Source organism: Streptomyces tremellae, assembly GCF_039540215.1.
GTDB classification, from domain to species: Bacteria; Actinomycetota; Actinomycetes; order Streptomycetales; family Streptomycetaceae; genus Streptomyces; species Streptomyces tremellae.
In genome coordinates this window covers 1-114,803 of record NZ_BAABEP010000010.1, presented here as the reverse complement: position 1 = coordinate 114,803, position 114,803 = coordinate 1, and the positions used below count along the sequence as shown (strand labels likewise).

Annotated in this window: 101 protein-coding genes and 3 tRNA genes (1 of these 104 running past the window's edge); 55 read left to right on the top strand and 49 right to left on the bottom strand. The window is 72.0% G+C overall.

The window, feature by feature from the left end; translation table 11 throughout:
- The 4 genes from cydD to hisC all read right to left on the bottom strand — a co-directional run.
- Positions 1-2,432: the 5' portion of a thiol reductant ABC exporter subunit CydD gene (cydD, locus tag ABEA77_RS10650; RefSeq protein ID WP_345644502.1), read on the bottom strand. The gene continues 1,183 nt to the left of window position 1, outside the view; only the first 2,432 of its 3,615 coding nucleotides appear in the window; its start codon is at positions 2,430-2,432; its stop codon lies beyond the left edge, outside the window.
- Positions 2,433-2,451: 19 nt separating this feature from the next.
- On the bottom strand, positions 2,452-3,489 hold the full coding sequence (gene cydB / locus ABEA77_RS10645; protein ID WP_345644499.1) for a cytochrome d ubiquinol oxidase subunit II: 1,038 nt from the start codon (positions 3,487-3,489) through the stop codon (positions 2,452-2,454).
- Positions 3,490-3,503: 14 nt separating this feature from the next.
- Positions 3,504-5,018: a cytochrome ubiquinol oxidase subunit I gene (locus ABEA77_RS10640; protein ID WP_345644496.1), complete on the bottom strand. Its 1,515-nt coding sequence runs from the start codon at positions 5,016-5,018 to the stop codon at positions 3,504-3,506.
- Positions 5,019-5,380: 362 nt separating this feature from the next.
- Positions 5,381-6,457 (bottom strand): histidinol-phosphate transaminase, encoded by a 1,077-nt coding sequence (gene hisC, locus ABEA77_RS10635; protein ID WP_345644493.1) that lies wholly within the window; start codon positions 6,455-6,457, stop codon positions 5,381-5,383.
- Between the two features lie 436 nt (positions 6,458-6,893).
- Between hisC and ABEA77_RS10630 the strand changes: the two genes are divergently transcribed.
- The 3 genes from ABEA77_RS10630 to ABEA77_RS10620 all read left to right on the top strand — a co-directional run bounded on the left by ABEA77_RS10630 (position 6,894) and on the right by ABEA77_RS10620 (position 10,630).
- Positions 6,894-8,015, top strand: coding sequence for a LacI family DNA-binding transcriptional regulator (locus tag ABEA77_RS10630; protein WP_345644490.1), 1,122 nt, complete (start codon positions 6,894-6,896; stop codon positions 8,013-8,015).
- A 341-nt stretch (positions 8,016-8,356) separates the two neighbouring features.
- On the top strand, positions 8,357-9,499 hold the full coding sequence (locus ABEA77_RS10625; RefSeq protein WP_345644487.1) for a metallophosphoesterase: 1,143 nt from the start codon (positions 8,357-8,359) through the stop codon (positions 9,497-9,499).
- Between the two features lie 246 nt (positions 9,500-9,745).
- Positions 9,746-10,630 (top strand): hypothetical protein, encoded by an 885-nt coding sequence (locus ABEA77_RS10620; RefSeq protein ID WP_345644484.1) that lies wholly within the window; start codon positions 9,746-9,748, stop codon positions 10,628-10,630.
- Positions 10,631-10,841: 211 nt separating this feature from the next.
- On the opposite strand, the gene thiC is transcribed toward ABEA77_RS10620, so the two are convergent.
- A complete protein-coding gene (gene thiC, locus ABEA77_RS10615; RefSeq protein WP_345644482.1) occupies positions 10,842-12,593 on the bottom strand; it encodes a phosphomethylpyrimidine synthase ThiC in 1,752 nt (583 codons plus the stop codon).
- 199 nt (positions 12,594-12,792) lie between these two features.
- On the opposite strand from thiC, the gene ABEA77_RS10610 reads away from it, so the two are divergent.
- Positions 12,793-14,226 carry a YibE/F family protein gene (locus ABEA77_RS10610; protein ID WP_425588251.1) on the top strand — a complete coding sequence of 478 codons (1,434 nt, stop codon included), beginning with the start codon at positions 12,793-12,795 and terminating at the stop codon, positions 14,224-14,226.
- An 87-nt stretch (positions 14,227-14,313) separates the two neighbouring features.
- Here ABEA77_RS10610 and ABEA77_RS10605 read toward each other — a convergent pair whose 3' ends face one another.
- From ABEA77_RS10605 to ABEA77_RS10590, 4 genes are all read right to left on the bottom strand, one after another.
- Complete coding sequence (locus ABEA77_RS10605) at positions 14,314-14,739, bottom strand: SsgA family sporulation/cell division regulator (RefSeq protein ID WP_345644591.1); 426 nt, start codon at positions 14,737-14,739, stop codon at positions 14,314-14,316.
- 98 nt (positions 14,740-14,837) lie between these two features.
- Entirely contained in the window at positions 14,838-15,590 is a 753-nt protein-coding gene (locus ABEA77_RS10600; RefSeq protein ID WP_425588252.1) for an IclR family transcriptional regulator, read from the bottom strand.
- A gap of 267 nt (positions 15,591-15,857) precedes the next feature.
- Positions 15,858-16,073: a DUF5326 family protein gene (locus tag ABEA77_RS10595; protein ID WP_345644473.1), complete on the bottom strand. Its 216-nt coding sequence runs from the start codon at positions 16,071-16,073 to the stop codon at positions 15,858-15,860.
- A gap of 170 nt (positions 16,074-16,243) precedes the next feature.
- Positions 16,244-16,561, bottom strand: a complete 318-nt coding sequence (locus ABEA77_RS10590; RefSeq protein ID WP_345644472.1) for a cupin domain-containing protein — start codon at positions 16,559-16,561, stop codon at positions 16,244-16,246.
- A gap of 61 nt (positions 16,562-16,622) precedes the next feature.
- Between ABEA77_RS10590 and ABEA77_RS10585 the strand changes: the two genes are divergently transcribed.
- Entirely contained in the window at positions 16,623-17,819 is a 1,197-nt protein-coding gene (locus ABEA77_RS10585; RefSeq protein ID WP_345644471.1) for a cystathionine gamma-lyase, read from the top strand.
- A 296-nt stretch (positions 17,820-18,115) separates the two neighbouring features.
- Positions 18,116-18,601, top strand: a complete 486-nt coding sequence (locus ABEA77_RS10580) for an NUDIX domain-containing protein (protein ID WP_345644469.1) — start codon at positions 18,116-18,118, stop codon at positions 18,599-18,601.
- Between the two features lie 12 nt (positions 18,602-18,613).
- Here ABEA77_RS10580 and ABEA77_RS10575 read toward each other — a convergent pair whose 3' ends face one another.
- Positions 18,614-19,249 carry an HAD family hydrolase gene (locus tag ABEA77_RS10575; RefSeq protein ID WP_345644467.1) on the bottom strand — a complete coding sequence of 212 codons (636 nt, stop codon included), beginning with the start codon at positions 19,247-19,249 and terminating at the stop codon, positions 18,614-18,616.
- Positions 19,250-19,379: 130 nt separating this feature from the next.
- Here ABEA77_RS10575 and ABEA77_RS10570 point away from each other — a divergent pair, with 130 nt between their 5' ends.
- Together ABEA77_RS10570 and ABEA77_RS10565 are read left to right on the top strand one after the other, a co-directional pair.
- Positions 19,380-20,267 (top strand): GNAT family N-acetyltransferase, encoded by an 888-nt coding sequence (locus ABEA77_RS10570; RefSeq protein WP_345644464.1) that lies wholly within the window; start codon positions 19,380-19,382, stop codon positions 20,265-20,267.
- A 93-nt stretch (positions 20,268-20,360) separates the two neighbouring features.
- Entirely contained in the window at positions 20,361-20,819 is a 459-nt protein-coding gene (locus tag ABEA77_RS10565; RefSeq protein WP_345644461.1) for a GNAT family N-acetyltransferase, read from the top strand.
- Positions 20,820-20,926: 107 nt separating this feature from the next.
- Here ABEA77_RS10565 and ABEA77_RS10560 read toward each other — a convergent pair whose 3' ends face one another.
- Both ABEA77_RS10560 and ABEA77_RS10555 read right to left on the bottom strand, forming a co-directional pair.
- On the bottom strand, positions 20,927-22,330 hold the full coding sequence (locus ABEA77_RS10560) for a serine hydrolase domain-containing protein (protein WP_345644458.1): 1,404 nt from the start codon (positions 22,328-22,330) through the stop codon (positions 20,927-20,929).
- Between the two features lie 71 nt (positions 22,331-22,401).
- Positions 22,402-22,887, bottom strand: a complete 486-nt coding sequence (locus tag ABEA77_RS10555; protein WP_345644456.1) for a GNAT family N-acetyltransferase — start codon at positions 22,885-22,887, stop codon at positions 22,402-22,404.
- A gap of 237 nt (positions 22,888-23,124) precedes the next feature.
- Here ABEA77_RS10555 and ABEA77_RS10550 point away from each other — a divergent pair, with 237 nt between their 5' ends.
- The gene (locus tag ABEA77_RS10550) at positions 23,125-23,499 is read left to right on the top strand and encodes a hypothetical protein (protein WP_345644453.1); all 375 of its coding nucleotides are present in this window, start codon (positions 23,125-23,127) and stop codon (positions 23,497-23,499) included.
- Here ABEA77_RS10550 and dnaB read toward each other — a convergent pair.
- Positions 23,466-24,905: a replicative DNA helicase gene (gene dnaB / locus ABEA77_RS10545; RefSeq protein WP_345644588.1), complete on the bottom strand. Its 1,440-nt coding sequence runs from the start codon at positions 24,903-24,905 to the stop codon at positions 23,466-23,468. The genes ABEA77_RS10550 and dnaB overlap by 34 nt on opposite strands.
- A gap of 440 nt (positions 24,906-25,345) precedes the next feature.
- Here dnaB and ABEA77_RS10540 point away from each other — a divergent pair, with 440 nt between their 5' ends.
- Positions 25,346-26,695 carry an MATE family efflux transporter gene (locus tag ABEA77_RS10540; protein WP_345644450.1) on the top strand — a complete coding sequence of 450 codons (1,350 nt, stop codon included), beginning with the start codon at positions 25,346-25,348 and terminating at the stop codon, positions 26,693-26,695.
- A gap of 176 nt (positions 26,696-26,871) precedes the next feature.
- Here ABEA77_RS10540 and rplI read toward each other — a convergent pair whose 3' ends face one another.
- From rplI to rpsF, 4 genes are all read right to left on the bottom strand, one after another.
- Positions 26,872-27,318 (bottom strand): 50S ribosomal protein L9, encoded by a 447-nt coding sequence (gene rplI, locus ABEA77_RS10535; protein WP_345644447.1) that lies wholly within the window; start codon positions 27,316-27,318, stop codon positions 26,872-26,874.
- Positions 27,319-27,336: 18 nt separating this feature from the next.
- Positions 27,337-27,573, bottom strand: coding sequence for a 30S ribosomal protein S18 (gene rpsR, locus ABEA77_RS10530; protein WP_003967857.1), 237 nt, complete (start codon positions 27,571-27,573; stop codon positions 27,337-27,339).
- A gap of 73 nt (positions 27,574-27,646) precedes the next feature.
- Positions 27,647-28,228, bottom strand: a complete 582-nt coding sequence (locus ABEA77_RS10525) for a single-stranded DNA-binding protein (RefSeq protein WP_345644444.1) — start codon at positions 28,226-28,228, stop codon at positions 27,647-27,649.
- Between the two features lie 122 nt (positions 28,229-28,350).
- The gene (gene rpsF, locus ABEA77_RS10520; RefSeq protein ID WP_345644442.1) at positions 28,351-28,641 is read right to left on the bottom strand and encodes a 30S ribosomal protein S6; all 291 of its coding nucleotides are present in this window, start codon (positions 28,639-28,641) and stop codon (positions 28,351-28,353) included.
- Positions 28,642-28,900: 259 nt separating this feature from the next.
- Between rpsF and ABEA77_RS10515 the strand changes: the two genes are divergently transcribed.
- The 3 genes from ABEA77_RS10515 (at position 28,901) to ABEA77_RS10505 (ending at position 31,889) form a co-directional block, all read left to right on the top strand.
- Positions 28,901-29,209, top strand: a complete 309-nt coding sequence (locus ABEA77_RS10515) for a hypothetical protein (protein ID WP_345644439.1) — start codon at positions 28,901-28,903, stop codon at positions 29,207-29,209.
- Between the two features lie 406 nt (positions 29,210-29,615).
- Positions 29,616-30,752: a lipid II:glycine glycyltransferase FemX gene (locus ABEA77_RS10510; RefSeq protein ID WP_345644437.1), complete on the top strand. Its 1,137-nt coding sequence runs from the start codon at positions 29,616-29,618 to the stop codon at positions 30,750-30,752.
- Between the two features lie 105 nt (positions 30,753-30,857).
- The gene (locus ABEA77_RS10505) at positions 30,858-31,889 is read left to right on the top strand and encodes an alanine racemase (protein WP_345644434.1); all 1,032 of its coding nucleotides are present in this window, start codon (positions 30,858-30,860) and stop codon (positions 31,887-31,889) included.
- A gap of 148 nt (positions 31,890-32,037) precedes the next feature.
- Here the strand turns inward: ABEA77_RS10505 and ABEA77_RS10500 are convergent, their stop codons facing one another.
- Positions 32,038-33,576 carry a glycosyltransferase family 87 protein gene (locus tag ABEA77_RS10500; protein WP_345644431.1) on the bottom strand — a complete coding sequence of 513 codons (1,539 nt, stop codon included), beginning with the start codon at positions 33,574-33,576 and terminating at the stop codon, positions 32,038-32,040.
- Between the two features lie 139 nt (positions 33,577-33,715).
- Positions 33,716-36,418: a transglycosylase domain-containing protein gene (locus ABEA77_RS10495; protein ID WP_345644428.1), complete on the bottom strand. Its 2,703-nt coding sequence runs from the start codon at positions 36,416-36,418 to the stop codon at positions 33,716-33,718.
- 436 nt (positions 36,419-36,854) lie between these two features.
- Between ABEA77_RS10495 and ABEA77_RS10490 the strand changes: the two genes are divergently transcribed.
- Positions 36,855-37,613, top strand: coding sequence for a PadR family transcriptional regulator (locus tag ABEA77_RS10490; RefSeq protein WP_345644425.1), 759 nt, complete (start codon positions 36,855-36,857; stop codon positions 37,611-37,613).
- 59 nt (positions 37,614-37,672) lie between these two features.
- Complete coding sequence (locus ABEA77_RS10485) at positions 37,673-38,755, top strand: inositol-3-phosphate synthase (protein WP_345644422.1); 1,083 nt, start codon at positions 37,673-37,675, stop codon at positions 38,753-38,755.
- A 161-nt stretch (positions 38,756-38,916) separates the two neighbouring features.
- Here ABEA77_RS10485 and ABEA77_RS10480 read toward each other — a convergent pair whose 3' ends face one another.
- Positions 38,917-40,389 (bottom strand): CCA tRNA nucleotidyltransferase, encoded by a 1,473-nt coding sequence (locus ABEA77_RS10480; RefSeq protein ID WP_345644419.1) that lies wholly within the window; start codon positions 40,387-40,389, stop codon positions 38,917-38,919.
- 255 nt (positions 40,390-40,644) lie between these two features.
- Between ABEA77_RS10480 and ABEA77_RS10475 the strand changes: the two genes are divergently transcribed.
- The 7 genes from ABEA77_RS10475 to trxA all read left to right on the top strand — a co-directional run bounded on the left by ABEA77_RS10475 (position 40,645) and on the right by trxA (position 50,404).
- Positions 40,645-43,026 (top strand): DUF6049 family protein, encoded by a 2,382-nt coding sequence (locus ABEA77_RS10475; protein WP_345644416.1) that lies wholly within the window; start codon positions 40,645-40,647, stop codon positions 43,024-43,026.
- 46 nt (positions 43,027-43,072) lie between these two features.
- A complete protein-coding gene (gene murJ, locus ABEA77_RS10470; protein ID WP_345644413.1) occupies positions 43,073-45,286 on the top strand; it encodes a murein biosynthesis integral membrane protein MurJ in 2,214 nt (737 codons plus the stop codon).
- 120 nt (positions 45,287-45,406) lie between these two features.
- Positions 45,407-47,122: a protein kinase family protein gene (locus ABEA77_RS10465; protein ID WP_345644410.1), complete on the top strand. Its 1,716-nt coding sequence runs from the start codon at positions 45,407-45,409 to the stop codon at positions 47,120-47,122.
- A 24-nt stretch (positions 47,123-47,146) separates the two neighbouring features.
- A complete protein-coding gene (gene sigM, locus ABEA77_RS10460) occupies positions 47,147-47,851 on the top strand; it encodes an RNA polymerase sigma factor SigM (RefSeq protein WP_345644407.1) in 705 nt (234 codons plus the stop codon).
- On the top strand, positions 47,848-48,903 hold the full coding sequence (locus ABEA77_RS10455) for an anti-sigma factor family protein (protein WP_345644404.1): 1,056 nt from the start codon (positions 47,848-47,850) through the stop codon (positions 48,901-48,903). Before sigM ends, ABEA77_RS10455 begins: the two co-directional genes overlap by 4 nt.
- A 127-nt stretch (positions 48,904-49,030) precedes the next feature.
- Entirely contained in the window at positions 49,031-50,023 is a 993-nt protein-coding gene (gene trxB / locus ABEA77_RS10450; RefSeq protein WP_345644401.1) for a thioredoxin-disulfide reductase, read from the top strand.
- Positions 50,024-50,071: 48 nt separating this feature from the next.
- A complete protein-coding gene (gene trxA, locus ABEA77_RS10445) occupies positions 50,072-50,404 on the top strand; it encodes a thioredoxin (protein WP_345644398.1) in 333 nt (110 codons plus the stop codon).
- 130 nt (positions 50,405-50,534) lie between these two features.
- Here trxA and ABEA77_RS10440 read toward each other — a convergent pair whose 3' ends face one another.
- From ABEA77_RS10440 to rpmH, 9 genes are all read right to left on the bottom strand, one after another.
- The gene (locus ABEA77_RS10440) at positions 50,535-51,152 is read right to left on the bottom strand and encodes a GNAT family N-acetyltransferase (protein ID WP_345644395.1); all 618 of its coding nucleotides are present in this window, start codon (positions 51,150-51,152) and stop codon (positions 50,535-50,537) included.
- 176 nt (positions 51,153-51,328) lie between these two features.
- Complete coding sequence (locus ABEA77_RS10435) at positions 51,329-52,432, bottom strand: ParB/RepB/Spo0J family partition protein (RefSeq protein WP_345644392.1); 1,104 nt, start codon at positions 52,430-52,432, stop codon at positions 51,329-51,331.
- Positions 52,429-53,508, bottom strand: a complete 1,080-nt coding sequence (locus tag ABEA77_RS10430; RefSeq protein ID WP_345644389.1) for a ParA family protein — start codon at positions 53,506-53,508, stop codon at positions 52,429-52,431. The genes ABEA77_RS10435 and ABEA77_RS10430 overlap by 4 nt, the downstream gene beginning before the upstream one ends.
- A gap of 379 nt (positions 53,509-53,887) precedes the next feature.
- Positions 53,888-54,604, bottom strand: coding sequence for a 16S rRNA (guanine(527)-N(7))-methyltransferase RsmG (gene rsmG, locus ABEA77_RS10425; RefSeq protein WP_345644386.1), 717 nt, complete (start codon positions 54,602-54,604; stop codon positions 53,888-53,890).
- 106 nt (positions 54,605-54,710) lie between these two features.
- Entirely contained in the window at positions 54,711-55,232 is a 522-nt protein-coding gene (locus ABEA77_RS10420; protein WP_345644383.1) for a Jag family protein, read from the bottom strand.
- A gap of 15 nt (positions 55,233-55,247) precedes the next feature.
- Positions 55,248-56,624: a membrane protein insertase YidC gene (gene yidC / locus ABEA77_RS10415; protein WP_345644381.1), complete on the bottom strand. Its 1,377-nt coding sequence runs from the start codon at positions 56,622-56,624 to the stop codon at positions 55,248-55,250.
- Positions 56,625-56,987 carry a membrane protein insertion efficiency factor YidD gene (yidD, locus tag ABEA77_RS10410; RefSeq protein ID WP_345644378.1) on the bottom strand — a complete coding sequence of 121 codons (363 nt, stop codon included), beginning with the start codon at positions 56,985-56,987 and terminating at the stop codon, positions 56,625-56,627.
- The gene (rnpA, locus tag ABEA77_RS10405) at positions 56,984-57,355 is read right to left on the bottom strand and encodes a ribonuclease P protein component (protein ID WP_345644375.1); all 372 of its coding nucleotides are present in this window, start codon (positions 57,353-57,355) and stop codon (positions 56,984-56,986) included. The genes yidD and rnpA overlap by 4 nt, the downstream gene beginning before the upstream one ends.
- Before the next feature lie 18 nt (positions 57,356-57,373).
- On the bottom strand, positions 57,374-57,511 hold the full coding sequence (gene rpmH, locus ABEA77_RS10400; RefSeq protein ID WP_003949374.1) for a 50S ribosomal protein L34: 138 nt from the start codon (positions 57,509-57,511) through the stop codon (positions 57,374-57,376).
- Between the two features lie 381 nt (positions 57,512-57,892).
- Between rpmH and dnaA the strand changes: the two genes are divergently transcribed.
- The 9 genes from dnaA (at position 57,893) to ABEA77_RS10355 (ending at position 71,477) form a co-directional block, all read left to right on the top strand.
- Positions 57,893-59,905: a chromosomal replication initiator protein DnaA gene (gene dnaA / locus ABEA77_RS10395; protein WP_345644373.1), complete on the top strand. Its 2,013-nt coding sequence runs from the start codon at positions 57,893-57,895 to the stop codon at positions 59,903-59,905.
- A 1,374-nt stretch (positions 59,906-61,279) separates the two neighbouring features.
- Positions 61,280-62,410, top strand: coding sequence for a DNA polymerase III subunit beta (gene dnaN, locus ABEA77_RS10390; protein WP_345644370.1), 1,131 nt, complete (start codon positions 61,280-61,282; stop codon positions 62,408-62,410).
- Positions 62,411-62,486: 76 nt separating this feature from the next.
- Entirely contained in the window at positions 62,487-63,410 is a 924-nt protein-coding gene (gene gnd, locus ABEA77_RS10385; protein ID WP_345644367.1) for a phosphogluconate dehydrogenase (NAD(+)-dependent, decarboxylating), read from the top strand.
- Positions 63,411-63,472: 62 nt separating this feature from the next.
- Complete coding sequence (recF, locus tag ABEA77_RS10380) at positions 63,473-64,651, top strand: DNA replication/repair protein RecF (RefSeq protein ID WP_345644364.1); 1,179 nt, start codon at positions 63,473-63,475, stop codon at positions 64,649-64,651.
- The gene (locus ABEA77_RS10375) at positions 64,648-65,214 is read left to right on the top strand and encodes a DciA family protein (protein WP_345644361.1); all 567 of its coding nucleotides are present in this window, start codon (positions 64,648-64,650) and stop codon (positions 65,212-65,214) included. The genes recF and ABEA77_RS10375 overlap by 4 nt, the downstream gene beginning before the upstream one ends.
- Before the next feature lie 608 nt (positions 65,215-65,822).
- A complete protein-coding gene (gene gyrB / locus ABEA77_RS10370; RefSeq protein ID WP_345644358.1) occupies positions 65,823-67,904 on the top strand; it encodes a DNA topoisomerase (ATP-hydrolyzing) subunit B in 2,082 nt (693 codons plus the stop codon).
- Positions 67,905-68,051: 147 nt separating this feature from the next.
- Positions 68,052-70,685 carry a DNA gyrase subunit A gene (gyrA, locus tag ABEA77_RS10365; protein ID WP_345644355.1) on the top strand — a complete coding sequence of 878 codons (2,634 nt, stop codon included), beginning with the start codon at positions 68,052-68,054 and terminating at the stop codon, positions 70,683-70,685.
- 90 nt (positions 70,686-70,775) lie between these two features.
- Positions 70,776-71,342 (top strand): DUF3566 domain-containing protein, encoded by a 567-nt coding sequence (locus ABEA77_RS10360; RefSeq protein ID WP_345644352.1) that lies wholly within the window; start codon positions 70,776-70,778, stop codon positions 71,340-71,342.
- 58 nt (positions 71,343-71,400) lie between these two features.
- Positions 71,401-71,477 (top strand) — tRNA-Ile (locus ABEA77_RS10355).
- A gap of 170 nt (positions 71,478-71,647) precedes the next feature.
- On the opposite strand, the gene ABEA77_RS10350 is transcribed toward ABEA77_RS10355, so the two are convergent.
- The gene (locus tag ABEA77_RS10350) at positions 71,648-72,109 is read right to left on the bottom strand and encodes a hypothetical protein (protein WP_345644349.1); all 462 of its coding nucleotides are present in this window, start codon (positions 72,107-72,109) and stop codon (positions 71,648-71,650) included.
- Between the two features lie 206 nt (positions 72,110-72,315).
- Here ABEA77_RS10350 and ABEA77_RS10345 point away from each other — a divergent pair, with 206 nt between their 5' ends.
- Together ABEA77_RS10345 and ABEA77_RS10340 are read left to right on the top strand one after the other, a co-directional pair.
- Positions 72,316-72,453 carry a DLW-39 family protein gene (locus ABEA77_RS10345; RefSeq protein WP_225018557.1) on the top strand — a complete coding sequence of 46 codons (138 nt, stop codon included), beginning with the start codon at positions 72,316-72,318 and terminating at the stop codon, positions 72,451-72,453.
- Between the two features lie 187 nt (positions 72,454-72,640).
- On the top strand, positions 72,641-73,945 hold the full coding sequence (locus ABEA77_RS10340; RefSeq protein ID WP_345644337.1) for a hypothetical protein: 1,305 nt from the start codon (positions 72,641-72,643) through the stop codon (positions 73,943-73,945).
- 18 nt (positions 73,946-73,963) lie between these two features.
- Here the strand turns inward: ABEA77_RS10340 and ABEA77_RS10335 are convergent, their stop codons facing one another.
- Both ABEA77_RS10335 and ABEA77_RS10330 read right to left on the bottom strand, forming a co-directional pair.
- Positions 73,964-75,676, bottom strand: a complete 1,713-nt coding sequence (locus ABEA77_RS10335) for a serine/threonine-protein kinase (RefSeq protein ID WP_345644334.1) — start codon at positions 75,674-75,676, stop codon at positions 73,964-73,966.
- Between the two features lie 28 nt (positions 75,677-75,704).
- Complete coding sequence (locus ABEA77_RS10330) at positions 75,705-76,250, bottom strand: helix-turn-helix domain-containing protein (protein ID WP_345644331.1); 546 nt, start codon at positions 76,248-76,250, stop codon at positions 75,705-75,707.
- Positions 76,251-76,394: 144 nt separating this feature from the next.
- Here ABEA77_RS10330 and ABEA77_RS10325 point away from each other — a divergent pair.
- A tRNA-Ala gene (locus ABEA77_RS10325) sits at positions 76,395-76,467 on the top strand.
- A 79-nt stretch (positions 76,468-76,546) separates the two neighbouring features.
- Here ABEA77_RS10325 and argG read toward each other — a convergent pair.
- Positions 76,547-77,992, bottom strand: coding sequence for an argininosuccinate synthase (argG, locus tag ABEA77_RS10320; RefSeq protein ID WP_345644328.1), 1,446 nt, complete (start codon positions 77,990-77,992; stop codon positions 76,547-76,549).
- A 567-nt stretch (positions 77,993-78,559) separates the two neighbouring features.
- Between argG and ABEA77_RS10315 the strand changes: the two genes are divergently transcribed.
- The gene (locus ABEA77_RS10315; protein WP_345644326.1) at positions 78,560-78,988 is read left to right on the top strand and encodes a DUF6344 domain-containing protein; all 429 of its coding nucleotides are present in this window, start codon (positions 78,560-78,562) and stop codon (positions 78,986-78,988) included.
- 160 nt (positions 78,989-79,148) lie between these two features.
- On the opposite strand, the gene ABEA77_RS10310 is transcribed toward ABEA77_RS10315, so the two are convergent.
- Positions 79,149-79,829 (bottom strand): DUF5324 family protein, encoded by a 681-nt coding sequence (locus ABEA77_RS10310; RefSeq protein ID WP_345644324.1) that lies wholly within the window; start codon positions 79,827-79,829, stop codon positions 79,149-79,151.
- Between the two features lie 285 nt (positions 79,830-80,114).
- Here ABEA77_RS10310 and ABEA77_RS10305 point away from each other — a divergent pair, with 285 nt between their 5' ends.
- Complete coding sequence (locus ABEA77_RS10305) at positions 80,115-80,642, top strand: peptidylprolyl isomerase (protein WP_345644321.1); 528 nt, start codon at positions 80,115-80,117, stop codon at positions 80,640-80,642.
- A 173-nt stretch (positions 80,643-80,815) separates the two neighbouring features.
- Positions 80,816-81,751, top strand: coding sequence for a rhomboid family intramembrane serine protease (locus tag ABEA77_RS10300; RefSeq protein WP_345644318.1), 936 nt, complete (start codon positions 80,816-80,818; stop codon positions 81,749-81,751).
- 343 nt (positions 81,752-82,094) lie between these two features.
- On the opposite strand, the gene crgA is transcribed toward ABEA77_RS10300, so the two are convergent.
- Positions 82,095-82,349 carry a cell division protein CrgA gene (gene crgA, locus ABEA77_RS10295; RefSeq protein WP_345644315.1) on the bottom strand — a complete coding sequence of 85 codons (255 nt, stop codon included), beginning with the start codon at positions 82,347-82,349 and terminating at the stop codon, positions 82,095-82,097.
- A 147-nt stretch (positions 82,350-82,496) separates the two neighbouring features.
- Between crgA and ABEA77_RS10290 the strand changes: the two genes are divergently transcribed.
- From ABEA77_RS10290 to ABEA77_RS10270, 5 genes are all read left to right on the top strand, one after another.
- Positions 82,497-83,273 (top strand): DUF881 domain-containing protein, encoded by a 777-nt coding sequence (locus tag ABEA77_RS10290; protein ID WP_345644312.1) that lies wholly within the window; start codon positions 82,497-82,499, stop codon positions 83,271-83,273.
- A 175-nt stretch (positions 83,274-83,448) separates the two neighbouring features.
- Positions 83,449-83,628: a hypothetical protein gene (locus ABEA77_RS10285; RefSeq protein WP_345644309.1), complete on the top strand. Its 180-nt coding sequence runs from the start codon at positions 83,449-83,451 to the stop codon at positions 83,626-83,628.
- Positions 83,625-84,266, top strand: a complete 642-nt coding sequence (locus tag ABEA77_RS10280) for an aminodeoxychorismate/anthranilate synthase component II (protein WP_345644306.1) — start codon at positions 83,625-83,627, stop codon at positions 84,264-84,266. Before ABEA77_RS10285 ends, ABEA77_RS10280 begins: the two co-directional genes overlap by 4 nt.
- On the top strand, positions 84,263-85,924 hold the full coding sequence (locus ABEA77_RS10275; protein WP_345644303.1) for a class E sortase: 1,662 nt from the start codon (positions 84,263-84,265) through the stop codon (positions 85,922-85,924). Before ABEA77_RS10280 ends, ABEA77_RS10275 begins: the two co-directional genes overlap by 4 nt.
- Before the next feature lie 58 nt (positions 85,925-85,982).
- The gene (locus ABEA77_RS10270; protein WP_345644300.1) at positions 85,983-86,735 is read left to right on the top strand and encodes a class E sortase; all 753 of its coding nucleotides are present in this window, start codon (positions 85,983-85,985) and stop codon (positions 86,733-86,735) included.
- Positions 86,736-86,754: 19 nt separating this feature from the next.
- Here the strand turns inward: ABEA77_RS10270 and pknB are convergent, their stop codons facing one another.
- From pknB to ABEA77_RS10240, 6 genes are all read right to left on the bottom strand, one after another.
- On the bottom strand, positions 86,755-88,752 hold the full coding sequence (gene pknB / locus ABEA77_RS10265) for a Stk1 family PASTA domain-containing Ser/Thr kinase (protein ID WP_345644297.1): 1,998 nt from the start codon (positions 88,750-88,752) through the stop codon (positions 86,755-86,757).
- A gap of 210 nt (positions 88,753-88,962) precedes the next feature.
- Positions 88,963-90,423, bottom strand: coding sequence for a peptidoglycan D,D-transpeptidase FtsI family protein (locus ABEA77_RS10260; RefSeq protein WP_345644294.1), 1,461 nt, complete (start codon positions 90,421-90,423; stop codon positions 88,963-88,965).
- On the bottom strand, positions 90,420-91,832 hold the full coding sequence (locus tag ABEA77_RS10255) for an FtsW/RodA/SpoVE family cell cycle protein (RefSeq protein ID WP_345644291.1): 1,413 nt from the start codon (positions 91,830-91,832) through the stop codon (positions 90,420-90,422). The genes ABEA77_RS10260 and ABEA77_RS10255 overlap by 4 nt, the downstream gene beginning before the upstream one ends.
- A 28-nt stretch (positions 91,833-91,860) precedes the next feature.
- Positions 91,861-93,465, bottom strand: a complete 1,605-nt coding sequence (locus ABEA77_RS10250) for a PP2C family protein-serine/threonine phosphatase (protein WP_345644288.1) — start codon at positions 93,463-93,465, stop codon at positions 91,861-91,863.
- A 142-nt stretch (positions 93,466-93,607) separates the two neighbouring features.
- Positions 93,608-94,126 (bottom strand): FHA domain-containing protein FhaB/FipA, encoded by a 519-nt coding sequence (locus ABEA77_RS10245; RefSeq protein ID WP_345644285.1) that lies wholly within the window; start codon positions 94,124-94,126, stop codon positions 93,608-93,610.
- Between the two features lie 10 nt (positions 94,127-94,136).
- Positions 94,137-94,964 (bottom strand): FHA domain-containing protein, encoded by an 828-nt coding sequence (locus ABEA77_RS10240; RefSeq protein WP_345644282.1) that lies wholly within the window; start codon positions 94,962-94,964, stop codon positions 94,137-94,139.
- 517 nt (positions 94,965-95,481) lie between these two features.
- Here ABEA77_RS10240 and ABEA77_RS10235 point away from each other — a divergent pair.
- A tRNA-Leu gene (locus ABEA77_RS10235) sits at positions 95,482-95,568 on the top strand.
- 259 nt (positions 95,569-95,827) lie between these two features.
- On the opposite strand, the gene ABEA77_RS10230 is transcribed toward ABEA77_RS10235, so the two are convergent.
- Positions 95,828-96,442 carry an FMN-dependent NADH-azoreductase gene (locus ABEA77_RS10230; protein ID WP_345644279.1) on the bottom strand — a complete coding sequence of 205 codons (615 nt, stop codon included), beginning with the start codon at positions 96,440-96,442 and terminating at the stop codon, positions 95,828-95,830.
- A gap of 139 nt (positions 96,443-96,581) precedes the next feature.
- Here ABEA77_RS10230 and ABEA77_RS10225 point away from each other — a divergent pair, with 139 nt between their 5' ends.
- The 3 genes from ABEA77_RS10225 (at position 96,582) to ABEA77_RS10215 (ending at position 98,281) form a co-directional block, all read left to right on the top strand.
- A complete protein-coding gene (locus tag ABEA77_RS10225; protein WP_345644276.1) occupies positions 96,582-96,929 on the top strand; it encodes a winged helix-turn-helix transcriptional regulator in 348 nt (115 codons plus the stop codon).
- 177 nt (positions 96,930-97,106) lie between these two features.
- Positions 97,107-97,901 carry a hypothetical protein gene (locus ABEA77_RS10220; protein ID WP_345644273.1) on the top strand — a complete coding sequence of 265 codons (795 nt, stop codon included), beginning with the start codon at positions 97,107-97,109 and terminating at the stop codon, positions 97,899-97,901.
- 38 nt (positions 97,902-97,939) lie between these two features.
- Positions 97,940-98,281, top strand: coding sequence for a rhodanese-like domain-containing protein (locus ABEA77_RS10215; protein WP_345644270.1), 342 nt, complete (start codon positions 97,940-97,942; stop codon positions 98,279-98,281).
- Between the two features lie 165 nt (positions 98,282-98,446).
- Here the strand turns inward: ABEA77_RS10215 and ABEA77_RS10210 are convergent, their stop codons facing one another.
- From ABEA77_RS10210 to paaA, 5 genes are read right to left on the bottom strand one after another with little or no spacing between them, the layout of a single operon-like run.
- A complete protein-coding gene (locus ABEA77_RS10210; RefSeq protein ID WP_345644267.1) occupies positions 98,447-99,490 on the bottom strand; it encodes a 2Fe-2S iron-sulfur cluster-binding protein in 1,044 nt (347 codons plus the stop codon).
- Positions 99,491-100,009, bottom strand: a complete 519-nt coding sequence (gene paaD, locus ABEA77_RS10205) for a 1,2-phenylacetyl-CoA epoxidase subunit PaaD (protein ID WP_345644264.1) — start codon at positions 100,007-100,009, stop codon at positions 99,491-99,493. It abuts the gene before it with no gap.
- Positions 100,003-100,704, bottom strand: coding sequence for a 1,2-phenylacetyl-CoA epoxidase subunit PaaC (gene paaC / locus ABEA77_RS10200; protein ID WP_345644261.1), 702 nt, complete (start codon positions 100,702-100,704; stop codon positions 100,003-100,005). The genes paaD and paaC overlap by 7 nt, the downstream gene beginning before the upstream one ends.
- Positions 100,701-100,991, bottom strand: coding sequence for a 1,2-phenylacetyl-CoA epoxidase subunit PaaB (gene paaB / locus ABEA77_RS10195; RefSeq protein WP_345644258.1), 291 nt, complete (start codon positions 100,989-100,991; stop codon positions 100,701-100,703). Before paaB ends, paaC begins: the two co-directional genes overlap by 4 nt.
- Positions 100,988-102,031 carry a 1,2-phenylacetyl-CoA epoxidase subunit PaaA gene (paaA, locus tag ABEA77_RS10190; RefSeq protein WP_345644257.1) on the bottom strand — a complete coding sequence of 348 codons (1,044 nt, stop codon included), beginning with the start codon at positions 102,029-102,031 and terminating at the stop codon, positions 100,988-100,990. Before paaA ends, paaB begins: the two co-directional genes overlap by 4 nt.
- Positions 102,032-102,339: 308 nt before the next feature.
- On the opposite strand from paaA, the gene ABEA77_RS10185 reads away from it, so the two are divergent.
- From ABEA77_RS10185 to ABEA77_RS10175, 3 genes are read left to right on the top strand one after another with little or no spacing between them, the layout of a single operon-like run.
- Positions 102,340-103,092 (top strand): DUF5819 family protein, encoded by a 753-nt coding sequence (locus tag ABEA77_RS10185; protein ID WP_345644255.1) that lies wholly within the window; start codon positions 102,340-102,342, stop codon positions 103,090-103,092.
- Entirely contained in the window at positions 103,089-104,333 is a 1,245-nt protein-coding gene (locus ABEA77_RS10180) for an HTTM domain-containing protein (protein ID WP_345644253.1), read from the top strand. Before ABEA77_RS10185 ends, ABEA77_RS10180 begins: the two co-directional genes overlap by 4 nt.
- Positions 104,330-105,046 carry a TrmH family RNA methyltransferase gene (locus tag ABEA77_RS10175; RefSeq protein WP_345644251.1) on the top strand — a complete coding sequence of 239 codons (717 nt, stop codon included), beginning with the start codon at positions 104,330-104,332 and terminating at the stop codon, positions 105,044-105,046. The genes ABEA77_RS10180 and ABEA77_RS10175 overlap by 4 nt, the downstream gene beginning before the upstream one ends.
- Before the next feature lie 47 nt (positions 105,047-105,093).
- Here ABEA77_RS10175 and paaN read toward each other — a convergent pair whose 3' ends face one another.
- Positions 105,094-106,773, bottom strand: coding sequence for a phenylacetic acid degradation protein PaaN (gene paaN, locus ABEA77_RS10170; RefSeq protein ID WP_345644248.1), 1,680 nt, complete (start codon positions 106,771-106,773; stop codon positions 105,094-105,096).
- A gap of 155 nt (positions 106,774-106,928) precedes the next feature.
- On the opposite strand from paaN, the gene ABEA77_RS10165 reads away from it, so the two are divergent.
- Together ABEA77_RS10165 and ABEA77_RS10160 are read left to right on the top strand one after the other, a co-directional pair.
- On the top strand, positions 106,929-108,443 hold the full coding sequence (locus ABEA77_RS10165; RefSeq protein ID WP_345644245.1) for a 3-hydroxyacyl-CoA dehydrogenase: 1,515 nt from the start codon (positions 106,929-106,931) through the stop codon (positions 108,441-108,443).
- Positions 108,440-109,030, top strand: coding sequence for a TetR/AcrR family transcriptional regulator (locus tag ABEA77_RS10160; RefSeq protein WP_345644243.1), 591 nt, complete (start codon positions 108,440-108,442; stop codon positions 109,028-109,030). The genes ABEA77_RS10165 and ABEA77_RS10160 overlap by 4 nt, the downstream gene beginning before the upstream one ends.
- 54 nt (positions 109,031-109,084) lie before the next feature.
- Here ABEA77_RS10160 and ABEA77_RS10155 read toward each other — a convergent pair whose 3' ends face one another.
- Positions 109,085-109,588, bottom strand: coding sequence for an Lrp/AsnC family transcriptional regulator (locus ABEA77_RS10155; RefSeq protein WP_345644241.1), 504 nt, complete (start codon positions 109,586-109,588; stop codon positions 109,085-109,087).
- A gap of 300 nt (positions 109,589-109,888) precedes the next feature.
- On the opposite strand from ABEA77_RS10155, the gene pdhA reads away from it, so the two are divergent.
- From pdhA to ABEA77_RS10135, 4 genes are all read left to right on the top strand, one after another.
- Positions 109,889-111,010: a pyruvate dehydrogenase (acetyl-transferring) E1 component subunit alpha gene (gene pdhA, locus ABEA77_RS10150; protein ID WP_345644585.1), complete on the top strand. Its 1,122-nt coding sequence runs from the start codon at positions 109,889-109,891 to the stop codon at positions 111,008-111,010.
- On the top strand, positions 111,007-112,014 hold the full coding sequence (locus tag ABEA77_RS10145; RefSeq protein WP_345644238.1) for an alpha-ketoacid dehydrogenase subunit beta: 1,008 nt from the start codon (positions 111,007-111,009) through the stop codon (positions 112,012-112,014). The genes pdhA and ABEA77_RS10145 overlap by 4 nt, the downstream gene beginning before the upstream one ends.
- Entirely contained in the window at positions 112,011-113,687 is a 1,677-nt protein-coding gene (locus ABEA77_RS10140; protein ID WP_345644235.1) for a dihydrolipoamide acetyltransferase family protein, read from the top strand. Before ABEA77_RS10145 ends, ABEA77_RS10140 begins: the two co-directional genes overlap by 4 nt.
- An 84-nt stretch (positions 113,688-113,771) precedes the next feature.
- Positions 113,772-114,677: an NTP transferase domain-containing protein gene (locus ABEA77_RS10135; RefSeq protein ID WP_345644232.1), complete on the top strand. Its 906-nt coding sequence runs from the start codon at positions 113,772-113,774 to the stop codon at positions 114,675-114,677.
- Positions 114,678-114,803 lie beyond the last annotated feature (126 nt).

The window sequence follows — 114,803 nt, the reverse complement described above, 5'->3', positions numbered from 1 at the left end:
AGGGCGCCGCGCGCGGGCGCGAGCCGCTGCTCGGCGCGGCGGGCGAGCGCGCCGCTGAGCGCGGGCACGGCGAGACCCGCGACGAACAGCCCGGCCGCGAGCACCAGACCCGCCTCGGGCAGCAGCCACGCCGTGAAGCCGACGGTCGCCGCGGACACCAGCGCCGAGGCCCCGACCGGCAGCAGCCACCGCAGCCAGTAGTCCTGCAGCTGGTCCACGTCGGCGACGAGCCGCGTCAGCAGGTCCCCCCTTCGAGTGGTGCGAAGCCCGGCGGGCGCGATGCGTTCGAGACGCCGGTAGACGGCGACGCGGACCCCGGCGAGCAGCCGGAGCACGGCGTCGTGCGACACCAGGCGCTCCGCGTACCGGAACACGGCGCGGCCGATGCCGAAGGTACGCGTCGCGGTGACCGCGACCATCAGATAGAGGACGGGCGGGTGCTGCGAGGCCCGCGAGATCAGCCAGCCCGACACTCCGAGCAGCCCGATGGCCGAGCCGAGCGCGAGGCTCCCGAGCACCAGCGCGAGCAGGAGCCGCCCCCGCAGCGCCCCCGCCCCACTCCGCACCCAGGCAAGCGCCCCGCGCCCCGCGCTCGGGTCCACCCCGTCCGCCTGGGCGGCCGTCTCCGGGGTCGACCCGGCGGGTGCATCCGCCGGGTCGAGCCCCGAGACGGCCCGGCCCGCGCTCGCGTCCGCCCGCGCGGACCGCGAGTCCGCGCGGACCACGGCCGAGCCCTCCCGCACGACGGGCACCGCCACCACCGCGGGCGGCCCTTCCCCGGCGGCGGACGTGCCCGCCACCGGCGCGCTCAGGGTCACCACCCGGTCCGCGGCCGCGAGCAGCGCGGGCCTGTGGGCGACCAGCAGGACGGTGCGGCCGGCCGCGAGGCGGCGTACCGCGTCCACGATCGCGGCCTCCGTCGCGCCGTCGAGTGCGGCGGTCGGCTCGTCGAGGAGCAGCAGCGGCCGGTCGGCGAGGAACGCGCGGGCCAGCGCGAGCCGTTGCCGCTGCCCCGCGGAGAGCCCCGCGCCGTCCTCGCCGAGCGCGGTCTCCGCGCCGTCCGGGAGCGCCGCGACGAAGGCGTAAGCGCCCGCGTCCCGCAGCGCCGCCCACACCGCGGCGTCGTCCGCGTCCGGCCGGGCGAGGCGTACGTTCTCCGCGATGGTGCCCGCGAAGAGATACGGGTTCTGCGGGACCCAGGCGATCTGTTCGCGCCAGCCCGCCGGGTCCACGTCCGCCAGGTCCACGCCGCCGAGGCGGACCGTCCCGGAGTCGGGCCGGGTGAAGCCGAGCACGACGTCGAGCAGGGTGGACTTCCCGACGCCGCTCGGCCCGGCCAGTGCGACGGTCTCGCCCGGCAGGACGTCGAGCGTCGCCCCTGCGGGCGACGCGGCGGCGCGGCCCTCGTGGCGCACGGCGACGTCCCGCAGTTCGAGGTGGACAGACGCGGGCACCACCGTCCCGCCGCCCCGCGGCGCCTCGTCCTCCAGGACGGCGAAGATCTCTTCCGCCGCGGAGAGCCCCTCGGCCGCCGCGTGGTACTGGGTGCCGACCTGCCGGATCGGCAGGTACGCCTCGGGCGCGAGCACCAGGATGACAAGGCCGGTGTAGAGGTCCAGGTCACCGTGGACGAGCCGCAGGCCGACCCCGACGGCGACGAGCGCCACCGACAGCGTCGACAGGAGTTCCAGTGCGAAGGAGGAGAGGAACGCGATCCGCAGCGTGCGCAGGGTCGCCTGCCGGTACTCGTCGGTGATCCGCCGGATCGACTCGGCCTGCGCCTTGGCCCGGCCGAAGACCTTGAGGGTCGGCAGCCCCTCGACGACGTCGAGGAAGTGCCCGGAGAGCCGGGTCAGCAGCCGCCACTGCCGGTCGGTGCGCGCCTGGGTGACCCAGCCGATGAGCGCCATGAAGACCGGGATCAGCGGCAGGGTCACCACGATGACCGCCGCGGAGATCCAGTCCTCGGTGGCGATGCGGGCGAGCACCGCCACCGGCACCACCACGGCGAGGCCGAGCTGTGGCAGGTAGCGGGCGAAGTAGTCGTCCAGCGCGTCGACTCCGCGGGTGGCGAGCGTGACCAGCGTGCCGGTGCGCTGCCCGCTGAGACGGCCCGGCCCGAGTTCCGCGGCCCGGGCCAGCAGCCTGCCGCGCAGTTCGGACTTGACCGACGCGCTGGTGCGGTGGGCGGCCAGCTCGGTCAGCCAGGCCACCAGCGCCCGCCCCGCCGCGACCGCCCCGAGCAGGGCCAGCGGGGTCAGCAGCGAGCCCGCCCCCCGGCCGTGGTGGAACGCCCCCACCACGACCTCGGCGATCAGCATGGCCTGCGCGATGACCAGCCCCGCGCCCACCGCGCCCAGTACCACCGTCGCGACGAGGAAGAAGCGGGTCGCGCGAGCGTACCTGAGCAGTCGGGGATCGATTGGTTTCACGTGAAACACCGGCTCCCGGTCAGTGGGCGCGGGCCGCGGGGACGGCCGTACCGGCCCCGCCCGCACCGGCGATGTGCTGGGTGCCGATCCGCTTGCGGAACACCCAGTAGGTCCAGCCCTGGTAGAGCAGGACGAGCGGCGTCGCGCACCCGGCGCACCACGTCATGATCGTCAGCGTGTACGGGGTCGACGCCGCGTTGGAGACCGTCAGGCTCCACCGGGGGTCGAGCGTCGACGGGAGCACGTCGGGGAAAAGCGTCAGAAACAGCGTGGTGACGACTCCGACCACCGCGAGCCCCGAGAGGGCGAACGACCAGCCCTCGCGCCCGCGTCCGGCCGCGACCACCGCGAGGACCAGCGCCACCACGGTGCCGACGACGGCGAACAGGGACTCGGCGTCGCCGCTGTCGACCTGCGTCCAGGCGAGGAAGCCGCCCGCCGCGACGGCCGTGGCCGCCCCGAGCCCGATGGCCAGCCTTCGGGCCCGCACCCGGATGTCACCGACCGTCTTCAGCGCCGCGAACACCGCGCCGTGGAAGGTGAACAGGAGCAGCGTCACCACGCCGCCGAGCAGCGCGTACTGGTTGAGCAGGTCCCCGAGCCCGCCGACGTAGTCGCCGTGCGCGTCGATCCGCAGCCCGTGCGCGATGTTGGCGAAGAAGATCCCCCAGACGACGGCAGGCAGCAGCGACGACCAGAAGATCGCGTGCTCCCAGTTGCGCTGCCAGCGCTCCTCGGGCCGCTTGGCCCGGTACTCGAAGGCGACGCCGCGCACGATCAGGCAGACCAGGATGAGCAGCAGCGGCAGGTAGAAGCCGGAGAACAGGGTGGCGTACCAGTCGGGGAAGGCCGCGAAGGTCGCGCCCGCCGCGGTGATCAGCCAGACCTCGTTCCCGTCCCAGACAGGCCCGATGGTGTTGATGAGCACGCGCCGCTCGGCCCGGTCCCTGGCGAGGAGTTTGGTGAGCACCCCGATGCCGAAGTCGAAGCCTTCGAGGAAGAAGTAGCCGGCCCACAGGACGGCGATGAGGATGAACCAGATGTCGTGGAGTTGCATGGCGGACCGGCTCCTCAGTACGAGAAGGCCATCGGCCGGTCGGCGTCCGCTTCTGCGCGGTCGCCACCGATCCGGGTGGGCGGGTGGAGATCGGACTCGGTGAGCTCGGGCGGCCCGGCCTTGACGTACTTCACCATCAGCTTGCCCTCGACGACCGCGAGGATCCCGTAGAGCAGGGTGAAGACGATCAGCGAGGTGAGGACCTCGGCGGTCGAGACGCCGGGGGAGACCGCGTCGGAGGTGCGCAGCACGCCGTAGACGACCCAGGGCTGCCGCCCGTTCTCGGTGAAGATCCAGCCCCAGGACATGGCGATCATCGGGAAGGTCATCGTGGCCAGGGCGGCGATCCAGTACCAGCGGGCCAGCCTGGGGTGGAGCGCCGTGCTGCGGAAGAGGACGAGATGCGGCACCTCCTCGGGGCCGGTCCGCAGGTGCGCCGGCAGCAGGAACTTCTTCCGGGTGAGCCACAGGCCGAGCAGTCCGAGGCCGAAGGAGGCCATGCCGAAGCCGATCATCCAGCGGAAGCCCCAGTAGGCGACGGGGATGTTGGGCCGGTAGTCGCCGGGCCCGAACTTCTGCTGTTCGGCCTTGTTGACGTCGTTGATGCCGGGGACGTGGGAGGAGAAGTCGTCGTTGGCGAGGAAGGAGAGCAGCCCGGGTATCTCCAGCTCGACGCTGTTGTGGCCCTTGGCGACGTCCCCGTAGGCGAAGACGGAGAAGGGCGCGGGCGACTCACCGTTCCAGAGGGCTTCGGCCGCCGCCATCTTCATGGGCTGCTGCTTGAACATCACCTTGCCGAGCTGGTCGCCGCTGAGCGCGGTGAGCAGGCCCGCGGCCACCACGGTGACCAGGCCGAGCCGCAGCGAGGTGCGCATCACCGGGATGTGCTTCTTCCGCGCGAGGTGGTAGCCGGCAATGCCGACCACGAACGCCCCGCCGACCAGGAACGAGGCGGTGAGCGTGTGCGCGAACTGGGTGAGCGCGGTGTTCTGGGTCAGGACGGACCAGAAGTCGGTGAGTTCGGCCCTGTGGGTCCTCTTGTCGATGCGGAACCCGGTCGGGTGCTGCATCCAGGAGTTGGCCGCGAGGATGAAGTACGCGGACAGGACCGTGCCGATCGAGACGATCCAGATGCAGGCCAGGTGGATCTTCTTCGGCAGCTTGTCCCAGCCGAATATCCACAGGCCCACGAAGGTGGACTCGAAGAAGAAGGCGATCAGCGCCTCGAACGCGAGCGGGGCTCCGAAGATGTCACCGACGAACCGCGAGTAGTCCGACCAGTTCATGCCGAACTGGAACTCCTGCACGATGCCGGTGACGACCCCCATCGCGATGTTGATCAGGAACAGCTTCCCCCAGAACTTCGTGGCCGTGAGGTACTTCGGGTTCTCGGTACGGACCCATGCGGTCTCCAGCCCGGCCGTGATGGCGGCGAGGGAGATCGTGAGCGGCACGAAGAGGAAGTGGTAGACGGTGGTGATGCCGAACTGCCAGCGGGCCAGAGTGTCCGGCGCCAAAGCGAGGTCCACGTCGTCTCTCCTTACATCGCCGTGGTCACGCGCGCCCCACCCGGCTCATGGAGGATCACAACCCCACAAACAAGAACGAACCAGGCGGGCTTGTGAATGCGTTCACATTCACAAGACCAGTATGGCGCAGCCCGCCACCGGATCGGCGGGCGGGGGTACGTCGCCTGAATCACATCTGGTCCACGTCACGTCCGCGTCGCGCCTTTTGGGCGGAATGGGGTCCGAGCCATCGGGACGTAAGCAGACAAAATACTCAAGTCGCCACGGCGACAGGGCCGGTGGGGGGCCGGGGCCGTCCACCCTGCGAAGGGCCGCCCAGGACGCCGCGTCCTGGGCGGCCCGTACGCCTGCGGCCACGGCGGCTACAGCACCGTGCGGAACTCCTCCGCCGCGCGCAGGAACAGGTCGTTCGCCTCGGACTCCCCGACCGTCACCCGCACGCCCTCGCCGGCGAAGGGCCGCACCACCACACCGGCGCGCTCGCACCGCGCCGCGAAGTCCAGCGTGCGCTCGCCGAGCCGGAGCCAGACGAAGTTGGCGTGCGTCTCCGGCACCGTCCAGCCCTGCCCGCGCAGCCCGCCGACGACCCGGTCCCGCTCCTTGACCAGCGCGTCGACGCGCAGGAGCAGCTGTTCCTCGGACCGCAGCGAGGCGACGGCCGCGTCCTGCGCGATCTGGCTGACGCCGAACGGCACGGCCGTCTTGCGCAGCGCGTCCGCCACGGGCTCGTGGGCGATCGCGAAGCCGACCCGCAGCCCCGCGAGCCCGTACGCCTTGGAGAAGGTGCGCAGCACCGCCACGTTCGGCCGGTCGCGGTAGATCTCGACGCCGTCGGGCACCTCGGCGTCGCGGTTGAACTCGCGGTAGGCCTCGTCCAGGACGACCAGCACGTCGGACGGCACCTTGTCGAGGAACCTCTCAAGCTCCGCCCTGCGCACCACGGTGCCCGTGGGGTTGTTGGGGTTGCAGACGAAGATCAGCCGCGTCCTGTCGGTGATCGCGGCGGCCATCGCGTCCAGGTCGTGGCCCTCGCCCGGGGTCAGCGGCACCTGCACGGAGGCCGCCCCCGGGATCTGCACGACGATCGGGTACGCCTCGAAGGAGCGCCACGCGTAGAGGACCTCGTCGCCGGGGCCCGATGTCGCCTGGACGAGCTGCTGGGCCACCCCCACGGACCCGGTGCCGGTCGCGACGTGCGCCGCGGGCACCCCCAAGCGGCCGGCCAGCTCCGCGGTGAGCTCGGTGCACGCCAGGTCCGGATAACGGTGCAGGCGCTCCGCCGAGGCGGCGACCTGCTCCATCACGCCGGGCAGCGGCGGATAGGGGTTCTCGTTGGAGGACAGCTTGTACGCGGTGGCGCCCGTGGGCGCCGGCCTGCCCGGCTTGTAGGTGGGGATGCCGTCCAACTGCGCCCGCAGCCGGGGACCCGTCTCGCTCACCACTGCTCCTCCTCGCCGTTCCCGCCCGCGCCGGCAGCTCCGCCGCGCGGGTGACCTCACCCTACGAGCAGACGGCCCCCGTGCGAACGGGGGCGGGCCGGGGCGGCGTCCGCCGCGCGCCCTGGCCCCGCGCGCCTGCGGGCCCGCGTGGCCCGTCCCACGGGCCCGCAGGGCCGGGGGGCGCACTTCTTCCTGGCGCGCGCTGGTGGCTCGCGCCGTGGCGCGCGTCCCCCGTAGTGGTGAGTTGAGACCTCTTCGAAACATGGCCCCCGCCCCAGGCATAAGCGGCCCGCGACATGGAAGATCGCCACACGATCCCGCAACTCCCTTTGCTTAGCAAGGCATTAGCGCTAAATGATCATGCAGAAACGTGCCTGCCAAGTGGTGCATTTGCGACACGCCCAACCACCGGTCCGCGCCCTACTATCGGCTCGCCATGACAGCAGCAGGGAAACACCAGGTGAGCCGGACGGACACAACGCGCAGAGGAGGCCGGCAGGGCGGTCGGGCCGGTATCCGTGACGTAGCCGCCGCGGCCGGTGTCTCCATCACGACCGTCTCCGACGCGCTCAACGGCAAGGGGCGGTTACCCGATGCCACCCGACGCCACGTCCGCGAGGTCGCGGAGCGCCTCGGCTACCGCCCCTCGGCGGCCGCCAGGACCCTCCGCACCGGCAAGTCGGGACTGATCGGGCTCACGGTCACCACGTACGGGGATGAACCTTTCACCTTCACCGAGTTCGCGTACTTCGCCGAGATGGCGCGTGCGGCGACCTCGGCCGCGCTCGCCCGCGGCTACGCCCTGGTGATCCTGCCCGCCACCTCCCAGCACGACGTCTGGTCCAACGTCGCGCTCGACGGCACCGTCGTCGTCGACCCGTCCGACCACGACCCCGTCGTCACGGAGCTCGTGCGCCAGGGGCTGCCCGTCGTCTCGGACGGCCGGCCCGCGGGCACGCTGCCCGTCACGGCCTGGGTGGACAACGACCACGAGGCAGCCGTACTCGACCTGCTCGACCACATGGCCGAGGCGGGCGCGCGCCGCATCGGGCTGCTCACCGGCACCACCACGGACACCTACACGCGCCTGTCCACCAGCGCCTACCTGCGCTGGTGCGAACGCGTCGGCCAGGACCCGGTCTACGAGGCGTATCCCGCGCACGACCCGTGCGCGGGCGCCGTCGCCGCGGACCGGCTGCTGGCGCGCCCGGACCGCCCGGACGCCGTCTACGGCCTGTTCGACCCCAACGGCACCGACCTGCTCGCCGCCGCCCGCCGCTACGGCCTGCGCGTGCCCGAGGACCTGCTGCTCGTGTGCTGCAGCGAATCGACCGTGTACGCGGCGACCGAGCCGCCGATCACCACGCTCTCGCTCAAGCCCCGCCGCATCGGCACGGCGGTGGTGCAGCTGCTGATCGACGCCATCGAGGGCGTCGCGGCGGACGGACCGCTCGAACGGGTGATACCGACCGAGCTGATCGTGCGCACGTCGTCGCAGCGGCGCCCGCCGCGCAGGACGGTCAGCGCGCCCCGCTCCCCGTCGAGCGACCGCCCCTGACCGACGCGTCCCGACGCGCCCGGCCGCCGGTGCGCCGTCACCCCGCGCGGACAGCCACCCGGCGCGAAGGCCGGGCCTCCGTGCCGGGGCCCGGAGCCGCTCCTCCCTGCCCCCGGAGCAGGTCCAGACCACCCCTTTCGGGGCGATCAGCGCGAAAAGAGCCGGTCGGCGGGCATCCGGTTCGGATTCACCACCCCTGGTGCGTCACACAGGAGGAGCTGCATTCCTATGATGGGCGCACGACACCGCGGGTCCCTTCCTCTCTCAGGTGGGCAGATCCCCGTCCGGCAGATCCGGGCCCGGCGGTGTACGGCGGCGGCGCGACGGTGGTGGAGGGGTCGATGACACAGGGGGCCGACGAGGAACCCGTGGTGCGTACGGCGACGTTGCGCGACTTCCGCGTGCCGCCCTACGCGCAGCAGGTTCCCGTGCAGGGCGAGGCGCCGGCCGCGCCGCAGGTCCCGCCCCAGGCGGCGCAGCCGCGTCTGGAGGACGGGCAGCCGGTCGCCCCCGCGCACCCGGGCGACGCGGTCCCCGACACCGAGCTGCCGGACGACTACACCCCGACCGAGCGCGACCTGCCGGTCCTCGGCGCCGACGAGGCGCCCGCGCCCACCGTCCGCATGCAGGTCGCGGAGGACCGGGCGGCCGAGCCCGCGCTCGGCCCGCTCTACGTGGTCGGCGACGTCCACGGCTATCTGGACGAGCTGCTCGCGGCGCTCGCCGAGCAGGGGCTCGTGGACGGCGAGGGCCACTGGTCCGCGGGCACCGCGCGCCTGTGGTTCCTCGGCGACTTCACCGACCGGGGCCCTGACGGCGTCGGCGTCATCGACCTGGTGATGCGGCTGTCCGCGGAGGCCGCGGCGGCCGGCGGCTACTGCAAGGCGCTCATGGGCAACCACGAGCTGCTGCTGCTCGGCGCCAAGCGGTTCGGCCCCACGCCCGTCAACTCCGGTGCGGGCACGGCGACGTTCCACGCCGCCTGGCTGCTCAACGGCGGCCAGCAGTCCGACATGGAGCGCCTCCAGGACGTCCACCTCCAGTGGATGTCCCGCCTCGACGCGGTGGCGGAGGAGGACGGGCACCTGCTGATGCACTCCGACACCACGGCGTACCTGGACTACGGGACGACGATCGACGACGTCAACGACACCGTCCACCAGATCCTCACCCGCAACGACGCCGACGAGTGCTGGGACCTGTTCCGCAAGCTGACCAAGCGGTTCGCCTTCCGCGACGACGGTCCCGACGCCGTGCGCGAACTGCTCTCCTCGTACGGCGGCAGCCGCATCGTGCACGGCCACAGCCCCATCCCCTACCTGCTCGGCGAGGTCGGAGCCGAGGACCCCGACGACGAGAGCGGCCGCTCGGGGCCCGTGGTGGAGGGTCCGCACGTCTACGCGGACGGGCTGGCCGTCGCGATGGACGGCGGCGTCACGATGGCCGGAAAGCTGCTGGTCGTCCAGCTCCCGCTGCACGACTGAACGGCCGGGAGCACCTGGCGCGCCGTGCCGCGGGGCGGTCGGCGGCCGGGCACAGGAGCAACCTCCGTCCGGCGCCCGTGAGACCGCCGAATCGACCGGCGGGTAGGCGATTTCGCGAAAATCCCTGTCACAGGGGGCCGGAACCGCTCTACCATCGGCGTATCCGTAGCAGACTCTCCTCCGTTTCTGCCCACCGCCCGATCTTCGCCGGGTGGACCGGCCCTACGGAGCATCGGGGGATGCACCATGAACAGCGCTCCGCATCTGTTGGGCGAGGACCGCGCGGACTTCGAGCGGATCCTTGACGAGGCGCTGCGCGCCGCGCGGGACCGGCCCGATCTCGCCGCCGTGGGACGGCAGCTGACGGCGCACCAGCTGCGCGGGATGGCGCTGGACGCCCAGTCGCTGATCGCGCAGGCAGCCGCGCCCGAGTACGAGCGCTACCGGGAGCTGCGCGCCGAGCGGCGCGCCCCGCGCCCGGCCTCCCCCGTCCCCGCGCCGCCGTCCTCCGCGCCGGTGCCGCGCCTGCCCGGCACGTCCGTGCTCGGCGATCCCGCTACGACGGGGGCGGGCGTCGCCGCGATCGCCGCCGTCCTCGTCCCGGTGCTCGCCGCCGTCGCCGCGCTCATCTTCCTGGTCGCCGGCTATCTGCTCAGGGGGGTCGGCGCCACCAGGCCCCTGGCCGACGCGCTGATCGCCTTCGGCTGGTTCTTCGCCTCGGTCATGGCCCTCGGCATGCTGGCGGCGGGCGTCGGCCTGCTGGTGACGGCGTTGCGCAACGGCTCGACGCAGATCCGCTCCGCGGGCGCGCTCGACGAGGTGGCGCAGGCGCGGGAGCAGTGGCGCGAGGCCCTGCTGGAGCGCGGGATCGTGCCGTACCTCCGCCGGACGCTGCGGGAGGCCGAGGAGGCCGAGGCCCGCGGCGGCCGGCGGGACGGCTCCGATCCTGACCGCGCGTCCCGGGAGCGGCCGCCCGCGCCGGCGCGGGACCACCAGCTGCCGAAGATCGGCTACAGCAGGCCGGACTTCTCCAGCCCGGGCGACGGCGCGACCAGCGGCAGCCGCCCCCGCTACGCCAGCCCCGACTTCAGCAGCCCCGACTACGGAGGCCCGGACCACCAGCCGGAGTAGTGCCACGTGCCGTCGACGCCGCCTCCCGTGGCGCACGCCCGAGTCCCGCGTAGAAGGACACGCCCGGAGTCGCCGAGCGCGCCGGCGCCCGCACGGGGGCTGTGAGAGGCCGGCACGCGGCGCTCGCAGGAAGGGAGCCGGCCCCGTTGCCCCGGGGCGCGCTCCCCGGCCCGCGCACGGCCGGCCGGGGAGCGCGCCGGGGCGGGGGCGGTCAGTCGGCCAGCGGCAGATAGACCCGGTTGCCCGTGGCCGCGAACTCGCGGGACTTCTCCGCCATGCCCTCCTCGATCTCCGACGCCCCCAACTCGCCGCCGTGTCGGCGCCTGATGTCCTGGGAGATCTTCATCGAGCAGAACTTCGGCCCGCACATCGAGCAGAAGTGGGCTGTCTTCGCCGGTTCGGCGGGCAGCGTCTCGTCGTGGAACGCGCGCGCCGTGTCCGGGTCCATCGCCAGGTTGAACTGGTCCTCCCAGCGGAACTCGAACCGCGCGTCCGACAGGGCGTCGTCCCACTCCTGCGCACTCGGATGCCCCTTGGCCAGGTCGGCCGCGTGGGCCGCGATCTTGTACGTGATGACGCCGGTCTTCACGTCGTCCCGGTCCGGGAGGCCCAAATGCTCCTTCGGCGTGACGTAGCAGAGCATCGCCGTACCCCACCACGCGATCATCGCGGCGCCGATGCCCGAGGTGATGTGGTCGTACGCGGGGGCGACGTCCGTGGTCAGCGGGCCGAGCGTGTAGAACGGCGCCTCCTCGCAGACCTCCTGCTGGAGGTCGATGTTCTCCTTGATCTTGTGCATGGGCACATGGCCTGGGCCCTCGATCATCGTCTGCACGCCGTGCCGCTTGGCGATCGTGTTGAGCTCCCCGAGGGTGCGCAACTCGGCGAACTGCGCCTCGTCGTTGGCGTCCGCGATGGAGCCGGGCCGCAGCCCGTCGCCCAGCGAGTACGTCACGTCGTACGAGGCGAGGATCTCGCACAGCTCCTCGAAGTGCTCGTACAGGAACGACTCCTGGTGGTGCGCCAGGCACCAGGCCGCCATGATCGAGCCGCCGCGCGAGACGATGCCCGTCTTCCGGCGGGCGGTCAGCGGCACGTACCGCAGCAGCACGCCGGCGTGGACGGTCATGTAGTCGACGCCCTGCTCGGCCTGTTCGACGACGGTGTCCCGGTAGATCTCCCAGCTCAGCTCCTCCGCCCTGCCGTCGACCTTCTCAAGCGCCTGGTAGAGCGGCACGGTGCCGATCGGCACGGGGGAGTTGCGCAGCACCCACTCGCGGGTGGTGTGGATGTTGCGGCCGGTCGAGAGGTCCATGACCGTGTCGGCGCCCCACCGGGTCGCCCAGGTCATCTTGTCCACCTCCTCCTCGATGGAGGAGGTGACGGCCGAGTTGCCGATGTTCGCGTTGACCTTCACCAGGAACTTCTTGCCGATGATCATCGGCTCGGTCTCCGGGTGGTTGACGTTGGCCGGCAGCACCGCCCGGCCCGCCGCGATCTCCTCGCGGACCGTCTCCGGGGAGACGTTCTCCCGGAGGGCCACGTACTCCATCTCCGGGGTGATGTCGCCGCGCCGCGCGTACGCGAGCTGCGTGACCGCGCGTCCCGGCCTGCCGCGCCGCGGCTGCCGCGGGCGGCCGGGGAAGACCGCGTCGAGGTTGCGCAGCCCGCCGCGCGGCGCGGTGTGCTTGAGGCCGTCGTCCTCCGGGCGCACGGGCCGCCCCGCGTACTCCTCGGTGTCGCCGCGCGCGATGATCCAGTTCTCCCTGAGGGGCGCGAGACCGCGCCGCACGTCCGTCACGATCCCGGGATCGGTGTACGGGCCCGACGTGTCGTACAGCGTCACGTCCTGCCCGTTGGTGAGGTGCACCCGCCGCACCGGTACCCGGAGGTCGGGGCGCGAGCCCTGGAGGTACCCCTTGTGCCAGCCGATGGCAGACGTGTCTGTTTCCTGAACGGTCATGAGACCAAACTCCCTACGCCGGCATTACCCGGTAACAGGTTCAGCGGTCGGCGCAGCGCAGGGGTGCGGGGGTCTCCCCACGTCACCGCACGTCAGCGCCCTCTCAGCCCGGTGCTCCGAGCTCCCGCGTGTGCAAATGCGCGACCACGCTAACGCCTCGTCCCGCGCGAAGACCAGAGGGCCTCGGCCCGCTGTTGGCATGATCTGCCCTGTGACCCGACCTCAGCAGCCGTCCGAGCACCCGTCCCCGCGGCCCGGCGGCGAAGGCCCCGGACACTCCGGAGACCACACCCACCACCACGGCCCGGCCGCGCCGGTCTCCCGGCATCTGCGCACGGTGATCGCCGCGGTGCTGATCCCGTTCGCCGCGGCGGTCGTGGTGGGGCTCGCCGTCCTGTGGCCGGGCGGCGCGCCCGCCCACCACAGGTCAGGGGTGGGCTTCGACCAGGAGACCCAGCAGGGCGTGGTGACCCGGGTCGTGGCGATGGACTGCGCGGACGCGCACGCGGCGCAGCTCCCCTCGTCGGGTGACGGCTCGTCCGCCGGTGCGGGAGCGGGAAGTTCGGGATCGTCGGCGCCGTCGGCGCCTTCCGGACAGTCGGCCGCCGGTGGCTGCAAGAAGGCGACCGTGAGGGTGGAGACCGGCAAGGACAAGGGCCGGCAGTTCGACGAGGTGGTCCAGCCGGACGCCCCCCGCCAGTTTCACGTGAAACAACGCGTGGTGCTGGCGTACGCGCCCAAGGCCCCGCACGACCTCCAGTACTCCGTCACGGACGTGGACCGCGCGTTCCCGCTCTACCTGCTCGCCGGGATCTTCGCGGTGGCGGTGGTCGTCGTGGGACGGATGCGGGGCGTGACGGCGCTGGTGGCGCTCGCGGTGTCCTTCGGCGTGCTGACGCTGTTCATCCTGCCCGCCGTCCTCCAGGGGTCCAATCCGCTGCTGGTGGCGGTGATCGGCGCGGGCGCGATCATGCTGATCGCGCTCTACCTGTGCCACGGACTGACCGCACGGACCTCGGTCGCGGTGCTGGGCACGCTGGTCTCGCTCCTGCTCACGGGCGTGCTGGGGCTGGTGTTCATCCGCTGGACGAGCCTGACGGGGAACACCGACGAGAGCACCGGGCTGATCCACGGCCTGTATCCGGGAATCGACATGAGCGGCCTGCTGCTGGCGGGGGTGATCATCGGATCGCTCGGGGTCCTCGACGATGTGACGGTCACCCAGACGTCCGCCGTGTGGGAACTCCACCAGGCCGACCCGTCGATGGGGACGCGCGCCCTGTACCGGGCGGGCATCCGGATCGGCCGGGACCATATCGCGTCCGTGGTGAACACCCTGGTCCTGGCGTACGCGGGCGCCGCGCTGCCGCTCCTGCTGCTGTTCTCGATCGCGGACTCGGGGGTGGGGACGGTGGCCAACAGCGAGTTGGTCGCGGAGGAGATCGTCAGGACGCTGGTGGGATCCATCGGCCTGGTGGCGTCCGTGCCGGTGACCACGGTGCTGGCCGCGCTGGTGGTCGCCGCCGACCGCTCGGGCCCGCCCCAGCCCGCGACAGGTCCTGGCGGCGTGCCCCGGCAGAGCGGCGCCCTTCCGGCGCCCCGACGGCCCACGGGCCACCGGCGCAAGCGCTGACCGGCGGCACCGGCCGGCGGCACGGAGGAGTGCCCGGACCGGGCGCCCGGCGACGCGGTCCGGCGCCGTCCGCGTCCAGGACGCGCCTCAGCCCGCGTTCTCCTCGGCCAGGATCCGCCCGAGCTCCTTCTCCAGCGCCCCCTCGGCGGCCTGCTCCTGGCCGAGCGGTACGAGTCTGTCCGTGCGGTCGAGGAAGGCCACGAGGGGCGCGGCGCTCACCCGGAACAGCGCGTGGTCCTCGCCGACCTGGAGCCGGATGTGGACGTCGGAGAGATCCTCGGGGGAGATCGGGGCGATGTGCACGTCCCCGTCCCCGCTCGGGACGTTGATTCCGTCGAGCAGCAGCTCACGGCCGAAGGTCCAGGTGACGGGCGCGTCCCCGGGCAGGTGGAACGTCATGCGCACCGCGTAGGGATCCTCGGTTTCGTAATGAAGCTCAACCGGAATCCGGAAGGCAAGCTCCTCGGAGACGAGGAAGCTCATCTGGACCTCGGCCTGTACCGATTCGCGCATCATGCACCACTCCGGAGTAGATACGGCTAGGAATGATCCCCTTGCCCCCCTTGACGCAATCGTCCTCGAAGCGCTAACAGATCACAAGGAGTAATTTTTCACATACTGATAGAGAAGGTTCCCGAGGTCAGCAGCGTGCTGATCTCTCTGCGTAACCGCTCGACGGTCGGCAGAAGCCGTTCTTCCTTGTCGTGAGGCACAGAAATGGCCATGGCCGCGGGGGTGGCCCCGACAGTCATCGGCAGCGCCGCGCAGACCGTGCCGAGGACGTACTCCTGACGCTCGATCACCGGCCGGAGCGGATCGCGGGCGGTGCGGTCGAGCGCAGCGAGGCGGGTGAGCAGGGCCCCCTCGCTGCGTACGGAGTGCGCGGTGAGCGCGAAGACGGGGTGGCGGTCCAGGTGGTCGCGGCGCGCGGCGGCGTCAAGCTGGCTCAGCAGGCACTGCCCGATCGCGTGCGCGTGGCCGGTGGTCCGGAAGTCGACCCACTCCTCGACGGCCGGGGTCTGGGGGCTGTCTGCGACCGAGACGAGTTCGATCTCGCCGTCGCGGTAGACCGCGAAGTAGACCGGGGCGCCCAGGCGGTCGCAGAGCGACCGGAGCGTCTCGACGATCTTGCTGCGACGATTCTGCAATGCCTCGTCCCTGGCCAGGAGAGGCACGGAGGCCCCCAACCGGAACACGCCGTTCTCCCGGTGGAGGTATCCCTCATGGGCGAGGGTGCGCAGCAGGTGGTACGTGGTGGCGAGGGGGAGCCCGGCCTCGCGGGCGAGTTGTTTGGCCGAGGCGCCGTTGCGGTGGGAGCCCACCGCCTCCAGCAGGCGCAGCGCACGCTGCACGGAGCCGATCAGCGTCGGCGCCCCGGCGCGCGCGGCAGCCGGGGCGTTCACGGCGGGAAATCGTGTTGTGGCCATGGGTCGTCCCCCCAGGGGTGCTGACGGGCAGCAGCCCGCCCGCGGGGGCCGCCCCCGCGCACCCGCCGCGGCCCCGCGGGAAACCAACAGGGGTACGGCAGAGACCAGTCACTCTAAAGGCACACCGGGGCCAAGGATGGTTTCCCGTACGGCTTTCCCCCGCGCGGGCTAACCAGCCATCCTGGCCGCTCTGCGGGCCGGCGGCTACCAGTCTCCCCGCGAGGACGACGACGTGAACTTGCGTACGAGGAAGATGAGTCCACCGACCAGGGCCACCAGGATCAGCGCCTTGAACAGCAGTCCGATCACAAAGCCCACGACAGTGGTGATCAGTCCGCCGAACACGACGAGGACGATCAAGGGTATGGCGACCCACTTCACCCACCAGGGCAGTCCCGCGAAAATCCCCTGCCTTGCCATCGCCTCTACCTCACTCCTCCGGACCTCTCCGGTTCCGCTTCCGGCGCCTCGGGCATTCGCCGCCGCATCCGGTTGACGCTTTCGATGCTAGAAGGCCGCGGGCCGCGGCGGGGGCGTCTCGTCCCCCGCTCTCCCCTGATCCGCCCCTGAGTCCCGGCTCGGGGTGCCCCTCAGCCCTCCGGCGGGGAGAAGACCACCATGACCCGGAGGTCCTCCGTGATGTGGTGGAACTTGTGCGGGGTCCTGGCCGGCACGAAGACGACGCTCCCCCTGGCCACCTGGGTCGTCTCCATCCCCACGGTGATCGACGCGCGGCCGCTCACGACGAGGTACACCTCGTCCTGCTGGTGCGGCTGCTGCCGGTCCTGCTCGCCCGCGTCCAGCGCGTAAAGACCCAGGGACATGGTCCGCGCACGCAGGAACTGGAGGTACGCGCCGTCGTTCGCGGCGCGCTCCGCCTCCAGCTCGTCAAGTCGGAATGCCTTCATGCCACGATCAGACCATGAAGATTTCAGCAGTCAAGAAGATCGCCGACTGTGAGGCGAAGCCGTGACCGGCCACGATGCGGCGGCCGGGGAGGGCGGGCGCCCGAGGGCCGCGGCGCCGTCCGCGGGGGAGGGGACACGGGCCGTGCGGGCCGGCCTGCCGGAGCCGCACAAGTACGAGCCGACCCTGCCGGGCCCGGTCTTCGCCGCCCACTACCACCTGCCGGGCGACCCGACAGGGCCGTACACGTACGGCCGCGACGAGAACCCCACATGGACGCACCTGGAGCGGGCCATCGGCGAGCTGGAGTCCCCCGGGGACCCGGCACAGACCGTGGTCTTCGCCTCGGGCATGGCCGCGATCTCCGCCGTCGCCCTCTCCCAACTGCGCGCGGGCGACGCCGTCGTCTTCCCCGACGACGGCTACCAGGCGCTGCCGCTGCTGCACGAGCAGCTCACCGCGTACGGCGTGGAGGTGCGGACCGCGCCGACCGGCGGCGACGCCCAGCGCAAGGTGCTCGCGGGAGCGAAGCTGCTGTGGATCGAGACCCCCTCGAACCCGGGGCTCGACGTCTGCGACATCCGCGCCCTGGTGCGGGAGGCGCACAGCGGCGGGGCGCTCGTCGCCGTCGACAACACCCTCGCCACCCCGCTCGGCCAGCGCCCGCTGGCCCTGGGCGCTGACTTCTCCGTCGCCAGCGACACCAAGGGCATGACCGGCCACGGCGACGTGCTCCTCGGTCATGTCTCCACCGGGGACCCGGCGCTCGCCACCGCCGTGCGCCGCTGGCGGAAGGTCGTCGGGGCCATCCCCGGCCCCATGGAGGCATGGCTGGCACACCGCTCCCTCGCCACACTCCAGCTGCGGCACGACCGGCAGTGCGCCACCGCCCTCACGCTCGCCCACGCGCTGCGCGAGCGCCCCGAGGTCAGCGGGGTGCGCTACCCGGGCCTGCCGGACGACCCGTCGCACGCCGTCGCGTCGCGCCAGATGCGCAGGTACGGGTCGGTGGTGTCCTTCACGCTGCCCGACCGCGAGCAGGCGGAGCGCTTCCTTGACGGCCTGCGGCTGGTGGACGACGCGACCAGCTTCGGCGGGGTGCGGTCCACGGCGGAGCGGCGCGGGCGCTGGGGCGGCGACGCGGTCCCCGAGGGATTCGTCAGGTTCTCGGTGGGCGCGGAGGACCCGGAGGATCTGGTGGCCGACGTGCTGCGCTCCCTGGACGCGCTCGGTTTCACGGGAAACGGCGCGGCGGACTGAACCCCGCGCCCGGCGGACGGACCGGGAACGCCCCCGCCCGCAGAGGCCGCGGGCGCCGACCGCACCCGCGGCCCGAGGACGGGCGGTCCGAGCCTCCCCCCTCGTGGCTCGGACCGCCCTCGGGTTCCGGAGGCGGCGGAACCCCGGGACCTCCGGACAAGGCTAGTTGACCGTGAGTCAGTGTCCAGTCACAGAACGGACACTGTCCTGGCGGGGCCCGCCGCGTGCCGCCGTGGACTGGTGACCACCCGGACGACACGCGTTTCGCCGGCCACCTCACGGGCCAACCTCTTCCCATGACCGAACGGCCCGTGGTCAAGCGCACCGCACGCGCCATCCTGCTCGACGGCGACGATCTCGTACTCATCAAGCGCACCAGGCCGGGGGTCGACCCGTACTGGGTCACGCCCGGTGGGGGCGTGGAGGAGACGGACGCCACGGTGGTCGACGCGCTGCACCGCGAGGTCGACGAGGAGCTGGGTGCGAAGATCACGGACGTGGTGCCGTGCTTCGTGGACACCGTCGAGCACATCGCCGAGGGCGCGTCGGACGTCTCCGGCGTGAAGGTCCAGCACTTCTTCGTGTGCCGCCTCGCCTCCATGGACCTGGCACTGCGGCACGGCCCCGAGGTGGAGGCCCCGCGCGGCGAGTACGAGGTCGTCCGGATCCCGTTCAGCCGGGTCGGCATCGCCGCGGTCCATCTCGTGCCGCTGTCGCTGCGGCACTATCTCGACGGCAACATCGAGGGCGTGCGGGCGCTGCACGCACCCGACCTGGGCTGACCGCGCCGCTGGTCAGCCGCCGACCAGTGCGTACGCCTCCCGCAGGTCGCCGCCGCCGTAGGCGTGCGTAGCGAGAGCCGCGACATGGTGGTCGCCGTTCACGGCGACGGCGCTGCCCACCGCCCGGAACAGCTCGGTGTCCGACAGCGAGTCCCCGTACGCCACACAGTGGTCAAGGGCGAGCCCCAGCTCGGCACAGAGCCGCTCCGCCGTGTGCACCTTGGCGGCGGGGCTGAGGATGCCGGAACGCTCGACGGGCGCGGAGAACGGCACGGACGGCCAGACGGAGGCGTGCGCGGCGTGCGCTCCCCAGTCCAGCAGGCGCCGCACGAAGAAGTCCGGGCCCAGTGAGATCACCGCGCAGTAGTCTCCCCGCGCCCGGATGTCGGCCCAGACCTCGCGGATCCCCGCCAGCCACGGCGCCTGTGCGAAGGCGGCCGCCACATGGTCCTCCGTCAGCTCCGCCCACAGCTCCCTGGCCCGCACGGCGAACTCCCCCGGCGGCAGCCCGAGCGTGACGAACTCCCGCTCCAGCTCCGCGATCTCCGCGGTCACCCCCAGCTGCCGGGATATCTCCACGGCCGCCGCGGATCCCCTGATCAGCGTGCCGTCGACGTCGAAGAGGTGCAATCTGCGGGCGGTCGCCATACGAGGGACAGTAGTACGCGCGGCTCCGGCGCGTCCTGTGCCGTGTTTCACGTGAAACGACTCCCAGGATTTGTCGCCACTTTGCCTAAAGCGGTGGACGAACGATCACCGGCTCCGTCAGCCTGGGCCCATGCCGACACCGCTCGCCGAGCCTTCGATCCGGCCTCTGACCTTGCGCGATCTGGCCCCCTGCGTCGCGATCACGGCGGACCGGGGGTGGCCGCCCGACGAGCGCAAGTGGCGGCTTCTGCTCACCGCGGGGACCGGATACGGCATCGACGACCCGAGCGGTACGGGACTGGCCGGAGTGGTCGTCCTCACCCGTTACGGCACCCCCGGGGCGGGACACCCGGGCGAGTTCTGCTCCGTCGGCATGCTGCTGGTCGCCGCCCGATACGAGCGCCAGGGTCTCGGCGGGCTGCTCATGCGGCACATACTCCGCGCAGTGGACGGCGCGCCGCTGGCCCTCTATGCCACCCGGTTCGGCCAGCCCCTCTACGAACGTCTGGGATTCACCACGGTCGCCCAGAACCTGACCGTAACGGGACGGCTGCACGCGCCCGGACCTCCGTCCGGGCCCGCTGGGGGAATCACCGTACGGACGGCCACCGCCGATGACCTGCCCGCCCTGATCCGGCTCGACGAGACGGCCTTCGGAGTCGACCGCACGCTGATGATCACCCGGCTCCCGGCCTTCGCCGAGCAGCTGCGGATCGCCCTCGACGGCTCCGAAGTGATCGGGTACGGGGCCGCCTGGGCCTCCGCCGCCGCCGATGTGATCGGTCCCCTGGTCGCCCGCGACACCGACACGGCGAAGGCGCTCATCGCCTCGCTCGGCGCCGGCACACGGCGGCCACTCCGCACGGACATCGACACGCGCCACGAGGACCTGCTCCGCTGGTTGAAGGAGCAGGGGCTCGACACGGTCCTCGGCAGCCCCGTGATGGTCCTCAACACCTCCGGTCTGCCCGGAGACGCGGACCGCCGCTTCGCCCCGCTGTCGATGGCCACCTGCTGACACAGGCCGTCTCCGCGTCAGGCCGCGCCTGGCCTGCGGCGCACCACGCTCCGCCGGCCGCAGGCCCCGGAGCACGCCGCCTAGGGTGGCGCCATGACCGACGACGACCTGACGATACGGCCCGCCACCGAGGACGACCTCCCCGCGATCGTGGCGATGCTCGCCGACGACGAGCTCGGCGCCCAGCGCGAGGACACGGAGAACCTCGCCCCCTACGCGGCTGCCTTTGCACGGCTGGCGGGCGACCCGCACCAGCACCTGATGGTGGCCGTGCGCGCGGGCCGCGTTGTCGGCACGCTCCAGCTCTCCGTCCTGCCCGGTCTCTCCCGGCAGGGCGCGACCCGCTCGGTCATCGAGGGGGTGCGGGTGCACGCCGACGAGCGCGGGGGCGGCCTCGGGACCCGCTTCATCACCTGGGCCGTCGACGAGTCCCGGCGCCAGGGCTGCCAGTTGGTCCAGTTGACGTCGGACGCGAGCCGCAAGGACGCCCATCGCTTCTACGAGCGGCTGGGCTTCACCGCCTCGCACCTGGGGTTCAAGCTGGCGCTCTGACGGTCCACAGCGGCATACGGCACAGGGGTGGTGTTTCACGTGAAACACCACCCGCTTGTACGCGGCCACCACCCTGCCCTCCGACGACCGATTCCGTGACTCCCCGGTCAGCGCCAGCCCTCGGGGTCCACCCCGCCCGGGACCGCGTCGGCCGGATCGTAGGGCCCGCGGGTGAAGGCGAAGGTACCCAGGTCGAGATGGCTGACCGAGCCGTCCGGGCTTCGCACCACCCGCAGCGTCTCCCCCGCGTAGTACCCGTCGAGCCCCCGCCAGCTCGGCGTACCGTCCGCGCCCTCCGCGACGGGGACGAAGCGCGATCCCCGCCCGTCGCCCTTGAGCGGGTACAGCTCCACTCCGCCGTCCCTCACCAGCTTCAGTCCGAACCCGTTGGTTCCCCAGTACCAGGGGCCGGCGAGCTCCAGCAGCTCCCGGTCGAAGCTCCCCATGGGCCGCCATGGCTCCGGCAGCCTGGGCTCGGCGTCCGCCACGGCGGTCACCAGGTCCGCGGCGATCGCACCTGTCGTGGGACCTGAGGTGGCGTTCGCCAGGGCGACCGCGACGAGGCCCTCCTCCTCCTGCGTCCACAGGCAGGCGACGAAGCCGGGGAGTGAGCCCGAGTGGCCCGCCAGGGTGCGCCGTCCGCGCCGAGCGAGCTGCGTCCCCAGTCCGTAGCCGCCCGCCCAGTCACCGGGCTCGGGCGGCGCTGAGGGCGTCCGCATCTCCCGTACGGAATCCGCGCTCAGCACGCGGTCGTCGCCGTGCAGGAGGAAGGCGCCGAACCGGCAGAGGTCCGCCGCCGTCGACCAGAGCTGCCCTGCGGGGGCCATCGCCCCGAGGTCGTGGAGCGGCTCGGGCAGCACCGCGTCGGCCCACGGGTGGACCGCCCAGCCGTCGGCGTGCGGGGCGGCCGGGTCGTATGTGGTGCGGTCGAGGGAGAGCGGCGCAAGGACCTCACGGTGGAGCACCTCGCGCCAGGGTGCGCCGCGCAACCGCTCCACGACGGCGCCGAGGAGCGCGAAGCCGGGGTTGGAGTAGTGGTGCCGCCGCCCGGCGGGGTGCAGGGCCGCCCCGTCGCCGAGGATGTCGGAGAGGCCGGGGCGCAGCGCGCCGGGCGTCCGCTCCCACCAGTCGCCGGGCGGTTCGGCCCGCAACCCGGAGCTGTGGGCGAGCAACTGAGCGAGCGTCAGCTCCCCCACGGACGTGCCGGGCAGATGCCTCTCCAGCGGGTCGGCGAGGTCGAGCAGCCCCTCGTCCCGCAGTCGCAGCACGAGGACCGCGGTGAACGTCTTGGTGATCGAGCCGATCCGGTACTGGGTATGTGCGTCGGGCGTTCTCCCCTCCACGGTCCCGCGCGCCCCCGACCAGACCAGACGGCCGTCCCGCGCCACTGCGCCGACGAGTGAGGGGGCCCGCCCCTGGGACTGGCCGAGAGCGACACGGTGCAGCAGCGAGCGGCGGGTGGCGGGGAGCAGACCGTCCGCAGGGGCATCGGTCTCAATAGGTGGCGTCATGCCCCACATCTACCCCGCCGCCCGCGCACGGGCCAGGGTATTTCCCCCGCGCGGGCGGCCCGTGTCCCGGCTCAGCCCGTCTCCGCCGTGAGCCCCGTACCCCCGGCCGCGTACAGAACCTGGGACGCGCCGGACTCCACGAAGCGCTCCCGGACCCGCAGCCCGACCGCGTCGAGCAGCCGGCGGGAGCGGACGTTCGCCTCCTGGGTGACGGCGATCAACGAGGCGTCGGGCGCGGGCGCCGCGTCCAGCACCCAGCCGACGACGGCAGCCACGGCCTCCCTCCCGTACCCGCGTCCCCAGCACTCGGTGAGGAAGGAGTACGACATCTCCCACCGGCCGCCGCACCGGTCGGCCGCGTCCAGGGCCACGGTCCCGATGACGGAGCAGTCCTGGCCCCGCGTCACGCTGAACACCCGGGGCCGGCCGGCGAACCGCTGCTGCCGCAGCCGCAGCCGCCCGCCCTCCACAGGCCCGCCGAGGAAGCGCCTGACCTCCGGGTCGGTCCACAGCCGCGTGTACACGTCCACGTCGTCCGCGCGGGCCTGACGCAGCACCAGCCGGGGCGTCTCCAGTACACATTCCGAAGGCAGACCCGAGCGACCGGGGAACCGGGCCGAAACGGAAGAAACATCCATGCCTTGCACTATGTCGGACACACCCCCACCCCCGCCCGATAACCGCCACACGGGCACACGGCCCAGGGAACACGCAGACCCAGCCCGCCCCGCGCGTCTCGCGGAGACCTCCCTGTTCCGCAGCGCGCGGTCGCGCAGGACCAGCAGGGTCCAGCCGTGGCCGCACTCCTCGCCGGGGCCGGGGCGGCGGTGTGCAACACCCTCGTGACGGCCGTCATCCAACGCGCGATCCCCACCGAGGTGCTCGGGCGTGTCCCTGCGTTCGACAGCCTGGGCGCCTTCGCCCCGGGGACGCTCGGGCCGACGCCGGCCGGACCCGTGTCGACCGCCGCGAGGGCCGACCGCCTCCTCGGGCTCGGTGTGTTGTGGCAGCTTCCGCGGCCGGGGTGGTCCTGGCGTTCCCGTGCGTTCGACGGCACGGCGCGCCGACGGCGGACCGCCGCGAGGAGGACCGCCTCGGCGCCCTTGGAGACGTCCGGGCTGCCCGCCGGGGGCCGTCAGGTCTGGGCCATGTCGACGAAGCGGGAGTAGTGGCCCTGGAAGGCGACCGTGATGGTGGCGGTGGGGCCGTTGCGGTGCTTGGCGACGATCAGGTCGGCCTCGCCTGCGCGGGGGGACTCCTTCTCGTAGGCGTCCTCGCGGTGCAGGAGGATCACCATGTCCGCGTCCTGCTCGATCGAACCCGACTCACGCAGGTCGGAGACCATGGGCTTCTTGTCGGTGCGCTGTTCGGGGCCGCGGTTCAGCTGCGAGAGCGCGATGACCGGGATCTCCAGCTCCTTCGCGAGGAGCTTGAGGTTCCGGCTCATGTCGGAGACCTCCTGCTGACGGCTCTCGGCCCGCTTCGAGCCGCCCGACTGCATCAGCTGGAGGTAGTCGATCACGACCAGGCGCAGGTCGTTGCGCTGCTTCAGCCGACGGCACTTGGCGCGGATCTCCATCATCGACAGGTTCGGTGAGTCGTCGATGTACAGCGGCGCCTGCGTCACGTCGGGCATCCGGCGGGCGAGCCGGGTCCAGTCCTCGTCGGTCATGGTGCCCGAGCGCATGTGGTGCAAGGCGACGCGCGCCTCCGCCGACAGCAGGCGCATCGCGATCTCGTTGCGCCCCATCTCCAGCGAGAAGATGACGCTGGGCAGGTTGTTCTTGATGGAGGCGGCCCGCGCGAAGTCGAGGGCCAGCGTCGACTTGCCCATCGCGGGACGTGCGGCGATGACGATCATCTGACCGGGGTGCAGGCCGTTGGTGAGCGAATCGAAGTCGGTGAACCCGGTGGGTACGCCCGTCATCTCGCCGCTGCGCGAGCCGATCGCCTCGATCTCGTCGAGCGCGCCCTCCATGATGTCACCGAGCGGCAGGTAGTCCTCGCTGGTCCGCTGCTCGGTGACGGCGTAGATCTCGGCCTGCGCGGAGTTCACGATCTCGTCGACGTCGCCGTCCGCCGCGTATCCCATCTGCGTGATCTTGGTGCCGGCCTCCACCAGGCGTCGCAGCACCGCCCGTTCGTGGACGATCTCCGCGTAGTACGAGGCGTTCGCCGCGGTCGGCACCGACTGCACCAGCGTGTGCAGATACGACGCCCCGCCGACCCGGGTGATCTCGCCGCGTTTGACCAACTCGGCCGCCACCGTGATGGGGTCCGCCGGCTCGCCCTTCGCGTACAGGTCGAGGATGGCCGTATAGACCGTCTCGTGCGCGGGCCGGTAGAAGTCGTTCCCCTTGAGGATCTCCACGACGTCGGCGATCGCGTCCTTCGACAGCAGCATGCCGCCGAGCACGGACTGCTCCGCGTCGAGATCCTGCGGCGGTACCCGCTCGAACCCGGGACCGCTGTCCCAGCCGCGGTCGTCTCCCCTGTCGTGCCGGTCGCTGCCCCGGCGCTGCCGCGACATCGGGGGCCTCTCGTCGGGCCCGGCGTCGGTCCAGGGGTTGTCCAATGGCTCGGGAATGCTCACCGGCCACCTCCTCACATCCGCTCCGCGGACCTCGCCGTGCCACTCTTTCTACGGCACGACACTGACAAAACGAGAGGGCTGGCTCCGGTCTCGGCGCGTCGGACGCCGGTCCACGGTAGGCCTGTCGGCACCGTCAGCCAATCTGGTTATCCACAGGCCATGTGGATGACCGATCCAATGCTGTGGAGAACCCCGCGGTTCCTGTGCACGAAGCGGGGGACAGCTCTGTGGACAAGAACGGACCCCCCTTGACACACCCATCCTGAGCTGCACTTTTGCCATCCACCGGCTGTGGGGGAGAAAAACTTCTCCAGACGGACCAAGATCGGCGCCCGGACGGCCGCCGAGGGCACGGGCATCGAGCCAACGTAAGAGATGCAACCACATTGCACCTCTTACCTGTGGAAGACTAGATTGGCCGTATGACACAGGCACCCGCCGCGCCGGGGACACCCCTGCGCCCCGACCGCCGGCGCCACGACCGGGAGATCGTCGCGCTCGCCGTCCCGGCCTTCGGCGCACTCGTCGCCGAGCCCCTCTTCGTGATGGTGGACAGCGCGATCGTCGGGCACCTCGGCACCCGGGAACTCGCCGGTCTCGGCATCGCCGCAGCCCTCCTGACCACCGCGGTGAGCATCTTCGTCTTCCTCGCGTACGCCACCACGGCGGCCGTCGCGCGGCGGGTCGGCGCCGGTGACCTGAAGGCCGCCATCCAGCAGGGCATGGACGGCATCTGGCTCGCGGTCCTCCTCGGTGCGGCCGTGATCGCCTTCGCCCTGCCCGCCGCCCCCTGGCTGGTCACCGTCTTCGGCGCCTCGGACACCGCGGCCCCTTACGCCACCACCTACCTCCGCATCTCCAGCCTCGGCATCCCCGCGATGCTGATGGTGCTCGCCGCCACCGGCGTGCTGCGCGGCCTCCAGGACACCCGGACCCCGCTCTATGTCGCCGTCGGCGGTTTCACCGCCAACGCCGGGCTCAACGTCTCCCTGGTCTACGGCGCGGGCCTCGGCATAGCCGGCTCCGCCTGGGGCACGGTGATCGCCCAGTGCGCCATGGCCGCCGTCTATGTCGTGGTCGTCGTCCGCGGCGCACGCAGGCACGGCGCCTCCCTCCGGCCCGACGCGGCGGGGGTGCGCTCCAGCGCGCGCGCCGGCGCCCCCCTGCTGGTCCGCACACTCTCACTCCGGGCCGTGCTGCTCATCGCCACCGCGGTGGCCGCACGCCTCAGCGACGTGGATATCGCCGCGCACCAGGTCGTGCTCTCCCTGTGGAGCCTCACGTCTTTCGCGCTGGACGCCATCGCCATCGCGGGACAGGCCATCATCGGCCGCTACCTCGGGGCGGACGACACCGCGGGCGCCCGGCAGGTGTGCCGCAGGATGATCCTCTGGGGGGTGCTCGCGGGCGTGGCGATCGGGGCCCTCATCGTGGCGGCCCGCCCCCTCTTCATCCCGCTGTTCACCGGCGATCCGACCGTGCGCGACGCGATGCTCCCCGCCCTGCTGGTGGTGGCGCTTGTCCAGCCCGTGGCCGGGATCGTGTTCATCCTCGACGGGGTGCTGATGGGCGCCGGGGACGGCGTGTACCTGGCGGGGGCCATGGTGGTGACCCTGGCGGTCTTCGCACCCGTGGCGCTGGCGGTCCCCTCTCTCGGGGGAGGGCTCACCGGCCTGTGGTGGGCGATGGGCCTGATGATGCTGGTGCGCCTGCTGACGCTCTCCCTGCGGATGCGCTCGGGACGCTGGCTGGTCACCGGTGCCACCCGCTGAGCGACCCGGCCCCCGGACCGGCCGTTTCACGTGAAACATCGCCCCTTGCTCCATCGGGAAGCCGCCCCACGGCGGGACGGCGCCCCACGGCGGGACGGCGAAAGGGCCGCACCCCCGAGGGGGTACGGCCCTTTCCCGTACGGCACCAGCTGCGGCACCGGGGCGTCGCCGCCAGATCAGGCGGAGACGACCTCGATACCGAGCTTCGCGGCGACCTCGGGGTGCAGCCGGACCGAGACCTGGTGCGAGCCCAGGCTCTTGATCGGTGCGCCGAGCTCGATGCGGCGCTTGTCGACCTCGGGACCGCCGGCCGACTTGATCGCCGAGGCGAGGTCGGCGGGGGTCACGGAGCCGAAGAGGCGGCCAGCCTCGCCGGAGCGCACGGCCAGACGCACCTTCACGCCCTCGAGACGGGCCTTGATCTCGTTGGCCTGCTCGATCGTGGCGATCTCGTGGATCTTGCGGGCGCGGCGGATCTGCGCCACGTCCTTCTCGCCGCCCTTGGTCCAGCGGATCGCGAACCCGCGGGGGACGAGGTAGTTGCGGGCGTAGCCGTCCTTGACGTCGACGACGTCGCCCGCAGCACCGAGGCCACTGACCTCGTGGGTGAGGATGATCTTCATGATGCGGTCACCCTTCCCTTATCGCGCGGTGGACGTGTAGGGCAGCAGCGCCATCTCACGGCTGTTCTTGACGGCCGTGGCGACATCGCGCTGGTGCTGGGTGCAGTTGCCGGTGACCCGGCGGGCACGGATCTTGCCGCGGTCGGAGATGAACTTCCGCAGCATGTTCGTGTCCTTGTAGTCCACGTACTGGGTCTTGTCCTTGCAGAATGCGCAGACCTTCTTCTTAGGCTTGCGCACAGGCGGCTTCGCCATGGTGTTTCTCCTGTGTGATCAAGAAGTGTGAGTGCGAGCCCACTCCTTGGAGGCCCCTCAGCGGGGGAGCCTCCTAGAAGGGGGGCTCGTCCGAGTAGCCGCCACCGGAGCCACCGCCCCAGCCGCCGCCTCCGCCACCCTGCGGGGCCTGCTGGCCGCCGCCGGCCGGGGCGCTGGTCGCCCAGGGGTCGTCGGCCTGAGCACCGCCACCGGAGCCGCCGCCCCAGCCGCCGCCTCCGCCACCCTGCTGCTGACCGCCGCCACCGCCGTAACCGCCCTGGCCGCCGCGGCCGGTGGTCTTGGTGACCTTGGCCGTGGCGTTCTTCAGGCTGGGGCCGACTTCCTCGACGTCCAGCTCGAAGACGGTGCGCTTGACGCCCTCACGGTCCTCGTACGACCGCTGCTTGAGGCGGCCCTGCACGACGACGCGCATGCCGCGCTGGAGCGACTCGGCGACGTTCTCCGCGGCCTGCCGCCACACCGAGCAGGTCAGGAACAGGCTCTCGCCGTCCTTCCACTCGTTGGTCTGGCGGTCGAACATGCGGGGAGTCGACGCGACGCGGAACTTCGCGACCGCGGCACCCGACGGCGTGAAACGCAGCTCGGGGTCGTCGACAAGGTTGCCGACTACCGTGATGACGGTCTCGCCTGCCATGGATGAACCTCTCGGCGCGGGTTTGCTTGGCTCTGCTGCTACTCGTGTACTGCTCGCTCCCGGGGACCTGCCTGACCCGGCCGGATGCCGGGTTCAGCGGGCCCGTCCTGCTGAGCCGTGGCTCAGTGGGTCTCGGGGCGGAGGACCTTGGTCCGGAGGACCGACTCGTTGAGCTTCATCTGCCGGTCGAGCTCCTTGACGACCGCAGGCTCGGCCTGCAGGTCGATGACCGAGTAGATGCCCTCGGGCTTCTTGTTGATCTCGTAGGAGAGACGACGACGGCCCCAGGTGTCGACCTTCTCGACCTTTCCGTTGGCCTCACGGACAACGGAAAGGAAGCTCTCGATCAGCGGGGAGACAGCTCGCTCCTCGAGATCGGGGTCGAGGATGACCATCACCTCGTAGTGACGCATGTGGAACCCACCTCCTTTGGACTCGGCGGCCACGGTCGTTCCGTGGCAGGAGGGTCGTGATGCGTACGCAACGGTATCGGCCGCCGCTGACCATCGGCCGGGGACCGGCTCGGGCAGCCCTGGGCAGACACCGCCGCAGACCGTACAGGCTACCCGGAGAGGGGCGTCCGGTTGAAATCCGCTCGTTCCCGGGCACACTCTGGGTACATCGGGTCCGCGCGGCGCGACGGTGCGCCGCAGGTGAGCCAGGAGGTCCCTCATGGCACAGGTAACGCATCCGAAGTCGTCGGGCGGCTCCCTCTTCGCCAGTGACGGCAGGTCCCACCCGCTCCAGGACGGCCTGACGGCCGCGACCCTAATCCTCGGCCTCGTCGCCTTCGTCACCTGCTGGTTCCACAGCCTCAGCCTGCTGACCTCGTGGGTCGGTCTGGTCGGCATCCTCGTCGGCGCGTACGCGCAGTACGTCTCCGTGACCACGCGCGAGCGCTTCCTCACCATCCTCGGCCTCGGCGCCGCCGCGATCGGCTTCTTCCTCGGCATGGCCCACGGAGGACTCTTCGTGCTCTGAGAGGTCTCAGCGGTCCGACTGCCCCGTCCTGCCCTGATCTGCCCTGGCTCTCAGCCGTCCGCGGCTCCGAGCGGTCCGCATGCTCCGAGCGCCTCCGAGAGGTCTGCCTCTCCGACCGCCTGACCTGCGGAACCCGCGCGCGTCCCCCGCGACCGGCCACGGACCCGCGGAGCGCGCGTGCCCGTACGGCGCAACGCCCCCGCTCCCCGTGCGCCGCGGGTGCCGCGGCGCCGGGACCCGCCCGCCGCACGGACGGACAGCGCGGCGCGGCCGCCCGCCACCCCCTCGGCTCCGGCCGGACGTGGCAGCGCCCAGTGAGGGCGTGGGCCGGGCGCAGTAGGCTTCGGCGCGTGACCCGGAGCCCCACGTACCCGCTGGGGACACATCCGCCGAGGAGCGCCCCCGAATGAGTCTGCCCCAGAGCAAGAGCCTGGTCCTTCGGACCATCAGCCGCGAGCAGCATCTGGCGTACATCCAGAGCCTGCCGTCCGCCAGCCACTGCCAGGTCCCGGCGTGGGCCGACGTGAAGACGGAGTGGCGCTCGGAGAACCTCGGCTGGTTCGACGGCGCCGGCCAGCTGGTCGGCGTGGGGCTCGTGCTGTACCGGCAGCTGCCCAAGATCAAGCGGTACCTCGCGTACCTGCCCGAGGGCCCGGTCATCAACTGGCACGCGCCCAACCTGGACGAGTGGCTCCAGCCGATGCTCGCCCACCTCAAGCAGCAGGGCGCCTTCTCCGTGAAGATGGGCCCGCCGGTCGTCATCCGCCGCTGGGACGCGGCCGCGATCAAGTCCGGCATCCAGGACCCGGACGTCAAGCGCCTGCGGGACGTCGAGGCCACGGAGATCGAGCCGCGCGCCTTCGAGGTCTCCGACCGGCTGCGCAAGATGGGCTGGCAGCAGGGCGAGGACGGCGGCGCCGGCTTCGGCGACGTGCAGCCGCGCTACGTCTTCCAGGTGCCGCTGGCGAACCGTTCGCTCGACGAGGTGCTCAAGGGCTTCAACCAGCTGTGGCGCCGCAACATCAAGAAGGCCGAGAAGGCCGGCGTCGAGGTCGTCCAGGGCGGCTACAACGACCTGGCCGAGTGGCAGCGGCTGTACGAGATCACCGCGGAGCGCGACCACTTCAGGCCGCGCCCCCAGTCGTACTTCGAGCGCATGTGGACGGTCCTGAACACCGAGGACCCCAACCGCATGCGGCTCTACTTCGCGCGGCACGAGGGCGAGAACGTCGCCGCGGCGACGATGCTGATCGTGGGCGGCCACGTCTGGTACTCGTACGGCGCCTCCGCGAACCACAAGCGCGAGGTCCGCCCGTCGAACGCGATGCAGTGGCGCATGCTGCGGGACGCCTACGCGATGGGGGCGACCGTCTACGACCTGCGCGGCATCTCCGACTCCCTGGACGAGACCGACCACCTCTTCGGCCTGATCCAGTTCAAGGTCGGCACGGGCGGCGAGGCCGTCGAGTACATCGGCGAGTGGGACTTCCCGCTGAACAAGCTGCTCCACAAGGCGCTCGACATGTATATGTCGCGGCGCTGACGTGACCGGGGCCGTTCCGGGCGGCCCCTCCCCGGCCCCTCTCCCCACTCCTCCATCCAGACCAGCTGACGGCAACGGCAGCCGCGAGAAAGGTTCAGGACCGGCATGGCGCTCTCCCTCTACGTCGACACCGCGCGCTGGCGGGCGCACCAGAAGTCGGTCATCGATCAGTTCCCCGGCATCGTCCCGGTCTGCAAGGGCAACGGGTACGGCTTCGGGCACGAGCGGCTCGCCGAGGAGACGACCCGGTTCGGCTCGGACATGCTCGCCGTCGGCACGATCTACGAGGCGGCGAACATCAAGGACTGGTTCGGTGGCGACCTGCTGGTCCTCACGCCGTTCCGGCGCGGTGAGGAGCCGGTGCCGCTGCCGGACCGCGTGATCCGCTCCGTCTCGTCGGTCGACGGCGTGTACGCGCTGGTCGGCGCCCGTGTCGTCATCGAGTGCATGAGTTCCATGAAGCGCCACGGCGTCAAGGAGGAGGAGCTCGGGCAGCTGCACGCCGCGATCGAGGACGTGCGGCTCGAGGGCTTCGCGCTCCACCTGCCGCTGGACCGCACGGACGGCTCGGACGCCGTGGAGGAGGTCATCTCCTGGATGGACCGCCTGCGGGCGGCCAGGCTGCCGCTGCACACCATGTTCGTGAGCCATCTCAAGGCCGACGAGCTCGCACGGCTCCAGCAGCAGTTCCCGCAGACCCGGTTCAGGGCGCGCATCGGCACCAAGCTGTGGCTCGGCGACCACGACGCGACGGAGTACCGGGGCGCCGTCCTCGACGTCACCCCCGTGGTCAAGGGCGACCGGTTCGGCTACCGGCAGCAGCGCGCCGCCTCGGACGGCTGGCTCGTCGTCGTCGCGGGCGGCACGTCGCACGGCGTCGGCCTGGAGGCCCCGAAGGCGCTGCACAGCATGACGTCGCGGGCGAAGGGTGTGGCGCGGGCCGGGCTCGCGACGGTGAACCGCAATCTGTCCCCGTTCGTCTGGGCGGGCAAGCAGCGGTGGTTCGCGGAGCCCCCGCACATGCAGGTGTCGATCCTGTTCGTGCCCTCGGAGGCGGAGGAGCCGAAGGTCGGGGACGAGCTGGTGGCGATCCTGCGGCACACGACCACGCAGTACGACCGGATCGTCGACCGCTGAGGCCACCGGGGCCACTGAGACCGCTGGGGCCTTTGAGGCCACTGAGACCGCCGCTCGACGCGGGAAGGGCGCCCGGCGGGCGCCGGCCGCCGTGCGAGGCCGTGAGGCCCGGCGGCGCCCTGCGGCCGGATCCCGGGGCTCCGGCCCCTCAGCGCCCGGAGACGGCGTCCCGCTCGGCCGCCTCGTCGGCGCCGCCGATCCGGGGGACGGGTTCTTCCGCCGTGCGCCTGCCGCGGGCCGCCTCGCCGACGACGAACACGTCGGGCGCCCCGTCGAGCACACCGCCGGAAGGGTCGTCCGCGCCGTCGGCCCGTACGGGGTCGCGCTCGGGCAGCAGGGCGTCCCGTACGACCAGGGCGCACAGGTACAGCGTGCCCGCCAGGTGCAGCGCGATGGCCAGCTGGTAGCCCGCGGCGGGCAGGCCCTTGTGGGCGTCACCGCTGGTCGTGTACGCGAGGTACATCCAGATGCCGAGGAAGTACATGACCTCGCACGCCTGCCAGACGAGGAAGTCGCGCCAGCGCGGCCGCGCGAGCGCGGCGAGCGGCACGAGCCACAGCACGTACTGCGGCGAGTAGACCTTGTTGGTCAGGATGAACGCGGCGACGACCAGGAACGCGAGCTGCGCGAAGCGCGGCCTGCGCGGAGCCGCGAGCGCGAGCGCCGCGATGCCCGCGCAGGCCAGCACCATGAGCACGATCGAGTACGTGTTGACCGGGTGCACGTCACCGTTGAACGCGCCGGTGCGCTGGCTGATGATCAGCCAGAACGAGCCGAAGTCCACCGGCCTGGACTGGCTGAACGTGTAGAACTTCTTCCACCCCTCGGGGGCCGGCAGCATCACCGGCAGGTTCACCACGAGCCAGGCGCCTGCCGCGCCGAGCAGCGCCGTCCCGAACGCGCGGAACCTGCCGGCCCGCCAGCACAGCACCAGCAGCGGCCCGAGGATCAGCACCGGGTAGAGCTTGGCCGCGGTGGCGAGGCCGATGAGGATGCCGAACGCGACCGTGCGCCCCCGTGTCCACATCAGCATCGCGGCGGCGGTCAGGGCGACCGCGAGCAGGTCCCAGTTGATGGTGGCGGTCAGGGCGAAGGCGGGGGCGAGCGCCACGAGCAGCGCGTCCCAGGGGCGGCGCCGGTGGGTGCGAGCCGTGCACACCGCGATGATCACCGCGCAGACCAGCAGCATCGCCGCGTTGGCCATCCAGTACGCCTGCTCGCGCCCCATCAGGTCGCCGTCGCCCGAGGTGAACAGCGAGGTGATCCAGGAGGCGACCTCCATGAACAGGCCGGTGAGTACGGGGTACTCCAGGTAGTCCATGTCGCCGTTCAGGCGGTCGAAGTACGGCACGAGGCCGTCGGAGAACCCGCGCGCCTGGAAGAGGTGCGGGATGTCCGAGTAGCAGGCGCGGGTGTACTGCGAGCTCGCGCCGCGGAACCACGCCCAGTCGTAGCAGGGCAGCTTCTGGACCATGCCGAGCGCGAACATCCCGATCGCGACCAGGGCGACGACCCGCACCGGGGTCCACCAGCCGCCCCCCGGCACGGCCCACCGGCCGAACGGGCCGCCGATCAGCTCGCTGCCGGCCGCGGCGATCCGGTCGCGGCGGGTCGGCGCGACGTCCGGCGGCTCCTGGGGCGCGAGGGACGTACCGGGGGGCACGGAGGTGTCTTCTGCGCTCGGCATGGCGCCCATCCTGCCGTACAGACCTGACGACACGGCGGGGGCCGCCGCATCCGGTTCCGTACGTCGGTGCGGAAGCGGAGCGACGGCCCCCGTGGCCGCGTGAGGCCGGCCGGCCTCGTGGGGGGGGCGGACCGGCGGACTAGGAGTTCGTCCCGCCGAACAGGCCGCCGTCGTCGGTACCGCCGTCGTCGCCGCCGGTGCCCGTGCCGCCGGTGTCACCGCCCGGGGGCGAGGCGGGCGGCGACTGGCCGCCGGTGCCGCCGTCACCACCGCCGTCCGTGCCGCCGTCGGCTCCGCCGTTGCCGCCGTTCTGGCCGCCGTCGTCGGAGCAGCCGAAGAACGACGTGCACGAGTCGGAGGGCGACGGGGGAGCCGGCTCGGAGTTCGTCGGGCTCGGCGAGGTCGACGGGGACGACGACGGGGAGGTGGTGGGCGAGATGGACGGCGAGGGCGGCGGGGAGTGCAGGCCGCCGCCGTAGACCGCGTCGCCGATCGGCTCCGGCTTCGGGAACTTCAGGACCGGCGCGTTTTCGAGCGCGGCGGTCATGTAGTCCTTGAAGATCGCCGAGGGGAACGAGGCGCCGTGGATGGTCTTCTGGCCGCCGGTGCCGTACATCGACAGGAACTTGCGGTCCTTGCTGCTCGCGTTGTCATCCATCCTGTACATGTCGATGGCGGTCGAGAGCTGCGGGGTGTAGCCGACGAACCAGGCGGACTTGTTCTCGTCGGTCGTACCGGTCTTGCCCGCGATCTCCCGCCCGGTGACCTGGGCGTTCGTACCGGTGCCCTTGTCGACGACGGTCCGCAGGACATCGGTCACGTTGTCCGCGACCTGCGCTGGCATGGCCTGGGTGGGCTTGTCCTGGTGGTGGTAGATCTCCCGGCCGTTCTTGAGCACCTTCTCCACCGAGTACGGGTCGCGCTGCTTGCCGTGCTGGGCGAAGGTCCCGTACGCGCCGGCCATGCGGATCGCGCTCGGGTCGGAGATGCCGATGGAGAACGACGGCACGTCCGACTTGCTCAGCTGGTCGGGGGAGAGGCCCGCCTTGACGGCCTCGTCACGGATGGTGGGGATGCCGACGTCCATGCCGAGTTGGACGAACGCCGAGTTCACCGACTCGCGCATGGCCTCGCGCAGGCTGATCGAGGGCTGGCTGTAGCCCTCGTCGTTCGCCTGGAGCCACTCCTTGCCGTCCTTGTCGGTCCAGACCTGGCCCGTGTAGTTCTTGATCTTAAGCAGGTTCTTGCCCGGGTAGCGGCTCTTGTCCGGGTTGACCGGGGTGCGCTCGGAGTCGGGCTGGTCAGGACCGAGAGTGGGGTCGCGCCTGCCGTGCTCCATCGCCGCGGCCAGGACGAACGGCTTGAAGGTCGAGCCGACCTGGGCACCGGTGAAGTCGGCGTTGTCGGTGAAGTGCTGGGTCGCGTCCTCACCGCCGTAGATCGCGACGATCTTCCCGCTCTGCGGGTCCACGGACGCGCCGCCGAACTGGACGTACTTGTCCTGCCCTGGCCGCTTCTTCGGGTCGATGTTCTCCTTGCGGACCTTCTCGACGGCGTCGGTGAGCTGCTTGACCTTCTTCTTGTCGAAGGTCGTGTAGATCTCGTACCCGCCCTTCGACAGGTCGTCCGAGGTGATGCCCTGGGTGTTGTTGTTGGCGAAGTACGCCTTGGCGAGGTCGACGAGATAGCCGACCTGCCCGCTGAGCTGCGCGGACTTCTTCAGCGGCTGCCAGGCGGGCAGCTTCGTGTACTTGGCGCGCTCCGCGGGCTGGAGATAGCCGTTCTGGACCATCTGATCCAGCGTCGTCTTCCAGCGGAACGTCATGCGCGCGGTGTTGCCCTGCGGGGTGGCCTGCGGGTTCAGGTCCGCGTTGCCCGCGGGGTCGTAGAGCGTGGCGCCCTTGAGGAGCGCGGCGAGGAAGGAGCACTGGCTCGGGTTGAGGTCCTTGGCGTTCACCCCGAAGTACGTACGGGCCGCGGCCTGGATGCCGTACGCGCCACGGCCGAAGTAGGAGGTGTTGAGGTAGCCCTGCAGGATCTGCCGCTTGTCGAGCTTCGTCCCGACCTTGAGCGCGATGAACATCTCCTTGAACTTGCGGCTCAGGGTCTGGCTCTGGTCGCCGAGCAGCGCGTTCTTCACGTACTGCTGGGTGATCGTCGAGCCGCCCTGGGTCTCCTCGCCCTTCGCCATGTTGACGACGGCGCGCGCGATGCCCTGCGGGTCGACGCCCGAGTCCGTGTAGAAGGTCTTGTTCTCCTGGGAGACCACGGCGTCCTGCATGGCCTTCGGGATCTGGTCGATGGTGACGATCTGCCGGTTGACCTCGCCACCGGTGGAGACCATCGGGGTCCCGTCCGACCAGTAGTAGACGTTGTTCTCCGCCTTGGAGGCGAGACTCTGCTGCGGCAGTCCGACCAGCGCGTACGCCACCGAGCCTGCGGCGATGAGCGAGCCGAAGAAGGCGAGGCAGAGGGCGCTCGTGAGCTTCCAGGACGGCACCCAGCGGCGCCACCCGTACTTGTCATAGCGCGGATAGTCGATGAAGTGCTTCTTGCCCGGCCCGCGCCCCCTGCCCCGGCCTCCGGGATCGGCGCCGCGCCTGCGGCCGCCGCGCTGGGCGGCTCTACGGGCGGCCGCGCGGCCGGCGTACGGCTGCTCGCCCTCACCGTGCGGGCCCGGGCGGTGTGCGCCGCCGGCGGGCCCGGCGGATCCGGTGCGGGACGCCGAGGCCTCGCCTCGGGAGGGGGCGGCGCGGCGGCCGGACGGCTGCTGTGCTGCGCGCCTGGCCGCGGCACGTCCGCCGCCTTGCGGCTGCGGCGGTTTGCGACGGTGCTCGCTCATCGAACGACTACTCCTCGGGCAGGCGCGGACGCCTGGAAGCGGCAGGTGGGTTCCGGTCCCCCGTGCTGTCCACGGACGGCCCCGGCGGCGAGGCGTGCTCGCCGCGGCGGACGCCGCCGACGCGGCCCCCTCGGCCGTGGCCCCCAGGGCCCGGGAGAGCCCGGACGGTCCGTGCTCCCCTGCGGCGCTGGGTTCCCGGTGGTCTGCATGCCGCACAGACTACGCACGGTCAAAACCCACTGAGGCCCGAAGTTCACCCCAAAACAGGCAACTTGGATGCTGTGAATTGACGATGTGATCGCGTTCACGAGTCCCCCTCTTGTCGCATGCGCCCCACACCTCTATCGTCGGGATGTATCGAGTCGATACATCAGGGCGACATGTCAGCGCGCGGCAAGCGCCTCGTCGGCCACTCAGGACGACGAAAGGGGCAGGCATGAGCAGGCGCTCGGGAATTCTCGAATTCGCCGTTCTCGGCCTGCTGCGCGAGTCCCCCATGCACGGCTACGAGCTGCGCAAGCGGCTCAATACGTCGCTGGGCATCTTCCGGGCGTTCAGCTACGGGACGCTGTACCCGTGCCTGAAGTCCCTGGTGGCGAACGGCTGGCTGATCGAGGAACCGGGCAGCGCCCCTGAGGACGCCCTCGCGGCGTCCCTCGCCGGGCGGCGGGCCAAGATCGTCTACCGGCTGACGGCCGAGGGCAAGGAGCACTTCGAGGAGTTGCTCGCCCACGCCGGGCCCGACGCCTGGGAGGACGAGCACTTCGCGGCACGGTTCGCCTTCTTCGGCCAGACCGAGCGCGAGGTGCGCATGCGGGTCCTCGAAGGGCGCAGGAGCCGCCTTGAGGAGCGCCTGGAGAAGATGCGGGGCTCGCTCGCCCGCACCCGTGAGCGCCTCGACGACTACACGCTGGAGCTCCAGCGGCACGGGATGGAATCCGTGGAGCGTGAGGTGCGCTGGCTCAACGAGCTCATCGAGAGCGAGCGGGCCGGCCGGGTTCGGCGGGGAGCCGCCGAACCCGGTGGCGCGGCCGGAGCCGGCGATCCCGGCCCGTCGGCCGCGGCCGGGCACCGCACACCCCGCGACACCACCGACCACACGGACGGTCTGCCCCGGAGCCGGGGCGCCGCATCTGCCGAGGGTTCTCCCTCGCGGCGCCCCGGCCCCGGTCCGTCCGACGACAGGACCAAGTGAGGCCCCGCCTCGCGCGGAGCCTCATCGGGAACACCGATCACACACAGGGAGCAACCGGAATGGGTTCGGTTCGCGTAGCCATCGTCGGCGCCGGCAACTGCGCCTCGTCGCTCGTGCAGGGCGTCGAGTACTACAAGGACGCCGACCCGGCGGGCAAGGTGCCGGGTCTCATGCACGTACGGTTCGGCGACTACCACGTGCGGGACATCGAGTTCGTCGCCGCCTTCGACGTCGACGCCAAGAAGGTCGGCCTCGACCTGGCGGACGCGATCGGTGCCAGCGAGAACAACACCATCAAGATCTGCGACGTCCCCTCCACCGGCGTGAAGGTCGAGCGCGGCCACACCCTGGACGGTCTGGGCAAGTACTACCGCCAGACCATCGAGGAGTCCGACGAGGAGCCGGTCGACATCGTCCAGATCCTCAAGGACCGCAAGGTCGACGTCCTCGTCTGCTACCTGCCCGTGGGCTCCGAGGAAGCGGCGAAGTTCTACGCCCAGTGCGCCATCGACGCCAAGGTCGCGTTCGTCAACGCGCTGCCGGTGTTCATCGCGGGCACCAAGGAGTGGGCGGACAAGTTCACCGAGGCGGGCGTGCCGATCGTCGGCGACGACATCAAGTCGCAGGTCGGTGCGACCATCACCCACCGCGTCCTGGCGAAGCTGTTCGAGGACCGCGGCGTGGTCCTCGACCGTACGATGCAGCTCAACGTCGGCGGCAACATGGACTTCAAGAACATGCTGGAGCGCGAGCGCCTGGAGTCCAAGAAGATCTCCAAGACGCAGGCCGTCACCTCGCAGATCCCCGACCGCGACCTGGGCGCCGACAACGTGCACATCGGCCCGTCCGACTACGTGGCCTGGCTGGACGACCGCAAGTGGGCCTACGTCCGCCTGGAGGGCCGCGCGTTCGGCGACGTTCCCCTCAACCTGGAGTACAAGCTCGAGGTCTGGGACTCCCCGAACTCCGCGGGCGTCATCATCGACGCGCTGCGCGCCGCGAAGATCGCCAAGGACCGCGGCATCGGCGGCCCCATCCTCTCCGCGTCGAGCTACTTCATGAAGTCGCCGCCGGTCCAGTACTTCGACGACCAGGCCCGCGAGAACGTGGAGAAGTTCATCCGCGGCGAGGTCGAGCGCTGACCCCGTGATCGGCCGTGGGCCCCGGGGGCGGCGTCCCCCGGGGCCCACGCGCGTGCGGGCGCCCGTGTTTCACGTGAAACATCGCGTGGGCCGGTGCCCGTGACGTGGGGGTGGGGCGATGTTTCACGTGAAACATCGCCCCACCCCCACGTCATGCGTCCTCAGGCACCCTGGCGCTCCGCCCACCACTTCTTCAGCGCCGCCACGGCCTCGTCGTGCTCCATGGGCCCCTGTTCGAGCCGCTGCTCCAACAGGAACGAGTAGGCCGCGCCGATCGCGGGGCCGGGCCCGATGTCCAGGATCTCCATGATCTGGTTGCCGTTGAGGTCCGGCCTGATCGCGTCGAGCTCCTCCCGCTCCTGGAGTTCCGCGATCCGCTCCTCAAGGCCGTCGTAGGCGCGGGAGAGCGCGGCCGCCTTGCGCTTGTTGCGAGTAGTGCAGTCCGAACGGGTCAGCTTGTGCAGTCGGCCGAGCAGCGGTCCCGCGTCCCGTACATAGCGGCGTACGGCGGAGTCCGTCCACTCCCCCGATCCGTAGCCGTGGAAGCGCAGGTGGAGCTCCACCAGCCGGGAGACGTCCTTGACCATGTCGTTCGGGTACTTGAGGGCGGTCATCCTCTTCTTCACGAGCTTCGCTCCCACCACCTCGTGGTGGTGGAAGGAGACCCGGCCGTCCTCCTCGAAGCGGCGCGTACGGGGCTTGCCCACGTCGTGCAGGAGCGCGGCGAGGCGCAGCACCAGGTCGGGCCCGTCCTCCTCCAGGTCGATGGCCTGCTCCAGAACGGTCAGCGAGTGCTCGTACACGTCCTTGTGCCGGTGGTGCTCGTCGCTCTCCAGCCGCAGCGCCGGCAGCTCGGGCAGCACTCGCGCGGCGAGACCGGTGTCGACGAGCAGGGCCAGGCCCTTGCGGGGGTGCCCGGACAGCAGGAGCTTGTTCAGCTCGTCCCGTACCCGCTCGGCCGAGACGATCCCGATCCGGTCGGCCATATCCGTCATGGCGGCGACCACGTCCGCGGCGACCTCGAAGTCCAGCTGCGCCGAGAAGCGCGCGGCCCTGAGCATCCGCAGCGGGTCGTCGGAGAAGGACTCCTCGGCGGTCCCCGGGGTCCGCAGCACGCGCCGGGCGAGGTCGTCGAGGCCTCCGTGCGGATCGATGAACTCCTTCCGGGGCAGCGCGAGCGCCATCGCGTTCACCGTGAAGTCGCGGCGCACCAGATCCTGCTCGATGGAGTCGCCGTACGACACCTCGGGTTTGCGCGACGTCCGGTCGTACGCCTCGGAGCGGTACGTCGTCACCTCGATCTGAAAGTCCTGCTCCGTACCGTCCACCCGGGCGGTCTTACGGCAGCCGATGGTGCCGAACGCGATCCCCACGTCCCACACGGCGTCCGCCCACGGGCGCACGATCTTCAGGATGTCCTGCGGCCGGGCGTCGGTGGTGAAATCCAGGTCGTTGCCGAGCCGGCCGAGCAGGGCGTCCCGTACCGACCCGCCCACCAGGGCGAGCGAGAAGCCCGCCTCCTGGAACCGGAGCGCCAGGACGTCGGCGACGGGGGACACCCGCAGCAGTTCACTGACCGCGCGGCTCTGCACCTGATTCAGTGCACGGGGATTGTCTTCGTTGGCGTTCGGCACAACAGGAAAGCGTACGTGCCGCGAAGGACGCGGTCCGCTCCGGTTTCCGGTATCCCGTACATCGACGGGTATCAACGGGTTTCGCCCGCGCCCCCGCCGCCTCGGTGTGCGGTCGCGCCACCAGGCATGAGAGTCTTCACGATCTCGTGGAACACTCCCCAGCACTTCGCCACAGCGCCCATCGTTACCATGCGTGGACGCACCGAACGACAGATCACCAGCGGCAGCCAACGAGGACGAGGGACGGACGAGCGCGTGGCCGATGCGGCACACTTCCGGGGGACGGGCCACAGCGCTGCCCGTCGGTGGCTGCGGCGCACAGCGGCCCTGACCGCCGGGGCGCCACTCCTCGCGGGCCTGCTCGCGGGCACCGCCCAGGCCGCGCACACGGCGATCCCCGCGGCACCGGAACCGGCGTCCGCGCCGGTGAAGGCGGGCGGTGACGGCACCGTCGCCGTGGCCCTCAACACCCTCTCGCCGAGCGCGCCGGTCAAGGGCGACACCCTCACGATCTCAGGCACCGTGACCAACCGCGGGAAGACCACCATCGACGACGCGGACGTCGACCTGCGGGTCGGCCCCCGTCTCTCCGGCCGCAGCGCCATCGACGCCGCCGCGAACGCGTCGGCGGGCACCGCGGTCCAGGTCGCGCCGCTGGGCGGCAAGTACCGCGTCAAGATCGCGCATCTGCCGGGCAGGGCGCGCCAGGACTTCGCCCTCTCGGTGCCCGTCAGCGACCTCGGCCTCGACGAGAGCGGCATCTACCAGCTCGGCGTCTCCCTCTCGGGCGAGACCGCCCAGGAGCCCTGGGACCACGTGCTCGGCATACAGCGCACGTTCCTGCCGTGGCAGCCCGAGCCCACGGACAAGAAGACGCAGCTGACCTTCCTGTGGCCGATGGTCTCCACGATCCACCTGTCGGCGCAGACGGGGGCGGACGAGCAGCAGACGCCCGTCTTCGACAACGACGACCTCGCGGCCGACCTGGCGCCCGGCGGACGGCTCCAGCAGATGGTGGCCCTCGGCAGCCAGCTGCCCGTCACCTGGGTCATCGATCCCGATCTGCTGGCCACGGTCGACGCGATGACGCACAAGTACCGCGTCAAGAAGGGGAACACCACGGTCCCCGGCAAGAACCAGCAGCTTGCCAACGAGTGGCTGAACTCGCTGGAGAAGGCCGTGCAGCACCACCCGGTGGTCGCCCTGCCGTTCGCGGACCCGGACCTGGCGTCCCTGGCCCACACCGGGCGGGGCGTGTCCGGGGGGCTCAGCCACCTCCAGCCGGCCACCCAGGTCGCCGCGACCACCGTGGACACGATCCTCCATGTCACGCCGTCCACGGACTTCGCCTGGCCGGTCGACGGGGCGGTCGACCCCTCCATCGTCGACGTGGCGACCTCCGCGGGCGCCGACAAGGTGATCGCCCGCGGCGACAGCCTCGTCGACGACCTGCCCTATACGCCGACCGCGGCACGGCCCGTGGGCGGCGGTACGACGGCGGTCGTCGCCGACACCAGGCTCTCCACCTCCTTCCAGGGCGATCTGACGACGGCCTCCGCCTCCACGCTCGCGGTGCAGCGGTTCCTCGCCCAGTCGCTCGCCCTGACCCAGCAGGAGCCGGACAAGCAGCGCAGCATCGTCGTCGCGCCCCAGCGGATGCCGAACGCGGGGCAGGTCCAGGCGATGGCCGCCGCTCTGCACGGGCTGGACTCGGAGCGCTGGACCGAGCCGCAGAACCTGATGGACGCGGCCTCGGCCACCCCCGACCCGAACGCGAACACCCGCGTCCCCCCGCAGTCCCGCTACCCGCGGAGCCTGCGCAAGCAGGAGCTCCCGACCTCGGCGTTCCAGCAGATCCAGGACACCCAGGACCTGCTCACCCGCTTCACGGACATCCTCAGTGCCCCCGACCGGGTCGAGGCGCCGTTCGCGAACGCCCAGGAGCGGTCGATGTCGACCTCCTGGCGGGGCGACGCCCCGCGGGCGAGCGCCTACCGGGGATCGGTGCGGGCCTATCTGGACGGTCTCAAGGGCGAGGTGCTGCTCGTACCCAAGTCCGACCTGACGCTCTCAGGGGCGAGCGCGACCATCCCCGTCACGGTCCAGAACAAGCTCCTCCAGGACGTCCAGCACCTGGTGCTGCGGCTCTCGTCGAGCAAGCCCACCCGCCTCAAGCTCGACGGCGACAAGGCCGTGGCGGACCAGCCGATCAAGGTCGGCGGCGGCCACAGCCAGTCCGTGAAATTCACCGGCACGGGCAACGCCAACGGTCCGGTCGAGGTCAGCGCGCAGCTGTTCACCCAGGACGGCCGCCCCTACAGCCAGAAGATGACCTTCGAGGTCAAGGTCTCGGAGATCACCCCCACCGCCATGCTGGTCATCGCGAGCGGTGTGCTGCTGCTCGTCTTCGCGGGCGTCAAGATGTACAGCAGGCGCAAGCGCGCTGCCGCCCGCCGCGCGGCAGCTCAGGAAGCACGGGGCGACGGTCCGGAGAGCGGGCCCGGCGACGGCCCCGCGGACGATCCTGGCGACGGCCCCGCGAACGGCTCGGACGGCGAGCAGCCGAGTGACCCCGCAGTGGACACCCGACCTGGAAACCCGGCACCGTCGGGCTCGGGTGAGAAGGTGGACCGTTGAGCGATGTCGTGGCCGGCCGGCCCGGGACGATGAGGTGGGGTAATCCATGAACGCGCCGTACGACGGTGAGCGCGGCCCTGGCACGGGCAGCGACCCCGCGGGGCAGCGCCCCGCACCACCGCCCGCGCAGGGCGATCCGTACGCCCAGCAGCCGTATCCCCCGGACCAGCAGCACACCCAGCAGCAGCCCCAACCTCCCTACGGCCCCCAGCCCGGGGACCCGTACGTCCAGGAGGCGTACCGGGAGGACCCGTACTGGGCCCGGGAGCGCTCGTCCCAGGACCCGGTGACCGACGCCCTCCAGGACCGCGCGGCGCACCCGCCGCAGGCGCCCGGCGCACCCGCGGACGCCACCCAGCAGCTGTACCGGCCGCAGCCCCAGCAGCAGCACTACGGCCCCGACCCGAGGGTCTGGGCGCAGAACGCCGCGCAGGAGTCCTACGACGACGACAGGACCATGCAGTTCACCGGCGTCGACGACCTGGTGACCCGCGCCGGCACAGAACCGCAGCACCCTGACGCGTTCGCCCACCTCTACCGCGACCAGCAGGCGGGCGCGCCCCCGGCCCCCACCGAGCCCGAACCCGAGCAGCCCGCGGCCCCGAGGCCCGCGAAGTCGGGCGGCAAGGCCGCCAGCCTGCTGAAGTCGAGCGCGATCATGGCGGCCGGGACGATCGTCTCCCGCCTGACCGGCTTCCTGCGCACCCTGGTGATGGCCGCGGCCATCGGTGTCGGCACGCTCAACGACACCTACCAGGTCGCCAACACCCTGCCCACAATGATCTACGTCCTCGTGGGCGGCGGCGCGCTCAACGCGGTGTTCATCCCGCAGCTCGTGCGCGCGATGAAGAACGACGACGACGGCGGCGAGGCGTACGCGAACCGCCTGCTGACTCTGGTGGTCGTCCTGCTCGCCGGCGTGACGACCCTCTGCGTGCTCGGCGCTCCCCTGCTGATCCGGGTAATGTCCCCCACGTACGTGGACCACCCGGCCACCAACCAGGTCGCCATCGAGTTCGCCCGCTTCTGCCTGCCGACCATGTTCTTCATGGGCGTGCACGTGGTGATGGGCCAGATCCTGAACGCCCGCGAGCGGTTCGGCGCGATGATGTGGACCCCGGTCCTCAACAACATCATCGTCATCGCCACGTTCGGCGCGTTCATCTGGGCATTCGGCACGTCCAGCCACTCGGGCGTCCAGGCGTCGAACATCCCGCCCGAGGGCGTGCGGCTGCTCGGCCTCGGCACCCTGCTCGGCCTCGCCGTGCAGGCGCTCTCCATGATCCCGTACCTGCGGCAGGCCGGCTTCAAGATCCGACTGCGATTCGACTGGCGCGGCCACGGCCTCGGCAAGGCCGCGGGTCTCGCCAAGTGGACCTTCTTCTTCGTCCTCGCCAATCAGCTGGGGCTGATCGTGGTGACGGAACTGGCCACCTGGGCCGGCACGCTCGCCGAGAAACAGGGCCAGTCCGGCACCGGCATCGCGGGCTACAACAACGCCCTGCTGTTGTGGCAGATGCCGCAGGCCATCATCACCGTGTCGATCATGACCGCGGTGCTGCCGCGCATCGCACGCGCCGCGGCCGACGGCGACACCGGCGCCGTGCGGGACGACATCTCCTACGGCCTGCGCACGTCGGCGGTCGCGATCGTGCCCTGCGCCTTCGCGTTCGTGGCTCTGGGCGTGCCGCTCGCGAGCCTGCTCTACGCGGCCGCTGACGCGGACGGCGCACGCAACATCGGGTTCATCCTCATGGCCTTCGGACTCGGGCTGATCCCCTACTCGATCCAGTACGTCGTCCTGCGCGGCTTCTACGCCTACGAGGACACCCGCACGCCCTTCTACAACACGGTCATCGTCGCCGCGGTCAACGCGGCCGCGTCGGGCGCGTGCGCCCTGGTGCTTCCGCACCGGTGGGCCGTGGTCGGCATGGCGGGGTCGTACGGACTCGCCTACGCGGTGGGCGTGGGCGTGGCTTGGCGGAGGCTCAAGAAGCGCATGGGCGGCGATCTCGACGGAAGCCGGGTCGTGCGGACCTATGCCCGGCTGTGCATGGCCGCCGTGCCCGCCGCGGTGGTCGCGGGAGTCGCCGGCTTCGGGCTCCTGCACGTGGTCGGCACCAGCGCCGGAGGAGCGTTCATCGCTCTGCTCGTCGGCGGCATCCTGATGTTGGCTCTCTTCTACGTCGGGGCCAAGAAGATGCGGATCGAGGAGCTGAACGGCATGGTCGGGATGGTGCGCGGCCGCCTGGGGCGGTAGCGGGCGACGAGCCGGGCACAACCATCGCCGGGCACCGTGTGTCGTGCATAGCACCGTACTGCGGGCACAATTGGCTTGGCTGTTGAACAGTGCGCAACGGATGGGGAGGCAGGAGCGACGGTGGCGGAACGTAGCACGGCTGCCGTCGACGTGGCCGACAACGGTGGCGACGAGCCGCTGTCCGCCCAGCAGGACACGGCGGAGGAGACCACGGCCGACGGGGCGGCGGAAGCCCAGGACAGCGCGGAGCAGTCCGCGGGCGCGACAGCACCCGACACGAGCGACGAGGCCGGCGAGGCCGGACAGGACCTCGTGGCGCCCGAGTTGCACAGCGGCCACAAGCTGGCCAGACGCTACCGTCTGGAGGAGTGCGTCACCCGTCTGGACGGATTCAGCAGCTGGCGTGCCGTCGACGAGAAGCTGCGCCGCGCGGTCGGTGTGCACATCCTCCCCGCCGAGCACCCCCGCGCCCGCTCCGTGCTGGCGGCCGCCCGGTCCTCCGCGCTCCTCGGCGATCCCCGCTTCGTGCAGGTCCTCGACGCCGTCGAGGAGAACGACCTCGTCTATGTCGTCCACGAATGGCTGCCCGACGCGGTCGAACTCACCGCGCTCCTCGCCTCGGGGCCCCTGGAGGCCCATGACGCCTACCAACTCGTCAGCCAGGTGTCCCAGGCCATGGCGGCGGCCCACCGCGAGGGACTGGCGCACCTGCGGCTGACGCCCGGCGCCGTGCTGCGCACCTCGGGCGGTCAGTACCGCATCCGCGGCCTCGCGGTGAACGCCGCACTGCGCGGCATCACCGCGGACCGCCCGCAGCGCGCCGATACCGAGGCCATCGGTGCCCTCCTCTACGCCTCCCTGACCCAGCGGTGGCCCTACGAGACCGACGCCTACGGGCTGACCGGCTTGCCGAAGGGCGTCGGGCTCCTCCCACCCGACCAGGTGCGGGCGGGCATCCACCGGGGTCTCTCCGAACTCGCCATGCGGGCCCTCGCCAACGACGGCGCCACGGCGTCACGCCAGGAGCCGCCCTGCACCACACCCGACGAACTCGCGAAGGCCGTGGCGGAGATGCCCCGCATCAGGCCGCCCGAGCCTGCCTTCACCGCACCCCCTGACTACCAGCGGACCACCTACCAGCAGGGCAGCTACGGGACGCCGCAGCCGGGCCCGCGCAGCACGGTCGTCGCACCGCCGATCGTGCCGCCGCCCCCGCTCCAGACGCGTCCCGGCAGGCTTCTGAAGTGGGTGGTCTCCGCCCTGGTGATCGTGGCCCTCGGCCTCGGCAGCTGGCAGATCGCCGACCGGGTGCTGAGCCACCGCGACGACGACTCACCGCCGCCTTCGAAGGTCACCAAGGACGACGGCGACAAGGCCGCCGCCTCGAAGCCCCTGGCCATCACCGGGGCCCACGACTTCGACCCCCCGCCGGGCGACGGGTCGGAGAACCCCGGGGACGTGCCGAAGGCGTACGACGGCAACTCCGCCACCTCCTGGGAGACCAAGCGCTACATCGGTGAGCCGACCTTCGGGAATCTGAAGCCCGGGGTCGGCCTGGTCCTGGACCTCGGCAGCGTCCAGCAGGTCGGATCGGTCACGGTCGACTTCGTCGGGCAGACGTCCGTCGAGCTGAGGGCCGCGTCCGCCGACGCCGGCGCGAGCCCGGCCTCGCTCGACGGGTTCACGAAGATTGCCGAGGGAACCGGTGAGAAAGTACAGCTGAAGCCTTCCACTCCGGTGAAGTCGCGGTACGTTCTGGTCTGGCTGACCAAACTTCCGGCGGTCGGCGACGGCGGTTACCGGGGCTCGGTCTCGGAGATCCACGTCACCAGCTGACCGGATCAGGGGAGGGGCTCACCGTTGGACGACGCCGCACTCACCGACGTGAGCGACCAGGACCTCCTGGCCGCCCATGTCGACGGCGATCCGGACGCCTTCGGTGAACTCGTCCGCCGCCACCGCGACCGGCTGTGGGCCGTCGCGATGCGCACGCTGGGCGACCGCGAAGAGGCCGCCGACGCCGTGCAGGACGCCCTGGTCTCCGCCTTCCGGGCCGCCCACACCTTCCGGGGCCAGTCCGCCGTCACCACCTGGCTGCACCGCATCACCGTGAACGCCTGCCTCGACCGCGTCAGGAAGACGGCGAGCCGCCGTACCATCCCGGTGGACGACACCGAGCGCATGGAGCAGCTCCTCGGACCGCACGAGTCGGCCGAGGCCCCCGCGGAGCGCCAGGACCTCCACCGCCAACTGTTCGCGGCGCTGGCGAAGCTCCCCCCTGACCAGCGGGCCGCCCTCGTGCTGGTGGACATGCAGGGCTATCCCGTCGCGGAGGCGGCCCGTGTCCTCGGGGTGCCGAGCGGCACGGTCAAGAGCCGCTGCGCGCGAGGCAGAGCCCGCCTCCTGCCGCTCCTCAGCCACCTCAGAAGTGACGCGGGCGACACGGTCCGGCGGACCGGGGGACGGAACCGGACACCCGGGGCTTCCGTCCCACCCACGACGGGACAGAACTCGACGGAACCGGGCGATCCGGCAGCGGTGAAGGGCGGAGGTGGACGCGCGTGACTTCCCCGTCCGACAGGGACCGGCACCCGGACGTCGAGGAGATCTCCGACTACACCGAGGGACTCCTTCCTCCGTCCCGCACCGCGGAGATCGGCCGGCACCTCGACGAGTGCGCGGACTGCGCGGACATCCACCGCTCGCTGCGGGAGATCCGGAACCTGCTCGGCACGCTGCCCGCTTCCTCGCCCATTCCGACCGATGTGGCCGAGCGCATCGACGCCGCTCTGGCGGCGGAGGCCCTGCTCGACTCCACACGACAGCCCCCAGCTCTCCACGGCCCCCGTGCCCTCCCGGAGAACGGGGCCGCCGATGACCGTTCCTCGGCCACCGTCGAGCGCCTCGGGCGGGGTGACGCGCGTAGCGACGGGCAGGCCACCGAGCCAGAGGAGGCGGGAACCGCTTCGGAGGCCGTCTCCACGGTCGGCGGGCCCCATGTTTCACGTGAAACATCGCGCTCCTCACGCACTCCCGGAACCCAGGGCCGCTCGACCACCGGCCCGGGCCGCAACGCGACCGGTCCCGGCAGGACCCCGCGCCGCCGCCGGAGCGTCGCCCTCGGGGCGGCTCTCGGCGTAGCCGTGATCGGCGCGAGCGTCCTCCTCTTCCAGGGGACGGACGGGAAGACGCCGGTCACGTCGGCGGACCGTCCCGCGTCGTCCCGGGCGAGTGCCACGGCGAACGCCGACGAGTTCTCAGGCTCCCGGCTGGAGACCCGCGTCGACACCCTTCTGACCGCGAAGCCGAGCGGCACCCCGCGGTCCGCACCCGGCACCCAGAGCAACTCGGCGGACACGGGCGCCGCGACCAATCAGCCACTGATGCAGGCCCTCCCGGAGGTGCCGCGCTGTGTCCAGCAGGGGACGGGCCGCACGGAGGCCGTCCTCGCCGCCCAGCAGGGCACCTACCGGGGGACGCCCGCCTACCTCCTCGTCCTGGCCAATCCCTCGGACGACACCACGGTCCGGGTCTATGTGATCGACTCGTCCTGCGTGGGGGCGACCCCACCCGTCAAGGGCGCGGTCCTGGAGACGGAGACCCTGCCCCGCCGCTGACCAGAGGCCCTTCGTGCCGACGTCTTGTCCGGGAATGCGCGGCCCGTAGTATCCGTTGGGTGGGATGACAGTCCTTGAACTGGTCCCGATGAGGCAGCAGGCAGTCTCCAGAGACGAGGAAGAACCCGTGAGCGACGTCCGTAACGTGATCATCATTGGCTCCGGGCCGGCCGGCTATACGGCCGCGCTGTACACCGCGCGTGCGTCGCTGAAGCCGCTGGTCTTCGAGGGTGCCGTCACCGCGGGTGGTGCGCTGATGAACACCACCGAGGTGGAGAACTTCCCCGGGTTCCAGGACGGGATCATGGGCCCGGACCTCATGGACAACATGAAGGCCCAGGCCGAGCGGTTCGGCGCGGAACTCGTGCCCGACGACATCGTCGAGGTGGACCTGACGGGTGCCATCAAGACCGTCACGGACACGGCGGGTACCGTGCACCGCGCCAAGGCCGTGATCGTCGCGACCGGCTCCGCCTACCGCAAGCTGGGGCTGCCCCGCGAGGACGAGCTCTCCGGCCGCGGTGTCTCGTGGTGTGCGACCTGTGACGGCTTCTTCTTCAAGGACCAGGACATCGTCGTGGTCGGCGGCGGCGACACCGCGATGGAGGAGGCCACCTTCCTCTCGCGCTTCGCCAAGTCCGTGACGATCGTGCACCGCCGTGACACCCTGCGCGCCTCCAAGGCCATGCAGGACCGCGCCTTCGCCGACCCGAAGATCACCTTCGCCTGGAACAAGGAGGTTGCCGAGATTCACGGCGACCCCAAGCTCAGCGGCCTGACCCTGCGCGACACCCAGACCGGCGAGACCTCCGAGCTGGCCGTGACGGGTCTGTTCATCGCGGTGGGTCACGACCCGAGGACCGAGCTGTTCAAGGGCCAGCTGGACCTGGACGACGAGGGCTACCTCACGGTGGACGCCCCCACGACCAGGACCAACCTCCCGGGTGTCTTCGGCGCCGGCGACGTGGTCGACCACACCTACCGCCAGGCGATCACCGCCGCGGGCACCGGTTGCTCGTCCGCGCTGGACGCCGAGCGCTACCTCGCTGCGCTGAGCGACAGCGAGGAGACGCCGGAGCCCGAGAAGACCCCCGTGCCGGGTCAGACCGCCACGGTCTGATCCACCCCCGACCATCCCACCCCACACCCACGAGTGAAGGAGGCCGCCGTGGCCGGCGACCTGAAGCATGTAACCGACGACACGTTCGAGCAGGACGTCCTCAAGAGCGACAAGCCCGTGCTGGTCGACTTCTGGGCCGAGTGGTGCGGGCCGTGCCGCCAGATCGCTCCGTCGCTCGAGGCCATCGCCGCCGAGCACGGTGACAAGATCCAGATCGTCAAGCTCAACATCGACGAGAACCCGGCGACCGCCGCCAAGTACGGCGTCATGTCGATCCCGACGCTGAACGTCTACCAGAACGGCGAGGTCGCCAAGACCATCGTCGGCGCCAAGCCGAAGGCCGCGCTCGTGCGCGACCTGGAGACCTTCATCAGCCAGTGATCCGCTCCCGCCACCCCCGGCGGTGGCGATGTTTCACGTGAAACGGCCCGCTCCCCGTCGGGGGCGGGCCGTTTCGGCACGCTGGGATCCGCCGACGCGAGGGCCGGAAGCCCGACGGCGCGGGCCGTCCTCACAGCGGACGCAGCACGGGCTCCTTCTGCACGGCGCCGAGGAGCCGGTCCAGCGCCATCTCCATGTCGTCCTTCCAGGAGAGGGTGGAGCGCAGCTCCAGCCTCATCCGCGGATACGCGGGGTGCGAGCGCACCGTCTTGAACCCCACCGCCAGCAGATGGTCGGCGGGCAGCACACAGGCGGGCCGCTGCCATCGGGCGTTGCCGAACGCCTCGATCGCCTTGAACTCACGGCGGATGAGGTCCTTCGCGACGGTCTGTACCAGGACCCGCCCGATGCCCTGCCCCTGGTACGCGGGAATGATCCGCGAGGCCATCAGCAGACAGGCGTCGGGGGAGGCCGGACTCGTCGGGAACGCCGTGGAGCGCGGCACATAGGCAGGCGGCGCGTAGAGCACGAACCCGACCGGGACCTCGTCCACATAGGCGACGCGGCCGCAGGATCCCCACTCCAGCAGGACGGACGAGATCCAGGCCTCCTTCTCGTCCTCGGCCGTGCCGCCGTTCACGGCAGCCTCCCCGCGGACCGGGTCCAGCTCCCAGAACACGCACGAGCGGCAGGGGCCCGGAAGGTCGGAGAGGTTGTCCAGAGTGAGCGGTACGAGCCGACGTCCCATGAAAGCTGTTCCTCGCTTCCTCGCCCGTGCGCCCGGGAGCACAGGCCGGGCCCAGGGGGCACAGATCGCATCGTATCCAGGCACCCGCCTCCGAGACACAGAGAGCGAGCAAAGGGCGGGTCGCGCGCCGGTGATGTCCCGGCGCACGACCCGCCCTCGGCGGCGGGAGCGGCGGCTCAGCCCTCGTCGTCGTTCTCCTCTGCCTCCTCGGACCGCGCGTGGTCCATGACGCGTCCCTCTCCGGGGGCCAGCGTGCCGAGGATGCGGTCCAGATCGTCCATCGAGGCGAACTCGACCACGATCTTGCCCTTCTTCTGTCCGAGGTCGACCTTCACCCGGGTCTCGAAGCGGTCCGAGAGCCGCGTCGCCAGCTCGGAGAGCGCGGGGGAGACGCGGGCGCCGGCCCGCGGCCCCTTCGCCTTGGGTGTCGCCGTGGGGCTGTCACCCATCAGCTGGACGATCTCCTCGACGGCCCGCACCGAAAGGCCCTCCGCCACGATGCGCAGGGCGAGGCGGTCCTGCTCCTCGGAGTCCTCCACGGACAGCAGCGCGCGAGCGTGGCCGGCCGACAGGACCCCGGCCGCGACCCTCCGTTGGACCGAGGGGGAGAGCCGCAGCAGCCGCAGGGTGTTGGAGACCTGGGGGCGCGAGCGACCGATCCGGTCGGCGAGCTGGTCGTGCGTGCAGTGGAAGTCCTTGAGCAACTGGTCGTAGGCCGCGGCCTCTTCGAGCGGGTTGAGCTGTGCGCGGTGCAGGTTTTCCAGCAGCGCGTCCAGCAGCAGCTTCTCGTCGTCCGTGGCCCGCACGATCGCGGGGATGCGCTCAAGGCCCGCCTCGCGACAAGCGCGCCAGCGCCGCTCACCCATGATGAGCTCGTAGCGCTCGGGCCCGGTCTGCCGCACGACGACCGGCTGCAGCAGCCCGACCTCCTTGATGGAGGTGACCAGTTCGAAGAGTGCGTCCTCGTCGAAGACCTCACGGGGCTGCCGTGGGTTCGGCGTGATGAAGCCGATCGGCACCTCCGCGAAGTGCGCGCCCGCCACCGTGTTCGGGCTCTCCTGGGCCGGCTCGTCGGCGGGCCGCCCGCCGGACGGCTCGGACTCCGGGGAGGTGGTGGCAGCGGGCAGCGAGGCGACCTTCGCCGCCGCCACGCCTCGCTCCGCGGTCAACAGGGCCGCCCCCGAAGAGGTTTCGTCCCCGGACGCCGGCACCGGCTCCTGCGGGGCAGCGGGAATCAGCGCGCCGAGCCCCCGCCCCAGCCCCCTGCGTCGTTCGCTCACTGGATGATCCCCTCTGACATGCTCTGCCGGCTGTTCGGGTCGCCCTGGTGGGCCGTGCGGTCGTCGTAGCGGATACCGACCCCGCGCAACGCGATCTCGCGTGCCGCTTCGAGGTAGGACAGCGAGCCGCTCGATCCGGGATCATAGGTCAGCACCGTCTGCCCGTAGCTGGGGGCCTCGGAAATCCGCACTGAGCGGGGGATGCTGGTCCGCAGGACCTCCTCGCCGAAGTGGCTGCGCACCTCGTCGGCGACCTGGGAGGCCAGTCGCGTCCTGCCGTCGTACATCGTGAGCAGGATCGTGGAGACGTGCAGGGCCGGGTTGAGGTGGCCGCGGACCAGTTCCACGTTGCGCAGCAACTGCCCCAGACCCTCCAGCGCGTAGTACTCGCACTGGATCGGGATCAGTACCTCCGCGCCGGCCACCAGCGCGTTGACGGTGAGCAGGCCCAGGGAGGGCGGGCAGTCGATCAGGACGTAGTCCAGCGGCTGCTCGTACGAGGAGATCGCGCGCTGGAGCCTGCTCTCGCGGGCCACCAGCGACACCAACTCGATCTCCGCGCCGGCGAGATCGATGGTGGCGGGGGCACAGAAGAGGCCCTCGACGTCCGGCACCGGCTGGACGACCTCGGAGAGCGGCTTGCTCTCCACGAGGACGTCATAGATGGAGGGCACCTCGGCGTGGTGGTCGATGCCCAGCGCGGTGGAGGCGTTGCCCTGGGGGTCCAGGTCCACCACCAGCACGCGCGCGCCGTGCAGCGCCAGGGAGGCGGCCAGGTTCACCGTGGTGGTGGTCTTACCCACGCCGCCCTTCTGGTTGGCGACCACCATGACGCGCGTCTGCTCGGGGCGTGGCAGCCCCTCGCCGGCGCGACCCAGCGCCTCCACTGCGAGCTGGGCGGCTCTGCCGATGGGGGTGTCGTCCATCGGGGGCGGTGTTTCACGTGAAACATCGTCCCCCACGGGCTCGGTACGGGGACCGGGGACCGGATCGGCCATCGGTCCCGCGATGTTGGCGTCGGACCGCAAGGATTCACTCTCCTCGACTTCAGACTCGCAATGAACAGAGCCTGCCATGCTTTGGGGGCGGCGAACCAGCGAGGCCCGTTGTTCTGTGGAGGAAAGCCCCTCTGTGGACAACTCCGTGCCCCGTCCGAGGGGTTTCCGGGCTCGCGGTGCGGCTGCCGCGCGCCCACGGTCGATGATTCCCTGAAGCAGTGAGCGACGTTTCACGTGAAACACGATGCACGCGCCACCGGACGAGACACCCCCGACACTCCGGGAGAATCCGGCACCGCGCCATCTATGGAGCATCACGCCCACAGGCCCCGGCAGCTCCCGTCTGCTCCGGCAGCACGGTCGGCGACCGGCCGGCGGAGCCGAGCAGCGCACCCGGCCACCACCGCTCCCGGCCGCCGCGCCACGGCCCCGGCCGCGACACTCGGCGAGGCGCGCGTCAGCGACGGCGGCGGGTGCGCCCCGTACGAGCGGCCTTGGCGCGCTTCGCGGCGAACCGGACGCCGCCCGGGCTCTCGCCCACCTCGACCCGGACGACCGTGGCCGGCGGGTCGACGATGCCCTCCCCCGCCTTCAGGATGGAGGTGTCGACGACGCCCAGCTTGCCCAGGGCGGCCCTCGCGCCCTTCAGCTCCTCCTCCGCGGTGTCACCCTTGAGCGCCAGCATCTCCCCGTAGGGCCGCAGCAGCGGTACGCCCCAGCCGGCGAGGCGGTCCAGCGGGGCGACCGCGCGCGCGGTCACCACATGCACGGGCGGGACCTTGCCCAGCATCTCCTCGGCGCGCCCGCGCTCGATCGTCACATGGTCGAGTCCCAGCAGCTCCACGACCTCCTGGAGGAAGTTCGTCCTCCGCAGCAGCGGCTCCAGCAGCGTGAGCCTCAGGTCGCGGCGGACCAGCGCGAGCGGGATGCCCGGCAGCCCCGCGCCCGACCCTACGTCGCACACCGTGACGTTCTCGGGCACGACCTCGGAGAGCACCGCACAGTTCAGCAGGTGGCGCTCCCAGAGCCGCGGCACCTCGCGCGGACCGATCAGTCCCCGCTTTACCCCCGCGTCCGCGAGTAGTTCCGCATAGCGGACCGCCTCGGGGAAGTACTCGCCGAAGACCGTCCGCGCCCCCTCGGGGGCAGGGGGAAGCTCAGCAGCCTCCGTCACGGGAACCGTCCTTCCATACCGAGCCACCGCGCGGGGGCTCACCGTCAAGGCTGACAAAGACCGGCCCCGTCTGCGAACAGACGGGGCCGGTGCGCAGGGGGTCCGGTCAGGCGGGCAGGACCACGACGAAGCGGCCGGGCTCCTCGCCCTCGGACTCGCTGCGAAGTCCCGCGGCGGCCACCGCGTCGTGCACCACCTTGCGCTCGAAGGGCGTCATCGGGTCGAGCCGCACCGGCTGTCCTGTGGACTTGACCTCGCTCGCGGCCTTCGCGCCCAGCTCGGCCAGCTCGGTGCGCTTCTTGGCGCGGAACCCGGCGATGTCCAGCATCAGCCGGCTGCGGTCACCGGTCTCACGGTGCACGGCGAGCCGCGTCAGCTCCTGCAGCGCCTCAAGCACCTCGCCATCGCGCCCGACCAGCTTCTGCAGGTCACGGCTGCCGGAGTCGCTGATGATCGAGACTGCGGCACGGTCCGCCTCGACGTCCATGTCGATGTCGCCGTCGAGGTCGGCGATGTCGAGAAGACCTTCCAGGTAGTCGGCCGCGATCTCACCCTCCTGCTCCAGGCGGGTCAGGGTGTCACCGCTCTCCGCGGGGCCCTCGGCGGCGGCAACGGTTCCTTCCGTCACGGATGGTCTCCTTCGTCACTTCTTGGAGGGGTGCTTGGACCGCTGCTGGCCCTTGCGCTGCCCCGACTTTGCTTGGCCCGACCGCGCGGCGGCGGGCTTGCCCGAGGCCTTCGACCTGGTGGGCTGCTGCCCCTGCTGGCCGGACTTCTGGCCGCCCTGCTTCTGGGCGCCGCCCTTGGCCTGCGCCCCGCCCTTGGCCCCGCCGCCCTGCGAGGAGCCGCCGGCCGGCTTGGCCGCGGGCCGCTTCTCCAGGTCCGCCCCGCCCTCGCCGCCGGTCTTCTCGACCGTCTCCGTGGACGCCGTCGCCGTGCCCGAGGACTGCCGCTGGGCCTTGGTCTGGCGCTTCGGCTGCTGCCGCCGCACCGCACCGCCGCCAACGCCGCTCTCCGCCGCGACCGTGTCGCTCTTGGCCAGCGACCCGTCGGCCTGGGCCACCAGGCCCGCCTTGGCAAGGCCGGTGATGAACTTGCGCTCGTTGTCGTTGCGGTCGGGGCCCTTGGAGACGATCGCCGCGATCATCTTCCGCTTCCGGCTGGAGCGCACCTGCTCGTGCGTGGTGGCCGTCTTGAGGAGCCGCTGGAGGAAGGCGTCCTGCGCCTTGCTGCCCGGGGTGGGGTTCTGGTTGATCACGTACATCTGCTGGCCCATGGTCCACACGTTGGTGGTCAGCCAGTAGACGAGGACACCGACGGGGAAGTTCACGCCCATGCCCATGAAGATCAGCGGGAACACGTACATCAGCATCTTCTGCTGCTGCATGTACGGGGTCTTGACCGTGACGTCGACGTTCTTCGTCATCAGCTGCCGCTGCGTGTAGAACTGCGACGCCGACATCAGGATGATCATGGCGCCCGCGACGACGCGCACATCGGTCAGCGAGGCGCCGAGCGACGCCGCCTTGTCGGCGCTGTCCAGGAACTTCACGGCGAGCGGGGCACCGAAGATGTGGGCCTGCCGTGCGCTGTCGAGCAGCGGCTGGTTGATGGCGCCGATCTTGGTGCCGTTGGCGATGCCCGCGAGCACGTGGTAGAGCGCGAAGAAGAACGGCGACTGGGCGATGATCGGCAGACACGAGGAGAGCGGGTTGGTCCCCGTCTCCTTGTACAGCTTCATCATCTCTTCGGACTGTCGCTGCTTGTCGTTCTTGTAGCGCTCCTGGATCGCCTTCATCTTCGGCTGGAGCACCTGCATGTTGCGCGTCGACTTGATCTGCTTGACGAACAGCGGAATCAGGCAGATACGGATCAGCACCACCAGGGACACGATGGACAGTCCCCAGGCCCAGCCCGTGTCAGGGCCGAAGACCGCCCCGTACAGCGAGTGGAACTGGACGATGACCCAGGAAACGGGCCAGGTGATAAAACTGAACAGACTGGCAATCGAGTCGAACATTCAGGCTCCTTGAGCGTGGGGCGAGGTCTCTGCGGCCGGACTGGAGGACGACGGATCCGACCCCGGTCCTCCGGAAGGCACGCCAGTCGCGGAGTGCCCGCTCTTGCTGCGCCACGCGTCGCGCAGCGCTTCATGCCACCGCGGCCGCTTCCGCGGGGGGACATGATCCACACCACCCGGCGACCACGGATTGCACCGCAGGATGCGCCAGGCGGTAAGCGCCGTGCCCTTGACCGCGCCGTGTCGGTCGATGGCGGTGTACCCATAGTGCGAACACGAGGGGTAGTAACGACAGACCGGTCCCAGCAGAGGGCTGATCGTCCACTGGTACAGCTTGATCAGGGCAAGCAGTGGATACTTCATCGCGCGCCCCCTCCCAGCAGCCGCTGGAGGGCGGCGTCCAGGTCTCGGGCCAGTTGTTCATGGGACGCGTCACCCGAACCGGGCAACGCTCGTACGACAACCAGGCTACCGGGGGGAAGTACGGACAGGCGTTCGCGGACAAGGTGACGAAGCTGCCGCTTCACGCGCGTCCTGACGACCGCACCGCCGACGGCTTTGCTCACGACGAAACCCGCACGCGCCGGGAAGGCACTCCCCCCCGGTGCGTGCGGGTCCTGGTCACCGCTGCGCAGGTGGACGACCAGCAGTGGCCGTCCCGCTCTGCGTCCTCGGCGTACCGCGATCGCGAACTCTTCGCGCCGCCTCAGCCGATGCTCGGTAGGCAGCACGTCATGACCTGGCGCGGATCAGGCGGACAGACGGGCGCGACCCTTGCCACGGCGGGACGCGAGGATCGCGCGGCCGGCACGGGTGCGCATACGCAGCCTGAACCCGTGGGTCTTGGCGCGGCGACGGTTGTTCGGCTGGAAGGTGCGCTTGCTCACTCGGGGGCTCCAGAAAATGATGGGTGATGGCGGGACATCGTCTGGCTGTCACCGTGCGCCCACGAGTAGCAGCTCTCGTTCAACGCCCGAGTGCACCGCTTCACGACCACAGCCCATGATCTTGAGCCCGTGATCTTTGCCCATCGGAGGCAGGCGGCAGCAGCCATCGACAACTCGACCTGGTCACGGTACGCGGCGTTACGCCATCCGGTCAAACCAGCAGTATGCGCCCCCACCACTGTGCACAGCCTGTGGACAACGACTTGAACCGCGCGGGTCGGCCTGACTACCGTGACGGAACTCCGGCTTCCCGAATCCGCCGGTCTTCCCATCCCGTCCTGAGAAGCACACATTCGTGGGACCTGTGAGAGAGCGTGCCCCGTGGCTGACGTACCTGCCGATCTTGCCGCAGTGTGGCCGCGAGTGCTGGAGCAACTCCTCAGGGACGGCCAGCAGGGTGTGGAGAGCAAGGACAAGCAGTGGATCGAGCGCTGCCAGCCGCTCGCCCTGGTCGCGGACACGGCGCTGCTCTCCGTCCCCAATGAATGGGGAAAGCGGGTCCTTGAGGGGAGGCTCGCCCCCCTCATCAGCGAGACGCTGAGCCGCGAGTGCGGCCGTCCGATCAGGATCGCCATCACGGTGGACCCGTCCGCCGCTGAACCCGCGCCCGCGCCGGTACCGCAGCCGCGGCACGGTGCGTACGACGACGGCTACGCGCGCCACACGCAGGACGACGGGCTCCCGTCCGTACGCCCGGCCTACCCCGAGTACCAGCAGCAACGGCCCGAGCCAGGCTCCTGGCCGCGCGGCCAGGAGGAGCTGTCCTGGCAGCAGCCGCGCCTCGGCGGCTACCAGGACGATCCGTACGGCGGCCCGCGGCCGCAGCAGCACGAATACCGGCGGCAGGCGGACGACTACGGCAGGCCCGACGACGACTACGGGCGCAAGGACGGCGACTACCGGCAGCCCGAGAGCGACTACCGCCCGGCCCACGACGACTACCGCGCCGGCGGCCCCGGACAGGACGGCGGCGACTACCGACCCGGCGGCCCGGGGCAGGACGGCGACTACCGGAGCGGCAAGGACGGCGACTTCCGGCGCGCGGAGAACGACTACCGGCAGCCCGAGAGCGACTACCGGCCGTCCTCGGGCGGCGACCGCGGCCCCTACGAGCCGCAGCGCCCGGACGGCAGGGGCCTGCCGGAGCCGCAGCTCGGCCGGGGCGGTGGCGCGCACGCGGGCACTCCTGCGCCGGGCGGGCACGGCTCTCCGGGGCCGGGGCCGGGGCCCGGCGGCCGGCACCGCGGGGTGCCGGGCCCGCTCGGCGCGCAGCCCGCGCCCGCCCCCGGCCCCGGAGAGCCGCACGCGCGGCTCAACCCGAAGTACCTCTTCGACACGTTCGTCATCGGCGCGTCCAACCGCTTCGCGCACGCGGCCGCCGTCGCGGTGGCCGAGGCCCCGGCGAAGGCGTACAACCCGCTGTTCATCTACGGGGAGTCGGGCCTCGGCAAGACGCACCTCCTGCACGCCATCGGGCACTACGCGCGCAGCCTCTTCCCCGGCACCCGGGTGCGGTACGTGAGCTCGGAGGAGTTCACGAACGAGTTCATCAACTCGATCCGCGACGGCAAGGGCGACACCTTCCGCAAGCGGTACCGCGACGTGGACATCCTGCTCGTCGACGACATCCAGTTCCTCGCGAGCAAGGAGTCGACGCAGGAGGAGTTCTTCCACACCTTCAACACGCTGCACAACGCCAACAAGCAGATCGTGCTCTCCTCCGACCGGCCGCCGAAACAGCTGATGACGCTGGAGGACCGGCTCAGGAACCGCTTCGAGTGGGGCCTGACCACGGACGTCCAGCCGCCTGAGCTGGAGACGCGGATCGCGATCCTGCGCAAGAAGGCGGTACAGGAGCAGCTGAACGCTCCGCCCGAGGTGCTGGAGTTCATCGCGTCCCGGATCTCGCGCAACATCCGCGAGCTGGAGGGCGCGCTGATCCGGGTGACCGCCTTCGCCTCGCTCAACCGGCAGCCGGTGGACCTCGGGCTCACCGAGATCGTGCTGAAGGACCTGATCCCCGGCGGCGAGGACGCCGCTCCCGAGATCACGGCCGCCGCGATCATGGCCGCGACGGCCGACTACTTCGGCCTGAGCGTCGAGGACCTCTGCGGCTCCTCGCGCAGCCGCGTGCTGGTGACGGCCCGCCAGATCGCGATGTACCTGTGCAGGGAGCTGACGGACCTGTCGCTGCCGAAGATCGGCGCGCAGTTCGGCGGCCGGGACCATACGACGGTGATGCACGCCGACCGCAAGATCCGCGCGCTCATGGCCGAGCGCAGGTCGATCTACAACCAGGTCACCGAGCTGACCAACCGCATCAAGAACGGCTGACGCCGGGCGGACGTCCGGTACGCGAGGGGCCGGTACGCGGACGTCCGGTACGCGAGGGGCCGGTACGCGGACGTTCGGTACGCGAAGGACCGGTACGCGGACGTCCGGTACGCGAAGGACCGGTACGCGAAGGACCGGTACGCACGGCGGGCCCGTACGACCGCCGTGCGTACGCCGGGGCCGTACAACGCACCGGACAGCGGCAGGCGGGCACCGCACACCGGGCAGCGGCAGCCGCCTCCGCGCACCGGCTGATGGGGCACCGCCCACCCGCACCGGAGGCGCCACGGGACGTGCCGCTGCCGTCCACGGACCCGCGCGGCCCCCCGCGAGGAGACGACGAGCCCCGCACCCGCGCGGCGGCCACGCCTCCCGACGCCATCAGCACGCGACTCCGACGCCACCGTTCACCCTTGGCGCGCGCCGCCGCCCGGCGCGGCCGACATGCGCGGCTGCCGCACCCCGGGTGCCGGCGCGCGCCACACCCCGTCCCCCTGAGGCCGCTTCCCGAGAGCGCGAAACGGTGTCCGGCGCCGCCGAGACGCCTCCCACGCGCCCGTGCGCGGCGTCTCCAGGGCCTCGGGAGCTTGCTCCGGAGGCCCTCCCCGTCTGCGGCGCTGTTCGAATACGGGCCCCGGGGGCCGCAGGCGAACCGCTTCTCCACAGATCCGCGGGATTTTCCGCGTCCACACCCTGGGGACTGCCTCGTTGTCCAGATAGCGTCCACAGGCGGGCCGTACAGAGGATGATCAAGGCAGGTCAACTGCCTGTGGAATTGTGCGCAACCCCTATCCACAGGCTGTGGACAGAAAACGTGGCGTCAACACGGCGCCAGACTTGTCCACTGGCCGCCCACAGGACCAGGGCGGTTACCCACAGCTCATCCACAGCTGCGTCCACTGTTCGGTAACGGAACACGCCCTCTCACCGTGTCGAGTGAAAGGCGTCACACCAAGTCCACGGATTGGGCTGTGGGAAAGACGGGTAAACCTGGGGACGCAGCTGGGGAGAAGTCGCCCTCGGCTGTGCATGGGGTGTGCAGAACTTCCGCTCGTCCACAGTCGGACCGAGTTGTCCACGGCCGCCGCCCACAGGCGCGGTGGACAAAAAACCGCCGCTGACCTGCGCAGACGACGTTATCCACGGTTTCCACAGGCCCTACTACTACTCCCACCTAGAGTGAGCTGGGAATCCGTTTCGAAGTGGGGCCTGTGCGTAACTCGGCCCCGAGGCCCTCGCGGCGATTTGACCCGGAGCAGCAACAGCTGTCAGTGCGGTGCGTCAGACTGGTCCCCGGCATCCTTCCCCCGGCCCGTGCCGGGGAACCGTGCCGACAAGGCCAGCAGGACGCAGCAACACAGGAGGCGGCTTACGGTGAAGATCCGGGTGGAGCGCGATGTACTCGCGGAGGCGGTGGCCTGGGTGGCGCGCAGCCTCCCTGCCCGTCCGCCGGCGCCGGTCCTCGCGGGCCTGCTGCTGAAGGCCGAGGACGGCGCGCTGAGCTTCTCCAGCTTCGACTACGAGGTCTCGGCGCGTGTCTCGGTCGAGGCGGAGGTCGAGGAGGACGGCACGGTCCTCGTCTCCGGCCGCCTCCTCGCCGACATCTGCCGCGCCCTCCCCAACCGCCCGGTGGAGATCTCCACAGACGGTGTACGGGCGACCGTGGTCTGCGGCTCCTCGCGCTTCACCCTCCACACCCTGCCGGTGGAGGAGTACCCCGCGCTGCCGCAGATGCCCACGGCGACGGGCACCGTCCCCGGCGAGGTCTTCGCCTCCGCCGCCGCGCAGGTCGCCATCGCGGCCGGCCGCGACGACACGCTCCCGGTGCTCACCGGCGTGCGGATCGAGATCGAGGGCGACACGGTCACCCTCGCGTCGACCGACCGCTACCGCTTCGCGGTCCGCGAGTTCCTGTGGAAGCCGGAGTCCCCGGACGCCTCGGCGGTCGCTCTGGTGCCCGCGAAGACCCTGCTGGACACGGCCAAGGCGCTCACCAGCGGCGACACGGTCACCCTCGCGCTCGCGGGCGCGGGGGCGGGCGAGGGCCTGATCGGGTTCGAGGGCGCCGGGCGCCGCACCACGACGCGGCTGCTCGAAGGCGACCTGCCCAAGTACCGCACGCTGTTCCCGACGGAGTTCAACTCCGTGGCCGTGATCGAGACGGCGCCGTTCGTGGAGGCCGTGAAGCGCGTGGCACTGGTGGCCGAGCGGAACACCCCGGTGCGTCTCAGCTTCGAGCAGGGCGTGCTGATTCTGGAGGCGGGTTCCAGTGACGACGCACAGGCTGTGGAAAGGGTCGACGCGCAGTTGGAGGGCGACGACATCTCGATCGCCTTCAACCCGACCTTCCTGCTCGACGGGCTGAGCGCGATCGACTCCCCCGTCGCCCAGCTGTCGTTCACGACGTCCACCAAGCCCGCGCTGCTGAGCGGCAGGCCCGCGGTGGATGCCGAGGCCGACGAGGCGTACAAGTACCTGATCATGCCCGTACGGCTGAGCGGCTGACCCCGCAGGTGAGCCGGGGCGGCGCGGCGTAGGCTCGGCCGCGGGTACGCATCGCCACGACGTTAAGGAATCCCTGATGGAGCTCGGTCTCATCGGTCTCGGCAAGATGGGCGGCAACATGCGCGAGCGCCTTCGCCGCGCGGGCCACACCGTCGTCGGATACGACCGGAACCCCGACATCGCCGATGTGCACAGCCTCAAGGACCTTGTGGACAAGCTCAAGGGCCCCCGCGTCGTGTGGGTGATGGTGCCGGCGGGCGCCGCCACCCAGTCGACCATCGACGAGCTCGCCGACCTGCTCTCCCCGGGCGACGTCGTGGTCGACGGCGGCAACTCCCGCTGGACCGAGGACGAGCGGCACGCCGTCGAGCTGGGCATCAAGGGCATCGGCTTCGTGGACTGCGGTGTCTCCGGCGGCGTCTGGGGCCTGGAGAACGGCTACGCCCTGATGTACGGCGGCACGCCGGACGACGTCGCCAAGGTCACGCCGATCTTCGACTCCCTCAAGCCCGAGGGCGACTTCGGCGCCGTCCACGCGGGCAAGGTCGGTGCGGGCCACTTCGCGAAGATGGTCCACAACGGCATCGAGTACGCCATGATGCAGGCGTACGCCGAAGGCTGGGAGCTGCTGGAGAAGGTCGGCTCGGTCACCGACGTACGCGAGGTGTTCCGCTCCTGGCAGGAGGGCACCGTCATCCGCTCCTGGCTGCTCGACCTCGCGGTCAACGCGCTGGACGACGACGAGCACCTGGAGAAGCTCAAGGGTTACGCCGAGGACTCGGGCGAGGGCCGCTGGACGGTGGAGGCCGCGATCGACCACGCGGTGCCGCTGCCCGCGATCACGGCGTCGCTGTTCGCCAGGTTCGCCTCGCGGCAGGACGACTCGCCGCAGATGAAGATGGTCTCCGCCCTGCGCAACCAGTTCGGCGGCCACGCCGTCGAGGCCAACGCGGCCGAGGCGAAGGCGATGAAGAAAAGCAGCAAGAAGTCCGACAAGTAGTCGGGCCGCCGTCCGGTCGAGCCGCCGGACAGCGGTCCTTCCCGGGAGGCCGGCGCACATCCATGCACGTCACGCATCTGTCGCTGGCCGACTTCCGGTCGTACGCCCGGATCGAGGTGCCTCTCGGTCCGGGCGTCTGCGTGTTCGTCGGCGCCAACGGCCAGGGCAAGACCAACCTGGTCGAGGCGGTGGGCTATCTCGCCACCCTGGGCAGCCACCGGGTGTCGTCGGACGCGCCGCTGGTGCGGGCGGGCGCCGAGCGCGCGGTGATCCGGGCGTCGGTGACGCAGGGCGAGCGCTCGCAGCTCGTGGAGATCGAGCTCAACCCGGGCCGGGCCAACAGGGCGCGGATCAACCGCTCCTCGCAGGTGCGGCCGCGCGACGTGCTGGGGATCGTGCGTTCTGTGCTGTTCGCGCCCGAGGACCTGGCGCTGGTCAAGGGCGATCCTGGCGAGCGCCGCAGGTTCCTCGACGAGCTGGTGACGGCCAGGGTGCCGCGCATGGCGGGCGTGCGCTCCGACTACGACCGGGTGCTCAAGCAGCGCAACACACTGCTCAAGTCGGCGGCGATGGCCAGGCGGCACGGCGGCCGCGGCATGGACCTGTCCACGCTCGACGTGTGGGACCAGCACCTGGCGCGGGTGGGGGCCGAGGTGCTCGTGCAGCGTGCCGACCTGGTGGCGGCGCTCGGCCCGCTCGCCGACAAGGCGTACGGCGACGTGGCCCCCGGCGGCGGCCCTGTCACCCTGGAGTACCGGTCGTCGGCGGCCGGGCGGAACGCCGGAGGGGACGACGCGGCCGAGCAGAGCACGGACGGCGGCCCGGCACCCGGCGGCGCGGGGCGCGAGGAGCTGTACGAGCAGCTGCTCGCCGCGCTCGGGGCGGTGCGCAGGCAGGAGGTCGAGCGCGGAGTGACCCTGGTGGGCCCGCACCGCGACGACCTGGTGCTGAAACTCGGGGAGTTGCCCGCGAAGGGGTACGCGAGCCACGGCGAGTCCTGGTCGTACGCGCTGGCGCTGCGGCTCGCGTCGTACGAACTGCTGCGCGCCGAGGGCAATGAGCCGGTGCTCGTGCTCGACGACGTCTTCGCCGAGCTGGATGCCAGGCGCAGGGAGCGGCTCGCCGAGCTGGTCGCCCAGGGCGAGCAGGTGCTGGTGACGGCGGCGGTCGACGACGACGTGCCCGGGGTGCTCAGCGGGGCGCGGTTCTCGGTGGCGGACGGGGCGGTGGAGCGGCTGTGAGCGGCGAGGAAGGCGGGGCGGGCGCGCAGGGGCAGGCCAAGGGCGGCGCCGACGCGGAGCCGTCCGGTGTCGACCTGGCGCGGGTGGCGCTGCGGGCCGCCCGCGAACAGGCGAGGGCGCGCGGCGACGCGGTGCGCGAGCGCAAGCAGGCCCGCCGCGGCGGCGGGCTCAGGTCGGGAGCGCGGGCGGACGGGCGGGACCCGCTGCCGCTGGGCGCGGCCGTCAGCCGGCTGATCACGGAGCGCGGCTGGGAGGCGCCCGCCGCGGTCGGCGGCGTGATGGGCCGCTGGCCGCAGATCGTCGGCGAGGAGCTGGCGAAGCACTGCGTGCCCGAGCGGTTCGACGAGGCGGACGACGCGCGGGTGCTGACGGTCGTGTGCGACTCGACGGCCTGGGCGACCCAGCTGCGCCTGCTGGTGCCGCGCCTGCTCGCCCGGCTCAACGAGGACCTGGGGCAGGGCACCGTACGGCTGATCAAGGTGCAGGGCCCCGGCGGGCCGCCCCAGCGGTACGGACGGCTGCGCGCCCCCGGCAGCCGGGGCCCCGGGGACACCTACGGCTGAGCCGCGCCCGAGGCGTCCCGTGCGTACGGCCGCGGTGCGTACCGGCGCTGCCGCTGCCCGGGGGACGGGCACGGCCGCCCGCCCGCCCGCGGCGGCGCGGGACAGGCCGGAAGAGGGACGGCCGGGGCCGCAGCGCGACGTGATGTGCGTCATGGGTGCCGCGCGCGGCGGGGGCGTGAACCGGTCACGTGGCAGCGTCGCCAGGACCCTCCCGGGGCGGGTCCGGCCCGGTCGCGGGCCCGCCGGGGCCGACCAGACCGCGGCACCGGCCCGTAAACCCCCCGCTGACCTGGGGATACAGGGCACAGATGTGCGGGGTTTCCGTCGGTAGCCAGAGGTTGACAGCCCGAAGCGCTGAGTGCCCGCCTGAGCCACCTGGAGCCCCGTCGCGCATATGGGGAGTCGAATGGGGAGCCCCGAGGGCGGCACGTGAGGACTGAGGTACCCGCAAACCCCCATTCAAGTCGCCGGTACCGGTAGACTGGGGGACAATCCCGCGACGCTCGCGGGAGCCCTCCCCGTCGACAGACGCGATCAACACCGACAAGCGCGTCAAGCGCGACAGAAGCCGAGCGACGCAGCCGCTCCCGCGAGCCGGAGAACGGCCTGTGCTGTGCCAGAAAGGGCGCTTCGTGGCCGATTCCGGCAACCCCCAAGAGAAGACACCGACCGCCGGCGCCGAGGGCGTCGGCGGGGTGAAGAACGCCTACGACGCCAGCGCCATCACCGTGCTGGAAGGGCTTGAGGCGGTCCGCAAGCGGCCGGGCATGTACATCGGCTCGACCGGCGAGCGCGGCCTGCACCACCTGGTCCAGGAGGTCGTGGACAACTCGGTCGACGAGGCCATGGCCGGCCACGCTGACACCATCGACGTGACGATTCTGCCGGACGGCGGCGTGCGCGTGGTGGACAACGGCCGCGGCATCCCCGTCGACATCGTCCCCTCCGAGGGCAAGCCCGCGGTCGAGGTCGTTCTCACGGTGCTGCACGCCGGCGGCAAGTTCGGCGGCGGCGGCTACGCGGTCTCCGGCGGTCTGCACGGCGTCGGCGTCTCCGTCGTCAACGCCCTGTCCACGAAGGTGTCCGTCGAGATCAAGCGCGACGGCTACCGCTGGACGCAGGAGTACAAGCTGGGCGCGCCGACGGCCCCGCTGCAGCGCGGCGAGCCGACCGACGAGTCGGGCACGACGGTGACGTTCTGGGCGGACCCGGACATCTTCGAGACGACGGACTACTCCTTCGAGACCCTGTCGCGGCGCTTCCAGGAGATGGCCTTCCTCAACAAGGGCCTCACCCTGTCGCTGACCGACGAGCGGGAGTCGGCGAAGGCCGTCGCCGGCGCGGAGAAGGCCGGCGGCGACGTCGCGGAGGACGGCACGGACGAGCAGCCGCCGATGTCGGTGACGTACCACTACGAGGGCGGCATCGTCGACTTCGTGAAGTACCTCAACTCCCGCAAGGGGGAGCTGATCCACCCCACCGTGATCGACGTGGAGGCCGAGGACAAGGAGCGCCTCATCTCCGTCGAGATCGCCATGCAGTGGAACGCGCAGTACAGCGAGGGCGTGTACTCGTTCGCGAACACGATCCACACGCACGAGGGCGGCACGCACGAGGAGGGCTTCAGGGCCGCGCTGACGGGCCTGGTCAACCGGTATGCGCGCGAGCGCAGGCTGCTGCGCGAGAAGGACGACAACCTCGCGGGCGAGGACATCCGCGAGGGTTTGACGGCGATCATCTCGGTCAAGCTGGGCGAGCCGCAGTTCGAGGGCCAGACGAAGACGAAGCTCGGCAACACCGAGGCCAAGACCTTCGTGCAGAAGGTCGTGCACGAGCACCTGACGGACTGGTTCGACCGCAACCCCAACGAGGCCGCGGACATCATCCGCAAGGGCATCCAGGCGGCCACCGCGCGCGTCGCGGCCCGCAAGGCGCGCGACCTCACCCGCCGCAAGGGCCTGCTGGAGTCGGCCTCGCTGCCGGGCAAGCTGAGCGACTGCCAGTCCAACGACCCGACGAAGTGCGAGATCTTCATCGTCGAGGGCGACTCCGCGGGCGGTTCCGCGAAGTCCGGCCGTGACCCGATGTACCAGGCGATCCTGCCGATCCGCGGCAAGATCCTGAACGTCGAGAAGGCGCGCGTCGACAAGATCCTCCAGAACACCGAGGTCCAGGCGCTGATCTCGGCGTTCGGCACCGGGGTCCACGAGGACTTCGACATCGACAAGCTCCGCTATCACAAGATCATCCTGATGGCGGACGCCGACGTCGACGGCCAGCACATCACCACGCTGCTGCTGACGTTCCTGTTCCGCTTCATGCGGCCGCTGGTCGAGGCGGGCCACGTCTACCTGTCACGCCCGCCGCTCTACAAGATCGACTGGGGGCGGGGCGACGTCCAGTACGCCTACTCGGACCGCGAGCGCGACGCGCTGATCGCGTTGGGCAGGCAGAACGGCAAGCGCGTGCGCGAGGACTCGATCCAGCGCTTCAAGGGCCTCGGCGAGATGAACGCCGAGGAACTGCGCGTCACCACCATGGACATCGACCACCGGGTGCTCGGCCAGGTCACGCTGGACGACGCCGCGCAGGCCGACGACCTGTTCTCGGTGCTGATGGGCGAGGATGTCGAGGCGCGGCGCTCCTTCATCCAGCGCAACGCCAAGGACGTCCGCTTCCTCGACATCTGAGCCGCGGGGCCCGGCGCGGCTCCGCGTGGACCGGCCCGCGGGGACGCCCGCGCCGGGTCCGCCCCGTGGAGCCGCGCCGACAGGCCGCCGTACAGGCCCTCGTACCCGTACAGGCCGCAACAGGCCGGAAGGAAAAGCTGACCAGCAATGGCCGACGAGAACACCCCTGACACACCGGACGTCCCGGACGGTCCTGTGCTCCCCGACGGGACCGCCGTCGAGGGCCTGGCGCTGCGCGTGGAGCCCATCGGGCTCGAAACGGAGATGCAGCGCTCCTACCTCGACTACGCGATGTCCGTCATCGTGTCGCGCGCGCTGCCCGACGTGCGGGACGGCCTCAAGCCCGTCCACCGCCGCGTGCTCTACGCGATGTACGACGGCGGCTACCGCCCCGAGCGCGGCTTCTACAAGTGCGCGCGCGTCGTCGGCGACGTCATGGGCACGTACCACCCGCACGGCGACTCGTCGATCTACGACGCCCTGGTGCGGCTCGCGCAGCCCTGGTCGATGCGGATGCCGCTCGTCGACTCCAACGGCAACTTCGGCTCTCCCGGCAACGACCCGGCCGCCGCCATGCGGTACACCGAGTGCAAGATGATGCCGCTGTCGATGGAGATGCTCCGCGACATCGACGAGGAGACCGTCGACTTCACGGACAACTACGACGGCCGCAACCAGGAGCCGACGGTCCTGCCGGCCCGCTTCCCGAACCTGCTGATCAACGGCTCCGCCGGCATCGCGGTCGGCATGGCCACGAACATCCCCCCGCACAACCTGCGGGAGGTCGCGGCCGGCGCGCAGTGGGCGCTTGAGAACCCGGAGGCCACCCCCGACGAGCTGCTCGACGCGCTGATCGAGCGGATCAAGGGCCCCGACTTCCCGACCGGCGCGCTGGTCGTGGGCCGCAAGGGCATCGAGGAGACCTACCGCACGGGCCGCGGCTCGATCACCATGCGCGCGGTGGTCGAGGTCGAGGAGATCCAGAACCGGCAGTGCCTGGTCGTCACCGAGCTGCCGTACCAGGTCAACCCGGACAACCTCGCGCAGAAGATCGCCGACCTGGTGAAGGACGGGAAGATCGGCGGCATCGCCGACGTCCGCGACGAGACCTCCTCGCGCACCGGCCAGCGCCTGGTGATCGTCCTCAAGCGGGACGCGGTCGCCAAGGTCGTCCTCAACAACCTGTACAAGCACACCGACCTCCAGACGAACTTCGGCGCGAACATGCTCGCGCTGGTCGACGGCGTGCCGCGCACCCTCTCCCTGGACGCCTTCATCCGGCACTGGGTGGCGCACCAGATCGAGGTCATCGTCCGCCGTACGCGCTTCCGCCTGCGCAAGGCCGAGGAGCGCGCCCACATCCTGCGCGGCCTGCTCAAGGCGCTCGACGCGATCGACGAGGTCATCGCGCTGATCCGGCGCAGCGAGACGGTCGACGTCGCCCGCACGGGCCTGATGGGCCTGCTGGAGATCGACGAGATCCAGGCCAACGCGATCCTGGAGATGCAGCTGCGCCGCCTGGCCGCCCTGGAGCGGCAGAAGATCGTCGCCGAGCACGACGAGCTGGAGGCGAAGATCCGCGAGTACAACGCGATCCTCGCCTCCGAGGAGCGGCAGCGCGCCATCGTCCGCGAGGAGCTCGCGGTCCTCGTCGAGAAGTACGGCGACGACCGGCGCTCCAAGCTGGTCCCCTTCGACGGCGACATGTCCATCGAGGACCTGATCGCCGAGGAGGACATCGTCGTCACGATCACCCGCGGCGGCTATGTGAAGCGGACGAAGACCGACGACTACCGCTCGCAGAAGCGCGGCGGCAAGGGCGTGCGGGGCACGAAGCTGAAGGAGGACGACATCGTCGACCACTTCTTCGTGTCGACGACCCACCACTGGCTCCTCTTCTTCACCAACAAGGGCCGCGTCTACCGGGCGAAGGCGTACGAACTGCCTGACGCCGGGCGCGAGGCGCGCGGCCAGCACGTGGCCAACCTGCTGGCGTTCCAGCCGGACGAGCAGATCGCCGAGATCCTCGCGATCCGCGACTACGAGGCCGCTCCGTACCTGGTTCTGGCCACCAAGGCGGGACTGGTCAAGAAGACCCCGCTGAAGGACTACGATTCACCGCGTTCGGGTGGCGTCATCGCGATCAACCTCCGGGAGACGGAGGACGGCCGGGACGACGAACTGATCGGCGCGGAACTGGTGTCGGCCGCGGACGACCTGCTGCTCATCAGCAGGAAGGCCCAGTCGATCCGGTTCACGGCGACGGACGAAGCGCTGCGGCCCATGGGCCGTGCCACATCCGGGGTGAAGGGGATGAGTTTCCGTGAAGGCGACGAGCTCCTCTCGATGAATGTGGTCAGGCCCGGTACGTTCGTGTTCACCGCCACCGACGGCGGTTACGCGAAGCGGACCAATGTGGATGAGTACCGCGTCCAGGGTCGAGGCGGCCTCGGCATCAAGGCCGCCAAGATCGTCGAGGACCGGGGCTCGCTCGTCGGTGCGCTGGTGGTCGAGGAGACCGATGAGATCCTCGCCATCACGCTGGGCGGCGGTGTGATTCGCACGCGAGTCAATGAAGTCAGGGAGACGGGCCGTGACACCATGGGTGTCCAGCTGATCAACCTGGGCAAACGCGATGCCGTCGTCGGGATCGCACGCAACGCCGAGGCAGGCCGCGAGGCCGAGGAGGTCGAGGGGGACGAGGCCCCCGAAACCGACCAGGCAGCCGCGGCCGAGGTGGCCGAGGGCAATGAGCCCCCGGCCGGGGAGCACGAGGAGTAGAGCGTGAGTGGAACCACGGGCGCCGGGTCGGCCTCTTCCACAGGAGCGAACAGCGCCCGTGGCTCTGCCACGGACTCCCAGGGGGTTACGGTGACGGACACCCGGGGGCAGCAGCCCCCGTACGAGGCGTACGGCTCGCAGCAGCAGGCGGCGGGCCCTTACCATCCGCCGCAGGCGTACCCCCAGCCGGGGGACGGCGGCGGGCAGGGCCGACCGGTGGGCGGCGTGGGCGCGGCGGGCACGACCGCCGTCCGCAGGCCGCGCACGGGCGCGCGGACCACGCCGCGCACCCGCAAGGCCAGGCTCCGGGTCGCCAAGGCCGACCCGTGGTCCGTGATGAAGGTCAGCTTCCTGCTGTCGATCGCGCTCGGCGTGTGCACGGTCGTCGCCGCCGCGGTCCTGTGGATGGTCATGGACGCCATGGGTGTCTTCTCGACCGTCGGCGGCACGATCAGCGAGGCGACCGGCTCCAACGAGGGCAACGGGTTCGACCTCCAGTCGTTCCTCTCGCTCCCGCGCGTGCTGATGTTCACCGCCGTCATCGCCGTCATCGACGTGGTGCTCGCCACGGCCCTTTCGACGCTCGGCGCCTTCATCTACAACCTCTCCGCGGGCTTCGTCGGCGGCGTCGAGCTCACCCTCGCCGAGGACGAGTGACCCCCGCCAACCGATTTTGGGACTGGCCTTGAAGTGCGCTAATCTTCAGGGGCAGCGCGGGGCTATAGCTCAGTTGGTTAGAGCGCATCCCTGATAAGGATGAGGCCACAGGTTCAAATCCTGTTAGCCCCACCAGCGTGAAAGGCCCCCAGCCGTTACCGGTTGGGGGCCTTTGGCATGGTGACCTGGCCTCAGCGCAGTCTCAGAGCGCAGGGGGGGGGCGCGGTGGGCCGGACGGGCTCCGTGGACCCGTCCGGCCCGGTGTGCCCTGAGGCCAGGGCGTCCAAGGCCGGCCCGTGGCACGGTCAGATGCGGCCGCCCGTCAGGCGTGACAGGGGGCCCTGGGCCCGGGGGCCCGCGGTGGCGCGGCCCGCCGCGAAGGCGGCCCCGAGGAGGCCGGCGAGGCCCGCGCCCGCGCCCGCCGCGATCTTCTTCCGCTCCTTGACGACCGTCCACGCCTGGGTGGCGCCCGCCGTGACGCTCGTACCGAGGGAGGCCGCCGCCTTGCGGCCGGAGTCGAGGGACGCCGCCGCGGTCCTTCCCGCGTGCGTCGCGGCTGCGCCGAGGGAGGTGCCGGCCGACTCGGCGGACTTCTCCGTGGCCTTCGCCGACGCCTTGGCCTGCTGCGCCGGGCCCGTGCCGCTCGCCTTGGCGCGGTGTGCGGCGGCCCTGGCCTCCGTGCGTGCGGCGGTGCCGTTGGCGCTGCCGTCGTGTCCGGCGGTCGCCTTGCTCGTCCTGTGGGAATCCTTGCTCTCTTCCGTGGCCATGCTGTGCGTGTTGCCCCTCAACCCGGCCGGAAACCACCGGTGATGACGGGGCGTGGCCGGGCGGTGGAAGGCAGGGGTGCGACCGGACGAAACGGGGCGAAGGGTGCGGCGGTGGGGGTGTACCGGCAGGTCACCGATCGGTATCGGCCGGTGTGTATAGTCGGCGAGAGAAGGTCTCCTACGTCAATGAAAGACGAGGTCGCGCGGTGAAGAAGCTCCTCCTGGTCGCACTGGCCGCCATCGGCGGGTTCCTCGTGTACCGCCAGATCCAGGCGGATCGCGCCGAGCAGGATCTGTGGACGGAGGCGACCGACTCCGTGCCGTCCTCCGGAGCCGACGCCTGAGGCACGCCCCCGGCACACAGTCCTGAAGAAGCGAGCCCCGGCCGCGCGTGGACGCGACCGGGGCTTCGTGCTGCCTGGCGCCGCCGCCCGGCGGCCCGGGGCACGCTGGCAGGGACGGGCACGCACGGGCAGGATGGGCCGGGTCAAGCGGCCATCGGCGCCGGTTCGAGCGGCAGGGGGAAGAAGCGTGGCGGGCCGTCAACTCCTCAGGAACAGGGCGCTGTCCGGCGCCTGCGCGCTGCTGTGCGCGCTCGGTACGCCGGGCCAGCCGGCGGCGGCGTCGGGGGCCGCGGCCTACTCCTTCGACCCCGGCGCGCGGCACGTCACGGGGGCCGCGACGACCGCGGACGCGCCCGCCCTCGCCGCGGGCGGCACCTACCGGGACCGGCTCGCGCCGGGCGCCACCCGCGTGTACCGGGTGGATTTGGACGCGTCGAGCAGCGCGTACGTCTCCGCCGTCGCCGTGCCGAAGGCCGGTACGAAGGTGGCGTACGGGGACGGGATCGAGGTCGCGCTCGAAGACCGCAACGGCCGCCAGTGCAGTGAGAACGACAGCGAGTTCGGGGCGTCGACCGACTTCCCGCGCCCGCTCGCCGCGTACGCCTACCGGACCGCGGGCGGCACCACCACGGCCTGCGCGCAGGCGGGCCCGTACTTCGCCGTGGTGCGGCGCAGCGGCGACGCGGGCTCGTCGCACGACACCTGGGACCTGGAGCTGCGCAGCCTGGTCGAGCCCGCCCTGGCGAAGCCGGGCCCGACCGACGCGCCGCAGGACTGGCCGAGCGCCTCCCCCACGCCGCGCTCAGGCGCCACCGCGGCGGCGCTGGGCGGCACCGGTTTCCACGACGCGGCGCGCCTCGCGCCCGGCGGCGCCTGGACGGCGTCCATCAGGCCGGGCGAGACGCTGTTCTACCGGGTGCCGGTGGACTGGGGGCAGCAGCTGTTCGGCAGCGTGGACCTGGCGAGTTCGGCCGCGCCCACGCCCGGCGGGTTCGGCCTGGTGAACGGCGCGATGGCGGTCTCCCTCTTCAACCCGGCGCTCGGCTTCGTGGAGAGCGCGGACGCCCCGCTGTACGACGGCCGGCAGAAGACCGTCTCGCTCGACCCGCTGCCGCCCGTGGCGTACCAGAACCGCTTCTCCTACCGCTCGGGCGAGCGGGACATGCGCTTCGCGGGCTGGTACTACCTGCGGATCAGCCTCAACCCGAAGGTCGGCACGGTGTACGGCGAAGGACCCTACGGGATCACGCTGCGCCTCGACGTCACGGGGAAGCCCGCGTCCGCACCCGCGTACGCCGGGTCCGCTGGGCCCTTCACCGTGGCGGGCGACCACGCGGCGGCCGGCGCGGCGGGCCCGGCGTCCGGCGGCCGCTTCGACCCCCGCACCATGCGGCTGGTCGGCTACGCGGGCATCGGCACCGGTACGGCCCTGGTCCTCGCGCTGCTCGCCTGGACCGCCGCCGCGCGGCGCCGCCACGCCGACTCGGGCTGAGAGGCGGCCCCTTGGCCGTCACGCCTGGCCCAGCGCCCAGAACCCCACGGCGAAGCAGAGCAGGGCCAGCAGCAGCACGGGGACGGTGACCCTCGCGGGCGGCCCCGGGCGGCGCGCCGCCGCGTGCGCCCGCCCGGCCGGCGGGGCCGGACTGGGAGCGGCCGCGCTGCGCGTGGGGGTGTACGGGCGGGCCGCGGCCGGACCGTACGGCGCGGGGCCCGGCTGCGCGGGGCCCGGCTGCGCGGGCGGCGGAAGGGGGAAGCTCCCGGTGTCGGAGGACGCCCCCGGGGCTCTGTGGGCGCCTGGGGCGGCGGAGGCCCCGAAGGTGCCTGGGGCGGCCAAGGCACCGGGTGCGCCCGGCAGTCTCGGTGCGCCTGGTGCGCCTGCTGCGCTTGGTGCGCCCGCCGGCTCTGGCGTGTCCGGGGCCCCGGAGCCACCCGGGACCCCGGAGCCACCCGGGACCCCCGGTGCGCTCGATGCGCCTGGTGCCTCCGGTGTCACCGGTGCGGCCGAGGGCCCCGGGCTCACGGGCGAGGCCGGGCCCGCGGACGGCGTGGGGCCCGCGGACGGCGTGGGGCCCGCGGGCGGCGCCGGGGTGTGGGACGCCCAGCGGCCCGCCACCCGGGCCGCCGTCGCCACCCGGGGGTCGCCCGGCGGCGGGACCGCGGGCGGGAGCGGCGCGTACGCCGGGACCGGCGGGGTGAGCGGCGCGGGGGGCGCGGTGGGCCGCGGCGGTGTGCCCGCGGCGGGTACACCGCCGCTGCCGCCCGGACCGCCGGTACCCGCGGGGCCGTCGGCCCCCGCGCCCCGAGCCGCGCCCGCTCCGGCGCCCGCGCCGTGCAGCGGCCCCCGCAGCGGGCCCTGAGGGCCGAAGCCGTGGGGCAGCGGCCCGATCTGGTCGAAGACCTCGACGGGCTCGGCCGTCGGGTCCTCGGGCGGCAGCAGCTCCACCGCGGCGGCCAGCGCCTTGCGCGCCCCCGTCGCCGTACGGAACCTGATCTCCGGGTCGGGCTGGAGCAGCCCCGCGAGCACCTGCCAGAGGGGTTCGGGCACGCCCTGCGGGGCGCCGGGGGTGCCGTGCTCGGCGAAGTACTCGACGAGCTTCTTGGCGTCGGGTTTGTGGCCTTCGAGCAGGTAGAGCGCGACGAGACCGGTCGCGAACAGGTCGGCGGGGAAGTCGGGCTCGGCCCCGAGCAGTTGCTCGGGCGCGAAGTAACCCGGCGTCCCCATCACGTAGTTGGTCTCCGTCAGCCGGGGATCGCCCTTGCGCAGGGAGATGCCGAAGTCGGAGAGGCGCAGGTGCGGGCGGCGCGTGCCGGTCGCTTCGAGGAGCACGTTCGCGGGCTTGATGTCCCGGTGCACGATCCCCTCGGCGTGCACCGCGGCGAGCCCGGCGAGCAACTGGTCGAGCAGGACGCCCACATAGCGCGGCGGCAGCGGCCCGTAGTCGCCGATGAGGTGGGCGAGCGAGCCGCCGGCGACGAGGTCCATCGTGAAGAGGACCTTGTCGTCGTCGGCGGCCCACGAGGCGGGGGCGAGGACATGGGGGTGGTCGATCCGCACGGCCTGCTCGCGCACGAATCTCAGCAGGGTGTGCGCGTCGCTCTGCTGGAGGACCTTCGCCGCCACGTAGCGGCGGCGCCTGTGGTCCCACGCGCGCCAGACGGCGCCGATGCCGCCCCGCCCGATCGGGTCGGCCAGCTCGTACCGGCCCGCGAACACCTCACCCATGCCGCTCGTCCCCCTCGGCCGGTCGGCCTCAGCTCTGGTGCGCCTCGTAGTGGGCGACCGCGTCGGCGGTGCGCCCCGCGCCGTACACGCGCAGGAACTCGGCCAGCTCGGGCTGGGACGGCGCGAGCGCGTTCGCGGCGTCGATGATGTCGCCCGCGGCGGCCACCGACCGCAGCAGCGACTGGATCTCCCGCACGACCCTGCGCACCGTGGGGGCGCCCGCCGTGTTGGTCGACTGGCTCGTGGTCAGCACGGAGCCGCCCTGCGACCGCTTGATCTCCTCCATGCGCGCGGTCGCCTCGGCCGCGCTCACGCTGCCGTCCGCGACCTGTCCCGACAGGTCCTGGAGCGACTGGACGCGCTGCACGACGGCGGGATTCCCGATCTTCGCCCGCTGTCCGCTCATCAGCTGTGAGAGCATCGGGGCGGAGAGGCCGAGCACGTTCGCGAGCCTGGCCTGGTTCAGCCCGAGGTCGTCGATGAGCCGGCGAAAGAGCGCCCCCAGCGGCTCCCCGTACCAGCTTCTCTGGAGTTCTCTGGCACGGGCTGTCGTGTCCTGCTGTGTGGCGTCCATCGCGTCTCCCCATCGCTTCCCCAAGCGGCGGCCCCAGCTTCACTGCTGCGAACCTTGTGGGGCATCCTACGGAGCGTGCACGGCGGCGGGGACCCCCGAGCTTTGCGGGATGCCCCTCCCGACCCGGTACGCTGTTCCCGGCACGGGGCCTTAGCTCAGTTGGTAGAGCGCTGTCTTTGCATGGCAGATGTCAGGGGTTCGACTCCCCTAGGCTCCACGCGCAGAAAGAAGAGGCCGCCAGGACCGCAGACGCGGACCTGGCGGCCTCTTCTCGCCCAGGTGCCTCCGGTACGGGGTCAGTCCGTGCCGGCTTCCATCGCGGCGCGGTCCAGCAGCTCCTCGTCGCCGGGCTCCCCGTCGCGGGACGCGATGGCCTCGGCGCCGCCCTCTGACAGGGCGCCGATCAGCCCGGTCGCGGCGGCCTGCGCGGCGCCGATGGCCGGGCCCGCGGTGCCGATCAGACCGATGCCCGCGTACTGCTCCAGCTTGGCGCGCGAGTCGGCGATGTCGAGATTGCGCATGGTGAGCTGGCCGATGCGGTCCACGGGGCCGAACGCGGCGTCCTCGGTACGCTCCATCGACAGCTTGTCCGGGTGGTAGCTGAACGCGGGGCCCGCGGTGTCGAGGATCGAGTAGTCCTCTCCGCGGCGCAGCCGGAGGGTGACCTCGCCGGTGACCGCGGAGCCTACCCAGCGCTGGAGCGACTCCCGGATCATCAGCGCCTGCGGGTCGAGCCAGCGGCCCTCGTACATGAGGCGGCCGAGGCGCCGGCCCTCGGTGTGGTACTGGGCGAGGGTGTCCTCGTTGTGGATCGCGTTGACCAGGCGCTCGTAGGCCGCGTGCAGCAGGGCCATGCCGGGCGCCTCGTAGATGCCGCGGCTCTTGGCCTCGATGACGCGGTTCTCGATCTGGTCCGACATGCCGAGGCCGTGCCGGCCGCCGATGGCGTTCGCCTCCATCACGAGGTCGACCGCGGAGGCGAACTGCTTGCCGTTGACCGTCACCGGCCTGCCCTGGTCGAAGCCGATCGTCACGTCCTCAGCGGGGATCTCGACCTCGGGGTCCCAGAACCGGACGCCCATGATCGGATCGACGGTCTCCGCGCCGGTGTTCAGGTGCTCCAGGGTCTTCGCCTCGTGGGTCGCGCCCCAGATGTTGGCGTCGGTCGAGTACGCCTTCTCGGCGCTGTCGCGGTAGGGGAGCCCGTGGGCGGTCAGCCACTCCGACATCTCCTTGCGGCCGCCGAGCTCGGTGACGAAGTCCGCGTCGAGCCACGGCTTGTAGATCCGCAGCCGGGGGTTGGCCAGCAGGCCGTAGCGGTAGAAGCGCTCGATGTCGTTGCCCTTGAAGGTCGACCCGTCGCCCCAGATCTGCACGTCGTCCTTGAGCATGGCCTGGACGAGGAGCGTCCCGGTGACCGCGCGCCCCAGCGGCGTGGTGTTGAAGTAGGCGCGCCCGCCCGAACGGATGTGGAAGGCCCCGCACGCCAGGGCGGCGAGCCCCTCCTCGACGAGGGCGGCACGGCAGTCGACGAGGCGCGCGACCTCGGCACCGTAGGCCTTCGCCCGGTCGGGCACCGAGGCGATGTCGGGCTCGTCGTACTGGCCGATGTCGGCGGTGTACGTACAGGGGACGGCGCCCTTGTCACGCATCCAGGCGACCGCGACAGAGGTGTCGAGGCCGCCGGAGAAGGCAATGCCGACGCGCTCGCCGACAGGCAGGGAGGAGAGGACCTTGGACATAGCAAGAGTATGCATCCTCTTGCATGGCCATGCAATCCCCGAGGTGAGACGGCCGGGAGGTCCTGTGTGCCGCGGGTCCTGGGCCCGTCGAGGGTGCCCGGTTGCGGGGCGGTGATCCGCCGAGGGGACCCGGTCGGCGGGTGGCGGTCCGCCCAGGGGTCGGTCCGCCGAGGGGCCGACCCGCCGCGTGGCCTCCCCGTGCGAGCGCGACGCGCGGGTGCGGCGTGGTCGCCTGCGGCGGGGCGCGCTCGGGTTGCGGACCTGCGGCGGGCGTGCCGAGGGGAGTGCGGGGACGGGAATCGGATCAACTAGCCGCACCGGATGGGGTGTTGGGGGCGATCGGGGCGCGCGCCAGGGGTTCGGGGCGGGCGTCGGCGGATCGGCGGTTTTCTGCTTTTCGCATGTGAGGATCGGCTGAACGGGTGGTGTTCATCCGAAGAACTGCGCGCACGACGGCGTATCTCCACCGGAATCGGCTGCGGATCCTCATCATGATGAACGTACTCAAACCGCGCAAATCCGGATAAGCCGATTGTGCGGCCGCCTCTTACCCGAAAGCGAGGAGTCATGGCCGTCGTCAAGGTCAGGAACCTCTGGACCGCGTTCATCACCGCGTTCTTCGCCGTACTCGCCACGCTCGGCCTCACCGCCCCCGCGAGCGCCGCGCGCTCCGTCGCGCAGCCGGCCGACCAGCCCGCCGACCGCGGAGCCGAGACCGTCCTCCCCGCGCCCGCCGCGCCGGTCCCCGTGCCCGCGCCACGCGCCGGCGCCGGTGGCACGGCGGCCACTCAGCACGGCGCCACAGCACGCGACCGTGCCCCCGAGGCCGCCTCCGCGGAAGCCGCGCCCAGCGAACGCGCCCTGCCGCCCACGATCAGGCAGCGCATCACCGCGGAGGCCCACGGCTCCTCCCCCTCGGTCCGCCGCATCCCCGCGGAGCAGCCCCTCGACAGCGGACTCGCAGGACTCGGCGACGTCGCGCTCGCGGCAGCATGAGGCGCCGGGTCCCGTACGGGAGTCCCGGCGCCCCACTGAACACCGTGTGCGGCACGGAGCGTCGTGGAACCGGTCGTTCCACGGCCACAGGCGCAGGGCACCAGAAGGTGCCGGCGCCGACGAGCGGCCACCGCGGGGCAGGGCCCCGCAGGACGGGACGTCAGGAAGACCGCTTGTTGCGGGTCTCCTGCTCCGTGTCCCTGGTGGCGCCGCCCTTCGCGGCCTCCTCCGCGTCGGACGAGCCGTCCACCGACGTCAGGTTCGGCCGGTCCGACACCTCGGTGGGAGCCGGCGGTTCGACCAGCCAGTCGGGGTTGGCCTGCTTGTCCCACCACTTCCACGCCGCGAAGGCACCGCCCGCGACCACGCCAAGGATCGCCAGACCCTTGAAGGCCCGGCCCGCCCTCGCCCGGCGGCGCTGCTTCGCCGCCAGCTTCTGGATCTCGCGCAGCGTGACCTGTCCGCGCAGCGCGGCGAACGCGGCGGCGGAACGCGCCGCGGCCTCCTCCGCCATCGGACCAGCGGCTGCCCTGGCCTGCTCGACCCGGGGAGCCGTGTACTCGGCGGCCTGCCGAGCTGCGGTCCTCGTACGCTTGGCGGCCTTCTGCGCCGCGAGATCGACCTTCGGCGGCACGTGCGGCGCGACCAGCGCGTCGTACTGGACGCGTGCCTGCTGAGCTGCCTTCGACACGGTCGGCGCGAGCCGCACCCGTGCCTCGTGTGCGTACTGCGCGGCCTGGTCCCTGGCCGTTCCGGCGTACGGAGCCACCGCTTCCGCGGCGTGCTGCACGCTCTCCCTCGCTGAATCGGTAGCGGCGCGCACGCTGTCCATGCGGGTCACAGGATCATCCTCCTCGGTGGCGTGTGAAATGTCGCCTGTCCACCCTTTTTTGCTTTTTCGAAATCATGCCTGGCGCACCCCCTGTCGGCATGCGTTACAGGCATCCGTGTCACGGATCCGTCCTCCTGGCGGCCCCTCGGCCACTCCGAAGGCCCCGTAGCTCCCCGTTACCCCCGTCGCGGCCCCGAATGCGCCCCGGGGTGCTCTCGCATGCCCGCGCGCCCCTCGGCGGCGGCGTCCGTGCGAGGATCGGGTAAGTCAGAGCAGACTTACGGAAGGCACATCGTGGCCGAGCAGCTTTACGCCACCCTGAAGACCAACCACGGCGACATCGAACTCCGGCTCTTTCCGGACCAGGCGCCGAAGACGGTCAAGAACTTCGTCGACCTCGCCACGGGCGGGCGCGAGTGGGTGCACCCAGCGACGGGTGAGAAGACGACCGCGCCCCTCTACAACGGGACCATCTTCCACCGTGTGATCAGCGGCTTCATGATCCAGGGCGGTGACCCGCTGGGCAACGGCACCGGCGGCCCGGGGTACGAGTTCGGCGACGAGTTCCACCCGGACCTGTCGTTCGACCGCCCCTACCTGCTGGCGATGGCGAACGCGGGCCCCGGCACCAACGGCTCGCAGTTCTTCATCACCGCGGTCCCCACGGGTCACCTCAACCGCCGCCACACCATCTTCGGCGAGGTCAGCACCGAGTCGGGCAAGCAGGTCGTCGACTCGATCATCGGTTCGCAGACCAACCCGCGCACCGACCGCCCCCTCCAGGACGTCGTGATCGAGTCGGTCTCGGTCGAGACGCGCTGACCCGGGCGGGAACCTTCCGACCCCGCCCGTCCGTGTAGCTGGTGTACCGTCCGCGCGGCGGACGGAGCCCGGCGCGCGACGGGCGGGGGGCGGGCGTCCGCTCCTCCGGGAGCGGCCGGGGCCAGGGGCGGCGCCACAGCCGCCGTCGTCACCGACGTGTAGAGGACCGTGGGATGGATCAGGCGGAGGCGGCAGCGGGCCTGCCCGGCTGCTACCGGCACCAGGGGCGCGGCACGGGCGTGCGGTGCACGCGCTGCGAGCGCCCGATCTGCCCCGAGTGCATGGTGAGCGCCTCGGTCGGCTTCCAGTGTCCCGACTGCGTGCGGGGCACGGGTCCCGGCGCGTCCGCCGGGGCGCGTCCGGTCGCGTCGGCGGCGCCGTCCACCGCGGCGGGGGGTGCTCCCTGGGCCGTCAGGTCGCCCGCGGCCTCCGGTCGTACGGGCGACAACCGGCCCCGCACGATCGCGGGCGCCCCGGTCCGCCAGGGGCAGAACCCGCGGCTCGTCACGCAGATCCTCATCGGCATCAACATCGCGGTGTACCTCGCGGTGCAGGTGCGCGGCCAGACCGCGAACGACCTTCTGCTGTTCGGGTACGGCGTCGCGGACGGCCAGCCGTACCGCCTGCTCACGTCGGTCTTCGACCACCAGCAGATCTTCCACATCGGCTTCAACATGCTGAGCCTGTGGTGGATCGGCGCGCCCCTGGAGGCGGCGCTCGGCCGGCTGCGCTACACCGCGCTCTACCTGGTCTCGGGGCTCGCGGGCAGCGCGCTCACCTACCTGATCGCCAGCCCCTTCCAGGGTTCGCTGGGTGCGTCGGGCGCGATCTTCGGGCTGTTCGCCGCGACGGCCGTGCTCGTGCGCAGGCTGCGCTACGACATGCGGCCGGTGATCGCGCTCCTCGCGATCAACCTCTTCATCACGTTCTTCTGGTCGGGCATCGCCTGGCAGGCGCACATCGGCGGGCTCGTCGCGGGCGCGGTGCTCGCCGTCGGCCTGGTGCACGCGCCGCGTGCGCACCGCGACCTCGTGCAGGCGGCGACCTTCGCCGGGGTGCTGGCCGCGACGGCCGTGGTGATCCTGGTCAGGACGGCGATGCTGACCTGAGGCCGCACACGGCTGACCTGAGGCCGCACACGCGGCGGCCTCCGCACGGGGGGCTCCGGGGTGCCGGGGCGCCGAAGTTTTCCACAGTGCGTGCCGGATCCTGTGCGTGCGGTGGGCGCGCTACCGTCCCAGCTGCCGCCGCGCGCCCCTGACCTGCGTGAACGCCGGTCGGGAGACGAGGTGAGCCAGGCCCGTACGGTGTGGTAGGCGACCCCTGCGGTCATACCGGCGTCAACCTGTCGTGAAGTTATCCACAGATCTTCAGACCTTTTCCCCCGCTGTGGAAACGACTGTGGATAACTCTCGCGACCGCCCCCGGGTTACGCCCTCGGACGGGTTTTCCTCATTTCCACTGGGTGGAGAAGCCGAACCCCGCCGCGATGAACCCGAACCCGACCGCGATGTTCCAGCTGCCCAGCGCCTCGACGGGGAGGTCCCCGCCCGTCACGTAGTAGAGGACGATCCAGGCCAGTCCGATCAGGAACATCGCCAGCATGACCGGGGCCACCCAGTTCCGGTTGGACAGCCTGATGTCCGTGGCCTTGGCGGCGGGCGGCGGCGTGAAATCCGCCTTCTTGCGGATGCGGGACTTCGGCACGAGGAACTCTCCTGTCGATGTGCTGCGTGACCGCGCAGGGGACTGAACGGCCGGCGAACCGGGAGACCGGAGGCCGGGGGACGGGCGACCCGGCCGGGCGCTCCGTTAGCGTAGTGCTTCCGTGGCTCCGGAGGAGATAAGGGTACGTTGAGCAATTCAGCACCAGGCGCCCGAGCCCCGGACGCGCCCGCGGGACGCCGCGGAGTCCGGCCCGTCCGGCTGCTCACGCTCGCCGTGTTCGGCCTCGCGGGCCTCCTCTTCGTGACGAGCTTCAACACCGCGAAGGGCACGGACATCCGCACCGACACGTCCCTGCTGAAGCTCTCCGACCTGATCCAGGAGCGCAGCGCCAAGAACGCGGAGCTCGACCGCGACGACGCCGCGGTGCGCCGGGACGTCGATGCGCTCGCCGGGCGCGACGACGGCTCGACCGCCGCGGAGGACGCGCACCTGCGGGCGCTGGAGGACAGGGCGGGCACCAGGACGCTGACCGGCGACGCCGTCACCGTCACCCTCGACGACGCCCCGCCCGACGCCACCGCGGCACCCGGCTACCCCGAGCCGCAGCCCAACGACCTCGTCATCCACCAGCAGGACCTCCAGGCCGTGGTGAACGCCCTGTGGAACGGCGGCGCCCGCGGCATCCGCGTGATGGACCAGCGGCTGATCGCGACGAGCGCCGTGCGCTGCGTCGGCAACACGCTGATCCTCCAGGGCCGCGTCTACTCGCCCCCGTACCGGATCACCGCGGTCGGAGACCCGGCGAAGCTGCACAAGGCGCTCGACGCGGCGCCCTCGATCCGCAACTACCTGCTGTACGTACAGGCGTACGGGCTCGGGTGGCGCGTCCACGACGACGGCAGCACCACACTGCCCGGCTACGCAGGCACGACGGACCTCCACTATGCGCAGCCTGTGGAATGACTGAGCGCGGCACCCGAACACCGCTGCGAGGACTGTGACGAAGCACAACCGGCAAACCCCCGGGCAGGTCAGGAATGCGCCGCCCGCGGGCCGCCGCCGCCGTTTAGTCTGGTGCGAGCGGAACGCGGGCGGTGCGCCCGGGGCGGCAGGGACCGAAGGGGCGGCGAGCGCGGGCATGTACGGGTGGTTCTGGCGGCATCTGCCGGGCAACACGTGGGTGCGTGCGGCCCTTTCGATCGTTCTCGTACTCCTGGTCGTGTATCTGCTGTTCCAGTACGTCTTCCCGTGGGCGGAGCCGCTGTTGCCCTTCAACGACGTCACCGTCGACGGTGGATCCGGAGGTGCCGCGGGATGAGCGCACGCGTTCTTGTCGTCGACAACTACGACAGCTTCGTCTTCAACCTCGTGCAGTACCTGTACCAGCTCGGCGCCGAGTGCGAGGTGGTGCGCAACGACGAGGTGACGACCGCCCGCGCGCAGGACGGCTTCGACGGCGTCCTGCTCTCGCCGGGCCCCGGCACCCCCGAACAGGCGGGCATCTGCGTGGACATGGTCCGCCACTGCGCGGCGACCGGCGTGCCCGTCTTCGGCGTCTGCCTCGGCATGCAGGCGATGGCCGTCGCGTACGGCGGGGTCGTCGGCCGCGCCCCCGAGCTGCTGCACGGCAAGACCTCGCCGGTGGAGCACGGCGGGCAGGGCGTCTTCACGGGGCTGCCCTCGCCGTTCACGGCGACGCGCTACCACTCGCTGGCCGCCGAGCCCGCGACCGTGCCGCCCGAGCTCGAGATCACCGCACGCACCCGGGACGGCATCGTGATGGGCCTGCGCCACCGTGAACTGCCCGTCGAGGGTGTCCAGTTCCATCCCGAGTCGGTCCTCACGGAACACGGCCACCTGATGCTCGCCAACTGGCTCGCGCGGTGCGGCGACCCGGGTGCGGTGGCCAGGTCCGCCGGCCTCGCGCCGGTGGTGGGGAAGGCAGCCGTCGCGTGACCGCACTCCGCCCCGAGCAGGACGGCGCCCCGGACGGGCCGCGGGCGGGTCGCGAGTCCGGCGCCGCCGGGTTCGAGGCGGTCGTCAGCGGCCTCGCCGACCCGCTGACCGACCCGATCCCCGGCGCGCCACCCCGCCGCGCCGCGGGGGAGCCGGAGCGGGCGGCGCCCGCCGCCGAGCCGATACCGCAGGAGCCTCCCGGCAGTCTGCCGCCCGAGCGCCCCTCGGGCCGGCACGCGCGCCCGCCGCCCGCGTCGGTGCCCCCGCCCCCCGTGGAGCGCCCGCCGGCCGCCGGGCCCGCGCAGGACGGGCCGCCGCCCGGCGCGGTACGCGACCCCCGCACGCCCGCGCGGTCGCCCGAGGCCGGGCCCGGGGCGACGCGGCCCGTACCGGCGCCGCAGCCGCAAGCGCCCCGGCCGGCACCCCGCGAGGCCCCGGCGCCGCACCGGCCTCCGGTGTCCGCCGAGGCGGCCACCGAGTACCTGCCGAAGGTGCCGCCCGCGCCGCCGGTCGCGGACACCCCGACGACGTTCCTGCCGAAGACGCCCCCTGCTCCCCGGCCTCAGGGCGCGGCCCCGGCGCCGCCTGCGGGCGACACGTCCACGACGTTCCTGCCCAGGACGCCCCCTGCCCCCGCGCCGCCGGTCGCGGACACCCCGACGACGTTCCTGCCGAAGACGCCGCCCGCTCCTGTGCCGCCTGTGGGCGACGGCCCTACGACGTTCCTGCCGAAGACGCCCGCCGCCGCGCCCGCGCCCGGGGGGCCCGTGGTGGACCAGGAGACCGTGGCTCTGCGCTCCGCGGACGTCCGCAGGGCCGTGGGGGGCGAGGAGCCGGCGCCCGCGGGCGGCAGGGCCGAGCGCCGGAAGGCGGCCAGGGCCGGGGCGCGCGGACGCAGACGGCCCGCGCCCGCGCCCGCGGCGCCGACCGGCCGCCCCCTGACGCGGATCGAGGCCCGGCAGGCCGCCCGCGCCCTCAAGGACAGTCCCGGCGTGGTGATCAGCCGTGCCGTGGGCGAGCTGTTCATCACCTTCGGCGTGCTGATGCTGCTGTTCGTGACGTACCAGCTGTGGTGGACCAACGTCCGCGCCGACAACTTCGCCGACAACGAGGCGAGCAAGATCCAGAGCACCTGGAAGTCCCACAAGGGCCCGGCGGCCGGGGCGTTCGAGCCCGGCCAGGGGTTCGCGATCATCCACATCCCGAAGCTGGACGTGGTCGCGCCGATCGCGCAGGGCGTCAGCAAGGAGAAGGTCCTCGACCACGGCGAGGTCGGCCACTACTCCGAGGGGCCGCTCAAGACGGCGATGCCCGAGGACAAGAGCGGCAACTTCGCACTGGCGGGCCACCGCAACACCCACGGCGAGCCGTTCCGCTACATCAACCAGCTGGTGCCGGGCGACAAGGTCGTCGTCGAGACGCAGGACGAGTACTACACGTACGAGATGACGCGTACGCTGCCGCAGACCTCGCCCTCCAACGTGGGGGTGATCTCCCCGATCCCGCAGGGCTCGGGCTTCACCAAGCCGGGCCGCTACATCACGCTGACCACGTGCACGCCCGAGTTCACCAGCACCTACCGGCTCATCGTCTGGGGCAAGATGGTCAGCGAACAGCCTCGCAGCCAGGGGCTCCCCGCGGCTCTCCAGCACGGCTGACGGCGGGGGCGCGGCGCCGAACGACACGGACCGACCAGGGGAAACGGGGCGAGCAGGGGTGGCATCCACGACCGGGCACGACGGCAGAGCACGGCGGCGGTCCGGCCCCCCGCCGAGGGCGCGGCGCGGCCCGGTCGCCGCCGTCTTCTCCGTCGTCGGCGAACTGCTCATCACCGCGGGCCTGTTGCTCGGCCTGTTCGTCGTCTACTCGCTGTGGTGGACCAACGTCACGGCCGACAAGGAGGCGGGGCGCCAGGCGGACCAGGTGCGCAGGCACTGGGCCGAGGCCCCGCCGTCCGTCCCGGACGGCAAGGCGCCGTCGTTCGACACGAAGGACGGCATCGGCTTCCTGCACGTGCCCTCGATGAAGAACGGCGAGGTGCTGATCAAGAAGGGCACCGGCGTCGGCGTCCTCAACCAGGGCGTCGCGGGCTACTACACGTCCCCCGTCAAGTCCGCGCTCCCCTGGGACAGGACGGGCAACGTCACACTGGCCGCGCACCGCGACGGCCACGGCGCCAGGTTCCACAACATCCACAAGGTCAAGGTCGGCGACCCGGTCGTGGTCGAGACCCGGGACACCTGGTACGTCTACAAGGTCTACAAGATCCTGCCGTCGACGTCGAAGTACAACGTCAACACGATCCAGCAGATCCCCAGGGAGTCGGGGAAGACCAAGGCCGGCCGCTATCTGACGCTGACCACCTGCACGCCGGTCTACACGTCGGACTACCGCTACATCGTCTGGTCGCAGCTGGTGCGCACCGAGAAGGTCGGCAAGGACCGCACCCCGCCGCGCGAGCTGCGCTGAGGCGGGGTGCGGCCGGGCGTCAGTGGTTCCCGCCGAAGAACCCGCCGGGCAGGCCGCTGTTCTGGTCGCCCCCGTCACCGCCGGACGGCGGCCCCACCGTGGTCAGGGTGACGTTGCTCCCCTGGTCGACCATGGTGCCCGCGCCCGGGTCGATGCTGGCGACGTAGGAGTTGTTCGGGTCGTTCGGCGAGCCGTCCGCGACCACCGGGTTGAGCCCGGCGCCCTTGATGGCGTTCTGCGCGTCCCCCAGCTTCGTGCCGGGATTGATGGTCGGGACGGCGACCTGCTGCTTCTGCGGGCCCTTGGAGACCTGGAGCTTCACATGGCTGTGCTCGGGCGCCTTCTCGTTGCCCTGCGGGCTCTGCGAGATCACCGTGCCGGCGTCCTGGTCGGAGTCGACCTCCTGGGTGTCGACCACGAAGCCGATCGACTCCAGCTGGCTCTTGGCGTCCGCCACCTGCTTGCCGGTGACCGGCGGCACCACGACCTGCGCGGTCTTCGCGACCTTGAGCGTGATCGTCGCGCCCTTCGCCGCCTTGGAGCCGCCCGCGGGGTCCTGGCTGACGACCGTGCCCTCGTCCTGGTCGGACTCGACCGTCCGCACGTCGACCTTGAAGCCCTTGGACTCCAGGTCCTGGGTGGCCGAGTCCTGGTCGGAGCCCTTCTCGTCCGGCACCTCGACCTTCGCGGCGCCCGCGGAGACGACGACGCTGATCGTGCCGCCCACGTCCATCTTGCCCTTGGCGGGGCTCTGGCTGCAGATGGAACCCTTGGGCTGGTCGCAGTTGTCCGTGCCGGACTGGGTGAGCTTGACGTCCGCGTTCTGCGCGGACTTCCGCGCTTCCGGCAGCGTCTGCCCGACCAGCGAGGGGACGGTGATCTGGTCCGAGCCCGAGTCGCGGGTGAAGATGTACTTCCCGATGAGGATCGCGCCCACCAGCACGCAGATCGCCGCGATCACGATGAGGATCGTCCCGGTGTTGGACTTCTTCTGCCGGCGCCGCCCGCCGGAGCGGTCGTCATAGCCGCCGTAGCCCCCGTCGTCCGGGTTCATCGGCGGGAGCATCGAGGTCTGGCCGCCCTGGTCCTGGGGGCGCAGCGCCGTGGTGGGCTGGTCCTGCGGGCCGTAGCCGCCGCCGTACCCGACGGCACCGAGCGCGGCGGCCGCCGCGACGGGCTGGCCGTCGAGGCACGCCTCGATGTCGGCGCGCATCTCGTCGGCCGACTGGTAGCGGTAGTCCGGGTCCTTCACCAGCGCCTTCAGGACGATCGCGTCCATGTCGGGCGTGATCTCCGGGTCGAAGACGCTCGGCGGCTGCGGCTCCTCCCGCACGTGCTGGTACGCGACCGCCACGGGCGAGTCGCCGACGAACGGGGGCCGCACCGTGAGCAGCTCGTACAGCAGGCAGCCGGTGGAGTAGAGGTCCGAGCGCGCGTCGACGGTCTCCCCCTTGGCCTGCTCGGGGGAGAGGTACTGCGCGGTGCCGATCACGGCGGCGGTCTGCGTCATGGTCATGCCGGCGTCGCCCATGGCGCGCGCGATGCCGAAGTCCATGACCTTGACCTGGCCGGTGCGGGTGAGCATGACGTTCGCCGGCTTGATGTCGCGGTGCACGATGCCGCTGCGGTGCGAGTACTCCAGCGCCTGGAGGATGCCGATCGTCATTTCGAGCGTGCGCTCGGGCAGCAGCTTGCGGCCGGAGTGCAGCAGCTCGCGCAGGGTGGAGCCGTCGACGTACTCCATGACGATGTACGGGATGGAGACGCCGTCGACGTAGTCCTCGCCCGTGTCGTAGACCGCGACGATCGCCGGGTGGTTGAGCGAGGCTGCGGACTGGGCCTCCCGGCGGAACCGGGCCTGGAAGGACGGGTCGCGCGCGAGGTCCGCGCGGAGCGTCTTCACGGCGACGGTCCTGCCGAGCCTGGTGTCATGCGCGAGGTAGACCTCGGCCATGCCACCACGGCCGAGCACCGAGCCCAGCTCGTACCGGCCGCCGAGGCGACGCGGCTCATCCATGTCTGTTCCGGCCCTCTCCGTCAGTACCGACCGCACCTGTGTGTGGTCCGGCGGTGTGCTGTCCGCGGCAAGGCTACCGGGCCCGCCGCACCGGATTCGCCGGAGCGTCTGAGCTGATACAGGACCGGTACGCAGGCCGCGGGGCCTCTCCGTGTCCGGGTTCCGGGCACCGGCCGTGACCCGGACGCGGAGAGGCGCAGCCGGCGGGGCTCACCTGCCACTGTCGATCACGGCCTTCATCATGTCCCGCGCGATCGGGCCCGCGAGGCCGCCGCCGGAAATGTCGTCGCGGTTCGCGTCGCCGTCCTCGACGACCACGGCGACCGCCACGGGCGAGCTGTCGCCGACCTTCGCGTACGAGACGAACCAGGCGTACGGCAGGCCGCTGTTGTTCTCGCCGTGCTGCGCCGTGCCGGTCTTGCCGCCCACGGTGGCGCCGCTGATCTTGGCCCTGCCACCGGTGCCCTGAGGGTCGTTGACCACGGACTCCATCATCGACTGGAGCTTCTGCGCGTTCTCCGGGCTGAGCGGCTGGCTCATCTGCTCGGGCTGCGTCTTGTCGATCACGTCCAGGTTGGGCGCGCGCAGCTCGTCCACCATGTACGGCTTCATCAGCTTGCCGTCGTTGGCGATCGCCGAGGCGACCATGGCCATCTGCAGCGGGGTGGCGCGGGTGTCGAACTGGCCGATGGAGGACAGCGCGGTCTGCGACTGGTTGATGTCGGTCGGGAACTCCGACGCGGCCGAGCGCACCGGCACGAACTGCTCGGTGTTGAAGCCGAACTTCTTCGCCTCGTCCAGCATCTTGTCCTTGCCGACCTCGACGCCGAGGTGGCCGAAGACACTGTTGCAGGAGACCGTGAGGGCGAGCCGGAGCGTCGCGTTCTTGCAGGGCAGGTTGCCCTCGTTGGCCAGCGGGGTGGTGGTGCCCGGCATGATGTAGGGGAGCGGCGAGTCCGTCTTCGCGTCGGGGTCGGTGACCTCGCCGTTCTGGAGCGCGGCTGCCGCGGTGACCAGCTTGAACGTGGAGCCGGGCGGATAGGTCTGGCGCAGGGCCCGGTTGAGCATGGGCTGGTTCTTGTCGCCGGTCAGCTGCTTCCAGCTCGTGCCGTCGGTGCGGCCCGCGATCGTCGAGGGGTCGTAGCTCGGCGTGGAGGCGAGGGCGAGGATCTTCCCGGTCGTGGGGTCGATCGCGACGGCCGCGCCCTTCTTGCCCTTGAGCCCGTCGTACGCGGCCTTCTGGGCGTCGGCGTTGAGCGTCGTGACGACGTCGCCGCCGGTCTGCGTCTTGCCGGTGAACATCGAGACGGTGCGGTCGAAGAACAGCCGCGGGTCGTTTCCGCTGAGGACGCCGTCCTCGACGCCCTCCAGCATCGTGGAGCCGTACGCCTGCGACCCGTACCCGGTGACCGGCGCCCACAGGGAGCCGTCCTTCCAGGTCTGCTTGTACTTGTAGTACGGGTCGTCGGTCTTGACCGCGCCGGTGATCGGCTTGCCGTCGACGATGATGTTGCCCGGCGGGTGGCTGTAGCGCTCGATCGTCGGGCGCTGGTTGTACTTGTTGGTGTTGAGCGCGTCCGCCTTGACGTAGCCCAGCCAGTTCTCGCGGACCAGCAGGGCGAGGACGAGGAGGCCGCAGAAGATCGCGATGCGGCGCAGCGGCTTGTTCACGGTCGGACCACCTGGGTCATCTCGGCGTCGGGTGAGGGGGCGGGAGCCGGGGCCGGACGGCGCGCGGTGTCGCTGATTCTGATCAGGATGCCGATGAGGGCCCAGTTGGCGATGACGGAGGAGCCGCCCGCCGCGAGGAACGGCATCGTCATGCCCGTCAGCGGGATGAGGCCCATCACGCCGCCCGCCACCACGAAGACCTGGATCGCGAAGCCGCTGGTGAGGCCGATCGCGAGCAGCTTGCCGAACGGGTCGCGGGCCGCGAGGGCGGTCCGTACGCCGCGCTCGACGATCAGCCCGTACACGAGCAGGATCGCCATCGTGCCGGCCAGGCCGAGTTCCTCGCCCACGGTGGAGAGGATGAAGTCCGCGTTGGCGGCGAAGCCGATCAGGTCGGAGTTGCCCTGGCCGAGCCCCGTGCCGAGGGTGCCGCCCGAGCCGAAGGACATCAGGGCGTCGCCGATCTGCTGGCAGGCGCCGGTCGACTTGTAGCAGTCGAACGGGTTGAGCCAGGCCGTGACCCGGGACTTGACGTGCGGCTCGAAGGACGCGACGCCGACCGAGGCGATCGCCGACATCAGCAGGCCGAAGACGATCCAGCTGGTGCGCTCCGTCGCCACGTACAGCATGACCACGAAGAGGCCGAAGAACAGCAGCGAGGTGCCGAGGTCGGTCTCGAAGACCAGGATCAGGATGGACAGGGCCCAGATCACCAGGATCGGGCCGAGGTCGCGGCCGCGCGGCAGGTAGAGCCCGAGGAAGCGGCGGCTCGCCAGGGCCAGGGCGTCGCGCTTGACCATGAGGTAGCCGGCGAAGAACACCGCGATGATGATCTTCGCGAACTCGCCGGGCTGGAGCGAGCCGAGGCCCGGGATGCGGATCCAGATGCGTGCGCCGAACTGCGCGGGGAAGAAGACGGGCGCGATGAGCAGGATCAGCGCCACGACCATCGACACGTACGTGTACCGCTGGAGGACGCGGTGGTCCTTGAGGAACAGCAGGACCACCACGAAGATCGCGACGCCGATCGCCGAGTAGAGCATCTGCTTGGGCGCGGACGGCGTGAACGACCCGTAGGCCAGCTTGGCCAGGCTGATCAGGCGGGGCGACTGGTCGAGGCGCCAGATGAAGACGAGTCCGATGCCGTTGAGCAGTGTGGCGAGCGGCAGCAGCAGCGGGTCCGCGTAGCGGGCGAACTTCCGCACCACGAGGTGGGCGACGCCGGCGAGCGCGGCGAGCCCGAGCGCGTAGCCGAGGACGCCGGACGGGACCTTGCCGTCCAGCGCGAGGCCGACGTTGAGGTACGCGAACACGGCGACGGCGACGGCGAAGACGAGCAGGAGCAGCTCGGTGTTGCGCCTGCTGGGTGCGTCGATCGCGCCGATGGTGGTGGTGTTGGAGATGCTCATGGTGGTGGAGAGGCCCCCTGTGCCCCCGTTACTGCTGCTCGCAGTTGGAGACCAGCTTCTGCTCCTCCTCCGAGAGGGTGGGGCCCGGAGACGGAGGGTGCGGCTGGTTGACGGTGGAGTGCGCGGCGGTCTGCTCGCCCACGGTGCCGGCGGCGCCTCCCCCGGCACTGGCCGTGCCCGCGGTGCCGGCGGCGCCCGTGCCCGGCGAGGCGCCGGCGGACGGTGCGCCGGACGTGCCGGGCGTGGGCGACTTGCTCGCCTGCTGCTCCGAGCTGCGTTCGGCCCGCTTGCGCTCCTCGTTCTTCTTGCATGCGGAGGCCTGGGTGCCCAGTTCCTTGATCTTGCCCTGGGCGGTGCCGAGGCTGCCTTCCGTGATGGTGTCCTCGACCTGCTTGCGCTGGTAGTCGGGGAGGTACTTCAGCTCGATCTCGGGGTGGTCGGCCTGCACCTTCGAGAGCGAGACCCATGCCAGGTCCTGGCTGATGCCCCGGTAGAGCGCCACGTGCTGCTTGTTGGAGCCCACGTAGTACTGGGTCTGGGTCCAGCGGTAGCCCCCGTAGAGGCCGCCCGCGACCACGACGACCACGAGCACGGTGTAGAGGGACGCCCTGAGCCAGGTGCGCTTCGTGCGCGGGCCCCCGTCCGACCTGTGGCCCTTGCGGTAGCCGTGCGGTCCCTCGGGGCCGCCCGCGCCGTTCTCCGACGGCGCGCCGCCGTATCCCGCGTCGCCGCTGCCCGGCGGGCCGAAGGCACCGGCGGGGGACTGCTGGGGCACCGGCCTGCCGAGGCCGGCCGCCCGGCCCGCGGGGGTCTGCATGACGGTCGGGTCGTGGCCGAGCTGCTGGTTCTCCGCGACGGCGCCGACCACGACGGGGGTGTCGCTGAGCCGGCCGGCGAGGGTGTCGCCCATGTCCTGGTCGAGGACGTCGGCGACGATGCAGGTGATGTTGTCGGGGCCGCCGCCGCGCAGCGCCAGTTCGATCAGGTGCTGGACGGTCTCCTGCGGGCCCTGGTAGTCGGCGAGCGCCTCCTCGATCGTCTGGTGCGAGACGACCGCGGAGAGGCCGTCCGAGCAGATCAAGTACCGGTCGCCCGCACGTACTTCGCGGATCGAGAGATCGGGCTCCACATGGTCGCCGCTGCCCAGCGCGCGCATCAGCAGCGAGCGCTGCGGGTGCGTGGTGGCCTCCTCCTCGGTGATCCGCCCTTCGTCCACGAGCCGCTGGACCCAGGTGTGGTCCTGGGTGATCTGGGTGAGGACGCCGTCGCGCAGCAGGTACGCGCGGGAGTCGCCGACGTGGACGAGACCGAGCCTGCGGCCCGTCCACAGCAGCGCGGTGAGGGTCGTGCCCATGCCTTCGAGCTGCGGGTCCTCGTCGACCATCAGGCGCAGCTGCTCGTTGGCGCGCTGGACCGCGGCGCCGAGGGAGGTGAGGACGTCGGAGCCCGGCACGTCGTCGTCGAGCTGGACGAGCGTGGAGATGACCTCGGAGGACGCGACCTCGCCCGCCGCCTGGCCGCCCATGCCGTCGGCGATGGCGAGCAGCCGGGGACCCGCGTAGCCGGAGTCCTCGTTGCCCTCGCGGATCATGCCCTTGTGCGATCCGGCGGCGAAGCGCAGCGTGAGTGTCATGCGCACGCCTCCGGTCGGGCCGCCCGCTGAATCCGGCACCAGCCGGTCTGGAGCCACAGTGCCCACCCTCCGGTCGGGAGCACGCACGGGTCCGCTGGCGGGACCGCGGCGGCTCGCTCGCTCCGCTCGATCATTGTCGTGACTACTTCCGCAGCTCGATGACGGTCTTGCCGATGCGGATCGGTGCACCCAGGGGGACCGGGGTCGGAGTGGTCAGCCGGGTCCGGTCGAGATACGTGCCGTTGGTGGACCCGAGGTCCTCGACGATCCACTGGCCGTCGCGGTCCGGGTAGATCCTGGCATGCCTGCTGGACGCGTAGTCGTCGTCCAGCACGATCGTGGAGTCGTGCGCGCGGCCCAGCGTGATGGTCTGGCCCTGGAGGGCGACCGTGGTGCCCGTGAGGGTGCCCTCGGAGACCACGAGCTTGGTCGGGGCGCCGCGGCGCTGCCGGCCCGCCCCCTGCTGCTGGCGCTGGTGCGGCGGCCCGGCGCTCTGCCGGTTCTGCTGCGGCCTCGTGTCGCCGCCGCCGCGGCGCGCGCCGCGCTGCGTGACGCGCGTACCGAACAGGTCGCTGCGGATGACCTGGACGGCCACGATGACGAACAGCCACAGAACGGCCAGGAAACCCAGCCGCATGACCGTCAGGGTCAGCTCTGACATTGCCCCCGCTTCACCCTTCGGCTTGCCGGTAAACGATGGTGGTACTGCCCACGACGATCCGCGAGCCGTCGCGGAGCGTAGCGCGGGTGGTGTGCTGTCCGTCCACCACGATGCCGTTGGTGGAGCCGAGATCCTGGATCGTCGAGGGCGTTCCGGTCCTGATCTCGCAGTGCCTGCGGGACACGCCGGGGTCGTCGATGCGCACGTCGGCGTCGGTGCTGCGGCCGAGGACCAGGGTGGAGCGGGAGATCTGGTGCCGGGTGCCGTTGATCTCGATCCAGTGCCGGGTCCTGGTGGGGGGCACCGCACTCGGGGCGGGGCCCGGGGCACCGTAGCCGCCGCGGGCCGCGCCGGGCGGCGGGGTGTCGGGCATGGGCGGCACGGCGCGCGGCGGGTAGCCGTACCCCTCCTGCTGCCGGTAGCCCTGGTGCTGCGGGGGCTGCTGGGGCGGCTGCTGTGACGTACTCGACGCGAGGGTGCGGCTGCGGACCCGGTACAGGCCGGTGTCGAGGTCGTCCGCCTTCTCCAGGTGGACCTTGATGGGGCCCATGAAGGTGTAGCGCTGCTGCTTGGCGTAGTCCCTGACCAGGCCGGCCAGTTCGTCGCCGAGCTGGCCCGAGTAGGGGCTCAGGCGCTCGTGGTCCGGGGTGCTGAGCTCGACGATGAAGTCGTTGGGCACGACGGTCCGCTCGCGGTTCCAGATCGTCGCGTTGTTGTCGCACTCGCGCTGGAGGGCGCCGGCGATCTCGACGGGCTGGACCTCGGACTTGAACACCTTCGCGAAGGTGCCGTTGACCAAACCCTCAAGGCGCTGTTCGAACTTCTTCAGGACTCCCATGAGGCACCTCCTCCGTAGTCGTTGCCGTGGTCGTACCGGCTCTGGTGCCGGGTCGTGCGCCGGCGTCCTCGGCCGTGTCCGCCCCGGCCGGCCGCCGCGGCGCCCGCGCTGCGCGGGCCGGACCGGGCGTCGTCGCCGCGCGGAACGTACCGCTCGCACTGCCTCTCGTACTGCTTACTGATCGTATCCACGCGTCGGGAAATCGGCTGGTTCCCCTTGTCTGCCCGGTCGATGGGTGTCGCCTCTCACACGGATCGTAGAGGTGGCCCTCCGACAGTGTCCCGCACTCGGCGTCCTCCCTTGAGGAGCGGGTACCGACCCTGTCCGTTCCCTGTACGGCCGCTGTCGTGCCCGGCCGTACGGCGACCGCCCCGGGGGCCTGACCGGGGGCTGAGAGGGCCGCCCCTTCCCCGGGTAGGCGGGGCGGAAACGGATGTGAACCCACCCTGTTCAGCGTGCTAATCTTCAGATGTCGCCAGGGGAACGCAGCAGCGGACCCCACGGGGACGCACCCAATGCGCGGGTGGCGGAATAGGCAGACGCGCTGGATTCAGGTTCCAGTGCCCGAAAGGGCGTGGGGGTTCAACTCCCCCCTCGCGCACCACAGGAGAAGGGCCCCTGCTCGGCAGGGGCCCTTCTCGCGTGTATGTGCTGCTGCCCGGGTCGGCTGCGGGGCCCGTGGCGCGGCCGTGCCGTCCGTGTTGGTTGTCTGTGCCGTCCGGTGCGTGCCGGGTGTGGCTTTCTTCATAGGCGCAGGCGTGTCGTCACGGCCCCGTACGCGAGAACGCGGCGGGGCGCCCCGGTGGGAGGCGGCCCGCCGCGTCGCCGCGGGCGGGGGCGATCCGTCGATCGCGGTGCCCGGGTCAGGCGGCCAGGCGGGCGGCCAGTTCCTTCGCCTTGGCCGTGGCCCGCTCGTGGGCCTGGGTGCGGGACTGCTCGGCGAGCGGGCGCAGCGCCGCCATCTCCTCCTTGGCCGGGGCCAGGGTCAGCTCGGGGACGATGAACTCGATGTCCGTGGCGCCGAACATGCCCTCAAGGAGCTTGCGCAGGTAGGTCTGCACGAACTCGAAGTCCTCGCGGGGCGTGCCGGGGGCGTACGAGCCGCCGCGGCTGGCCACGATGGTGAAGGGCTTCTTGCCGACGGCGGAGTCGGGGGTGGCGTTGTGGCCGGCGATGATCGCGTGGTCGAACCACGCCTTCAGGGTCGAGGGGATCGAGAAGTTGTACATCGGGGCGCCGATGAGGATGGCGTCCGCGGCCTCAAGCTCGGCGGCCAGCTCGGCGCGCAGGGCGTGGTCGGGGCCCCCGGCCGCGGCGGCGGCGTCGAGGTGCGGGAGCGGCTGGGCGGCCAGGTCGCGGTAGATCACGGTGCCGGTCGGGTGCTGCTCCTTCCAGGCCTCGACGAACTTCGCGGTGACCTCACGCGAGGCGGAGCCCTCGGGGAAGAGGGAGGAGTCGATGTGCAGCAGCGTGGCCATGGGCGTTCTCCAGAAATCGGGACACGGGGTGTGGACGCGAAGCGGACCCTTGGGTTCTCTTCGCACCTATGGATAACACAGCGACTTACTTTTTTTCACCCCCGTCGGAAAGAGCAGCGCGGCCAGTAGTCTGTGAGGCATGGCGCAGCACAGCGAAGACGTGTGCAAACAGGTGGACGTGGGGATCACCCGTGTCTTCGAGCTGCTCGGAAAGCGCTGGACGGGCCCGATCATCTCCGTCCTGATGTCCCGCCCCGTGCACTTCTCCGAGCTCAGGAGGGCGATCCCGGGGATCAGCGAGCGGATGCTCTCCGACCGTCTGAGCGAGCTCGGCTCCGAGGGGCTGGTCGTCCGCGAGGTGGACGAGGGGCCCCCACTGCGGGTCGCCTACCGGCTCACGGAGAGCGGCGCGGCGATGGAGCCCGCGCTCAACGAGCTGCTGAGGTGGGCGGAATCACACATGGGTGTGAAGAAGGGCAGCTGCTAGGGAGCGTCGTCGGGCGCGGGACGCGATCTCGCGGACACGACCAGGGCACGTCCGCGCCGGGCCGTCTCCCGGTTTCTCCTTGCGGCCGTGTGCGGGGCTGTGCCGGCGGGCGGGCGCGGGGGGCCCGCGGGGCGCGAGGCCGTACGGGCGGGTGGGCGTGGCCACTACGCTGGGCGGGTGACGCAGGACGTACCACGTGAATCCCAGAGCGCGCGGCTCGAACGGGCCGTGCGCGCTGCCGAGCAGGCGCTGATCGAGTTCGAGATCGCCCTGGAGACGTTCCGGATCGAGGTGGAGAACTTCTCCCGGCTGCACCACCAGAAGCTCGGTCCCATGTACACCCGCCTCGACGAGCTGGACGCCCTGATCGCCGAGGCGAGGGCGCGCAGCAGCGGCGACCCCGAGGACCTGCGCAAGGCGCAGGAGGCGCGCGGCATGGTGCAGCCGATGCCGGGCGTGGACGAGCTGTTCCACGACTGGCTCGACGGCGACGGGCTCTCCCCCGAGGCCGCCGCGATGCTCACCGAGCAGCCCGTGCGGCCGCCGCGCCGCGTCCGGCCGAGCGACGAGGCCCGCAAGCTCTACCGCGAGCTGGCGCGCAAGGCCCACCCCGACCTGGCGCAGGAGGATGGCGAGCGGGCGCGGCGCGAGGAGTTCATCGCGCGCGTCAACGGCGCCTACGGGCGCGGCGACGAGGCGCTGCTGCGCGAGCTGGCCGCCGAGTGGGAGGCGGGGCCCCGCCCGGAGCCCGCGCCGCTGACCGAGAGCGAGGAGCTCTACGCGCGCCTCGAATGGCTCTCCCAGCGCAAGGAGCTGCTGACGCTCCTCGCCAAGGACCTGGAGGAGTCGGCGATCGGCGCCATGCTCCGGATGGCGCCCGACGACCCCGACCGGCTGCTCGACGAGATCGCCGAGCAGCTGCTCGCCCAGGTCTCCGAGCGTGAGGCCGAACTCGCACGGCTGGTGCAGTAGGTTCGAAGGACTGGCCCGAACCGGAAGAGAGCATCCCCATGAGCTTCGCCGCACTGCCCTCGGTCGACGTGTCCGCGCTGCCCGCCGACGCCTTCCTCGTGGACGTCCGGGAGGACGACGAGTGGGCCGCCGGCCACGCGGAAGGCGCCCTGCACGTGCCGATGAGCGACTTCGTCGCGCGTTTCGGCGAGGTGTCCGAGGCGGCCGACGGCCGCACGGCCTATGTCGTGTGCAAGGCGGGCGGCAGGTCCGCGCAGGTCACGCAGTACCTCGTGCAGCAGGGCGTGGACGCGGTCAACGTCGACGGCGGCATGCTGGCCTGGGAGGGCGTGGGCCGTCCCCTGGTCACCGACAGCGGCGCGGCGCCCGTCGTCCTCTGAGGCAGGCCGACAGGCCGACCGGCAGGCTCGGGCGGGCGAGGTCCTCCGCGACCGGCAGGCTCGGGCGGGCGAGGCCGGTCGCCGCGGTGTCTTGGACCGCCGGACCCGGACGGGCGAGACGGGGTGGCCGCGGTCTGCGGGCCCGGTCGGCTCGGCGGTCAACTGCTAGCGGTCGAAGTCGAGTTCGACCTCCGGGGTGGCCGCGTGCGACTGGCACGCCAGGACGTGGCCCGCGTCGGTCTCCTCGGGCTCCAGCGCGAAGTTGCGGTCCATCGTGACCTCGCCGGAGACCAGGAACGCCCTGCAGGTGCCGCAGACGCCGCCCCGGCACGCGTACGGCGCGTCCGCGCGGGCCCTGAGGACCGTTTCGAGCAGCGGCTCGCCGCCCCTGACCGGCCAGGTGCCCGAGCGGCCTGCCAGCGTCGCCGTGAGCGAGGAGCCCGCGACGGGGGCGGCGGGCGGGGGCGCGGGGGCCGTCGCCTCGTCCACGTAAAAGATCTCCTGGTGGATGCGGGAGCGGTCGACGCCGAGGTCGCGCAGCGCCCGGTCGGCGCCGGTGACCAGGCCGAGCGGCCCGCACAGGAACCAGCCGGCCACGTCGGCCACGGGCAGGATCGACGGCAGCAGCGCCGCGAGCCGGCGCCGGTCGAGGCGGCCGGCCGGCAGGCCCGCCCGCTGCTCCTCCCGCGAGACCACGGGAACCAGCTGGAACCGGTCGGGGTAGCGGTCCTTGAGGTCGGCGACCTCGTCGAGGAACATCGCGGACGCCACCGTACGGTCGCTGCGCACCAGGCAGAACCGCGCCTCGGGCTCCCGGGCGAGCAGCGTCGCCGCCATCGAGAGGACGGGGGTGATACCGCTGCCCCCGACGACCGCGGCGAAGCGCCCAGGCCGCGGCTCCAGCACGAACCGGCCCGCGGGCTCCATCACGTCGACCGTGTCCCCGGCCGCGAGCTCCTTGAAGGCGTACGGGGAGAACGCGCCGCCCTCCACGAGCCGCACCCCCACCCGCAGTGCGCCGCCCGCGGGCGCGCAGACCGAGTACGTACGCCTGACCTCCCGGCCGTCCGGATCCCGCCTGCGCAGGGCGACATGCTGGCCCGGCGCGTGCAGGAAGCGCTCGCGCAGCGCGGGCGGCACCTCGAAGGTGAGGGCCACCGCGTCGTCCGTGAGGCGTTCGACCGCGGCGACCCGGAGCGTATGGAACATCTACAACTCCTTGAAGTGATCGAACGGCTCCCCGCACGCCGAGCAGCGGCGCAGCGCCTTGCACGCGGTGGAGGAGAACCGGCTGAGCAGCTCGGTGGCCGTGGAGCCGCAGTGCGGGCAGCGGATGGCGAGGGAGAGCGGCACGGCCCCGCCACCCCCCTGCGGCCGCGGCGGCGCGATGCCCGCCTCGGCGAGCTTGCGCCTGCCCTCGTCGCTGATGTCCTCCGTGGACCAGGGCGGGGAGAGCACCGTGACCACCGCGACGTCCCGCTGGCCGTGCGCGCGCAGCGCCGCCTCGATGTCCTCGGACATCGTCTCGACGGCAGGGCAGCCGGTGTACGTCGGCGTCAGCTCGACCCGCACCGAGCGGTGGCCGCAGGGACCGTAGGAGACCCGCACGTCGCGCAGGACGCCGAGCTCCGCGAGGGAGACCACCGGGAGCTCTGGGTCGGGCACGGCGCCGGCGACGCGGCGCAGCTCGCGCTCCAGTGCCTCCTCGGCCCGGGTCGGGGTCACCATGACGCCCCCGGGTGGCTGCGGTGCAGGTGCTGCATCTCGGCGAGCATCCGGCTGAACGCCTCGGTGTGCAGGCCCTCGCGGCCCGCGCCCGCGGCCCAGCCGCCGGAGCGCGGTCCCTCGGGGAGCGGCAGGGTGGCGCGCTCCAGCACGTCCCGCACGGTCGCGAGCCACTCGGCCTCCAGGGCCGCGGGGTCCGCGTCCAGGCCCTCGACGGGCCGGAACAGCTCGCCGGTGAACCGCCACAGCGCGGCACACGCCCGCCGCATGCGCTCATGGCTCTCCTCGGTGCCGTCGCCGAGCCTGAGCGTCCACTGCCGCGCGTGGTCGAGGTGGTACTCGACCTCCTTGGCGGCCTTCGCGGCGAGCGGGGCGAACGGGCCATCAGCCACGGCCAGTTCGCGGTAGAGGGGGAGCTGGTATGCGGAGAAGTACAGCTGGCGGGCGATGGTGTGGGCGAAGTCGCCGTTGGGCTGCTCGACCAACTGGACGTTGCGGAAGGCGCGCTCCTGTCTGAGGTAGGCCAACTCGTCCTCGTCGCCGACCAGGGAGAGCAGCGACCTGGCCTGGCCGAGCAGGTCGAGCGCGATGTTGGCGAGGGCGACCTCCTCTTCGAGGACAGGGGCGCGGCCCGCCCACTCCCCCAGCCGGTGCGAGAGCACCAGCGCGTCGTCGCCCAGGGCGAGTGCGGCGCTCACAGGTGCTTCACCCCGTCCGGGATCTCGTAGAACGTCGGGTGGCGGTACGCCTTGTCGGCAGCCGGGTCGAAGAAGGGGTCGCGCTCGTCCGGCGAGGAGGCCGTGATCGCGGCGGACGGCACCACCCAGATCGACACGCCCTCGCCGCGGCGCGTGTACAGGTCCCGGGCGTTGCGCAAAGCGAACTCCGCGTCCGGGGCGTGCAGGCTGCCCGCATGGGTGTGGGACAGGCCACGCCTCGCCCGCACGAAGACCTCCCACAGGGGCCACTCGCCCTGCCCGCTCACGCCGCCACCGCCGTCGCGTCCGCCGCGGCAGGGGAGTGCTTCGCCGCGTACGCCGCGGCTGCCTCGCGCACCCAGGCGCCCTCCTCGTGGGCCGTCCTGCGGCGGGTGATCCGCTCCTCGTTGCACGGGCCGTTGCCCCTGAGGACCTGCTGGAACTCCGTCCAGTCGATCGGTCCGTGGTCGTAGCCCCCCTTCTCCTCGTTCCACCTGAGGCCGGGGTCGGGGAGCGTGAGGCCGAGCGCCTCGGCCTGCGGGACGCAGATGTCCACGAACCGCTGCCGCAGGTCGTCGTTGGAGAACCGCTTGATGCGCCAGGCCATCGACTGCGCGGAGTGGGCGGACTCGCCGTCCGGCGGGCCGAACATCATCAGCGAGGGCCACCACCAGCGGTCCACCGCGTCCTGCGCCATCGCGTGCTGCTCGGGGGTGCCCTTGCTGAGCGCCATCAGCAGCTCGAAACCCTGGCGCTGGTGGAAGGACTCCTCCTTGCAGACGCGGACCATGGCGCGCGCGTAGGGCCCGTAGGAGCAGCGGCACAGCGGCACCTGGTTGGTGATCGCGGCGCCGTCCACGAGCCAGCCGATCGCGCCGACGTCCGCCCAGGTCAGCGTGGGGTAGTTGAAGATCGACGAGTACTTCTGGCGCCCCGAGTGCAGCTTGTCGAGCAGCTCGTCCCTGCTGGTGCCGAGCGTCTCGGTGGCGCTGTAGAGATACAGGCCGTGGCCCACCTCGTCCTGGACCTTGGCCATCAGGATCGCCTTGCGCCGCAGGGAGGGCGCGCGGGTGATCCAGTTGGCCTCGGGCTGCATGCCGATGATCTCGGAGTGCGCGTGCTGCGCCATCTGGCGCACCAGCGTCGCGCGGTAGGCGTCCGGCATCCAGTCGCGCGGCTCGATGCGCTCCTCCGCCGCGACGGCGGCGTCGAAGGCCGCGAGCAGGGCGTCCTCACCGGGCCCGCCGGTCTCGCCGGTGGCACGCGCCGCGCCGGCCGTGCCGCCCGTACTGCTCGTGCCGCTCGTACTGCTCGCCACCGTCGCCATCCCGACTCCCTACCGACCGATCGTTCGGTTCCCGGACTTCAATGGTCGGTCGGCGGCCCGTAGGGTGTCAACCCTGTGGATAACTGGCTCGGCGCGGGGCGACGGATCGGGGCGGGATGAAGAGTTACGGGGACCCGGGGGGCCCGGGGGCCTGGGGGGACGAGGACGCCGCGGCCGGGCCGCGGCAGCCCGGCGCGCCGGGCGGTCCTGCCGCCACCGGGGCGCAGGGGCCGCAGGACGCGCCGGCGCCCGCCGGGGCGCCGCGGGGCCGGGGCGCGTCCCCCGCGGGGGAAGGACCCGGCACGCCCGTGCCGCCCCCCGGCGGCGCGCACGGCTCGCGGCGGACCGGGGCCGGCATCGCGGGACTGCCCCGCAGGTACCAGGTCGTGGCGGGCGTCGCGGCCGTCGCCGTGCTCGCCGTCGCCTGCACGCACCTGGCGATGGTCTTCTTCTACGTGGCCCCCGCCAACACGGTCTCCAAGGCGCACGCCCAGCTGATCAACCGCTGGGTGAACCCGGAGTTCGAGCAGAACTGGAAGCTGTTCGCGCCCAACCCGCTCCAGCAGAACATCCACGTCCAGGCACGCGTCGAGGTCGTAAACGCCTCAGGACGGCGCTCGGTCGGCGGCTGGCAGGACCTCTCGGCACAGGACGGAGCGGCGATCCTGCACAACCCGCTGCCGAGCCACACCCAGCAGAACGAGCTGCGCAGAGCCTGGGACTACGTCACCCAGACCCACGACGACAAGGGGCGGCCGATCGGCACCAGGGGCCGGCTCTCTGAGGCCTACCTGCGGCGGATCGTCGTGCTCCGCCTCGGCCGCGAGCACCTGACGGGCCGCGTGGCCCGCATCGAGGTCCGCTCGGCGACCACGGCGGTAGCGCCGCCGCCGTACGCCAAGGAGCGCGTCGACACCCGGACCTTCTACCGGACCTTCCCCTGGTGGGGCGTCGGCCCCTCGGACGTCCCCGACGGCGTCCCCGCGACGGTCGTCGCCGCTGGCCCGGTGGGGGCACCCCACGGCACGGGCACGGCGAGCGGCACGGAGGCGGCCGGGTGAGTACGGCGGAGCAGGGCCCCACGGCCGCGCCCCCGGCGCGCGGCACCGCGTACGCCGCCGTCGCGCGCGCCCTCCAGCGCGTCACCTCCACCTCCTTCGGCCCGTACCAGAGCGCGGTCATACGCATCGGCTTCGCGGGCACCTGGCTGGTCTTCCTGCTGCGTGAACTCCCGCACCGCGGCGAGCTGTACGGCCCCGGCGCGCCCTGGAGCTGGGACCTGGCGCGGCAGCTCATCGCGGGCAACAGCGCCTTCTCCGCGCTGATGTGGTCGGACAGCCGGGTCTGGTTCGAGACCGTCTACGCCGTCGCGGTCCTCTCCAGCCTGCTGCTGATGCTCGGCTGGCGGACCCGGACGCTCTCCGCGGTCTTCATGGTCGGCGTGCTCTCGCTCCAGAACCGCTCCGTCTTCCTCGGCGACGGCGGCGACAACGTCATCCACATCATGGCGATCTACCTGGTCTTCACCCGCTGCGGGCAGGTCTGGTCGCTGGACGCGCGGCGCGCGGCGCGTGCGGCGCGGGACGGCGGCTCCTGCGCCCGCCTCAAGGACCGCACGGGCCCGGTCCTGTGGGTGGTGCTCGGCGCGGTGCTCGCCGTGGGAGCGGCCACAGGACCCGGCCATGTGCAGCTGTGGACGCAGGCGCTGCTGTGGGGCGCCTGGGCCGTGCAGGGGCTGTGGTGGGCGGTGAACCGGTACGCGCCGGGCAGCCACGAGCGCAGCCTCCTCGACGTCCTCGCGCACCTCCTGCACAACGCGGCGCTGGTCGTGATCGCCGTGGAGGTCTGCTTCATCTACTCCACGGCGGGCTGGTACAAGATCCAGGGCACCCGGTGGGAGGACGGCACCGCGCTGTTCTACCCGCTCAAGCTGGACTACTTCACCCCGTGGCCCTGGCTGTCCGGGGTGCTCGCCGCGAGCAGCCTCTTCGTCCTGGTCTTCACCTACGGCACGGTGATGGTGCAGGTCGCCTTCCCCTTCACGCTGTTCAACCGGCGGGTCAAGAACGTCCTGCTGGTGGGGATGATGCTGGAGCACGCCGGAATCGCCGTGCTGCTCGGTCTGCCGTTCTTCTCCCTGGCGATGATCACCGCGGACGCGGTCTTCCTGCCGACCGGCTTCCTCCTGTGGCTCGGAGCCCGGATCGCGGCGGGCCGCGCCCGACTGCGCGGGCGCGGGGGCGGCGGCCTGCCCGGCCAGCGGCACGAGGCCGGTGACCAGCCCCGTACCCTCGTCGGATGAGCAGCGAGAGACCGCCGGCGGCGCCCGCCCCGCACGACGATCCCCCTCCGGGCGCGGCCGGCGAGCCGCTCCAGTACGACGAGGGCTTCGCGCCCGTGGTCGGGGTGGGGCCGCACCCCGAGCCCTGGCCGCGCGGCGAGCGCTACGACCCCGAGCTGCTGGCCCACGGCGACCGGCGCAACGTCGCCGACCGGTACCGCTACTGGCGCCGGGAGGCCATCGTCGCCGAGCTCGACACGCGCCGTCACGCCTTCCACGTGGCGGTGGAGAACTGGGGCCACGACTTCAACATCGGCTCCGTCGTGCGGACCGCCAACGCCTTCCTGGCGCGGGAGGTGCACATCGTCGGCCGGCGCAGGTGGAACCGGCGCGGCGCCATGGTGACCGACCGCTACCAGCATGTCCGCCACCACCCGGACACGGCGGCCCTGACGGCCTGGGCGGCGGCCGAGCGGCTGCCCGTCATCGGCATCGACAACCTGCCGGGCGCCGTGCCGCTGGAGCGCACCGAACTGCCGCGCCGCTGCGTGCTCCTCTTCGGGCAGGAGGGCCCCGGGCTCACCGAGGAGGCCCGCGAGCACGCCCTGATGGTCTGCTCGATCGCGCAGTTCGGCTCGACGCGCTCGATCAACGCGGGGGCCGCCGCGGCGATCGCCATGCACGCCTGGGTGCAGCGCCACGCGGAGATCCCGGCGGCCCCGCCGCCCCGCTGACGCCCGGGGCGGCCGGAGCGGGGCGGCCCCGGCGGCCCGGCGCCGGCTCAGGCCGGGCGGCGCACCTCCACCGTGCGGAATCGGTTGGCCACGAACGCCGCGTCGCACAGCGCCGCGTTGGCCGCGGGGTTGCCGCCCGAGCCGTGGAAGTCGGAGAACGCGGCCGTCTGGTTCACGAACACGCCACCGGTCAGATTGAGCGACAGCTGCGCCGCCTCGTCGAGGCAGACCTCCTCGACGGCCGCCTCGACCTCGGGGGAGGTCGTGTACGCGCCGACCGTCATGGCGCCCCGCTCGCGGACCGTGCGCCGCAGCAGCTCCAGCGCGTCGGCGGTCGAGGCGACGGCGACCGCGAAGGAGACAGGACCGAAGCACTCGGCCAGATAGGGCGCACCGGACCCGGCCCCGCCGTCCGCCTTCACGATCAGCGGCGTGCGCACCACCGCGTCGGGCCACTCCGGACTGCGCACCTCGCGGGAGGCGAGCGCGACCTCGCCCAGCTCGGCCGCGGCCTCCAGGCGGGCCTTCACGTCCGGATTGACCAGCGCGCCGAGCAGCGCGCTCGCCCGCGCGTCGTCGCCGAGCAGCGTGTCCACCGAGGCCGCGAGGTCCGCCACGACCTCGTCGTACGTCCGGGGGCCCGCGTCCGTGGCGATGCCGTCGCGGGGGATGAGCAGGTTCTGCGGGGTGGTGCACATCTGGCCGCTGTAGAGGGAGAGCGAGAAGGCCAGATTGCCGAGCATGCCGCGGTAGTCGCCGGTCGAGTCGATCACGACGGTGTTCACGCCGGCCTTCTCCGTGTAGACCTGCGCCTGCCGGGCGTGCGTCTCCAGCCAGTCGCCGAACGCCGTCGAGCCCGTGTAGTCGACGATCCGTACCTCGGGGCGGACCGCCAGGTCCTTGGCGAGGCCCTCGCCCGGCCGCTCCACCGCGAGCGCCACCAGATTCGGGTCGAAGCCGGTCTCCGCGAGGACCTCGCGGGCGATCCGCACCGTCAGCGCGAGCGGAAGCACCGCGCGCGGGTGCGGCTTGACCAGCACAGGATTGCCGGTGGCCAGCGAGGCGAACAGGCCCGGATAGCCGTTCCACGTGGGGAAGGTGTTGCACCCGACGAGCAGCGAGACGCCGCGCGGCACCGCCGTGAACGTCTTGCGCATCTCCAGCGGGTCGCGCCTGCCCTGCGGCTTCGACCAGTCGGCGCGCTCCGGCACCCGGGTCTGCTCCGCGTACGCGTAGGCCACCGCTTCGAGGCCGCGGTCCTGCGCGTTGGCCCCGCCCGCCTGGAGCGCCATCACGAACGCCTGCCCGCTGGTGTGCATCACCGCGTGGGCGAACTCGTGGGTGCGCGCGGAGATCCGCGCCAGGATCTCCAGGCAGACCAGCGCCCTGGCCTCGGGGCCCGCCGCGCGCCAGGCCCCCATCCCCGCGCGCAGGGCCGGCAGCAGCACCTCGATGTCCGCGTGCGGGTACTCGATGCCGAGCGCGGGGCCGTACGGCGAGGTCTCCGCGCCCGTCCAGCCGTCGGTGCCCGGCTGGTCGAGCTCGAAGCGTCCACCGCGCAGCGCCTCGAAGGCCGCGAGCCCTTCCGCGGGCGCCGTCTCCCCGTACGCCTTGGGGTGTTCGGGGTGGGGCGACCAGTAGGCGCGGGTGCGGATCGCGTCGAGCGCCTGGTCGAGCGTGGCCCTGCGGGTCTCGGCCAGCTTCTGGAGGCTGAGCTGCGCGGTCATAGGTGGGGACCAACTCCTCGTCGAGCCGGGGCGGGCGGGCGGTCCGCGCGGAGCCCGGGACACGTGTGCGCGGACAGGGTTACAGTAACCGAACGATCGGTCGGTTCAACAGGGCCGGACGGGTCTGTGGAAAACCACGAGGGAGGATGGCGTCCATGGCAGCACTCGCGTTCAGCAGCCCCGTCGCGGTCGTCGGCACCGGCACCATGGGCCGGGGCATCGCCCAGGTCGCCCTGGTCGCGGGGCACCCCGTACGCCTCCACGACGCGGTGCAGGGGCGCGCACGCGAGGCGGCGGACGACGTGGCGGCGCGGCTCGCCAGGCTGGTCGAGAAGGGGCGGCTCGGCGAGCGGGAGTCGGCGGCCGCGCTGGACCGGCTCACGGCCGTGGACGACCTCGCGGAGCTGGCCGGCTGCGGGCTGGTCGTGGAGGCCGTGGCGGAGGACGCGGCGGCCAAGCGCGAACTGTTCACCGCCGTGGAGAAGGCCGTCGCGGACGACTGCCTTCTCGCCACCAACACCTCCTCACTCTCCGTCACGGAGATCGCCGCCGCGCTGCGGCTGCCGGGACGCTTCGTGGGGCTGCACTTCTTCAACCCGGCGCCGCTGCTCCCGCTGGTCGAGGTCGTCAGCGGCTTCGCCACGGACCGGGAGGCCGCGGACCTGGCGTACGGGACGGCGCGCGCCTGGGGCAAGACGCCGGTGCGCTGCGCCGACACCCCGGGCTTCGTCGTCAACCGGATCGCCCGCCCCTTCTACGCCGAGGCGCTGCGCGTGTACGAGGAGCGCGCGGCGGACCCCGCGACGCTCGACGCGGTGCTGCGCGAGTGCGGCGGCTTCCGCATGGGTCCGTTCGAGCTGACCGACCTGATCGGCCAGGACGTCAACGAGGCGGTGACCCGCTCCGTCTGGGACGCCTTCCACGGCGACCCGCGGTTCACGCCGTCGCTCGCCCAGCGCAGACTGGTGCAGTCGGGTCGCCTCGGCCGCAAGTCCGGGCACGGCTGGTACCCGTACGGCCCCGGCGCGGTGCGGCCGGAGCCCCGCACCGAGGAGCCCTGCGGGGCGCCCGCCGAGATCACCGTCGTCGGCGGCCTCGGGCCCGCGTCCGCCCTGCCGGAGCTGTTCGGCGAAGCGGGCGTCGCGGTCCGCGCGGAGCCGGGGGACGAGGGGTCAGGTCCGGGCTTCGTCGCGCTGCCCGGCGGCGCGCGGCTGCTGCTCACGGACGGGCGGCCCTCGGAGGCGCGCGGCGTCCCGAGCGTCGCGTTCGACCTGGCCCTCGACTACCGGACCTGCGCGCGCGTCGCGCTCGCCCCGTCCGCCGACGCGCACGACACGGACGTGCGCGCCGCCGTGGGCCTCTTCCAGCTGGCCGGCAAGAAGGTCAGCGTCATCGGCGACGTCCCCGGAATGGTCGTCGCGCGCACGGTCGCGCTCCTCGCCGACCTCGCATTCGACGCCGCGGCGCGCGGCGTCGCCACCCAGGAGGACATCGACACCGCCATGAAACTCGGCGTGAACTACCCGGCGGGCCCCAACGAATGGGCGCGCGCGGTCGGCCCCGGCTGGATCCTCGGGGTCCTCGGAGGACTGGAGGCCGCGTATCCGGGCGGGCGCTACGCGCCCTCACGCGCCCTGGCGCGGGCCGCGGCCGCGGAGGCCCGCCGATGAGCACGCCGAGGCGCGGCACGTACACGCCGGAGACACTGCTGTCCGTCGCCGTCGCCGTCTTCAACGAGCGCGGCTACGACGGCACCTCGATGGAGCACCTCTCCAAGGCGGCGGGCATCTCGAAGTCGTCCATCTACCACCACGTCGTCGGCAAGGAGGAGCTGCTGCGGCGGGCCGTGAGCCGGGCGCTCGACGGGCTGTTCGGCATCCTCGACGAGGAGGCCGCGGGCCGCGGCAGCGCGCTGGCGCGTGTCGAGTACGTGACGCGGCGCATGGTCGAGGTGCTGACCGCCGAGCTGCCCTACGTGACGCTGCTGCTGCGGGTGCGGGGCAACACCAGGACCGAGCGGTGGGCGATGGAGCGGCGGCGCGCGTTCGACCAGCGGGTCGCCGAGCTGCTGAAGGCGGCCGTCGCCGACGGCGACCTGCGGGCGGACGTGGACACCCGGCTCGCGACCCGGCTGGTGTTCGGCATGGTCAACTCGCTGGTCGAGTGGTACCGCCCGCAGGCCGGCGGCTACGACCGCGACCAGGTGGCCGACACCGTCGTACGCCTCGCCTTCGACGGGCTGCGGGCGCGGGGCTGAGGGGCGCGCCCGGCCGGAGGGCGGGCACGGCGGGGGCCGGGGCCGCGCGGCCCGTCACTCCGGCAGCGGCGCCCCCGGGCTCAGGTCGGTCTCCTCGAAGACCAGCAGGGTACGGGTGGAGAGCACCTCGGGGATGGCCTGGAGGCGGGTGAGCACCAGCTCGCGCAGCGTCCTGTTGTCGGGCGTGTGGACCAGCAGCAGCACGTCGAAGTCGCCGCCGACGAGGGCGATGTGCGCCGCGCCAGGCAGCTCCTCCAGCTGCCCGCGCACGGTGCGCCAGGAGTTCTGCACGATCTTCAGGGTGATGTACGCGGACGTCCCCTGCCCGGCCCGCTCGTGGTCGACGCTCGCCGTGAAGCCGCGGATCACGCCGTCCTCGACGAGCCGGTTGATCCGCGCGTACGCGTTGGCGCGCGAGACGTGCACCCGCTCGGCCACGGAGCGCACCGACGTGCGGCCGTCCGCCTGGAGGATGCGCAGGATCGCGCGGTCCACCGGGTCGAGCGGGCGGGCCGCCGCGGCGCGCCGCACGGCGCCCTCGCCCGGATCCTCGGCCATTTGTTCAGTCCCCCTGTCTTCCCGCCTCGGCGCCGTGGACGGCCTGCGTCCATCACAGGCCCTGCCGAACCGTTTGTCCACAGGATGGTGGCCCGTGTAGCCAAAATGCCCCGGCGACCGAACAATCGGTAGGTGAGGGCCGTCACACACTGTCGGCTCCGCAGCCCGCTGCCACGAGCCGTGCGGGCACCGCCGCAGGAGGCATGAGGAGGGGCACGCGTGAAGAAGAGCAGTACGCCGGTCAGGGACCCCGCGGCGCGCACCGCGCCCTCGGACACCGCCGCACGCGGCTCCGCCGGGCTGCCCGCCGCCCCCGCCTGGCGGGTGCGCACGGACCCCGCGCCCCTGCTGCCCGACGAGCGGCCGCTGCGCGTGCTCGGCACCCCCGCGGAGGCGGCCGCCGACCCCGCGCTGCTGCTGCGCCTCTACGACGGCCTGGTGCGCGGCCGCAGGTTCAACACACAGGCCACGGCGCTCACCCGGCAGGGCAGGCTCGCCGTCTACCCGTCGAGCACGGGCCAGGAGGCGTGCCAGGTCGCCGCGGCCGCCGTGCTCGCCGAGCGCGACTGGCTGTTCCCCAGCTACCGCGACACGCTGGCCGTGGTCGCCCGGGGCGTGGACCCGGTGGAGGCGCTGACGCTGCTGCGCGGTGACCGCCACACCGGCTACGACCCGCACCGCTACCGCGTGGCCCCGCTGTCCACCCCGCTCGCGACCCAGCTCCCTCACGCGGTCGGGCTCGCGCACGCGGCCCGCCTCAAGGGCGACGACGTGGTGGCGCTCGCCCTGGTCGGCGACGGCGGGACCAGCGAGGGCGACTTCCACGAGGCCATGAACTTCGCCGCGGTCTGGCAGGCGCCCGCCGTCTTCCTCGTGCAGAACAACGGCTTCGCGATCTCCGTGCCACTCGCCAAGCAGAGCGCCGCGCCGACCCTCGCGCACAAGGCGGTCGGCTACGGGATGCCGGGCCGCCTGGTCGACGGCAACGACGTCGCGGCCGTGCACACGGTGCTCGCCGAGGCCGTCGACCGGGCCCGCGGCGGTGGCGGGCCGACGCTCGTGGAGGCCGTGACGTACCGGGTCGAGGCCCATACGAACGCCGACGACGCGACGCGCTACCGCGCGGACGACGAGGTCGCCGCCTGGCGCGCCTACGACCCGGTGCGGCTGCTCGAAGCCGCCCTGCGCGCCCGCGGCCTGCTCGACGACGCGGCGGCCGAGCGCGTCGCACGCGGCGCGGAGGAACTCGCGGCCGGGCTGCGCGACCGGATGAACGCGGAGCCCGCGCTCGACCCGATGGACCTGTTCGGCCAGGTGTACGCGGAGCGCACCACCCAGCTCGCCGAGCAGGCCGAGCGGCTGCGCGCCGAGCTGGACGCGGCGGCCGAGGCCGGCTCGCAGGAGCCGGAGGGGGCCCGATGACCACGGTCGCGGCCAAACCCGCCACCATGGCGCAGGCCCTCAAGCGGGCGCTGCGGGACGCGATGGCCGAGGACCCCGCGGTCCATGTGCTCGGCGAGGACGTCGGCACCCTCGGCGGGGTCTTCCGGGTCACGGACGGCCTCGCGGAGGAGTTCGGCGACGACCGGTGCACCGACACCCCGCTCGCCGAGGCGGGCATCCTCGGCACGGCGGTCGGCATGGCCATGTACGGGCTGCGGCCGGTCGTCGAGATGCAGTTCGACGCCTTCGCGTACCCGTCGTTCGAGCAGCTCGTGAGCCATGTCGCCAAGATGCGCAACCGCACGGGCGGCGCGGTGCCGATGCCGCTGACGGTGCGTATCCCCTACGGCGGCGGCATCGGCGGCGTCGAGCACCACAGCGACTCCTCCGAGGCGTACTACATGGCGACCCCCGGACTGCACGTGGTCACGCCCGCGACGGTCGGGGACGCCTACGGCCTGCTGCGCGCGGCCATCGCCTCCGACGACCCCGTCGTCTTCCTCGAACCGAAGCGGCTCTACTGGTCGAAGGCGCCCTGGTCGCCCGAGGCGCCGCCGGCCGTGGAGCCGATCGGCCGGGCCGTCGTGCGGCGCCCCGGCACGAGCGCCACGCTGATCACCTACGGGCCGAGCCTGCCGGTGTGCCTCGACGCGGCGGAGGCCGCGCGCGAGGAGGGCTGGGACCTGGAGGTGGTCGACCTCAGGTCGCTGGTGCCGTTCGACGACGAGACGGTGGCGCGGTCGGTGCGGCGCACGGGCCGCGCGGTGGTCGTGCACGAGGCGGTCGGCTTCGGCGGCCCCGGCGGCGAGATCGCCGCACGGATCACCGAGCGCTGCTTCCACCACCTGGAGGCGCCGGTGCTGCGGGTGGCGGGATTCGACATCCCCTATCCGCCGCCGATGCTGGAGAGGCACCATCTTCCTGGAGTGGACCGGGTACTGGACGCGGTCGCGCGGCTCCAGTGGGAGGCGGAGAGCCGATGAGCCAGGTACGGGAGTTCAGGCTGCCCGACCTCGGCGAGGGACTGACCGAGGCGGAGATCGTGGGCTGGCTCGTCGCAGTGGGCGACGTGGTCGCCGTGGACCAGCCGGTGGTGGAGGTCGAGACCGCGAAGGCGCGGGTGGAGGTGCCCTGCCCGTACGGCGGGGTGGTGACGGCCCGCTTCGGCGAGGAGGGCACGGAACTCCCGGTCGGCGCGCCGCTGATGACGGTCGCGGTCGGCGCTCCCGCCGCCCCTGGGGGCCCGGACGGCGCACCCCCCGCGACGGCGGAGGCGGACACCGCGTCGGGCAACGTGCTGGTCGGATACGGCACGGCGCCGCCCGCCACCCGCCGCCGCAGGGTCGGCCCGCGGGGCCTCCTGAACGGCGCGGGCGGCGCGGACGGCGTGGGGCCGGGGGCGTGGTCCGGGCAGCGCCCGGACCCCGAACGGCACGACGCCTTCGGCCGGAACGGTCGGCCGGGGCCCGGGAACGGCGCGGGACCCGACGCGTACGGCGGCGCCGGGCGGGGCGCGGTGCCGGACGGGCGCGGTGCCGGTTCTGGCGGGCGCGGTCCCGAGGCGGACGGGCACGGGCCCGGTGCGGATACGGCGGGGCAGGGCGGCTCCGGTACGGGCATGGACGGGCGGCGTCCGGGCTCAGGCCGGTACGGCTCCGGGCCGGACGGGCGCGGTGCCGGTTCGCGCGGTGCCGGTGTGGTGGTGGACGGGCGCGGTGCCGGGCCGGGGCACGGGGCGCGGGCGGGCGCGGACGTGGGGCCTGTGCCCGTCGTGTCGCCGCTCGTGCGGCGGCTCGCCCGGCAGCACGGGCTCGACCTGCGGCAGCTCGACGGCTCGGGCCGCGAGGGGCTGATACTCCGCGTCGACGTGGAGCGCGCGATCGAGCAGGGAGCGGCGGGGTCCGCCACGGACGGGTCCGCCGCGGCGGCCGGGGGCGCGCGTGAGGGGGCCGCGGCGGTACCCGAAGGTGCCGTGCGCGTGCCGCTTCGGGGTGTGCGGGGCGCGGTCGCGGAGAAGCTGGCCCGCAGCAGGCGCGAGATCCCCGAGGCCACCTGCTGGGTCGACGCGGACGCCACAGAACTCCTCGCGGCCCGCGCCGCGATGAACGCGGCGGGCGGCCGGAAGATCTCCGTCCTCGCGCTGCTCGCCCGGATCTGCACGGCCGCGCTTGACCGCTTCCCCGAGCTGAACGCCACGGTCGACCAGGCGGCCAGGGAGATCGTCCGACTGCCCGCGGTCCACCTCGGCTTCGCCGCGCAGACCGACCGGGGCCTCGTCGTGCCCGTCGTACGGGACGCGCAGGCGCGCACCGCCGAGTCGCTCACGGAGGAGTTCGCCCGCCTCACCGCCCTGGCGAGGGAGGGCGCGCTGACGCCGGGGGACCTCACGGGCGGGACGTTCACGCTCAACAACTACGGCGTGTTCGGCGTGGACGGCTCCACCCCGATCATCAACCACCCCGAGGCCGCCATGCTGGGCGTCGGCCGGATCGCGCCCAAGCCGTGGGTGCACCAGGGCGAGCTCGCGGTACGCCAGGTCGTCCAGCTCTCCCTGACGTTCGACCACCGGGTCTGCGACGGGGGTGTCGCGGGCGGCTTCCTGCGCTATGTGGCGGACTGCGTGGAGCGGCCCGCCGTGCTGCTGCGCACGCTCTGACGCGGCGCGGCCCGCCCGCCACCCGGGCGGCGGAGCGCCCACCCGGCGTGCGCGGAGCGGCCGGCCACGGACGATACTTCAGCCATGGAAGCCGCGAGCCACTCCCCGGACGCCCGCGCGGCGCAGCCGGCGCCCGGCTACGACGCCGTGGTGCTCGCGGGCGGCGCGGCCAGGCGCCTCGGCGGCGCCGACAAGCCGGGCGTGCGCGTCGGCGGCCGCACCCTCCTCGACCGGGTGCTCGCGGCCTGCGCGGGCGCCGGGCGCACGGTCGTCGTGGGCGGCAGGCGGCCCACCGCGCGGCCGGTCCTGTGGGCGCGGGAGCAGCCGCCGGGCGGCGGGCCCGTGGCCGCGCTCGGCGCCGGCATCCGCGAGGTGGCCGCGGACACGGCCGTGGTGCTCTCCGCCGACCTGCCGTTCCTCGACACCGGGACCGTGCGCCGCCTGCGGGAGGCGCTTGCGGCGGACCCGGCGGAGGCCGCGCTCCTCGTCGACGCGGACGGCCGCGACCAGCCGCTGGTCGCGGCCTACCGCACCGAGCCGCTGCGCCGGGGCCTCGGCCTGCTCGCCGCCGAGTACGGCGGCCTCGCGGGCCTGCCGCTGCGGCTGCTCGCGCGCGAACTCGACCTTGTCCGGGTCGATGCCGGTCCCCTCGCCGCCTTCGACTGCGACACCTGGGACGACATCTCCACAGCCCGGACGCGGATCAGGGAGCATGGGACCGTGCTGGACGAATGGATCACCGCAGTCAAGGACGAGCTCGGCATCGAGCTGGACGTCGACACCACACTGCTCCTCGACCTGGCGAGCGACGCCGCGCACGGCGTCGCTCGTCCGGCCGCCCCACTGACGACCTTCCTGGTCGGCTACGCGGCGGCCCGCGCCGCGGGCCGGGGCGAGCAGGCGGTCGCCGAGGCGGCGGCCAAGGCGTCGGCGCTCGCCCGCCGTTGGGAAGAAGAGGAGGCGGGCGGCCCCGGGCCGGACGCCGGATGACCACGCGGAACAGGGAGGCCGAGGGCGCTCGCGGCGCCCGCGGCGGCGAGGGCCGCCCCGGCGGCACGGGCCGCGCCACACGCCCGGACGGGTCCGACCCGGGCGGCGGGCCCGGGGGCTCGGGCC

Coding starts and splice junctions, on each gene's coding strand:
- ABEA77_RS10430 (WP_345644389.1), bottom strand. CDS start 53,508: ATGGCAGGCTCTGTTCATTGCGAGTCTGAAGTCGAGGAGAGTGAATCC.
- ABEA77_RS10285 (WP_345644309.1), top strand. CDS start 83,449: ATGTACGGGTGGTTCTGGCGGCATCTGCCGGGCAACACGTGGGTGCGT.
- ABEA77_RS10155 (WP_345644241.1), bottom strand. CDS start 109,588: ATGGCCGAGGATCCGGGCGAGGGCGCCGTGCGGCGCGCCGCGGCGGCC.
- ABEA77_RS10225 (WP_345644276.1), top strand. CDS start 96,582: ATGGCGCAGCACAGCGAAGACGTGTGCAAACAGGTGGACGTGGGGATC.
- ABEA77_RS10540 (WP_345644450.1), top strand. CDS start 25,346: ATGACACAGGCACCCGCCGCGCCGGGGACACCCCTGCGCCCCGACCGC.
- ABEA77_RS10350 (WP_345644349.1), bottom strand. CDS start 72,109: ATGGCCACGGAAGAGAGCAAGGATTCCCACAGGACGAGCAAGGCGACC.
- ABEA77_RS10500 (WP_345644431.1), bottom strand. CDS start 33,576: ATGCCGAGCGCAGAAGACACCTCCGTGCCCCCCGGTACGTCCCTCGCG.
- ABEA77_RS10335 (WP_345644334.1), bottom strand. CDS start 75,676: ATGGGTGAGGTGTTCGCGGGCCGGTACGAGCTGGCCGACCCGATCGGG.
- murJ (WP_345644413.1), top strand. CDS start 43,073: ATGAACGCGCCGTACGACGGTGAGCGCGGCCCTGGCACGGGCAGCGAC.
- recF (WP_345644364.1), top strand. CDS start 63,473: ATGCACGTCACGCATCTGTCGCTGGCCGACTTCCGGTCGTACGCCCGG.
- ABEA77_RS10300 (WP_345644318.1), top strand. CDS start 80,816: ATGGATCAGGCGGAGGCGGCAGCGGGCCTGCCCGGCTGCTACCGGCAC.
- ABEA77_RS10515 (WP_345644439.1), top strand. CDS start 28,901: ATGGCACAGGTAACGCATCCGAAGTCGTCGGGCGGCTCCCTCTTCGCC.
- ABEA77_RS10255 (WP_345644291.1), bottom strand. CDS start 91,832: ATGAGCATCTCCAACACCACCACCATCGGCGCGATCGACGCACCCAGC.
- gnd (WP_345644367.1), top strand. CDS start 62,487: ATGGAGCTCGGTCTCATCGGTCTCGGCAAGATGGGCGGCAACATGCGC.
- paaA (WP_345644257.1), bottom strand. CDS start 102,031: ATGGCGACGGTGGCGAGCAGTACGAGCGGCACGAGCAGTACGGGCGGC.
- rpsF (WP_345644442.1), bottom strand. CDS start 28,641: ATGCGTCACTACGAGGTGATGGTCATCCTCGACCCCGATCTCGAGGAG.
- ABEA77_RS10605 (WP_345644591.1), bottom strand. CDS start 14,739: ATGCGCGAATCGGTACAGGCCGAGGTCCAGATGAGCTTCCTCGTCTCC.
- yidC (WP_345644381.1), bottom strand. CDS start 56,624: ATGTTCGACTCGATTGCCAGTCTGTTCAGTTTTATCACCTGGCCCGTT.
- ABEA77_RS10215 (WP_345644270.1), top strand. CDS start 97,940: ATGAGCTTCGCCGCACTGCCCTCGGTCGACGTGTCCGCGCTGCCCGCC.
- ABEA77_RS10160 (WP_345644243.1), top strand. CDS start 108,440: ATGAGCACGCCGAGGCGCGGCACGTACACGCCGGAGACACTGCTGTCC.
- ABEA77_RS10625 (WP_345644487.1), top strand. CDS start 8,357: ATGACACAGGGGGCCGACGAGGAACCCGTGGTGCGTACGGCGACGTTG.
- ABEA77_RS10440 (WP_345644395.1), bottom strand. CDS start 51,152: ATGGGACGTCGGCTCGTACCGCTCACTCTGGACAACCTCTCCGACCTT.
- ABEA77_RS10510 (WP_345644437.1), top strand. CDS start 29,616: ATGAGTCTGCCCCAGAGCAAGAGCCTGGTCCTTCGGACCATCAGCCGC.
- ABEA77_RS10485 (WP_345644422.1), top strand. CDS start 37,673: ATGGGTTCGGTTCGCGTAGCCATCGTCGGCGCCGGCAACTGCGCCTCG.
- argG (WP_345644328.1), bottom strand. CDS start 77,992: ATGTCCAAGGTCCTCTCCTCCCTGCCTGTCGGCGAGCGCGTCGGCATT.
- rpsR (WP_003967857.1), bottom strand. CDS start 27,573: ATGGCGAAGCCGCCTGTGCGCAAGCCTAAGAAGAAGGTCTGCGCATTC.
- ABEA77_RS10595 (WP_345644473.1), bottom strand. CDS start 16,073: ATGGCAAGGCAGGGGATTTTCGCGGGACTGCCCTGGTGGGTGAAGTGG.
- ABEA77_RS10240 (WP_345644282.1), bottom strand. CDS start 94,964: ATGGGAGTCCTGAAGAAGTTCGAACAGCGCCTTGAGGGTTTGGTCAAC.
- ABEA77_RS10570 (WP_345644464.1), top strand. CDS start 19,380: ATGCCGACACCGCTCGCCGAGCCTTCGATCCGGCCTCTGACCTTGCGC.
- ABEA77_RS10145 (WP_345644238.1), top strand. CDS start 111,007: ATGACCACGGTCGCGGCCAAACCCGCCACCATGGCGCAGGCCCTCAAG.
- rplI (WP_345644447.1), bottom strand. CDS start 27,318: ATGAAGATCATCCTCACCCACGAGGTCAGTGGCCTCGGTGCTGCGGGC.
- ABEA77_RS10505 (WP_345644434.1), top strand. CDS start 30,858: ATGGCGCTCTCCCTCTACGTCGACACCGCGCGCTGGCGGGCGCACCAG.
- paaN (WP_345644248.1), bottom strand. CDS start 106,773: ATGACCGCGCAGCTCAGCCTCCAGAAGCTGGCCGAGACCCGCAGGGCC.
- ABEA77_RS10495 (WP_345644428.1), bottom strand. CDS start 36,418: ATGAGCGAGCACCGTCGCAAACCGCCGCAGCCGCAAGGCGGCGGACGT.
- cydB (WP_345644499.1), bottom strand. CDS start 3,489: ATGCAACTCCACGACATCTGGTTCATCCTCATCGCCGTCCTGTGGGCC.
- ABEA77_RS10230 (WP_345644279.1), bottom strand. CDS start 96,442: ATGGCCACGCTGCTGCACATCGACTCCTCCCTCTTCCCCGAGGGCTCC.
- ABEA77_RS10165 (WP_345644245.1), top strand. CDS start 106,929: ATGGCAGCACTCGCGTTCAGCAGCCCCGTCGCGGTCGTCGGCACCGGC.
- ABEA77_RS10590 (WP_345644472.1), bottom strand. CDS start 16,561: ATGAAGGCATTCCGACTTGACGAGCTGGAGGCGGAGCGCGCCGCGAAC.
- paaD (WP_345644264.1), bottom strand. CDS start 100,009: ATGGTGACCCCGACCCGGGCCGAGGAGGCACTGGAGCGCGAGCTGCGC.
- ABEA77_RS10175 (WP_345644251.1), top strand. CDS start 104,330: ATGAGCAGCGAGAGACCGCCGGCGGCGCCCGCCCCGCACGACGATCCC.
- ABEA77_RS10250 (WP_345644288.1), bottom strand. CDS start 93,465: ATGACACTCACGCTGCGCTTCGCCGCCGGATCGCACAAGGGCATGATC.
- ABEA77_RS10140 (WP_345644235.1), top strand. CDS start 112,011: ATGAGCCAGGTACGGGAGTTCAGGCTGCCCGACCTCGGCGAGGGACTG.
- yidD (WP_345644378.1), bottom strand. CDS start 56,987: ATGAAGTATCCACTGCTTGCCCTGATCAAGCTGTACCAGTGGACGATC.
- ABEA77_RS10315 (WP_345644326.1), top strand. CDS start 78,560: ATGGCCGTCGTCAAGGTCAGGAACCTCTGGACCGCGTTCATCACCGCG.
- ABEA77_RS10210 (WP_345644267.1), bottom strand. CDS start 99,490: ATGTTCCATACGCTCCGGGTCGCCGCGGTCGAACGCCTCACGGACGAC.
- ABEA77_RS10630 (WP_345644490.1), top strand. CDS start 6,894: ATGACAGCAGCAGGGAAACACCAGGTGAGCCGGACGGACACAACGCGC.
- thiC (WP_345644482.1), bottom strand. CDS start 12,593: ATGACCGTTCAGGAAACAGACACGTCTGCCATCGGCTGGCACAAGGGG.
- ABEA77_RS10610 (WP_425588251.1), top strand. CDS start 12,793: ATGATCTGCCCTGTGACCCGACCTCAGCAGCCGTCCGAGCACCCGTCC.
- ABEA77_RS10575 (WP_345644467.1), bottom strand. CDS start 19,249: ATGGCGACCGCCCGCAGATTGCACCTCTTCGACGTCGACGGCACGCTG.
- ABEA77_RS10330 (WP_345644331.1), bottom strand. CDS start 76,250: ATGGACGCCACACAGCAGGACACGACAGCCCGTGCCAGAGAACTCCAG.
- ABEA77_RS10525 (WP_345644444.1), bottom strand. CDS start 28,228: ATGGCAGGCGAGACCGTCATCACGGTAGTCGGCAACCTTGTCGACGAC.
- ABEA77_RS10580 (WP_345644469.1), top strand. CDS start 18,116: ATGACCGAACGGCCCGTGGTCAAGCGCACCGCACGCGCCATCCTGCTC.
- pknB (WP_345644297.1), bottom strand. CDS start 88,752: ATGGATGAGCCGCGTCGCCTCGGCGGCCGGTACGAGCTGGGCTCGGTG.
- ABEA77_RS10490 (WP_345644425.1), top strand. CDS start 36,855: ATGAGCAGGCGCTCGGGAATTCTCGAATTCGCCGTTCTCGGCCTGCTG.
- ABEA77_RS10565 (WP_345644461.1), top strand. CDS start 20,361: ATGACCGACGACGACCTGACGATACGGCCCGCCACCGAGGACGACCTC.
- gyrA (WP_345644355.1), top strand. CDS start 68,052: ATGGCCGACGAGAACACCCCTGACACACCGGACGTCCCGGACGGTCCT.
- ABEA77_RS10245 (WP_345644285.1), bottom strand. CDS start 94,126: ATGTCAGAGCTGACCCTGACGGTCATGCGGCTGGGTTTCCTGGCCGTT.
- ABEA77_RS10135 (WP_345644232.1), top strand. CDS start 113,772: ATGGAAGCCGCGAGCCACTCCCCGGACGCCCGCGCGGCGCAGCCGGCG.
- ABEA77_RS10620 (WP_345644484.1), top strand. CDS start 9,746: ATGAACAGCGCTCCGCATCTGTTGGGCGAGGACCGCGCGGACTTCGAG.
- ABEA77_RS10280 (WP_345644306.1), top strand. CDS start 83,625: ATGAGCGCACGCGTTCTTGTCGTCGACAACTACGACAGCTTCGTCTTC.
- ABEA77_RS10560 (WP_345644458.1), bottom strand. CDS start 22,330: ATGACGCCACCTATTGAGACCGATGCCCCTGCGGACGGTCTGCTCCCC.